This window comes from Bradyrhizobium iriomotense (assembly GCF_018129405.1).
In the GTDB taxonomy this organism is placed as follows: Bacteria; Pseudomonadota; Alphaproteobacteria; order Rhizobiales; family Xanthobacteraceae; genus Bradyrhizobium; species Bradyrhizobium iriomotense_B.
Genome location: NZ_JAFCLP010000008.1, coordinates 169024 through 280759, shown reverse-complemented (window position 1 = coordinate 280759; position 111736 = coordinate 169024). Strand labels below are relative to the sequence as shown.

108 protein-coding genes, 1 tRNA gene and 2 pseudogenes (2 of these 111 running past the window's edge) are annotated in these 111736 nt (G+C 64.6%); 56 read left to right on the top strand and 55 right to left on the bottom strand.

Going from position 1 to position 111736, the window contains the following annotated elements; genetic code table 11:
• A protein-coding gene (locus JQ592_RS19535) for a 1-aminocyclopropane-1-carboxylate deaminase (RefSeq protein ID WP_211404415.1) crosses the window boundary here: on the bottom strand, positions 1–846 show its 5' portion. It extends 168 nt beyond the left edge of the window; the window shows 846 of its 1014 coding nt (coding positions 1–846); it begins with the start codon at positions 844–846; its stop codon lies off the left edge, out of view.
• Between the two features lie 163 nt (positions 847–1009).
• Here JQ592_RS19535 and JQ592_RS19530 point away from each other — a divergent pair, with 163 nt between their 5' ends.
• The 3 genes from JQ592_RS19530 (at position 1010) to JQ592_RS19520 (ending at position 3409) form a co-directional block, all read left to right on the top strand.
• Positions 1010–1474 carry an Lrp/AsnC family transcriptional regulator gene (locus tag JQ592_RS19530; RefSeq protein WP_211404414.1) on the top strand — a complete coding sequence of 155 codons (465 nt, stop codon included), beginning with the start codon at positions 1010–1012 and terminating at the stop codon, positions 1472–1474.
• Between the two features lie 106 nt (positions 1475–1580).
• A complete protein-coding gene (locus tag JQ592_RS19525) occupies positions 1581–2735 on the top strand; it encodes a PLP-dependent cysteine synthase family protein (RefSeq protein ID WP_211404413.1) in 1155 nt (384 codons plus the stop codon).
• 113 nt (positions 2736–2848) lie between these two features.
• Positions 2849–3409, top strand: a complete 561-nt coding sequence (locus JQ592_RS19520; protein ID WP_211404412.1) for a carboxymuconolactone decarboxylase family protein — start codon at positions 2849–2851, stop codon at positions 3407–3409.
• A 16-nt stretch (positions 3410–3425) separates the two neighbouring features.
• Here JQ592_RS19520 and JQ592_RS19515 read toward each other — a convergent pair whose 3' ends face one another.
• Together JQ592_RS19515 and JQ592_RS19510 are read right to left on the bottom strand one after the other, a co-directional pair.
• Positions 3426–5006, bottom strand: coding sequence for a sensor domain-containing diguanylate cyclase (locus tag JQ592_RS19515; RefSeq protein ID WP_211404411.1), 1581 nt, complete (start codon positions 5004–5006; stop codon positions 3426–3428).
• Positions 5007–5192: 186 nt separating this feature from the next.
• The gene (locus JQ592_RS19510) at positions 5193–6065 is read right to left on the bottom strand and encodes a hypothetical protein (RefSeq protein ID WP_211404448.1); all 873 of its coding nucleotides are present in this window, start codon (positions 6063–6065) and stop codon (positions 5193–5195) included.
• A 213-nt stretch (positions 6066–6278) separates the two neighbouring features.
• Here JQ592_RS19510 and JQ592_RS19505 point away from each other — a divergent pair, with 213 nt between their 5' ends.
• Positions 6279–6527, top strand: a complete 249-nt coding sequence (locus JQ592_RS19505) for a hypothetical protein (RefSeq protein WP_211404410.1) — start codon at positions 6279–6281, stop codon at positions 6525–6527.
• Between the two features lie 9 nt (positions 6528–6536).
• Here JQ592_RS19505 and JQ592_RS19500 read toward each other — a convergent pair whose 3' ends face one another.
• Entirely contained in the window at positions 6537–7472 is a 936-nt protein-coding gene (locus tag JQ592_RS19500; protein WP_211404409.1) for an alpha/beta hydrolase, read from the bottom strand.
• Between the two features lie 140 nt (positions 7473–7612).
• Between JQ592_RS19500 and JQ592_RS19495 the strand changes: the two genes are divergently transcribed.
• Positions 7613–8500 (top strand): branched-chain amino acid aminotransferase, encoded by an 888-nt coding sequence (locus JQ592_RS19495; protein ID WP_211404408.1) that lies wholly within the window; start codon positions 7613–7615, stop codon positions 8498–8500.
• 190 nt (positions 8501–8690) lie between these two features.
• Here JQ592_RS19495 and JQ592_RS19490 read toward each other — a convergent pair whose 3' ends face one another.
• Both JQ592_RS19490 and phaR read right to left on the bottom strand, forming a co-directional pair.
• Positions 8691–9311, bottom strand: coding sequence for a class I SAM-dependent methyltransferase (locus JQ592_RS19490; protein WP_211404407.1), 621 nt, complete (start codon positions 9309–9311; stop codon positions 8691–8693).
• Between the two features lie 196 nt (positions 9312–9507).
• Positions 9508–10098 (bottom strand): polyhydroxyalkanoate synthesis repressor PhaR, encoded by a 591-nt coding sequence (gene phaR, locus JQ592_RS19485; RefSeq protein ID WP_211404406.1) that lies wholly within the window; start codon positions 10096–10098, stop codon positions 9508–9510.
• Positions 10099–10407: 309 nt separating this feature from the next.
• On the opposite strand from phaR, the gene JQ592_RS19480 reads away from it, so the two are divergent.
• From JQ592_RS19480 to yddG, 3 genes are all read left to right on the top strand, one after another.
• Positions 10408–11586 (top strand): acetyl-CoA C-acetyltransferase, encoded by a 1179-nt coding sequence (locus tag JQ592_RS19480; RefSeq protein WP_211404405.1) that lies wholly within the window; start codon positions 10408–10410, stop codon positions 11584–11586.
• A gap of 252 nt (positions 11587–11838) precedes the next feature.
• On the top strand, positions 11839–12564 hold the full coding sequence (phbB, locus tag JQ592_RS19475) for an acetoacetyl-CoA reductase (RefSeq protein WP_080140541.1): 726 nt from the start codon (positions 11839–11841) through the stop codon (positions 12562–12564).
• A gap of 123 nt (positions 12565–12687) precedes the next feature.
• On the top strand, positions 12688–13557 hold the full coding sequence (gene yddG, locus JQ592_RS19470; protein ID WP_211404404.1) for an aromatic amino acid exporter YddG: 870 nt from the start codon (positions 12688–12690) through the stop codon (positions 13555–13557).
• Positions 13558–13659: 102 nt separating this feature from the next.
• On the opposite strand, the gene JQ592_RS19465 is transcribed toward yddG, so the two are convergent.
• Positions 13660–14082 carry a cupin domain-containing protein gene (locus JQ592_RS19465; protein ID WP_183249076.1) on the bottom strand — a complete coding sequence of 141 codons (423 nt, stop codon included), beginning with the start codon at positions 14080–14082 and terminating at the stop codon, positions 13660–13662.
• A gap of 37 nt (positions 14083–14119) precedes the next feature.
• A complete protein-coding gene (gloB, locus tag JQ592_RS19460) occupies positions 14120–14887 on the bottom strand; it encodes a hydroxyacylglutathione hydrolase (RefSeq protein WP_211404403.1) in 768 nt (255 codons plus the stop codon).
• A gap of 108 nt (positions 14888–14995) precedes the next feature.
• Here gloB and JQ592_RS19455 point away from each other — a divergent pair, with 108 nt between their 5' ends.
• Positions 14996–15742, top strand: a complete 747-nt coding sequence (locus tag JQ592_RS19455; protein WP_211404402.1) for a methyltransferase domain-containing protein — start codon at positions 14996–14998, stop codon at positions 15740–15742.
• A gap of 64 nt (positions 15743–15806) precedes the next feature.
• Here JQ592_RS19455 and JQ592_RS19450 read toward each other — a convergent pair whose 3' ends face one another.
• The 5 genes from JQ592_RS19450 to JQ592_RS19430 form a co-directional block, all read right to left on the bottom strand.
• Positions 15807–16574, bottom strand: a complete 768-nt coding sequence (locus tag JQ592_RS19450; RefSeq protein ID WP_211404401.1) for a DUF4167 domain-containing protein — start codon at positions 16572–16574, stop codon at positions 15807–15809.
• A 466-nt stretch (positions 16575–17040) separates the two neighbouring features.
• Positions 17041–17931 (bottom strand): peptide chain release factor N(5)-glutamine methyltransferase, encoded by an 891-nt coding sequence (gene prmC, locus JQ592_RS19445; RefSeq protein WP_211404400.1) that lies wholly within the window; start codon positions 17929–17931, stop codon positions 17041–17043.
• Positions 17928–19013, bottom strand: a complete 1086-nt coding sequence (prfA, locus tag JQ592_RS19440) for a peptide chain release factor 1 (RefSeq protein WP_211404399.1) — start codon at positions 19011–19013, stop codon at positions 17928–17930. The genes prmC and prfA overlap by 4 nt, the downstream gene beginning before the upstream one ends.
• Before the next feature lie 59 nt (positions 19014–19072).
• The gene (gene ptsP, locus JQ592_RS19435; protein WP_211404398.1) at positions 19073–21340 is read right to left on the bottom strand and encodes a phosphoenolpyruvate--protein phosphotransferase; all 2268 of its coding nucleotides are present in this window, start codon (positions 21338–21340) and stop codon (positions 19073–19075) included.
• A gap of 350 nt (positions 21341–21690) precedes the next feature.
• Entirely contained in the window at positions 21691–22947 is a 1257-nt protein-coding gene (locus JQ592_RS19430; RefSeq protein WP_211404397.1) for an aspartate kinase, read from the bottom strand.
• Positions 22948–23099: 152 nt separating this feature from the next.
• On the opposite strand from JQ592_RS19430, the gene JQ592_RS19425 reads away from it, so the two are divergent.
• The 3 genes from JQ592_RS19425 (at position 23100) to JQ592_RS19415 (ending at position 25533) form a co-directional block, all read left to right on the top strand.
• Complete coding sequence (locus JQ592_RS19425) at positions 23100–23567, top strand: PH domain-containing protein (protein ID WP_211404396.1); 468 nt, start codon at positions 23100–23102, stop codon at positions 23565–23567.
• 14 nt (positions 23568–23581) lie between these two features.
• Positions 23582–24349, top strand: a complete 768-nt coding sequence (ubiG, locus tag JQ592_RS19420; protein WP_211404395.1) for a bifunctional 2-polyprenyl-6-hydroxyphenol methylase/3-demethylubiquinol 3-O-methyltransferase UbiG — start codon at positions 23582–23584, stop codon at positions 24347–24349.
• Between the two features lie 284 nt (positions 24350–24633).
• Positions 24634–25533, top strand: coding sequence for an EamA family transporter (locus JQ592_RS19415; protein ID WP_211404394.1), 900 nt, complete (start codon positions 24634–24636; stop codon positions 25531–25533).
• 137 nt (positions 25534–25670) lie between these two features.
• On the opposite strand, the gene JQ592_RS19410 is transcribed toward JQ592_RS19415, so the two are convergent.
• Genes JQ592_RS19410 through JQ592_RS19395 form a run of 4 tightly spaced genes read right to left on the bottom strand, consistent with a single transcriptional unit; the run spans position 25671 to position 28145 of the window.
• A complete protein-coding gene (locus JQ592_RS19410; protein ID WP_211404393.1) occupies positions 25671–26153 on the bottom strand; it encodes a DUF1178 family protein in 483 nt (160 codons plus the stop codon).
• Positions 26150–27028 carry a carbon-nitrogen hydrolase family protein gene (locus tag JQ592_RS19405; RefSeq protein WP_211404392.1) on the bottom strand — a complete coding sequence of 293 codons (879 nt, stop codon included), beginning with the start codon at positions 27026–27028 and terminating at the stop codon, positions 26150–26152. The genes JQ592_RS19410 and JQ592_RS19405 overlap by 4 nt, the downstream gene beginning before the upstream one ends.
• Positions 27025–27300 carry a glutaredoxin 3 gene (grxC, locus tag JQ592_RS19400; protein WP_211404447.1) on the bottom strand — a complete coding sequence of 92 codons (276 nt, stop codon included), beginning with the start codon at positions 27298–27300 and terminating at the stop codon, positions 27025–27027. Before grxC ends, JQ592_RS19405 begins: the two co-directional genes overlap by 4 nt.
• A gap of 47 nt (positions 27301–27347) precedes the next feature.
• Positions 27348–28145, bottom strand: a complete 798-nt coding sequence (locus JQ592_RS19395; RefSeq protein ID WP_211404391.1) for a ComF family protein — start codon at positions 28143–28145, stop codon at positions 27348–27350.
• A 151-nt stretch (positions 28146–28296) separates the two neighbouring features.
• Between JQ592_RS19395 and JQ592_RS19390 the strand changes: the two genes are divergently transcribed.
• Positions 28297–29145 (top strand): methyltransferase domain-containing protein, encoded by an 849-nt coding sequence (locus JQ592_RS19390; protein WP_211404446.1) that lies wholly within the window; start codon positions 28297–28299, stop codon positions 29143–29145.
• Between the two features lie 204 nt (positions 29146–29349).
• Here JQ592_RS19390 and JQ592_RS19385 read toward each other — a convergent pair whose 3' ends face one another.
• From JQ592_RS19385 to JQ592_RS19375, 3 genes are all read right to left on the bottom strand, one after another.
• Positions 29350–29760, bottom strand: coding sequence for a (deoxy)nucleoside triphosphate pyrophosphohydrolase (locus JQ592_RS19385; protein WP_061850212.1), 411 nt, complete (start codon positions 29758–29760; stop codon positions 29350–29352).
• A 10-nt stretch (positions 29761–29770) separates the two neighbouring features.
• A complete protein-coding gene (gene argJ, locus JQ592_RS19380) occupies positions 29771–31012 on the bottom strand; it encodes a bifunctional glutamate N-acetyltransferase/amino-acid acetyltransferase ArgJ (protein ID WP_211404390.1) in 1242 nt (413 codons plus the stop codon).
• Between the two features lie 101 nt (positions 31013–31113).
• Positions 31114–32022: a peptidylprolyl isomerase gene (locus tag JQ592_RS19375; protein WP_026312072.1), complete on the bottom strand. Its 909-nt coding sequence runs from the start codon at positions 32020–32022 to the stop codon at positions 31114–31116.
• A gap of 354 nt (positions 32023–32376) precedes the next feature.
• On the opposite strand from JQ592_RS19375, the gene secA reads away from it, so the two are divergent.
• Positions 32377–35217 carry a preprotein translocase subunit SecA gene (gene secA, locus JQ592_RS19370; protein WP_211404389.1) on the top strand — a complete coding sequence of 947 codons (2841 nt, stop codon included), beginning with the start codon at positions 32377–32379 and terminating at the stop codon, positions 35215–35217.
• Positions 35218–35557: 340 nt separating this feature from the next.
• Here secA and JQ592_RS19365 read toward each other — a convergent pair whose 3' ends face one another.
• Positions 35558–36001 carry a MarR family winged helix-turn-helix transcriptional regulator gene (locus JQ592_RS19365; protein WP_025576502.1) on the bottom strand — a complete coding sequence of 148 codons (444 nt, stop codon included), beginning with the start codon at positions 35999–36001 and terminating at the stop codon, positions 35558–35560.
• 179 nt (positions 36002–36180) lie between these two features.
• Between JQ592_RS19365 and JQ592_RS19360 the strand changes: the two genes are divergently transcribed.
• From JQ592_RS19360 to JQ592_RS19330, 7 genes are all read left to right on the top strand, one after another.
• Complete coding sequence (locus tag JQ592_RS19360; protein ID WP_349630478.1) at positions 36181–37365, top strand: substrate-binding domain-containing protein; 1185 nt, start codon at positions 36181–36183, stop codon at positions 37363–37365.
• 162 nt (positions 37366–37527) lie between these two features.
• On the top strand, positions 37528–39042 hold the full coding sequence (locus JQ592_RS19355; RefSeq protein WP_211404387.1) for an amidase: 1515 nt from the start codon (positions 37528–37530) through the stop codon (positions 39040–39042).
• Positions 39043–39078: 36 nt separating this feature from the next.
• The gene (locus JQ592_RS19350; RefSeq protein ID WP_100235671.1) at positions 39079–39936 is read left to right on the top strand and encodes a branched-chain amino acid ABC transporter permease; all 858 of its coding nucleotides are present in this window, start codon (positions 39079–39081) and stop codon (positions 39934–39936) included.
• 4 nt (positions 39937–39940) lie between these two features.
• Positions 39941–41158 carry a substrate-binding protein gene (locus JQ592_RS19345; protein WP_211404386.1) on the top strand — a complete coding sequence of 406 codons (1218 nt, stop codon included), beginning with the start codon at positions 39941–39943 and terminating at the stop codon, positions 41156–41158.
• Between the two features lie 241 nt (positions 41159–41399).
• The gene (locus tag JQ592_RS19340) at positions 41400–42488 is read left to right on the top strand and encodes a branched-chain amino acid ABC transporter permease (protein ID WP_211404385.1); all 1089 of its coding nucleotides are present in this window, start codon (positions 41400–41402) and stop codon (positions 42486–42488) included.
• A complete protein-coding gene (locus JQ592_RS19335) occupies positions 42478–43209 on the top strand; it encodes an ABC transporter ATP-binding protein (RefSeq protein WP_211404384.1) in 732 nt (243 codons plus the stop codon). Before JQ592_RS19340 ends, JQ592_RS19335 begins: the two co-directional genes overlap by 11 nt.
• Complete coding sequence (locus tag JQ592_RS19330) at positions 43202–43897, top strand: branched-chain amino acid ABC transporter ATP-binding protein (RefSeq protein ID WP_211404383.1); 696 nt, start codon at positions 43202–43204, stop codon at positions 43895–43897. Before JQ592_RS19335 ends, JQ592_RS19330 begins: the two co-directional genes overlap by 8 nt.
• Positions 43898–44147: 250 nt before the next feature.
• Here JQ592_RS19330 and JQ592_RS19325 read toward each other — a convergent pair whose 3' ends face one another.
• The 7 genes from JQ592_RS19325 to JQ592_RS19295 form a co-directional block, all read right to left on the bottom strand.
• Positions 44148–44561 (bottom strand): PIN domain-containing protein, encoded by a 414-nt coding sequence (locus JQ592_RS19325; protein ID WP_211404382.1) that lies wholly within the window; start codon positions 44559–44561, stop codon positions 44148–44150.
• Positions 44558–44794: an AbrB/MazE/SpoVT family DNA-binding domain-containing protein gene (locus tag JQ592_RS19320; RefSeq protein ID WP_211404381.1), complete on the bottom strand. Its 237-nt coding sequence runs from the start codon at positions 44792–44794 to the stop codon at positions 44558–44560. The genes JQ592_RS19325 and JQ592_RS19320 overlap by 4 nt, the downstream gene beginning before the upstream one ends.
• A 75-nt stretch (positions 44795–44869) precedes the next feature.
• Positions 44870–45718 (bottom strand): DUF3883 domain-containing protein, encoded by an 849-nt coding sequence (locus tag JQ592_RS19315; protein ID WP_211404380.1) that lies wholly within the window; start codon positions 45716–45718, stop codon positions 44870–44872.
• A 106-nt stretch (positions 45719–45824) separates the two neighbouring features.
• On the bottom strand, positions 45825–47327 hold the full coding sequence (locus JQ592_RS19310; RefSeq protein WP_246820515.1) for a L,D-transpeptidase family protein: 1503 nt from the start codon (positions 47325–47327) through the stop codon (positions 45825–45827).
• Positions 47328–47868: 541 nt separating this feature from the next.
• The gene (locus JQ592_RS19305) at positions 47869–48831 is read right to left on the bottom strand and encodes an acetyl-CoA carboxylase carboxyltransferase subunit alpha (protein ID WP_211404378.1); all 963 of its coding nucleotides are present in this window, start codon (positions 48829–48831) and stop codon (positions 47869–47871) included.
• Between the two features lie 267 nt (positions 48832–49098).
• Complete coding sequence (gene xerD / locus JQ592_RS19300) at positions 49099–50058, bottom strand: site-specific tyrosine recombinase XerD (RefSeq protein ID WP_211404377.1); 960 nt, start codon at positions 50056–50058, stop codon at positions 49099–49101.
• Positions 50059–50075: 17 nt separating this feature from the next.
• The gene (locus JQ592_RS19295; RefSeq protein ID WP_035669499.1) at positions 50076–50222 is read right to left on the bottom strand and encodes a hypothetical protein; all 147 of its coding nucleotides are present in this window, start codon (positions 50220–50222) and stop codon (positions 50076–50078) included.
• Between the two features lie 169 nt (positions 50223–50391).
• On the opposite strand from JQ592_RS19295, the gene JQ592_RS19290 reads away from it, so the two are divergent.
• The 3 genes from JQ592_RS19290 to JQ592_RS19280 all read left to right on the top strand — a co-directional run bounded on the left by JQ592_RS19290 (position 50392) and on the right by JQ592_RS19280 (position 53544).
• Positions 50392–51015, top strand: a complete 624-nt coding sequence (locus JQ592_RS19290; protein ID WP_211404376.1) for a shikimate kinase — start codon at positions 50392–50394, stop codon at positions 51013–51015.
• Positions 51012–52160, top strand: a complete 1149-nt coding sequence (gene aroB / locus JQ592_RS19285; RefSeq protein WP_211404375.1) for a 3-dehydroquinate synthase — start codon at positions 51012–51014, stop codon at positions 52158–52160. The genes JQ592_RS19290 and aroB overlap by 4 nt, the downstream gene beginning before the upstream one ends.
• Positions 52161–52239: 79 nt before the next feature.
• Positions 52240–53544, top strand: coding sequence for an HlyC/CorC family transporter (locus tag JQ592_RS19280; protein WP_211404374.1), 1305 nt, complete (start codon positions 52240–52242; stop codon positions 53542–53544).
• Positions 53545–53634: 90 nt separating this feature from the next.
• Here the strand turns inward: JQ592_RS19280 and JQ592_RS19275 are convergent, their stop codons facing one another.
• Positions 53635–53904, bottom strand: a complete 270-nt coding sequence (locus JQ592_RS19275; protein WP_433996428.1) for a BolA family protein — start codon at positions 53902–53904, stop codon at positions 53635–53637.
• A gap of 156 nt (positions 53905–54060) precedes the next feature.
• Here JQ592_RS19275 and JQ592_RS19270 point away from each other — a divergent pair, with 156 nt between their 5' ends.
• Positions 54061–54693, top strand: coding sequence for a J domain-containing protein (locus JQ592_RS19270; RefSeq protein ID WP_211404372.1), 633 nt, complete (start codon positions 54061–54063; stop codon positions 54691–54693).
• A 245-nt stretch (positions 54694–54938) separates the two neighbouring features.
• Here the strand turns inward: JQ592_RS19270 and JQ592_RS19265 are convergent, their stop codons facing one another.
• Positions 54939–56033, bottom strand: coding sequence for a citrate synthase/methylcitrate synthase (locus JQ592_RS19265; protein ID WP_211404371.1), 1095 nt, complete (start codon positions 56031–56033; stop codon positions 54939–54941).
• Positions 56034–56116: 83 nt separating this feature from the next.
• Here JQ592_RS19265 and JQ592_RS19260 point away from each other — a divergent pair, with 83 nt between their 5' ends.
• On the top strand, positions 56117–57337 hold the full coding sequence (locus tag JQ592_RS19260) for a citrate/2-methylcitrate synthase (protein WP_211404370.1): 1221 nt from the start codon (positions 56117–56119) through the stop codon (positions 57335–57337).
• 156 nt (positions 57338–57493) lie between these two features.
• On the opposite strand, the gene JQ592_RS19255 is transcribed toward JQ592_RS19260, so the two are convergent.
• Positions 57494–58153: a DedA family protein gene (locus tag JQ592_RS19255; protein ID WP_211404369.1), complete on the bottom strand. Its 660-nt coding sequence runs from the start codon at positions 58151–58153 to the stop codon at positions 57494–57496.
• Positions 58154–58447: 294 nt separating this feature from the next.
• On the opposite strand from JQ592_RS19255, the gene cobS reads away from it, so the two are divergent.
• The 5 genes from cobS (at position 58448) to JQ592_RS19230 (ending at position 64782) form a co-directional block, all read left to right on the top strand.
• The gene (gene cobS, locus JQ592_RS19250; RefSeq protein WP_025032652.1) at positions 58448–59446 is read left to right on the top strand and encodes a cobaltochelatase subunit CobS; all 999 of its coding nucleotides are present in this window, start codon (positions 58448–58450) and stop codon (positions 59444–59446) included.
• A gap of 206 nt (positions 59447–59652) precedes the next feature.
• Entirely contained in the window at positions 59653–61554 is a 1902-nt protein-coding gene (cobT, locus tag JQ592_RS19245; RefSeq protein ID WP_211404368.1) for a cobaltochelatase subunit CobT, read from the top strand.
• Positions 61551–62621 (top strand): esterase-like activity of phytase family protein, encoded by a 1071-nt coding sequence (locus tag JQ592_RS19240; protein ID WP_211404367.1) that lies wholly within the window; start codon positions 61551–61553, stop codon positions 62619–62621. Before cobT ends, JQ592_RS19240 begins: the two co-directional genes overlap by 4 nt.
• Before the next feature lie 316 nt (positions 62622–62937).
• Positions 62938–64050: an NADH:flavin oxidoreductase/NADH oxidase gene (locus JQ592_RS19235; RefSeq protein WP_211404366.1), complete on the top strand. Its 1113-nt coding sequence runs from the start codon at positions 62938–62940 to the stop codon at positions 64048–64050.
• A gap of 324 nt (positions 64051–64374) precedes the next feature.
• The gene (locus JQ592_RS19230) at positions 64375–64782 is read left to right on the top strand and encodes a hypothetical protein (protein ID WP_211404365.1); all 408 of its coding nucleotides are present in this window, start codon (positions 64375–64377) and stop codon (positions 64780–64782) included.
• Between the two features lie 217 nt (positions 64783–64999).
• On the opposite strand, the gene JQ592_RS19225 is transcribed toward JQ592_RS19230, so the two are convergent.
• The 3 genes from JQ592_RS19225 to JQ592_RS38590 all read right to left on the bottom strand — a co-directional run bounded on the left by JQ592_RS19225 (position 65000) and on the right by JQ592_RS38590 (position 67365).
• The gene (locus JQ592_RS19225) at positions 65000–65245 is read right to left on the bottom strand and encodes a PilZ domain-containing protein (RefSeq protein ID WP_026312067.1); all 246 of its coding nucleotides are present in this window, start codon (positions 65243–65245) and stop codon (positions 65000–65002) included.
• Positions 65246–65568: 323 nt separating this feature from the next.
• Positions 65569–66903 (bottom strand): DUF2235 domain-containing protein, encoded by a 1335-nt coding sequence (locus tag JQ592_RS19220; protein WP_211404364.1) that lies wholly within the window; start codon positions 66901–66903, stop codon positions 65569–65571.
• A 327-nt stretch (positions 66904–67230) separates the two neighbouring features.
• Positions 67231–67365 carry a hypothetical protein gene (locus JQ592_RS38590; RefSeq protein ID WP_283816137.1) on the bottom strand — a complete coding sequence of 45 codons (135 nt, stop codon included), beginning with the start codon at positions 67363–67365 and terminating at the stop codon, positions 67231–67233.
• Between the two features lie 253 nt (positions 67366–67618).
• Between JQ592_RS38590 and JQ592_RS19215 the strand changes: the two genes are divergently transcribed.
• The 4 genes from JQ592_RS19215 (at position 67619) to JQ592_RS19200 (ending at position 69511) form a co-directional block, all read left to right on the top strand.
• Positions 67619–67885 carry a hypothetical protein gene (locus JQ592_RS19215; protein ID WP_211404363.1) on the top strand — a complete coding sequence of 89 codons (267 nt, stop codon included), beginning with the start codon at positions 67619–67621 and terminating at the stop codon, positions 67883–67885.
• Positions 67878–68174: a hypothetical protein gene (locus tag JQ592_RS19210; protein ID WP_211404362.1), complete on the top strand. Its 297-nt coding sequence runs from the start codon at positions 67878–67880 to the stop codon at positions 68172–68174. Before JQ592_RS19215 ends, JQ592_RS19210 begins: the two co-directional genes overlap by 8 nt.
• Before the next feature lie 253 nt (positions 68175–68427).
• Positions 68428–68706, top strand: coding sequence for a DUF1488 domain-containing protein (locus JQ592_RS19205; protein ID WP_211404361.1), 279 nt, complete (start codon positions 68428–68430; stop codon positions 68704–68706).
• Positions 68707–68830: 124 nt separating this feature from the next.
• On the top strand, positions 68831–69511 hold the full coding sequence (locus JQ592_RS19200) for a hypothetical protein (protein WP_211404360.1): 681 nt from the start codon (positions 68831–68833) through the stop codon (positions 69509–69511).
• A 277-nt stretch (positions 69512–69788) separates the two neighbouring features.
• On the opposite strand, the gene ftsZ is transcribed toward JQ592_RS19200, so the two are convergent.
• The 3 genes and pseudogenes from ftsZ to JQ592_RS19185 form a co-directional block, all read right to left on the bottom strand.
• Positions 69789–71048 carry a cell division protein FtsZ gene (gene ftsZ / locus JQ592_RS19195; protein ID WP_211404359.1) on the bottom strand — a complete coding sequence of 420 codons (1260 nt, stop codon included), beginning with the start codon at positions 71046–71048 and terminating at the stop codon, positions 69789–69791.
• A gap of 25 nt (positions 71049–71073) precedes the next feature.
• The gene (locus tag JQ592_RS19190) at positions 71074–71691 is read right to left on the bottom strand and encodes a hypothetical protein (protein WP_211404358.1); all 618 of its coding nucleotides are present in this window, start codon (positions 71689–71691) and stop codon (positions 71074–71076) included.
• 182 nt (positions 71692–71873) lie between these two features.
• Positions 71874–72029, bottom strand: a pseudogene (locus tag JQ592_RS19185) (phospholipase effector Tle1 domain-containing protein); the annotation flags it as partial.
• Between the two features lie 269 nt (positions 72030–72298).
• Here JQ592_RS19185 and JQ592_RS19180 point away from each other — a divergent pair.
• A complete protein-coding gene (locus JQ592_RS19180; protein WP_211404357.1) occupies positions 72299–73897 on the top strand; it encodes a dsDNA nuclease domain-containing protein in 1599 nt (532 codons plus the stop codon).
• A complete protein-coding gene (locus JQ592_RS19175) occupies positions 73894–76026 on the top strand; it encodes a DEAD/DEAH box helicase (protein ID WP_211404356.1) in 2133 nt (710 codons plus the stop codon). The genes JQ592_RS19180 and JQ592_RS19175 overlap by 4 nt, the downstream gene beginning before the upstream one ends.
• 136 nt (positions 76027–76162) lie before the next feature.
• Here the strand turns inward: JQ592_RS19175 and rpmB are convergent, their stop codons facing one another.
• Positions 76163–76471: a 50S ribosomal protein L28 gene (gene rpmB / locus JQ592_RS19170; RefSeq protein WP_211404355.1), complete on the bottom strand. Its 309-nt coding sequence runs from the start codon at positions 76469–76471 to the stop codon at positions 76163–76165.
• Positions 76472–77034: 563 nt separating this feature from the next.
• Between rpmB and JQ592_RS19165 the strand changes: the two genes are divergently transcribed.
• The 5 genes and pseudogenes from JQ592_RS19165 (at position 77035) to JQ592_RS19145 (ending at position 83942) form a co-directional block, all read left to right on the top strand.
• Positions 77035–77898 (top strand): DUF3108 domain-containing protein, encoded by an 864-nt coding sequence (locus JQ592_RS19165; protein ID WP_349630477.1) that lies wholly within the window; start codon positions 77035–77037, stop codon positions 77896–77898.
• 781 nt (positions 77899–78679) lie between these two features.
• Positions 78680–82057: a helicase-related protein gene (locus JQ592_RS19160; RefSeq protein ID WP_211404354.1), complete on the top strand. Its 3378-nt coding sequence runs from the start codon at positions 78680–78682 to the stop codon at positions 82055–82057.
• Between the two features lie 13 nt (positions 82058–82070).
• Positions 82071–82340 (top strand): annotated as a pseudogene (locus JQ592_RS19155) (RNA-binding S4 domain-containing protein); the annotation flags it as partial.
• 132 nt (positions 82341–82472) lie between these two features.
• Positions 82473–82811, top strand: a complete 339-nt coding sequence (gene fdxA / locus JQ592_RS19150) for a ferredoxin FdxA (RefSeq protein ID WP_018643465.1) — start codon at positions 82473–82475, stop codon at positions 82809–82811.
• 345 nt (positions 82812–83156) lie between these two features.
• The gene (locus JQ592_RS19145; protein ID WP_211404353.1) at positions 83157–83942 is read left to right on the top strand and encodes a CarD family transcriptional regulator; all 786 of its coding nucleotides are present in this window, start codon (positions 83157–83159) and stop codon (positions 83940–83942) included.
• Between the two features lie 255 nt (positions 83943–84197).
• Here the strand turns inward: JQ592_RS19145 and JQ592_RS19140 are convergent, their stop codons facing one another.
• The 7 genes from JQ592_RS19140 to cyoA are packed head-to-tail and all read right to left on the bottom strand — an operon-like array spanning position 84198 to position 91140.
• The gene (locus tag JQ592_RS19140) at positions 84198–84731 is read right to left on the bottom strand and encodes a response regulator transcription factor (RefSeq protein WP_211404352.1); all 534 of its coding nucleotides are present in this window, start codon (positions 84729–84731) and stop codon (positions 84198–84200) included.
• Positions 84721–86118 (bottom strand): ATP-binding protein, encoded by a 1398-nt coding sequence (locus JQ592_RS19135; protein WP_211404351.1) that lies wholly within the window; start codon positions 86116–86118, stop codon positions 84721–84723. Before JQ592_RS19135 ends, JQ592_RS19140 begins: the two co-directional genes overlap by 11 nt.
• A complete protein-coding gene (locus tag JQ592_RS19130; protein WP_211404350.1) occupies positions 86090–86950 on the bottom strand; it encodes an SURF1 family protein in 861 nt (286 codons plus the stop codon). The genes JQ592_RS19135 and JQ592_RS19130 overlap by 29 nt, the downstream gene beginning before the upstream one ends.
• A 13-nt stretch (positions 86951–86963) precedes the next feature.
• The gene (cyoD, locus tag JQ592_RS19125; RefSeq protein WP_211404349.1) at positions 86964–87344 is read right to left on the bottom strand and encodes a cytochrome o ubiquinol oxidase subunit IV; all 381 of its coding nucleotides are present in this window, start codon (positions 87342–87344) and stop codon (positions 86964–86966) included.
• A complete protein-coding gene (cyoC, locus tag JQ592_RS19120) occupies positions 87341–87970 on the bottom strand; it encodes a cytochrome o ubiquinol oxidase subunit III (protein WP_211404348.1) in 630 nt (209 codons plus the stop codon). The genes cyoD and cyoC overlap by 4 nt, the downstream gene beginning before the upstream one ends.
• Positions 87971–89968, bottom strand: a complete 1998-nt coding sequence (gene cyoB / locus JQ592_RS19115) for a cytochrome o ubiquinol oxidase subunit I (RefSeq protein ID WP_211404347.1) — start codon at positions 89966–89968, stop codon at positions 87971–87973.
• Positions 89969–89979: 11 nt separating this feature from the next.
• Positions 89980–91140: a ubiquinol oxidase subunit II gene (cyoA, locus tag JQ592_RS19110; protein ID WP_211404346.1), complete on the bottom strand. Its 1161-nt coding sequence runs from the start codon at positions 91138–91140 to the stop codon at positions 89980–89982.
• A 182-nt stretch (positions 91141–91322) separates the two neighbouring features.
• Here cyoA and JQ592_RS19105 point away from each other — a divergent pair, with 182 nt between their 5' ends.
• Positions 91323–92651, top strand: coding sequence for an MFS transporter (locus JQ592_RS19105; RefSeq protein ID WP_211404345.1), 1329 nt, complete (start codon positions 91323–91325; stop codon positions 92649–92651).
• A 207-nt stretch (positions 92652–92858) separates the two neighbouring features.
• Here the strand turns inward: JQ592_RS19105 and JQ592_RS19100 are convergent, their stop codons facing one another.
• Together JQ592_RS19100 and JQ592_RS19095 are read right to left on the bottom strand one after the other, a co-directional pair.
• Positions 92859–94250 carry a M48 family metalloprotease gene (locus tag JQ592_RS19100; RefSeq protein ID WP_246820530.1) on the bottom strand — a complete coding sequence of 464 codons (1392 nt, stop codon included), beginning with the start codon at positions 94248–94250 and terminating at the stop codon, positions 92859–92861.
• A gap of 131 nt (positions 94251–94381) precedes the next feature.
• Positions 94382–95152 carry a thermonuclease family protein gene (locus JQ592_RS19095; protein WP_349630475.1) on the bottom strand — a complete coding sequence of 257 codons (771 nt, stop codon included), beginning with the start codon at positions 95150–95152 and terminating at the stop codon, positions 94382–94384.
• Between the two features lie 399 nt (positions 95153–95551).
• Here JQ592_RS19095 and JQ592_RS19090 point away from each other — a divergent pair, with 399 nt between their 5' ends.
• The 3 genes from JQ592_RS19090 to JQ592_RS19080 all read left to right on the top strand — a co-directional run bounded on the left by JQ592_RS19090 (position 95552) and on the right by JQ592_RS19080 (position 98431).
• Positions 95552–96757 (top strand): ABC transporter substrate-binding protein, encoded by a 1206-nt coding sequence (locus tag JQ592_RS19090; protein WP_211404344.1) that lies wholly within the window; start codon positions 95552–95554, stop codon positions 96755–96757.
• Positions 96758–96884: 127 nt separating this feature from the next.
• Positions 96885–97676, top strand: a complete 792-nt coding sequence (locus JQ592_RS19085; protein ID WP_349630474.1) for an enoyl-CoA hydratase — start codon at positions 96885–96887, stop codon at positions 97674–97676.
• Between the two features lie 2 nt (positions 97677–97678).
• On the top strand, positions 97679–98431 hold the full coding sequence (locus JQ592_RS19080; RefSeq protein ID WP_211404343.1) for a hypothetical protein: 753 nt from the start codon (positions 97679–97681) through the stop codon (positions 98429–98431).
• Between the two features lie 215 nt (positions 98432–98646).
• On the opposite strand, the gene JQ592_RS19075 is transcribed toward JQ592_RS19080, so the two are convergent.
• From JQ592_RS19075 to JQ592_RS19065, 3 genes are all read right to left on the bottom strand, one after another.
• A complete protein-coding gene (locus JQ592_RS19075) occupies positions 98647–99465 on the bottom strand; it encodes an enoyl-CoA hydratase/isomerase family protein (protein ID WP_211404342.1) in 819 nt (272 codons plus the stop codon).
• 184 nt (positions 99466–99649) lie between these two features.
• Entirely contained in the window at positions 99650–100810 is a 1161-nt protein-coding gene (locus JQ592_RS19070; RefSeq protein ID WP_211404341.1) for an acyl-CoA dehydrogenase family protein, read from the bottom strand.
• Between the two features lie 18 nt (positions 100811–100828).
• Entirely contained in the window at positions 100829–101893 is a 1065-nt protein-coding gene (locus JQ592_RS19065) for an acyl-CoA dehydrogenase family protein (protein ID WP_211404340.1), read from the bottom strand.
• A 246-nt stretch (positions 101894–102139) separates the two neighbouring features.
• Here JQ592_RS19065 and JQ592_RS19060 point away from each other — a divergent pair, with 246 nt between their 5' ends.
• Positions 102140–102925 (top strand): SDR family NAD(P)-dependent oxidoreductase, encoded by a 786-nt coding sequence (locus JQ592_RS19060; RefSeq protein ID WP_211404339.1) that lies wholly within the window; start codon positions 102140–102142, stop codon positions 102923–102925.
• A gap of 188 nt (positions 102926–103113) precedes the next feature.
• On the opposite strand, the gene JQ592_RS19055 is transcribed toward JQ592_RS19060, so the two are convergent.
• Together JQ592_RS19055 and JQ592_RS19050 are read right to left on the bottom strand one after the other, a co-directional pair.
• Positions 103114–103386, bottom strand: coding sequence for a GlsB/YeaQ/YmgE family stress response membrane protein (locus JQ592_RS19055; protein ID WP_027564166.1), 273 nt, complete (start codon positions 103384–103386; stop codon positions 103114–103116).
• Positions 103387–103485: 99 nt separating this feature from the next.
• Positions 103486–104079 carry a YidB family protein gene (locus tag JQ592_RS19050; protein ID WP_211404338.1) on the bottom strand — a complete coding sequence of 198 codons (594 nt, stop codon included), beginning with the start codon at positions 104077–104079 and terminating at the stop codon, positions 103486–103488.
• 163 nt (positions 104080–104242) lie between these two features.
• On the opposite strand from JQ592_RS19050, the gene JQ592_RS19045 reads away from it, so the two are divergent.
• The gene (locus tag JQ592_RS19045) at positions 104243–105250 is read left to right on the top strand and encodes a 2-dehydropantoate 2-reductase (protein WP_211404337.1); all 1008 of its coding nucleotides are present in this window, start codon (positions 104243–104245) and stop codon (positions 105248–105250) included.
• Positions 105251–105267: 17 nt separating this feature from the next.
• Positions 105268–105483, top strand: a complete 216-nt coding sequence (locus tag JQ592_RS19040; RefSeq protein ID WP_211404336.1) for a hypothetical protein — start codon at positions 105268–105270, stop codon at positions 105481–105483.
• 210 nt (positions 105484–105693) lie between these two features.
• On the opposite strand, the gene JQ592_RS19035 is transcribed toward JQ592_RS19040, so the two are convergent.
• Positions 105694–106314: a hypothetical protein gene (locus JQ592_RS19035; protein WP_211404335.1), complete on the bottom strand. Its 621-nt coding sequence runs from the start codon at positions 106312–106314 to the stop codon at positions 105694–105696.
• Positions 106315–106523: 209 nt separating this feature from the next.
• Here JQ592_RS19035 and JQ592_RS19030 point away from each other — a divergent pair, with 209 nt between their 5' ends.
• The 4 genes from JQ592_RS19030 to JQ592_RS19015 all read left to right on the top strand — a co-directional run bounded on the left by JQ592_RS19030 (position 106524) and on the right by JQ592_RS19015 (position 109749).
• Entirely contained in the window at positions 106524–107552 is a 1029-nt protein-coding gene (locus tag JQ592_RS19030; RefSeq protein WP_211404334.1) for an alpha/beta hydrolase, read from the top strand.
• 160 nt (positions 107553–107712) lie between these two features.
• On the top strand, positions 107713–108351 hold the full coding sequence (locus tag JQ592_RS19025) for an RraA family protein (RefSeq protein ID WP_211404333.1): 639 nt from the start codon (positions 107713–107715) through the stop codon (positions 108349–108351).
• A gap of 22 nt (positions 108352–108373) precedes the next feature.
• Positions 108374–108745 (top strand): dimethylsulfonioproprionate lyase family protein, encoded by a 372-nt coding sequence (locus JQ592_RS19020; RefSeq protein WP_063692969.1) that lies wholly within the window; start codon positions 108374–108376, stop codon positions 108743–108745.
• 47 nt (positions 108746–108792) lie between these two features.
• Positions 108793–109749: a tripartite tricarboxylate transporter substrate-binding protein gene (locus tag JQ592_RS19015; RefSeq protein ID WP_211404332.1), complete on the top strand. Its 957-nt coding sequence runs from the start codon at positions 108793–108795 to the stop codon at positions 109747–109749.
• A gap of 69 nt (positions 109750–109818) precedes the next feature.
• Here JQ592_RS19015 and JQ592_RS19010 read toward each other — a convergent pair whose 3' ends face one another.
• Both JQ592_RS19010 and JQ592_RS19005 read right to left on the bottom strand, forming a co-directional pair.
• A complete protein-coding gene (locus tag JQ592_RS19010; RefSeq protein ID WP_018316453.1) occupies positions 109819–110112 on the bottom strand; it encodes a GYD domain-containing protein in 294 nt (97 codons plus the stop codon).
• A 106-nt stretch (positions 110113–110218) separates the two neighbouring features.
• Entirely contained in the window at positions 110219–110572 is a 354-nt protein-coding gene (locus tag JQ592_RS19005) for a VOC family protein (protein WP_211404331.1), read from the bottom strand.
• Between the two features lie 142 nt (positions 110573–110714).
• Between JQ592_RS19005 and JQ592_RS19000 the strand changes: the two genes are divergently transcribed.
• From JQ592_RS19000 to JQ592_RS18990, 3 genes are all read left to right on the top strand, one after another.
• A tRNA-Arg gene (locus JQ592_RS19000) sits at positions 110715–110791 on the top strand.
• A gap of 135 nt (positions 110792–110926) precedes the next feature.
• Positions 110927–111097: a hypothetical protein gene (locus JQ592_RS18995; protein WP_211404330.1), complete on the top strand. Its 171-nt coding sequence runs from the start codon at positions 110927–110929 to the stop codon at positions 111095–111097.
• Positions 111075–111736: the 5' portion of a DUF2252 family protein gene (locus tag JQ592_RS18990; protein WP_211404329.1), read on the top strand. It continues 466 nt past the right edge of the window; 662 of the gene's 1128 nt are visible here — the first part of the coding sequence; it begins with the start codon at positions 111075–111077; the stop codon falls past the right edge of the window. Before JQ592_RS18995 ends, JQ592_RS18990 begins: the two co-directional genes overlap by 23 nt.

The following is a 111736-nucleotide window of genomic DNA, read 5'->3' as shown; positions in this document are numbered from 1 at the left end:
CGCGGTGAGGCGGATCGCCTCCTTGGTTTCCTCCGACGGCACACCATAGGCGGGATAGGCGTAATCCTCGATCAGCACGACGTCATCTGCAACGATGTCCTTGCCGAGCTCGACGAGCTTGGCGGTGTTCTGCGCGATCGAGAGCACCTGGGCCTTGGTCTGCGCCGGCGTAAAGGAAGCGTCGATGCCGATCACCTTGCGGGCGCGGCCGTCAGCGGCGAAGCCGACCAGCATGCCGGCATGGGTGGAGCCGGTGACGGTGCAGACGATGATGTAGTCGAACTTGAATCCGAGCTCCTTCTCCTGCTTGCGCACTTCCTCGGCAAAGCCGACATAGCCGAGCCCGCCATATTTGTGCACGGAAGCGCCGGCGGGAATCGCGTAGGGCTTGCCGCCGGCCGCCTTCACGTCCTCGATCGCCTGCTCCCAGCTCTTGCGGATGCCGATGTCGAAACCGTCGTCGACGAGGCGCACGTCGGCGCCCATGATGCGCGAGAGCATGATGTTGCCGACGCGGTCATAGACGGCGTCCTCGTGCGGCACCCAGGCTTCCTGCACCAGGCGGCACTTCATGCCGATCTTGGCGGCGACGGCGGCGATCATGCGGGTGTGGTTGGACTGCACGCCGCCGATCGACACCAGCGTGTCGGCATTGGAGGCGATCGCATCCGGGATGATGTATTCGAGCTTGCGCAGCTTGTTGCCGCCATAGGCGAGGCCGGAATTGCAGTCCTCGCGCTTGGCATAGATCTCGACATTGCCGCCGAGATGTTTTGACAGTCGCTCCAGCTTCTCGATGGGCGTCGGGCCGAAGGTCAGCGGGTAGCGCGCAAATTTTTCCAGCATGGTCAGGTCATCCCGTTTGGCGTTGGTGGCTGGGATCTGGCTAGCATCGCCATGGGAAAATGTGCTCTCAAATACGGCGCCGATATTGCCTATATTCTTGCATCGATTGTGCATCGGGCTAATATTTCTTCCGTAATGATCCAAATTTATGGAAGCTTCTTCCATGGCCGCCAGGCTCGATCGAACCGATCTTAAGATATTGAGATTGCTGCAAAATAACGGGCGGCTGAGCAATGCCGAGCTGGCCGAAACCGTCGCGATCAGCCCCGCCACGTGCCACCGTCGCACCCAGCGCCTGTTCGAGGACGGGTTCATCGCCACTGTGCGCGCCATGGTCGCCCCGAAGAAGGTGGCGAAAGGCACGCTGGTGATGGTCGGCGTCGTGCTCGACCGCTCGACACCGGAGAGCTTTGCCATCTTCGAGCAGGCGGTTGCCAAGCTGAAATTCGTGCTCGACTGCCACCTCGTCGCCGGCGACTTCGACTACTTCCTCAAGATCCGGGTCGGCGACATGGAGGACTTCAACCGCATCCATGGCGAGCAGCTCATCGCGTTGCCGGGCGTGCGCCAGACCCGCACCTTCTTCGTGATGAAGGAGGTCGTCGACAACGCGCCGCTGGAGTTTTGAAGCGGAGCGTTTTCCAGCGAAGTGGAAACCGGGTCGCGTCAGAAAACGCGTCAAAACAAAATCCAGCGCACTTGATGCGCGATCCGCATCATGAGAGATTCGTGCGATGCAGACATTCCCCTTCCGCCAGCACAATCCGGCCGGGCCGGCCTATCGGCGCGACTGGGTCGACGAGGCCGTCGCCGCGATCGAGGCCGACCAGTGCCGCACCGCCGACACGCATCTGATCCGGCTGATCGTGCCGGCGCTATCAGGCATCGACATCTATCTGAAGGATGAATCCACGCATCCGACCGGCAGCCTGAAGCATCGGCTGGCGCGCTCGCTGTTCCTTTATGCGCTCTGCAACGGTCACATCCGCGAAGGCACGCCCGTGGTCGAGGCATCGTCGGGATCGACGGCGGTGTCGGAGGCCTATTTTGCGCAGATGATCGGCGTGCCCTTCTACGCCGTGATGCCGCGCACGACCTCGGCGGAGAAGATCGCGGCGATCGAGCATTATGGCGGCAATTGCCATCTGATCGACGACGGCCGCGCGCTCTATGCGGAGGCCGCCGCGCTCGCCGCCCGGCTGAACGGCCATTACATGGACCAGTTCACCTTCGCCGAGCGCGCCACCGACTGGCGCGGCAACAACAACATCGCCGAATCGATCTTCACGCAATTGCAGGGCGAGCCGCGCCCGCTGCCGGATTGGATCGTGATGGGCGCGGGCACCGGCGGCACCTCGGCCACGATCGGGCGATACTTGCGCTACCGCCAGTATCCGACGCGGCTGTGCGTTGCCGATGTCGAGCATTCCGCCTTCTTCGACTGCTTCCGCACGCAGGACCGTTCCCATGTTTGCGACCGCCCGTCGCTGATCGAGGGCGTCGGCCGTCCCCGCTGCGAGCCGTCCTTCGTGCCCGGCGTGGTCGACCGCATGATGAAGATCCCGGATGCGGCAACGATCGCGGCGATGAACGTGCTGTCGCGCCGGCTGCGCCGCGTGGTCGGCGGCTCCACCGGCACCAACTTCCTGGCGCTGTGCCGGCTTGCATCGGAGATGCGCAAGGCGAATGTGACGGGATCGCTAGTGACGCTGATCTGCGATTCCGGCGAGCGCTACCGGCAGACCTATTACGAGCCGGAATGGCTGAAAGCGCGCGGCCTCGATCCCGCGCCGTTCGAAGCGGCGCTGTCGTCGTTCCTCGACAGCGGGCAGCCATTGGCGCTCGACGTCGCTGACGTTGTCAATCCGCAGGGAAGCGTCGAGGCCTGATAGCCCACGTCTCCGTGCGATTTGCAAAATGGCACGGCCCGTCACGGCAACTTCACTTGCCTTGCACGCGCACGCGGGCGACCGTTAGCCCTTCTCAACGAGGAGATCCCGCCGTGCGCCTCCCCATTCTCGATCCGAAAGACCTGACCGCCGAACAGAAGCCGCTCTATGACGACATGCAGGCCGGCATCAAGGGCCACTTCAAGGGCTTTGTGAACATGCGCGACGACGGCGCGCTGCTCGGCCCCTGGAATCCCTGGATCCGCGAGCCGCGCTTCGGCAGGCCGGTGTGGGAGCTGGTCAAGGCAATCGCGTCGAACCCGCTGCTGCCCGCCGCCGTGCGCGAGGTCGCGATTCTCGTCACCGGCTCGCATTTCCGCTCCGGCTACGAGCTCTATGCCCATGTGCTGGTGGCCGAGCAGCGCGGCCTCTCCGACGAGAAGCTCGCGACCATCGTCGCCGGCCAGCGGCCGGTCGATCTCACCAAGCAGGAGGCAGTCGCCTACGACATGGCCTCAGCCCTGGTGAGCGGCGGCGTGCTGCCGGAGCTGACTTATCGCGCGGCGGTGAAGGAGTTCGGCGAGCACGGCGCGGCCGAGCTGTCCTATCTCGTCGGCGTCTACTGCATGGTCTCGGTTACGCTCAACACCTTCGACGTGCCGGTGCCGGAGTAGACGCCGCTTCCGTCGATCACTCCGCCGCCTTGCTTGCAGGCGGCGGAGGCGCCCAGGCGATGCAGCGATTGCGGCCTTCGCTCTTGGCCTGGTAGAGTGCATGATCGGCCGCACCCATCAGCGCGTCGATACCGGACATGCTGGCGGTGGCCTCAGCGATGCCGATGCTCACGGTGAGGCCGAACTGGATCTTCTCGGCAAGGACCTGCGTGCTCATCACGCGCTTGCGGATGCGCTCGGCCACCGTCCTCGCCCGGGACAGGCTGGTCTCGGGCAACAGCACGGCGAATTCTTCGCCGCCGAGACGGCCGACGATGTCCGACTTGCGCTTGCCGTCGAGGCATGCGGCCGCGACCGCCTTGATCGCGGCATCGCCCACGGCATGGCCGTAGCGATCGTTGACCGACTTGAAGTGATCGATGTCGAGCATCAGCACCGAGATGGAGCGATAGTAGCGCTGGAAGCGGCTCCATTCCGCATCGAGGTTCTCGAGGAAGTGGCGGCGGTTGTAGAGGCCGGTGAGCGGATCCGTGGTGGCGAGCGTCTCCAGCATCGCAGCTTTTTGCGTCAGATCGGTGATGTCGACATAGGTGAGCATGCGCCCGCCATTCGACATCGTGGTGCAATGGGCCCTGATGCGGCGGCCGTCCGGCGTCTGCAGGTCGCGCACGTGATCGCCGGCCTTGACCTCCTCGACGCGCCGCGCCGGAAATTTCGCGAGCTCGCTGTTCGGAAGATTGGGCGCGGTGGCGCGATGCAGGCGTCGCACCAGCGATGAATAGGCCGGCCGGCTCGTCGCCTCGTCTTCGCTGACCTCCCAGAACCGCCGCATCCGCCTGTTCATGAAGGTGGCGTGCAGGTCGGAGTCGAGCAGCAGGACGCCGTCCTGGACATTCTCCAGCGCATCCCGCAGCAGCTTCAGCTCGTCGGAGGCGCGCACGATGTCGGTGACGGGCGTATAGGTCAGCATGCGGCCTCCGTCGGGCAGTGGCGTGACCTGGACGCGCACGACATCGCCATTGGTCCGGCGCAGATCGATCGGGGTCGGATCACCCGCCTCGATCACGCGGACACGCTCCGCCACGAGGGCATCGAGCTCGGGGTCCGGCACTTCATAGGCGCCGGTGTCGCGACCGTGGTGAAGCAGCGTGAGAATGGATGGATTGCTGTCGGCAACCTCATCGGGCAGGCGCCACATCTGGCGAAACGATCGGTTGATCAGGCGTGCCCTGAGGTGGGAGTCGAGCAGCACGATGCCCGTCGGCACATGATCGAGTGCGGCGCGCAGCGCCAGCATCTGGCCGCGCATCAGCGCCTCGGACGAGCGTTCCCGCTCCTCGCCCGCCGGGCGCTCGTTGCCCGGCTGCTCGAAGGCGACTCCGACCTGGCGGTCCGATCGCCAGATCACGCGGCAGGCCAGAGTCTCGCGCCCCGCGAGCCTGAGCTGGAACCGCTCGGGCACGCCGAGGCCGCTCTCCATTTCGAGCGTCGCAGCCTCCTCGGTCAGCCGGCGTATGATGCAATCGATCGACGACTGGCCGAAATTGAAGAAGATCTTCCCTGCTAGGAACGTCCGTTCCGGAACCAAGCGGGACATTCGCAGTCTCCGAGGCGTAACGACGTGAAAAGTTGGGGTAGTGTCGCGCAAGGTTCCTTGCGCCGGTGTAACGCAGCCGATGTTTTGGGATGAGGATTAACGATCGGTTGACGTGCAATACGGAAAGCCCGTTCCGGCCGGTCGACAGCGGCCGCCACGCCTATCAAAACTCCGCTACGACCCCAGTCAGTTGCGTACCGCGTAAAGCGGTGTGCGCAGCGTCAGCTGGTAGGCCGGTTTCGGCATCCAGGCGATCTGCGCGGTGATGCCGAACAGGCGGTTGTCGTTATCGTCCATGCGGTCGAGGTCGAGCCGCAGGGTCGGCTGGGTGAAGGACGCCGCCAGCGTGCGTCCCGCGAACTGCGCGCCGCCGAACGACTGCAGGCCGAGCCGCCCGGTGAACTTCCAGTTGCTCGGCCATTGGTAGTAGCCGCCGGCATAGAGGATGGTGTTCGGCCGGATACTGGCGAACGGGCTGGCGACGGTGGCGGTGGTATACTGCACGCCGGCCAGCCAGCCTCGCGTCTCGTCCTCGTCGAGCGCGTAGTCGAATTCCAGGATGTTGTTGAAGGAATTCGTCATGCCCTGCTCGTTCGGCACCGACTGCGTCAGCGTCGATTGCAGCGTGATGGTGGGGATCCTGCCGCCATTCTGCTGGTAGAGGTCGGCCTGCACGCCGATGTTCCAGCTGGTGATGTCGAAGGACGACCAGCCGCTGCCGATATCCACGGTCGAGCCCGACACGCCGCCATAGAGCGAGACGCGGTCGCTGACATCGACCGTCAGCGGCAGGTCGACGGCGATGGCTTTTGCCGCCGGCAAGCCGTTCGGCAGTGTCGTGCCGCGTCGGACCGCCAGGGATTGGAATGCGGCCGACAGCGAGGTGGTGCCGAAGCCGAGCCCGAGGGTACCCGCCGGGATCGCCGCATACATGGTGCGCAGGTCGAGATAGATGTTCGGCACCGCCGGCTTTGCGGGCTTGTCCTCCTCATCGTCGGCCGCGAAGGCGGCGCCTGCCGGGATCGCCAGACACAGCAGTCCCGTCGCGGCAGCGCGCAAAACCGGACGGCGGGACTGGCTGCGATGGGGCACGTGACGATCCGACGCGTGGCGATTTGATGGCAAATCCGTTGTTAGATGGAACGTGATCACGCGTGTGGTCAAGCGCTATCCGCAAGAGATGGACGACGCGGACGTGCGCGGCTACCCTGCCGTGATCGCACTGACACACTCGCCCGCCACAGTGCAGGCCGGACATCGGAGAACACAGCCATGAACACGTCACGCCGTATCCTGCTCACTGGTCTGGCGGGGCTCGCTGTTGCTCCGACCGCTGCTGCCGCCGCTGTACCGTCGGCCGAACCCGCCGACGTGACGGTCGCCGAAGAGCGTTTCGCGCGCACGATCGCGGCCGCGCATGCGCCCGATATCACCTGCGCGCGGCAGGCCGAACGCTACGCCGACGCGCACTGGCCGGACTATGTCGTGGCAGCCAGGGCCGTGCTCGGCGCGCGCGTATGATTCGCGCGTTTATTTCTCCACCGCCCGCCGTACCTGCTCGCCGATCTGCGACAGTACGAGCTGCGCCTGGGGCAGGATCGCGCCCATGGCGTGGAAATTGTGGACCATGCCGTCATGGCAGACGTGCTCGACGGCGACGCCGGCGGTGAGCAGCTTGCGCGCATAGGCATTGCCCTCGTCGCGCATCGGGTCGAACTCGGCGGTGTGGATGATTGCCGTCGGCAGGCCTGTAAGCCTGCTCGCGCGCAGCGGCGAGATGCGCGGATCGGTAACATCGAAGCCCTCGGGCAGATAGTCGGCGAGATCGGCTTCGATCGTGATGCGGTCGATCAGATGGCCTTCGGCGAATTCCTCTCGCGAGGGCGAGGTCTCCTCGAAATCCAGCACCGGGCAGATCAGGCATTGCGCCACGATGGAGAGTCCGGCGTTTTGCAAAGCCTCCTGGCACACGATCGCCGCCAATGTGGCGCCGGCGGAATCGCCGCCGACCACCAGCCGCTCGGCATCGATGCCGAGGGAGGGCGCCTCGCGCGCGACCCATTCGGTCGCGGCGATCGCATCGTCCACGGCGGCCGGGAATTTATGTTCTGGCGCGAGCCGGTAGTCTACCGAGACCAGGCGGCATCCGGTTGTGTGCGCAAGCGCCGCGGCGATGCGGTCATGCGTGGCAATGCTACCGGCAACGAGGCCGCCACCATGGAAGAACACGAAGCCCGGCGCGGATTCGCCGGCAGAAGCGGGCGAATAGAGACGATAGGGGAGCTCGCCGCCGGGGCCGGGCAGCATGCCGTCGGACGCGGTCACATCAGGCGCATCAGCGCGTGCGAACTGCATCAGCTTTGCCAGCGATTGCCGCCGCGCTTCGACGCTGGGCCGGCTCCGTGCTTGCGGCCCAGCCGCAGCCATCATGGTCAACAAACGCTTTGCGAGCGGATCGAGCGGCATGCTGCTTCCTTCACCCTTATGGGAAAGGGTAGCCTACCTCATGGGAAAAGGTTGCCTACCTCTTCTGCGCAGGGAATCATTTAGAAGTTCCACCAATAGTGGCGCTATAGTGCAGCGTCTTGCCAAGGGGAGGCCGGGTCATGGCCGAGATCAGAAAGCCGATCGAATATTCACCGAGCTGGACCTTCTTCGAGGGCAAATGGCATGACGGCAATGTGCCGATCATGGGGCCGCGCACGCATGCGGCCTGGCTCGGCTCGATGGTGTTCGACGGCGCCCGTGCGTTCGAGGGCGTCGCGCCCGATCTCGATCGTCACGTTGCCCGCACCAACCAATCCGCGATCAACTTTGGCCTGAAGCCGGTGGTCGATGCCGGCACCTGGCTCGCGCTCGCAAACGAAGGCATCGCGCGTTTCGCGGCAAATGCCGAGCTCTATATCCGCCCGATGTACTGGGCGCAGAGCGGGTTGGGCGGCGGCGTGCTGTTCGATCCTGACTCGACCAACTGGTGTCTGTGCATCTACGAGGCGCCGATACCAAAACCCGTCGGCAACGCGATCACGCTGTCGCCGTTCCGCAGACCGACGACCGAGTGCGCGCCAGTGGAAGCCAAGGCGGCCTGCCTCTATCCGAACAATTCGCGCGCACTCGCCGAGGCCGCCTCGCGCGGCTTCCAGAACGCGCTGATGCTGGACATGCTCGGCAATGTCGCCGAGTTCGGCAATTCCAACGTGTTCATGGCCAAGGACGGCGTGGTCTATACGCCGGTGCCGAACGGCACCTTCCTCAACGGCATTACCCGCCAGCGTGTCATCAGCCTGCTTCGCGGCGATGGCGTCACCGTGGTCGAGAAGACGCTGCGCTATGCCGACTTCCTCGCCGCCGACGAGATTTTTTCATCCGGAAATTTCGCCAAGGTCGCGCCGGTGATCCGCATCGACGACCGCGAGCTGAAGCCGGGCCCGTTCTACACCAAGGCGCGAAAGCTCTATTGGGACTTTGCGCATGCGGTGAAGCTGGCGGCGTAGCCTCCCCTGATGTCGTCCTGGCGAAAGCCAGGACCTCCGCGCGAGCGCTTGCGCTCGTCGCGATTACCCCAGGGAGAAATTTGGCGAAGACTCGTCGTTCGGTACTGCCATCGAATCGCTACGGATAGACCTCGCGGTATGGGTCCTGGCTTTCGCCAGGACGACACTGAGGGCGTGGCACGCCCACACCTTACGGGCCGCGCCTCCGAAACCGGCTGAACTGAAACGCCTGCGTCGATTGCCACGGCGTGTGGTGCATCTCGCGCTGTGTCTCGACCAGCTCGAACGCCGGCCCAAGCTCAGCCGCAAGGCTGGTGCTGTCATGGCGCTGCACCGGCAGGCCGCTGCATTTCTCCGGACCGTCGGGTGCAAACGTCGCGATGATGACTTGTCCGCCGGGGCGAACCGCCGATCGCAGGCGCTCGACGTAAGCCGCCCTGTCATCGGGATCGGTCAGGAAGTGAAACGCCGCGCGATCGTGCCAGACATCGTAGGTCCTGGTCGGCCGCCATGTCGTGGCGTCGGCGACGATCCAGTCGATCGTTGAAGCGGCCTCGCCGATTCGCTGCTTCGCCACGTCAAGCGCGTTGGCGGCGAGGTCCAGCACGGTGAGACGACGATACCCGTCTTGAAGCAGGGCATCGACCAGCCGCGATGCGCCGCCGCCGACATCGATGATGGCAGCGTCATGATCGGAGTTGGCCGCGCGAATCATCGCGAGCGAGATCGCCGGGCTATCCTGATACCAGCTGACCTCGGTCTCGCCCTTGGTGGCGTAGACGTTCTCCCAGTGCGTGGTGCGGTCGGGCATGGCGTGCACCTCCCCAACGTCGTCCTGGCGAAAGCCAGGACCCATTACCACCGGAGAATGTTGTTCGAATGAGGTGTGGCCCCAGCCTCCATCAACAACTGCTGCTGCGGGCTATGGGTCCTGGCTTTCGCCAGGACGACCTCGTGGGGGTAGTTGGAGCAAACCGGTCGGCCGACGCGTCGGCGCGACCAGGCGCCTATTCCTCCTTCTTCGACATCCGCTCGAGGCGCTCCTGCATCTCCTTCATCTGCTGACGCAGATCGTCGATGTTGCTGTCCTTCGGCGCCTCGGCGTTTGCATCGGGCTCCGGCTCGGGGCTCGCCGCCGGGCGGGGCGGGGCGAACGGCTTGAACATCGAGAAGGTCTGCTGGAACAGCTCCATGTTGCGGCGGACCTGTTCCTCCAGCGGCGCGAACGGCGTGCCGGAGAGCGTGTTGGCGATCTGCTTGCGGAACTTCTCCTGCTCCTGGGTCAGCGTCGCGATCGACTGCTCCAGATATTTCGGCACCACCATCTGCATGCTGTCGCCGTAGAAGCGGATCAGCTGGCGCAGGAAGGTGGTCGGCAAGAGATTCTGGCCGGCCTTGTTCTCCTGCTCGAAGATGATCTGGGCCAGCACGGAGCGGGTGATGTCGTCACCGGTCTTGGCGTCGTAGACCAGGAAATCTTCGCCGTCCTTGACCATGGCGGCGAGGTCTTCCAGCGTCACGTAAGTACTCGTTCCGGTGTTATAGAGCCGGCGGTTCGCGTATTTCTTGATGGTGGTGGGTTGGTCTGATTTCGCCATGGGCTCTCACTTGCAAAAAACGCTGAGAACGGGAACCCGGCGGGCCATGCCGCAGGGCGGGAAGAGTACGCAACGCAACAAAATAAGCATTTTCAAAGGGGTCACGCTACCGTTTTGTGCGCCACGGTTAATCGGGCAGCAAAAACCTGCTTGCGAAAGCGCCAAGAACGCTATTTTGAATGCGCTGCGGCATGGATTCGGCCCCCCGCCGATTGACATGCCTCAACGACGTTAACAGGATGGCTGACGAGACTGGCGAGCGTTTTTCCAGCCCCGCCTGCCCCTTCACAAGAACCTCAGGAGATGCCCATGTCAGACGATGTCGTCATCGTCAGCGCCGCCCGCACCCCGGTCGGAAGCTTCAACGGAGCCTTCGCGACCCTTCCTGCCCATGACCTCGGCGCTATCGCCATCAAAGCCGCGCTGGAGCGCGGTGGCATCGAGCCCGGCCGCGTCTCGGAAGTCATCATGGGTCAGATCCTGACCGCGGCCCAGGGCCAGAACCCGGCACGCCAGGCCTCGATCGCCGCCGGCATTCCGGTGGAAAGCCCGGCCTGGGGCGTCAACCAGCTCTGCGGCTCGGGCCTGCGCACGGTCGCGCTTGGCTACCAGGCGCTGCTCAACGGCGATTCGGAGATCGTGGTCGCCGGCGGCCAGGAATCCATGAGCATGGCCCCGCACGCCCAGTATCTGCGCGGCGGCGTCAAGATGGGTCCCGTCGAATTCGTCGATACCATGATCAAGGACGGTCTGTGGGATGCCTTCAACGGCTACCACATGGGCAACACCGCCGAGAACGTCGCGCGGCAGTGGCAGATTACCCGCGCCCAGCAGGACGAGTTCGCGGTCGCCTCGCAGCAGAAGGCCGAGGCCGCGCAGAAGGCCGGCAAGTTCAACGACGAGATCGTTCCCGTCACCATCAAGACCCGCAAGGGCGACGTGGTCGTCAGCGCCGACGAATATCCGCGCCATGGCGCCACGCTCGACGCGATGGCGAAGCTCAAGCCGGCCTTCGAGAAGGACGGCACCGTCACCGCGGGCTCGGCCTCGGGCATCAATGACGGCGCTGCCGCCGTGGTGCTGATGACCGCGAAGCAGGCCGCCAAGGAAGGCAAGAAGCCGATCGCGCGCATCGTGTCCTGGGCGCAGGCCGGCGTCGATCCGAAGATCATGGGCTCGGGCCCGATCCCGGCCTCGCGCGCCGCGCTGAAGAAGGCCGGCTGGAACGTCGGCGATCTCGATCTGATCGAGGCCAACGAAGCCTTTGCGGCGCAGGCCTGCGCCGTCAACAAGGACCTCGGCTGGGACACCTCGAAGGTCAACGTCAATGGCGGCGCGATCGCGATCGGCCATCCGGTCGGTGCCTCCGGCGCGCGCGTGCTTGTGACGCTGCTGCACGAGATGCAGAAGCGCGATTCGAAGAAGGGCCTCGCCACGCTGTGCATCGGCGGCGGCATGGGTATCGCGATGTGTCTGGCGCGCGACTGAAGGTCGCTGACGTCAAGCTGACGCGTGCGCCGCACACCTGATCGAGTGCGTTGCACGCGACTAAAAAGGCAGCGGTTGCAAATCAAATATTCTTCGCAACCGCGCAGGCCTCGACTAAATACAAACGCCCGGCTCAACGCCGGGCGTTTTGTTCTTGATGTCCGTCAAACGTCCCGCATAATCCTCGGCTAAAAACGATCACTCAAAAGCGTCCGAAGAGTCCAAGGAAGAGTCCAAGGGAAGGAATTCGATATGGCACGTGTTGCACTGGTGACGGGTGGTACGCGGGGCATCGGAGCTGCGATCAGCAAGGCGCTGAAGGCGGCCGGCTACAAGGTCGCGGCGAGCTATGCCGGCAACGATGCGGCGGCGGAGAAATTCAAGGCCGAGACCGGCATCGCCGTCTACAAATGGGACGTCAGCAATTTCGACGCCTGCGCCGAAGGCGTGAAGAAGGTCGAGGCCGAGGTCGGCCCGGTCGACGTGCTCGTCAACAATGCCGGCATCACCAAGGACGGCGCCTTCCACAAGATGAGCCTCGAGCAATGGAACGCCGTGATCGGCACCAATCTCGGCTCGCTGTTCAACATGTCGCGCCAGGTGATCGAAGGCATGCGCGGGCGCAAGTTCGGCCGCATCATCAACATCTCCTCGATCAACGGCCAGAAGGGCCAGTTCGGCCAGGTGAACTATTCCGCGGCCAAGGCCGGCGAGATCGGCTTCACCAAGGCCCTGGCGCTGGAGAACGCCAAGGGCGGCGTCACCGTGAATGCCATCTGCCCAGGTTACATCAACACCGAGATGGTGCAGGCGGTGCCGAAGGACGTGCTGGAAAAGGCCATCCTGCCGCTGATCCCGATCGGCCGTCTTGGCGAACCCGAGGAGATCGCGCGTGCGGTCGTGTTCCTCGCCGCGGATGAGGCCGGCGCCATCACCGGCTCGACGCTGTCGGTCAACGGCGGCCAGTACATGGTGTGATGCTTAGGCATCACGTTCGATGATATAGGTGACTTCGTCATGCCCGGGCTTGTCCCGGGCATCTTGCCCTGTCATTCCGGGGCTGGCGCGATGTGCCATCCCGGAACGACGAGGCTTTCTTTAATGACTCCCCGCACCGCGACGCTGATCGGATTGACCGCGATCCTGATGTGGTCGCTGCTCTCTGTGATGACGGTGGCGACCGGAAGGATCCCCGCGTTCCAGCTCGCCGCGATGACGTTTGCGATCGGGGGTCTCGTCGGCCTGCTGACCTGGATCGGCCGCCGCGAGGCAGCGACGAGCCTGCGCCAGCCGCTCCTGGTGTGGGCCGTCGGCGTCGGCGGATTGTTCGGCTATCACGCATTGTATTTCCTCGCGCTGCGCTTCGCGCCGCCGGCGGAAGCCGGCTTGTTGAACTATCTCTGGCCACTCTTGATCGTGCTGTTCTCGTCGTTCCTGCCGGGCGAGCGGCTGGCCGCGCACCACATCATCGGCGCCGTGCTCGGCCTCATTGGCACGGTGCTGCTGTTCGCCGGCAACACCAGCGGCTTTGCGCCGGGGGCGGTGCCGGGACTGATCGCGGCCTTCATCGCCGCCTTCGTCTGGGCCACCTATTCGGTGCTGTCGCGCCGCTTGAAAGCGGTGCCGACCGACGCGGTCGCGGGCTTCTGCCTTGCTACGGCCGTGCTCGCCGCACTGATGCATGGCCTGCTTGAAATCACCGTGTGGCCCGAGACCACGGTGCAGTGGCTTTCGGTGATCGCGCTCGGCATCGGGCCGGTGGGCGCCGCCTTCTACGCCTGGGACATCGGCATGAAGCGCGGCGACATCCGCGTGCTCGGCGCCGCCTCCTACGCGACGCCGCTGCTCTCGACCGGCTTCCTCATCGCCGCCGGCTTTGCAAAAGCCAGCGCCAACATCGCCATCGCCGCAATCCTGATCGCCGGCGGCGGCCTGATCGCGGCGAAGGATATGGTGCTGAGGAAGCGGTGATCGTTCGCCCTAAAGCATGATCCGGAAAAGTGCGAAGCGGTTTTCCGGAAAGATCATGCGCAAAACAACCTAGAGCGCGATACCTCCCAATCTCATCGCGCTTTACGGCTCCCAGCCCTTCGGTGCGAGCTCGAACTTCGCGAACTCGAATGCCGGCGCCACGGTGCAGCCGACCAGTGTCCACTCGCCCGTGGTCTCCGCCATCTGCCAGGCATTGGCCGGCACGATTCCCTGGGGCCGCTCGCCGCCGATGAGATCCGTTCCGAGCCGCACCTCGTGCTGCGAGCAGCCGTCATGGGCGATGCGCAGCATCAAGGGGCTGCCGGCATAGTAGTGCCAGGTCTCGACCGCATCGATGCGGTGCCAGTGCGAGCGCTCGCCGCGCGCGAGCAGGAAGTAAATGAGGGTCGAACGCGAACGCCCGTTGGCGTCCGTGGTCTGGTCGCGAAACGTCTCGCGATAGTGCCCGCCTTCGGGATGCGGGCGGAGTTCGAGGCGTGCAATGATCTCGGCTGCGGTCGGCATCAATCCCCGTCAGGACTTGTTCTTCAGGACTTGTGCTTCAGGATTTATTCTTGCGCTCGCGCAGTTCGCCGAACACCGCGGCGGCATCTGCGCCCTTCATGTGGAGCCTGGCCGCAACGGAGGGCTCATCGGCGCGGAGGAACACGTTCGCCCGCTTCTCGTCACCGAGCAGCGAGGGAATGGTGGGCTTGTTCTCGGCCCGAAGCCTTGTGACCTCCGCCGCGCGCGCCTGCAGCGCCGCATTGTCGGGATCGACGGTGAGGGCGAACTTGACGTTGGACGCGGTGTATTCGTGGCCGCAATAGAGCCTGAAGTCGTCGGGCAGCGCCCGCAGCTTCAACAGCGAATCCCACATCATCGGATAAGTGCCCTCGAACACGCGGCCGCAGCCGATCGAGAACAACGTGTCGGCGGCGAACACCGTCTTCTCGTTGTCGAACACGTAGGAGATGTGGTCGAGCGTGTGGCCGGGCGTCTCCACCACGCGCGCCAGCAAATTGCCGACCTTGACGACGTCGGCATTGGCAACGCGCAGATCGACGTTCGCGATCTTCGTCGTCTTGTCATGCGGCGCGACGACGCGGCAGTTGTATTTCTGCTTGAGTTCGGCGACCCCGCCGACATGATCGCCATGGTGATGGGTGATCAGGATGTCGGTGAGCTGCCAACCCTCGCGGTCCAGCGCCTTCAGGATCGGGCCGGCCTCGGGCGCGTCGATCGACGCCGTCGCCTTGGTTTCCAGATCGTGGATCAGATAACCGAAATTGTCGTTTAAACAGGTGAAAGTACGAATTTCGGCGGCCATGACCTCTCCATCGCGCTCAGCCCCGCCAGACAAATATGGCGTTAAGGTTGCCCAGGCAATGCAATATTCCGCGCGCAGGCGTGCCCTCGCGCATGTTACATTGCCGTCATGACCATCGACGTCGTCGACCTCCGCGAGTTCTATTCCCGTCGCCTCGGGATTGTGGCGCGGCAGATGATCAATCGCGGCATCCGGCAGCGCTGGCCGGGCGCCGAGGGCCAGCGCGTGCTCGGCATCGGCTATCCGACGCCCTATCTGGGGTTGTTCCGGGAAGATGCCGAGCGCTGCCTCGCCTTCATGCCGGCGGCTCAGGGTGTGCTGAAATGGCCGACGGGACGGCCGGCGCTGGCCTCGCTGGTCGATGAATTCTCGCTGCCGCTTCCCGACGCCGCGGTCGACCGCATCCTGCTGGTCCACGCGCTGGAGATGTCGGACGATCCGGCCGCGCTGCTGCGCGAGGTGTGGCGGGTGCTGTCGGGCTCGGGCCGCGTCATCGCGGTGATTCCGAACCGGCGCGGCGTATGGACGCGCACCGACAGCACGCCGTTCGGTCACGGCCGCCCATATTCGCGCTCGCAGATCACCGACCTGTTGCGCCAGACCTGGTTCACGCCGACCGCCTGGGGCGAGGCGCTGTTCATGCCGCCCTATGCCGGCGGCTGGGTGTTGAAATCGGCGCAGATGTGGGAGCGTGCCGGTGCGGCACTGTCGCTGCCATTTGCGGGTGTGCACATCGTCGAGGCCACCAAGCAGGTCTATCGTGCGATTCCCGCCAAGCGCGAGCGGGCGCGGCTGATTCCCTCGCTGGCCAAGCCCGTGCTGGTGCCATCGTCGACGACGGTGACGCGCAGCTGAAACAAATCGTCCCGGCGAGGCCGGGACGATTCAGGTCGGAAAATCAGAGAAAATCGGAAGAGGCTTACTCGCCGGAGGCGACCTCGTCGCTGGGCGCGGCGGGAGCCGCTTCTCGATCGGGACGCGGCCCATGCGGCCGGCGCCGCCGGCGCGGATAGCGCTCGCCGCCGCCACCACCGCCCTCGAAGCCGCCCTCGCCGCCATTCACCTGCGGCTGTGCGCCGGTGATGAAGGAGGGCAGGCGGTCGACGCTGCCGGCATCGGCGATGACGGGCTGCGGCTGGTTCGCAGGCTGCGGTTGCGCCTGATATTGCGGCTGCGGACGATGGTCGCGTTCGCGGTGCTCGCGCGGCTGCTGGTTGTCGCGCTGATAGGGCTGCCGATTGTCGCGCTGCTGGTGATCACGCTGGCCGTCGCGGTCGCGCATGAAGGGCTGCTGCTGCGGCGGCTGCGGAACGAAGCCCGGCTCCTGGCCGAACGCCGAGAAATTCTCGCCGTCGTCCTCGCTGTCGTCGCCGCTGGTGTTGCTGATCGGCTCGTCGCCGCGCGGCTGCTGGCTCTGGCGGAACTGCTCCTGGGCGGCCGCGATCAGGCGGAAATAGTGCTCGGCGTGCTGGTAGTAATTCTCGGCCGCAACGGGGTCGCCGGAGGAGCGCGCATCGCGCGCGAGCTGGAGATACTTTTCAGCGATGTGTGAAGCCGTGCCGCGGATCTTGATGTCGGGTCCGTTGGACTCGTAGACCCGGGTCATCGGGTTCTGGCCGCGCCGGTTGTTGTTGTTGTTATTGTTGTTGCGGTTGCGCATCCGCTGCTTGTTCTGACCGTTTCTCATGTCCTGCCTTTAATTCCAGCCCTAAAGGTTGCACGCATTACTGATTGCTGAGACTGACCTGGTGACAGCCGTTCACAACGCTCGTACGCACCGCGCACGAGAGCGGATCGAGCCCTGCCAATGTTCGTCGACCGTCGCGTTCAACAAAGACGCGTTCCCCACCCGCCAGCATTCATTGCCAGCGAACCCATTCATATCGCCTGCCGAAACAAGCCCAGCTTTCTTGCGTAAGTCTTCAAGCGCAATATCAGGCTTTCGTTCACGTTGCGGTCGGAGAGCAGCGCGGCTCACTGGCCAATCGCGCTCAACAGGACCTGCGGCTTGGAACCTTCAAATCAGTAAAGCTCTCGCCCGAGAGCCCGGCTTTCGCCGTAGGTAGGTCTACGGGGCCGGCACCGATGTGTTGACCGGAACGTAGTCGTTCCCAAAGGATATTCCAAGAGCTTTTTACAGACCAATCCGGCTTTTATGGAGGCATTTTTCGGGCCGAAACGGCCCGTGGGATGCCCGCCAAATCGGCCTTGGGCGGCCTGTCCGCTACCAACGCGGCAGCGGCCATCAAGGTTTCAATATTCCGGGCCTGGCCCTGTCCGGCCTCGACGATCAGCGCGCCGCCGGGGGCAAGGCGCTCGGCCGCCTGCGGTATCAGGGCGCGGTAGGCGTCATATCCGTCATTGCCGCCATCGAGCGCCAGATGCGGGTCGTGCTCGCGCACCTCGATGCTCAATTTCGGAATTTCGGCCGAAGGAATATAGGGCGGGTTCGACACGATGAGATCGAACGGGCCTGAGAGCGCCGCCAGATAGGAGCAGGCGACGAAGGCGGAACGGTTGCCAAGGCCGAGGGCCGTGGCATTGCCCTGTGCGGTGCCGAGCGCGGTGAGGCTGAGATCGGTGCCGACACCGAAGGCATCGGGAATCTCGTGCAGCAGCGCGAGCAGGATCGCGCCCGAGCCGGTGCCGATGTCGGCGATGCGGGGCCCGTGGATATTCTGTTCGCGAAAAAGCTCGAGCGCGCGCTCGACCACCGTCTCGGTGTCGGGACGCGGGACCAGGGTCGCCTCCGAAAGGCGAAACGGCAGGCCCCAGAATTCGCGCGTCCCGAGAATGCGCGCCACCGGTTCGCCCGCGATCCGGCGCTCTGCATATTGCGCGAGCTGCAACGCCTCCGCGTCTGTGAGCGGCCGGGCAGCCTGCGCAATCAGGCCGGTGAGATCGAGGCCGAGCACGGCACCGAGCAGCATGCGGGCGTCGAGCTCGGCTTCGTCGAGCTGTGCTGACCGCAATTGCGCCGCCAGCGCGCGGCGCGTGCTCTCGATCGAGTGTCCGGTGAAGGGATCGGTCACGCGGCGCGTCACGCCGCCGCGCCTTGCGCGGCGAGCTGCGCAGCCTGGTGCTCGGTGGTCAGCGCGTCGATCAATTCACCCAGCGCCTCGCCGGCGATCACCTGCGGCAGCTTGTAGAGCGTCAAATTGATGCGGTGGTCGGTGACGCGCCCTTGCGGGAAATTGTAGGTGCGGATGCGCTCGGAGCGGTCGCCGGAGCCGACCTTCTCCTTGCGCTCGGCCGAGCGCGCGGCGTCGACGCGCTGGCGCTCGGCGTCGTAGATGCGCGAGCGCAGGATGTTCATGGCCGAGGCGCGGTTCTTGTGCTGTGAGCGGCTGTCCTGCATCATCACCACGATGCCGGTCGGGATGTGGGTGATGCGGATCGCCGATTCGGTCTTGTTGACGTGCTGGCCGCCCGCGCCTTGCGCGCGCATGGTCTCGATGCGCAGGTCGTCGTTCTTGATGTCGACGTCGACATCCTCGACCTCCGGCAGTACCGCGACGGTGGCGGCCGAGGTGTGGATGCGCCCTTGTGTCTCGGTGTCGGGCACGCGCTGCACGCGGTGCACGCCGGATTCGAATTTCAGCTTCGAGAACGCGCCGCGGCCCTGTACCTCCGCGATGATTTCCTTGTAGCCGCCGACCGTGCCTTCGCTCACCGAGATCACCTCGACCTTCCAGCCCTGCAAGGCAGCGAAGCGCTCGTACATCCGGAACAGGTCGCCGGCGAACAGCGAGGCCTCGTCGCCGCCGGTGCCGGCGCGGATTTCCAGCATCACGTTGCGGTCGTCCATGGCGTCCTTGGGCAGAAGCGCGACGCGGATCTTCTGGACCAGCTCCTCGATCCTTGGCGTCAGCTCGTCGCGCTCGGCCTCCGCCATGCCGCGCATCTCGGCGTCCGTCGCGGGATCGGCGATCAGCGCCTCGGTATCGGCGAGCTCGTTCACGGCGGAGCGATAATCCTTCACCGCCTCGATCAGCGGGGTGATCTCGGCGAGCTCGCGCGTGATCTGCACGTAGCGCTCGGAGGCGAGCTGTCCGAGCGATTCGGCCTCGAGCGAAGCGTGATGCGCGAGCAGGACGTCCAGTTTGGCTTCGGGGAGTGACGACATCGGTTCAGTCTCAAAGGGCGGAAGGAGGCGAGGGCGGCGGGGAGCGGGCGACAGGCCGGCTACAACGCAAGGCCCTCGGCCTCGGCAAATTCCGTCAGCTTCTGCCGGATCGAGACGCTGCCCGCAGGCGCATCCAGCAGAGGGTTGAGCATCGCTTCGGCCTTCTTGGCGTCGAGATCGAGCACCATCGCCTTGACCGGGCCGAGCGCGGTCGCCGAGAGCGACAGCGAGCGATAGCCCAGCGCGATCAGCGCCAGCGCGCCGATCGGCTTGGAGGCCATCTCGCCGCAGAGCGAGAGCGACTTCTGCGCGCCTTGCGCCTTGCGCGCGATGTCGCGCAGCGCGCGCAGGATCGGCGCCGACATGGTGTCGAAGCGCTCGGAGACTTTTGCGTTGCCGCGGTCGACCGCGAACAGGAACTGGAACAGATCGTTGGAGCCGACCGAAATGAAATCGACCTTCTTCAGGAGCTCGTCGAGCTGGTAGAGCAGCGCGGGCACCTCGACCATGGTGCCGATGTCGATTCTTTCAGGCAGCATGTGGCCGTGCTGGCGTAAGTATGTCAGCTCGCGCTCGACCAGCGCCTTCGCCGAGTCGAACTCGGCGACCTCCGAGATCATCGGGAACATGATGCGCAGCGCGCGGCCGCCGCCGGCGCGCAAGAGCGCGCGGATCTGGCCGCGCAACAGGCCGGGTCGGTCCAGCCCGAGCCGGATCGCGCGCCAGCCGAGCGCGGGGTTTTCCTCGATCACCGCCTCCATGTACGGCAGCGCCTTGTCGCCGCCGATGTCGAGGGTGCGGAAGGTGACGGGCTTGGTGCCCGCGGCATCCAGCACGGTGCGATAGAGCGCGAGCTGGTCGCTGGTGCGCGGCAGGCTCTGGCCGACCATGAACTGCAGCTCGGTGCGGAACAGGCCGATGCCGGCGCTGCCGGTATCCTCGATATGCGGCAGGTCGATCGCAAGACCCGCGTTGATCATCAGCTCGACCTTCTGGCCGTCCTTGGTGACGCAGGGCCGGTCGCGCAGCGCCAGATACTGTGCCTGGCGGCGCGCGCGGAAGCGCACGCGTTCGGCGAAGGCGGCCTCGATCTCCTGCGACGGACGCACATAGATCGAGCCGGACGTGCCGTCGACGATGATGGCATCGCCGGGATCGGCTATGCCGGGCGCGTTCGGCACCTCGCCGACCGCGGGGATTCCGAGCGCGCGCGCCACGATCGAGACGTGGGAGTTGGCGGTGCCTTCCTCCAGCACGATGCCGCGCAGGCGCTTGCGGTCGTAGTCGAGCAGCGCAGCGGGACCCATGGCGCGGGCGATGACGATGGCATTGTCGGGCAATTGTTCGCGCGACGGCGCATGGTCCTGGCCGACCAGCTGCCGCATCAGGCGATAGCCGAGATCCTCGAGATCGTGCAGCCGGTCGCGCAGATAGGGATCGGTCGAGCGCAGCATGCGCGCGCGGGTGTCGGACTGCACACGCTCGACCGCGGCTTCCGCGGTGAGGCCGGTGGCGACCGCCTCGTGCAGCTTGTGCGACCAGCCCTGGTCGTTGGCGAACATGCGGTAGGCTTCCAGCACCTCGCGGTGCTCGCCGCCCTCGGCGACGTCGCCGCGCTCCAGCATGCGGTCGAGATCGGCGCGCAGCTTGGCGAGCGCGGTGTCCAGCCGCTTGATTTCCTTCGGCAGGTCCTCGGCGATGTAATCCTTGATGACGACGCGCGGCTCGTGCAGCACGACATGGCCGAGCGCGATGCCCTCCGACAGGATCGCGCCGACCTTCTGCGCCGAATGGCGCGCGGCCGGCTCCAGCCCCGGCTGGGCCAGCGCCGACAGCTCGCCGGAGGCGATCAGCTCGGCCAGCACCATGGCGGTGGTCTGCAGCGCCTCGAGCTCTTCCTCGACATAGTTGCGCTTGGCGCGGTTCTGCACCACCAGCACGCCGAGCGTATTGCCCGCGCGCAGGATCGGCACGCCGAGGAAGGAGTGGTAGATTTCTTCACCGGTCTCGGGACGGAACGAGAAGGCGGGGTGGCTCTGCGCATCGCTGAGGTTGAGCGGCGTTGCCTCGCTGGCGACGAGGCCGACCAGGCCCTCATGGGCGCTGAGCACGGTATGGTGCACAGCCTCGCGGTTGAGACCTTCGGTGGCGTAGAGCTCAAGCGTGTTGTCGACGCGCAGCACGTAGACCGAGCACACCTCGGCCACCATGTTGGCGGCGATCAGCACCACGATCTTGTCCAGCCGCTCCTGGGCCGAGACCTGCTCCGCCATGGTTTCGCGGAGCCGTCTCAACAAGACGCGGGGACCTCCCGACGCGCTCCGCATGTGTCGTCAATCTCCTCCGTCTGCCGGGGCCGAAAGGGCCCGCGGCGGCTCGCCCGAAATCCAGAAAAACAACAAATTTGCTCGTCCGGCGCCGGCCCCGGCGGTTGCCGGAGCCGAATCAGCACCGCCTGAACTGGGGCACAGTTTCCGGCAGCCCACCCTGTCCGCGTATAGCGAATTGGGGCTTGTTTTGCCAAGCAAAACGCCTGCCAAACGCGAAGGTGTGTACACCTTCGCGTTTGCTGCGACCGCTAAGAGAAAATTAGCCTAGGCATGGTCCGGAAAAGTGCGAAGCGGTTTTCCGGAAAGACCATGCTCAAACGACAATCTGAAGCGCGACGGGTCGCGCTTTAGGCCTGATCGAGGCCGTAGAGCGTATGCAGGGTGCGCACCGCCAGCTCGGTATAGGCGGTGTCGATCAAAACCGAGAATTTGATCTCGGAGGTTGTAATGGCCCGGATGTTGATATTCCGCCCCGCGAGGGCCGAAAACGCCTGGGCGGCGACGCCGGCGTGGCTGCGCATGCCGCTGCCGATCACCGAGATTTTTGCGACGTCGGTAGCGGTATCAAGCCGGGCATAGCCGATCTTGGCCTTGGCGGCGGTAATCGTGTCCTTGGCGCGGGTGTAGTCGGCCGCCGGCACCGTGAACGTGAGGTCGGTGGTCTTGCCGTCCTCGGAGACGTTCTGCACGATCATGTCGACGTTGATGTTGGCGTCCGCCAGCGGGCCGAAGATCGAGGCCGCAACGCCCGGCTTGTCTTCGATCTGGCGCACCGAGATCTGGGCCTCGTCCTTCGAAAAGGCGATACCGGTGACGACGTGGTTTTCCATGATCTCCTCCTCGCCGCAGATCAGCGTGCCGGGCGGCTGGTTGGCATGCGGGTCGATATCCTCGGGCTTGTCGAAGCTCGATCGGACGAAGATCGGCATGTTGTGGACCATGCCGAGTTCCACCGAGCGGACCTGGAGCACTTTTGCGCCCTGCGAAGCCAGTTCCAGCATGTCCTCGAATGCGATCTTATCAAGCCTTTTGGCTTTCGGCACGATTCGCGGGTCGGTGGTGTAGACGCCGTCGACGTCGGTGTAGATGTCGCAGCGGTCCGCCTTGACGGCTGCGGCGACCGCCACGGCCGAGGTGTCGGAGCCGCCGCGGCCGAGCGTGGTGATGCGGCCCGTCTCGGGGTTGAGGCCCTGGAAGCCGGCGATGACGGCGACCTCCTTGCGCTCCTTGAAGCGCTTGATGATCTCGCTGCCGTCGATGTCCTCGATCCGGGCCGAGGCATGGGCGTCGCTGGTCTTGATCGGGATCTGCCAGCCCTGCCAGGAGCGGGCCTGGATGCCCATGCTCTGCAGCACGATGGCAAGCAGGCCTGATGTGACCTGCTCGCCGGAGGCGACGACGGCGTCGTATTCACGCGCGTCGTGCATCGGCGAGGCCTCGGTGCACCAGGCCACCAGCTCGTTGGTCTTGCCCGACATCGCCGAGACGACCACGGCCACTTCATGGCCGGCGTCGACCTCACGCTTCACATGGCGTGCGACGTTGCGGATGCGTTCGATGTTGGCGACGGATGTGCCGCCGAATTTCATCACGAGGCGGCTCATGACGACGCGTGCATTCCCTCATAAGGATCAGTATGGTGACCCGCATTGGACGGGTGCCTGCGGACACCGACCGCGCGTATACAGAGCGGCGGGGCCGGGGGCAAGCGGGTTCCTGCGGGGGCAGGTCCGGGGCTAGTGGGTTAACCGAGATCATGGCGCGTTACATCGACGAGATCCTGCAGCCCGGCGAGCGGGTGCTGTATTCGACCAATGCGCACTGGATCTTCTATTTCCCGGCGATTGTGGCCTGGGTCGTGGCGCTGGTCCTGTTCGTCCTGTCCCGGCAGGCTACCGCCGATGGGCTTGTTTTGCTTTGCCTCGTCGCTGCGGGCCTCGTGGCTCTGGCGGCCTTGTATTGGACCCTTAAGGGCTGGTTCCATCGCTTCACCACCGAGACCGACGTCACCAACTTGCGGGTTGTGCACAAGACCGGGTTCATCAAGCGCCGCACCTTCGAGATGGCGCTGGACAAGGTCGAGAGTGTCGACGTCGATCAGACCATTCTTGGACGTATTCTCAACTACGGCGACGTGACGATTCGCGGCGTCGGCGAGGGGATCGAGACGATCAAGACCATCGACTCGCCGCTCGCCTTCCGTAGTTCGATCACCACGCGGTAGGACCGCGCGTAACCATGAGCATGCAGCAAAATACTTCCCTCTCCGCCCAGCCGGGCTCGACCGTCGACGCAGCCGAGATCGCGAAATTCTCAAAACTCTCGGCGGAGTGGTGGGACCCCAACGGCAAGATGGCGCCGCTGCACCGGATCAACCCGCTGCGGCTCGGCTATATCCGCGACGCCGCCTGCCGCAAGTTCGAGCGCAACGTGCGCAGTCTCAACTGCCTCGGCGGCCTGCGCGTGCTGGACATCGGCTGTGGCGCCGGCTTGCTCTGCGAGCCGCTGTCGCGGCTGGGCGCTCAGGTCATCGGCATCGACCCGTCGCAGAGCAACATCGCCGCCGCGAAGCTCCACGCCGACAAGAGCCATCTCGCGATCGACTACCGCTGCACCACGGTGGAGGAGATCGATCCGCGCGAGCGCTTCGACATCGTGCTGGCGATGGAGGTGGTCGAGCACGTCACCGACGTCGGCATGTTCCTGAAGCGTTGCGCCTCGATGCTGAAGCCGAACGGCCTGATGGTGGTCTCGACGCTGAACCGGAACTGGAAGAGTTTTGCGCTCGCCATCGTCGGCGCCGAATACGTCCTGCGCTGGCTGCCGCGCGGCACGCATGAGTGGAACAAGTTCGTCACCCCCGACGAACTGACCAAGTACCTCCTCGACAACCGCCTCGTCATCACCGAGCAGACCGGCGTCGTCTACTCACCCTTTGCCGACAAATGGAGCCTCTCCTCCGACATGGACGTGAACTACATGGTGGTGGCGGAGGGGATGGTGTGAGGGGGCGGCGCAGCTTGTAGGGCTCCCTGCCTCGCCGCCAAAGGCGTCGTCCTGGCGAAAGCCAGGACCCATTACCCCAGGGAGGAGTTGTGGCGCGAAACTCGTAACCACGAGTCTTCGCCAAACCACGCGCTGGGGTAATGGGTCCTGGATCTGCGCTTCGCTTGTCCAGGACGACGGCGGAGCTTGTGGCGCGAGCATCGCTCCCATGACATCCATGCGGTTGACCGCGCGGGTTGCAGCTTGCACGTTGGTCGCAAATTCTTTCCTGCCCTGAACTCCCCATGCTCACCGTCACCAGCCTCTGGATTCCCTTCACCATCATCGCTGCGCTCGGCCAGGTCGCGCGCAATGCGATGCAGCGATCGCTGACGAAGCCCCTGGGGACCTGGGGTGCGACCAATATCCGCTTCCTGTTCGGTTTCCCGTTCTCGCTGCTGTTCCTCGGCGTGGTGCTGGTCGCGACCGGCGATCATATCGGTATGCCGCCGGCCGTGTTCTGGCCTTGGCTGCTGCTCGGAGCGCTCAGCCAGATCGTCGCGACCGGCCTGATGCTGCTCGCGATGAACGATCGCTCCTTCGTGGTGACGACGGCCTACCTCAAGACCGAGGCGATCCAGACCGCGATCTTCGGCTTCGTCTTCCTCGGCGATCATCTGACCTGGCTGAAGGTGCTGGCGATCGTGATCGCGACGGTCGGTGTCGTCGTCACCGCGCTCCGGCCCGGCGGCGAGAAGGGCTTTGCCGAGCTGAAGCCGACCATCACCGGCCTCGTCGCCGCGGCGGCGTTCGCGCTGTCAGCGGTCGGCTTTCGCGGCGCCATCATCACCGTGCCGAACGTGTCGTTCGTGACGGCCTCGTCGTTCACGCTGGTGCTCGGCCTGTTCGTGCAGACGCTGGTGCTGACGATCTACCTGCTCTGGCGTGCGCCGGACGTGTTGCGGGGCATCCTCGGACTCTGGCGGCCGTCGATGCTCGCGGGCTTCACGGGTGCCTTCGCCTCGCAGTTCTGGTTCCTGGCGTTCGCGCTGACGGCCGCCGCCAATGTCCGCACGCTCGCCTTGATCGAGGTGCTGTTCGCGCAAGGCGTGGCCTACTACTCGTTCAAGCAGCCGATCGCGCCGCGCGAGCTTCTTGGCATCGCGCTGATCGTGATCGGTGTGGCGCTATTGGTGGGGGTGTAGTCGTCATTCCGGGGCGATGCACAGCATCGAACTATGGTGCGCAGTTGCGCACCAGAGAATCTCGAGATCCCCCGATGCGCAATTGCGCATCTGAGGTCTGGTCCTTCGGACCATCCCGGGATGACGCGCTTCGCGCGTCAGTTCCGGTCTTCCGGCAGCGTCGGCAGCGGCGAGACCTCGATGCCTTCGTCGATCAGCGACTTCGCCTCTTCGGGCGAAGCCTCGCCGTAGATCGGGCGGTGCTCCTTGTCGCCGTAATGCATCGCGCGGGCTTCGTTCGGAAAACGGTCGCCGACATTGTCGGCGTTCTTGACGATGTGATCGCGCAGCTCCTTGAGCTTGGCGCGCAGCTCGCGCTCCTGTGCCATCAGCAGCGAGGTTGGTCCTGACGGCGCAGCCTCGGGCGTGGTCGCGGCCACGGGCTCCGGCGGCGGCGTCGCGCGTCCGCGGCCTTTCTTTCCGACGATGCGCGGCGCCATGATCGCCTTGTCGACCTTGGCCGAACCGCAGATCGGGCAGGTCACGAGCTTGCGCTTGACCTGCGAATCATAGGCCGACGAGCTCTGGAACCAACTTTCGAAGGCGTGGTTGCGGTCGCAGTGGAGTGCGTAGCGGATCATGCCGATCCCCGGACGAGGTGCAGATGGTCCGGCCCGGCCTTCGGGTCGGCGACGCCGAAGCGGCGGCCGTGCTGGAGCGACGGGATCGCGCGGCGCGCGGTCTCGACCTTGGCCGGGTCGATCTTGGCCATGATGATGCCGGGCTCGACATCGCCTTCGGCGAGGATCTCGCCCCAGGGGTCGATGATCAGCGAGTGGCCATAGGTCTCGCGCTTGTTCTCATGCAGGCCTGCCTGCGCCGCGGCAAAGATGAAGCAGCCGGTCTCGATCGCGCGTGCGCGCAGCAGCACGTGCCAATGCGCTTCACCGGTCTTGCGGGTGAAGGCTGAGGGCACCGTGATGAAGTAGGCGCCGCTCTCGGCCAGCGCGCGGTACAGCGCGGGGAAGCGCACGTCGTAGCAGATCGTCAGCCCCACCCGGCCCCAGGGCAGGTCGGAGATCACGGCGGTCTCGCCCGGCTGGTAGTTGGCGGATTCGCGATAGCTCTCGCCGTCCGGCAGCTCGATGTCGAACATATGGATCTTGTCGTAGCTCGCGAGCACGTCGCCCTCGGGCCCGATCAGGAAGGAGCGGTTCACCGCTTTCTCTTCGGAGTAGCGCAGTGCCAGCGAGCCGACATGGATGTGAATTTTCAGCTCCGCCGCCAGCGCGCGGTACGCCTTCAGCGAGGCGTCATCCTCTTCGCTCTGCAGATGCTCGAACAGCGCCTTGCGGTTCAGCTGCATCATGTTGCTGACTTCGGGCGTCTGCACGTAATCGGCGCCGCCCGCCGCGGCCTGCCGGATCAGCCTTGTGGCCTGCGCAAGGCTCGGCTCCGGCATCAGGCCGGTGCGCATCTGCACCAACGCGGCGGTGAAGGTCCTGTTGTCGCTCATGACACCGCCTTCACGCTTTCGAGCAGGCCGTCGAGCTTACCCTCGCGGTCGAGCGCGTAGAGGTCGTCGCAGCCGCCGACATGGGCGCCGCCGATCCAGATCTGCGGGAAGGTCGAGCCCTCGCCGACGCGGCCGTACATCTCCTGGCGCCAGGACGGGTTCTTGGCGACGTCGAACTCGGTGAAGGTCGCTTTCTTGCGGCTCAGCAGCGACTTGGCGGCGGAACAATAGCCGCAGCCCGGCCTGGTGTAGATTTCGACAGCAGCAGTCATCTCGTCTGGCGCTTTCATGTCATGAATTCATTGAATTATATGGGACTTCACCTGATCTCCACAACCCGGGCGAACACCAGCACGTCGACCTGGGCTGCCTTGGCGCGGAGCAGGGCGCGCGCGCAGGCATCCAATGTCGCACCAGAGGTCAGGACGTCGTCGATCATGACGACGCGGCGGCCCTGGACCTCGGCCTGACGGTCGGGAGATACCTGGAATGCGCCCTGCACATTGGTGGCGCGCTGAGCCCGCGACAGGCCGATCTGCTGCTCGGTGGCACGGACCCGCCGCAGCACGTCGCCCCGCACCTTGACCCCGCTCTGCCGTTCGATGATGCGCGCCAGCGCTCCGGACTGGTTGTAGCGGCGGCGCCAGGCCCGCCGCCAATGCAGGGGCACCGGCACCAGCATGTCGGCGCCCGTCAGCAGCTCGCCACCCGCGCGCGCCATCCAGCGGCCCATGGCCGGCGCCAGATCGGTGCGGTCCTGATATTTCAACGCATGCACCAGCGTGCGTGCGACATCGTCATAGCGCACCGCCGCGCGGGCGCGCTGGTAGGCCGGCGGGCTCGCGATCGCCTCCATCGACAGCATGTCGGGGCCGGGGTCATAGACGAAGGGAATGCCGAGTCGCGGACAATAGGGCCGTTCGATGAACGACAGCCGTGCCCAGCACGCCGCGCACACGCCTTCGCCATCGACCGGCTCGCGGCAGGACACGCACAACGTCGGCAACGCGATGTCGAGCGCAAGCCGTGCCGCACGCGCCAGCGCATGGCGGCCGGCGATCCATGCGGCTCGCAACGGTGCAGAGATGGAACGGGAAGGGGCAGTGTCGGCTTCCATGAGGAGAGGCTAGCGCTCCGCCCGACTGCGCTCAAGCCACGCTCTCGTGCCCCGGACGCAGCGCAGCGCTCCTTTCAGCGGTGCGCTGCTGCGCGTCCGGGACACGCGAGGGGAGATTGCCAGAACCCTGGAGATCGGCGTAACCAGCGGCATGGCCCAGAACCCGCAATCCCCGCCCGCCCTGTTTGATCGTGCCTTGCTGCATGCGCGGCAGCAGCGCGCGCAGGCCCAAGGTGCCGTGAGCTTTCTGCTCGATCGGGTCGCCGAGGACATGTCAGACCGGTTGGCCGCAGTGATGCGTGAGTTTCACGCGCCGGCTGATCTCTGGACGCCCGGCGAAGGTCTCAAAGTCCTGAGCACGCGGCTTCCCTCCATCGAACGGATCGAGCTCGACGCGGCCGGCGCGGAGAAGCTTCCCTTCGCGCCAGAAAGCCTGGACCTCGTCGTCTCGGCGCTGGCGCTGCAATTCGTCAACGACCTTCCCGGCGTGCTGGCGCAAATCCGTCGATCGCTGAAGCCGGATGGGCTCTTGCTCGCCGCGATGATCGGCGGCGACAGTCTGACCGAGCTGCGGCAGGCCTTTGCCGCGGCGGAGGCCGAATGCGAGGGCGGTGTGTCGCCGCGCGTCGCGCCGTTCGCTGACCTTCGCGACATCGGCGCGCTGCTGCAGCGGGCCGGCTTTGCGCTGCCGGTCACCGATGTCGACCGCGTCGTGGTGCGCTATGGCAATGCGTTTGCACTGATGCAGGATCTCCGCCGCATGGGTGCTGCCAACGTGCTGGTCGAACGGCGCCGCACGCCGAGCCGGCGCGCGACGCTGCTGCGGATGGCCGAAATCTACGCGGAGCGCTTTGCCGATGCCGACGGCCGCATCCGTGCGACGTTCGACATCGTCTGGCTCTCGGGCTGGGCGCCGCATGCGAGCCAGCAGCAGCCGCTCAGGCCGGGGTCTGCGAAAGCGAGCCTGGCGGAGGCGGTGAAGAAGGCGGGGAAGGAGTGAGTCGTTTTCTCGGCTACGGCCGAGATCGTCGTCCAAGAACCTGATGTCGTCCCGGCGAAAGCCGGGACCCATAATCACAGGACGCAGTTGTTGCGAGGACTCGGAGTGACCACTTCCTCTGCAACATGACCCTGTGGTTATGGGTCCCGGATCTACGCGCGCTTTGGGCGCGCTTGTCCGGGACGACGATGGAGCCCGTAGGGCTCACATCAGCAAATCGATCAAATGCGGGATCAGCGGGATGTCCGCGGGCGGCATCGGGTAGTCGCGCAGCTTGTTGGCGCGGACCCAGGCGAGGTTCTGGCCTTCGCGTGCGGTGACCATCCCTTCCCAGCGCCGGCAGATGTAGAGCGGCATCAACAGGTGAAACGTCTCGTAGCCGTAGCTGGCGAAGGTCAGCGGCGCCAGGCACGGCTCCGCGACGGTGATGCCGAGCTCCTCGTGCAGTTCGCGGATCAGGCTCTGCTCCGGCCGCTCGCCCGGCTCGAGCTTGCCGCCGGGAAATTCCCACAGGCCTGCCAGTGCCTTGCCTTCGGGGCGCTGCGCGATCAGGACGCGCTTGTCGGCGTCGACCAGCGCGCAGGCCACCACCAGAGTCAGTTTGAGATCGGCCATCGACGTCCGCCTACGACCTGTAATCCCCGTTGATCGCGACATATTCCTTCGTGAGGTCGCAGGTCATGACGCGGTCGCGGCCCTTGCCGAGGCCGAGCGAAACCTTGATCGCGATCTCCGGCGCCTTCATCGCTTCCGACACCTGCGCCTCGTCATAGTCGGGATCGCGCGCGCCGCTCTTGGCGACGCGGATGCCGTTGAAGGAGATCGAGAGCTTGTCGCGATCGGCGGGCTCGCCGGCCTTGCCGACGGCCATCACGACGCGGCCCCAATTGGCGTCCTCGCCGGCGATCGCGGTCTTGACCAGCGGCGAGTTCGCGATCGACATCGCGATCTTGCGGGCGGAGGCCTTGGTCTTGGCGCCCTCCACGGTGATCTCGACCAGCTTGCGCGCGCCTTCGCCGTCGCGGGCGACCTGTTCGGCGAGATTGGCGAGCACCTGGTTGAACGCCTTGACGAACGCCTTCAGGCGCGGATCGCTGGCCCGGCTGATTTTTGGTGCGCCATGCTCGGCAGCGGCGCCGGTCGCGAACGCCAGGAGCGTGTCCGAGGTCGAGGTGTCACCGTCGATCGTCACCGCATTAAAGGTGTCCTCGACGCCGCTCTTGAGCAGGGCCTGCAGCGCGGCGGGCGCGATCGGCGCGTCGGTGAAGATGAAGGACAGCATCGTCGCCATATCGGGTGCGATCATGCCGGCGCCCTTTGCCATGCCGTTGATGGTGACGTTGGCCTTGCCGAGCTTGACGGTCGCGGTCGCGACCTTCGGGAAGGTGTCGGTGGTCATGATGGCCTTGGCTGCGGCGAGATAGTCGCCGGGTTCGGCGGTCTCGGCGAGGCGGCCCAGCACGCCGTCGAATTTGGTCGCATCCAGCGGCTCGCCGATCACGCCGGTCGAGGCCAGGAAGATCTCGCCCTCGCTGCATCCGACCGCCTTGGCCGCGATCTTCGCGGTCAGCGCGGTGGAGGCGCGGCCGGTCTTGCCGGTGAAGGCGTTGGCATTGCCGGAATTGACCACCAGCGCGCGCGCCTTGCCGCCCTTCAGCTTGGCGCGGCACCATTCGACCGGCGCCGACGGGCATTTCGACCTGGTGAAGACGCCGGCCACCGCGGTGCCCTTGTCCATCACCGCCAGCAGCACGTCGGTGCGGTTCTTGTAACGGATGCCGGCCTCGGCCGTCGCAAGGCGGATGCCCGCGATCACGGGCATGTCGGGAACGTGTTTCGGGGCGAGCGGGGAGACGGCTGAGGACATCGTGGGGCGCCTTGGTGGGTCTGGATATGCAGATGGCCGGGCATTTGCCCGGCCATTGCGACGTTAGATACTATTGGCGTCCGAGAAGTGACAGCGAATTCTTACTTCTTCGCCGGCGGCGCCATCTTGCTGTCGGAGGGCTTGGCCGCATCGGCCGGCTTGGCGTCCGCCGCCGGCTGGTCCAGCCGCTCGACCTTGGCTTCGGCACGCAGCTTGGCGACGTAGTCGGCCTGGGCCTTGCGGGTGACGTAGTTCTCGATCTGGGCCTTGACCTGCTCGAAGTCCGGCGCCTTGCGGGCGCGCTTTTCCTCGACCTTGATGATGTGCCAGCCGAACTGCGACTTGACGGGGTCGGAGATCTTGCCCGGCTCGAGCGCGAAGGCCACGGCCGAGAATTCCGGCACCATCTGCTCCTTGGTGAAGAAGCCGAGGTCGCCGCCGTCGGCGGAGCCCGGATCCTTGGACTTCTTCTTGGCGAGCTCGGCGAAATCGGCGCCCTTGTCGAGCTCGGCCTTCACCGCCTTGGCCTCGTCCTCGGTCTCGACCAGGATGTGGCGGGCGCGCACCTCCTGCTCGCCGGTGATCTGCTTGGAGGCCTCCTCATAGACCTTCTTCATCGCGTCCGGGGTGGTCGCGGCCTTGCCCTCATTGGCGAGCAGGCTGTCCATCAGCAGGCGGTTGCGGGCGAACGCCAGGCGCTTCTTGAACTCCTCGCTGTCGGCGACCTTCTTGTCTTCGGCAGCCTTGCTGACGATCTTCATGTCGATCAGGAACGACAGGACGTTCTCGTCCTTGGTCGCCGGGTCCATCTGGGCGAGGCTCGGCCCGAGTTCCTCCTCGGCCATGGCGACGTCGCTCTTCTTGATTTCAGCCCCATTGACCTTGGCCAGCACCGGATCGTCGGCAGCCCGGCCGGGACCCGCGATCAGCGCCAGCGCAAGGCAGCCCACGAGGGCGGTGGCGAGGCCGAAGCGCAGGCCGGTTTTCGTTACCGGGAACGAGGTGGTCATGGAAAATCCTTTTGTTGAAGCAGGGGGCTGCTCGAGCGGGGCGGACACTCGCCCAATCAGGGGGGCTTGGCAACGCGAAAAGTCTGTCAAAATGATGAATTAGCGGCAAGGCGCCCGCCGTTGACAAGGCCATGACCGGGCCATATCTCTGCCCGGTCGCGTCCATGGCGATGGCGTTTATTTTGCTGCGTTTTTGGCCGTTGAACCCAGACTTGCCCAATTCCCACCCATATGGCGGATGACCCCCCGCAGTCCGGGCTCTGACGCCATCAGGCGTCACGGTGAGTTGATAAGGCAGGCGGGTGACAACTTCTTGGCTGCAACGCGGTTGAATCGCGAACACAGGAACTAGGCATGATCGGCGCGCTCGCCCGCAAGTTTTTCGGCTCCGCCAACGACCGGCGGGTGAAGGGATACCAATCCCGCGTCAACGCGATCAACGCGCTGGAGCCCGAGGTCTCGAAACTCTCCGACGAGGCGCTCAAGGCCCGCACCGCCGAGTTCAGGAAGCAGCTCGCCGAGGGCAAGACCCTGGATGATCTGCTGGTGCCCGCCTTCGCCACGGTGCGCGAGGCCGCCAAGCGCACGCTCGGCCAGCGTCATTTCGACGTCCAGCTGATCGGCGGCATGGTGCTGCACGAGGGTGACATCGCCGAGATGAAGACCGGCGAAGGCAAGACGCTGGTCGCAACGCTTGCGGTCTATCTCAACGCGCTCGCCGGCAAGGGCGTCCACGTCGTCACCGTCAACGACTACCTCGCCCGCCGTGACTCCGGCTGGATGGGCCAGATCTACGGCTTCCTCGGCATGACCACCGGTGTGATTGTGCACGGGCTCGACGATGCCGAGCGCAAGGCGGCCTATGCCTGCGACATCACCTACGGCACCAACAACGAATACGGCTTCGATTATCTGCGCGACAACATGAAGTACCGGCTCGAGGACATGGTCCAGCGGCCGCACTTCTTCGCCATCGTCGACGAGGTCGACTCCATCCTGATCGACGAAGCGCGCACGCCGCTGATCATCTCCGGTCCGCTCGACGACCGCTCGGATTTCTACAACACCATCGACGGCTTCCTGCCCAGGCTCGACAAGACCGATTACGAGGTCGACGAGAAGCAGCGCACGGTGACGCTCACCGAAGCCGGCATGGAGAAGATCGAGACGCTGCTGCGCGATGCCGGTCAGCTCAAGGGCGAGTCGCTCTACGACGTCGAGAACGTCTCCGTCGTGCACCACATCAACCAGGCGCTGCGCGCCCACACGCTGTTCACGCGCGACAAGGACTACATCGTCCGCGACGACGAGGTCGTCATCATCGACGAGTTCACCGGACGCATGATGCCGGGCCGGCGCTATTCGGAGGGCCTGCACCAGGCGCTGGAAGCCAAGGAGCACGTCCAGGTCCAGCCCGAGAACCAGACGCTGGCCTCGATCACCTTCCAGAACTACTTCCGCATGTACGAGAAGCTTGCGGGCATGACCGGTACGGCCGCGACCGAAGCGGACGAACTGTTCGACATCTACAAGCTCGAGGTCGTGGAGATCCCGACCAACCTGTCGATCGCGCGCCTCGACGAGGACGACGAGGTCTACCGCACCCAGAAGGAAAAATACGCCGCGATCCTCGCCGAGATCGAGCGCGCCAATGCGCGGCTGCAGCCGGTGCTGGTCGGCACGGCCTCGATCGAGAAGTCGGAAGTGCTCGCCGAGTTCCTGAAGCAGAACGGCTACAAGCAGATCGATTTCGGCAAGGAGAACGCGCTCGACAAGCTCTATGCCGCCGCCCGCGCCGGCAAGCCGTCGAAGCTGTTCGCGGTGCTGAATGCGCGCTTCCACGAGCAGGAAGCCTATATCGTGGCGGAAGCCGGCGTTCCCGGTGCGATCACGATCGCGACCAACATGGCCGGCCGCGGTACCGACATCAAGCTCGGCGGCTCGCTGGAGATGCGCATCCAGCAGGAGACCTCAGGGATCACCGACGAGGCCGAGAAGGCGAAGAAGATCGAGCAGATCAAGGCCGACATCGCGCACTTCCGCGACATCGTGCTGAAGGCGGAGGAGACCGTCGAGACCGAGCCGGCGAAGGGCAGTAAGCCCGCCAAGACCGTGAAGAAGCCCGGCGGCCTCTACATCATCGGCTCCGAGCGCCACGAATCCCGCCGCATCGACAACCAGCTGCGCGGCCGTTCCGGCCGTCAGGGCGATCCCGGCCGCTCGAAATTCTTCCTGTCGCTGGAAGACGATCTGATGCGCATCTTCGGCTCGGATCGCCTCGACAGCATGCTCCAGCGTCTCGGCCTGCAGGAGGGCGAGGCGATCATCCATCCCTGGATCAACAAGGCGCTCGAAAAGGCGCAGCAGAAGGTCGAGGCCCGCAACTTCGACATCCGCAAGAACCTCCTGAAGTTCGACAACGTCCAGAACGATCAGCGCAAGGTGATCTTCGACCAGCGCGTCGACCTGATGAAGGACGACAGCGTCGCCGAGACCGTCACCGACATGCGCCACGCCTTCATCGACGACCTCGTCGCCAAGCACGTGCCCGAGCATGCCTATGCCGAGCAGTGGGACGTCGCCGGCCTGAAGGAAGAGCTGAAGCGCGTGCTCGATCTCGATCTGCCGGTCGACGACTGGGCCAAGGAAGAGGGCATCGCCGACGAGGAGCTGCTCACGCGCATCGAGACCAAGGCCGACGAGCACATGGCGGCCAAGGTCGCGCAATGGGGTCCCGACGTGATGCGTTACGTCGAGAAGACCATCCTGCTGCAGACGCTCGACCATCTCTGGCGCGAGCACCTGATCATGCTCGACCATCTGCGCCAGGTCATCGGCCTGCGCGGCTACGGCCAGCGCGATCCCTTGCAGGAGTACAAGACCGAGGCCTTCAATCTCTTCCAGGAGATGAGCGCGCACCTGCGCGAGGCTGTCACGGCCCAGCTGATGCGGGTCGAGATCGTCCCGCCGGAACAGGAAGCTCCCATCCTGCCGGCGATGGAAGCGCACAAGCTCGACCCGAACACCGGCGAGGACGAGATGGCGCTCGCCAGCGTCACGCTGGGCGCGCAGGCCACCGCCGCGGCGCTGCGCGATCCCAAGAACCCCGCCAGCTGGGGCAAGGTCGGCCGCAACGAGGATTGCCCGTGCGGCTCAGGCAAGAAGTACAAGCACTGCCACGGGCGGTATGCTTAACCGCTAGGTGATACTGTCATGCCCCGCGTAGGCGGGGCATCCAGTACGCCGCAGCCTCTCGGCTCAATCACAATCGTCTCTGGAATACTGGATCGCCCGCCTTCGCGGGCGATGACAGGTGAGGGTGTCGTGCGCGCCTCGCCCCACATCGTCGTCCTGGCGAAAGCCAGGACAAATTACCCCAAGGCGAAGTTGTCGCGTGAAGCTGGCGATCGCGAGTCTTCGTCAAACCAAATGCGGTGGTAATGGGTCCTGGATCTGCGCTGCGCTCGCGACAACGCTGCGCGTAGTCGCGAGCTTCGCTTGTCCAGGACGACGATGGAATTGATATTCGCGCAACTCAATTCGAGCTGTCGATCAAACTCTCCAGCAGTCGCTTGAGCTCGCTCGTCGACTTGTCGCCGTAGCTCTCCAGGATGTGCTCCTCCTGGTCCACCGCGAGCGAGTTGAGCTTCTTGCACAGCACCTTGCCGCGGTCGGAGATGAACATCAAAACCTTGCGGCGATCGTTGGGGTCCTGCACGCGATAGACCAGCGTGTCGGAGACCATGCGGTCGATCATCTTGGTCAGCGTCGGATGGTTGAGCAGCACCGCGTCCGCAAGCTCGCCCATTGAATGGCCGTTGCCATCGGAGAGAACCTTCAGGATGCGCCATTGCTCGACGGGAACACCTTCCTTGCTCAAGCGCAGTTCCAGCTGCCGGTTGATCTCCCGGTTGGCTTGCGCGAGCAGATAGGCGAGATGTTCGGTGATCGGGGAGTTTTCTTTCGACGGTTTTGCCACGGCTAAGACTTCGTCTTGACCCAAATGAGTGAATGTCTTGCAATCAATGCTGCATCTATATGCACTTCAATTCTTGAATATTCAATATTTTCAAAATAGGATCATTGCCCAACAAAAGGGCGGAAGCCGCGGCCGCCTGCTCAATGTGCTTTCAGGTCTGGAGCCAAACAGGAGTTGGCGTGCGCGCGACGGTAAACTTCCCGGCTCACGGCGGTCCGGCGTTGCCGCCGTCCTTGCTGTTCAGGAATCTGTCGTCCTCGGCGACTGACTTCGACCTGTCTCCGGTCGACGCGCATTTCATGAAGCGCCGCGGCGCGCGCAACAAGCTGCGGATCGGCAATTTCCTCACCTTCACCGGCTCGCCCGGGATCTGGGGCCCGACCTCCACCAACAGCGCGATGCTGGCGGTCGCCGAGATCAACAAGCGCGGCGGCATTCTCGGTCGTGAGCTCGAGCTGTCGATCTACGATTCCGGCGGTCCGATCGACGAGGTGGTGCGCCGTGCCGAGCAGGCGATCGCTTTCGACGAGGTCGACCTCATCATGGGCTCGCATATCAGCGCGGTCCGCGTCGCGCTGCGCAAGGTCACCGGCAACCGCATCCCCTACATCTACACTCCGGTCTATGAGGGCGGCGAGCGCACGCCGGGGGTGATGGCGATCGGCGAGACGCCGCGCTGGCAGAGCCGGCCGGCGATCCACTGGCTGGCGGACGTCAAGAAGGCCGCGCGCTGGTACCTGATCGGCAGCGACTATGTCTGGCCCTGGCAGTCGCATCGATCGGTGAAACGCTACATCAAGGAGGCCGGCGGCCAAGTGGTCGGCGAGGAGTTCGTTCCCGTCGGGGAGGATAATCACGAGCCGCACCTGGCGCGCATCCGCGCAGCCAAGCCGGATGTGGTGCTGATCTCGCTGATTGGCACCGACAGCATCACCTTCAACCGCGCCTTTGCCGAAGCGGGCCTTGCCACTTCCACGCTGCGGCTCGCCGGTGCGATGGACGAGACCGTGCTGCTCGGCATCGGCGCCGACAACACCGAGAATCTGTTCTGCGCCTCCGGCTATTTCAACGGCATGGTCTCGCGCGCCAATGACGAGTTCCTCAGCGCCTATCATTCCATGTTCGGCGCCAACGCGCCGCCGGTCGGCTCCGTTGGTCAGTCGAACTACGAAGGGCTGCGCTTCCTGGAATCCGTCGCCAACCGCGCCGGCTCGCTGGCCTTTCGTCCGCTGCTCAAGGCCGCGCGCAACACAGTGTATACGGCTGGCCGTGGCCCCGTGACGCTGCGCGACGGCCGCGCCGAGATGCCGATGTACCTCGCCGAAGCCGACGGTCTCGACTTCAGGATCATCAGGACGCTCTGAGCGGCCGCTGGCCTTGCGCAGTGGACTTGCGAAATAATACTTGAAAAGGAAAATATTTCCGTCTGTAATATCGCCGCGAAGCCGGTTGGCCCGCGCCGTGCAGGCGCGAGCGAGAGGCTTCCGTCCAATGCCAGGGATCAAGAAGCCTCAGAGGAGAGCGCCGTGACAGTTGTCCTTCCCACGCCCGCCCAACTTCGCAGTGTCGCCGAGCAATGCGGCCTTTCGCTCACCGATGACGACGTCGCCTCGTTCCGCGGCCTGATGCAGGGCTCGATCGAAGCCTACAATCTCGTTGCCGCGATGCCGGACGAGGTGCCCGAGGTGAAATATCCGCGCACGCCGGGCTATCGGCCCTCGGCCGAGGAGAACCCGCGCAATGCCTGGTATCGCAAGTCGACCGTGAAGGGCGCCGCCAGCGGCAAGCTCAAGGGCAAGACCATCGCGCTGAAAGACAACATTATGCTGGCCGGCGTGCCCATGACCAACGGCTCGTCGACGCTGGAAGGCTATGTGCCCGATTTCGACGCCACCATCGTCACGCGCATGCTGGATGCCGGCGCAGAGATCGCCGGTAAAACCCATTGCGAGCACTTCTGCCTGTCCGGCGGCAGCCACACCGGCTCCTACGGGCCGGTGCATAATCCGCACAAGATGGGTTACTCGGCCGGCGGCTCGTCGTCGGGCTCGGGCGTCGTGGTCGCGCTCGGCGAGGTCGACATGGCGATCGGCGGCGACCAGGGCGGCTCGATCCGCATGCCGTCGTCGTTCTGCGGCATCTACGGCATGAAGCCGACATGGGGACTCGTGCCCTACACCGGGATCATGCCGATCGAGATCTATGTCGACCATACCGGCCCGATGACGGCGACGGTTGCCGACAACGCGCTGCTGCTGGAAGTGCTCGCCGGCGATGACGGCTACGATCCGCGCATCAAGGCGCCGAAGGTCGAGGAATACACCAAGGCGCTCGGCCAGGGCGTCAAGGGCATGAAGATCGGCATCCTCAAGGAAGGTTTTGAGCAGCCGGTCGCCGAGGCTGCGGTGAATGAAAGCGTGCGCGAGGCGGCAAAGCGCTTCAAGGATCTGGGCGCGACCGTAGAGACTGTCTCGATCCCGATGCACCTCCTGGGCGGCGCGATCTGGACCCCGATCGGCACCGAAGGCCTGACCCAGACCATGATGTTCGGCGACGGCTACGGCCTCAGCCGCGGCGATCTCTATTCGACCTCGCTGATGGACTTTCATCGCGGCTGGCGCCGGCAGGCCGACTCGCTGTCCGAGACTACGAAGCTGTTCATGATGCTCGGCACCTACATCAACAACAATTTCGGTCCACGCTTCTACGGCAAGGCGCTCAATATCTCCCGCCGCCTCACTGCGGCCTACGACAAGGCGCTTGGGGATTACGATCTGCTTTTGCTGCCGACGACGCCGATGAAGGCGACCAAGCTGCCGGAGCCCAATGCCAGCCGCGAGGAATACGTTGCCCGCGCGCTCGAGATGATCTCGAACACCGCGCCGTTCGACATCACCCATCACCCCGCGATGTCGCTGCCCTGCGGCATGGTCGACGGCCTGCCGGTCGGCCTGATGCTGGTCGGCCGCATGTTCGAGGAATCCACCATCTACCGCGCCGCCCATGCCTTCGAGCAGATCGGCGACTGGAAGAAGATGTGAGCGAGGTGTTCATGCAGGCCGACGGAATTCTACCGCATGGCTAACGCGTTCGTCGCGGCGTTCGAGATCCTGAGCTTCGGCGCGATCATCGTCCTGATCGTGCTGGGGCTCGGGATCATCGCCAGCATGATGGGCATCTTCAACTTCGCGCAAGGAGAGTTCGTCCTGCTCGGGGCCTACATCACCTATCTCGCCTATGCCAAGGGCATGCCGATCTGGGCCGGCATGGTCGCGGCGCCCTTCGTGGTCGGTGCGCTCGGCTTCGTGCTGGAGGCGCTGATCATCCGGCGCTTCTATGCCGCGCCCATCGTCGCCATGCTCGGCACCTATGCGCTCGGCCTGATCATCCGCGAATCCGTCCGCGGCTTGATCGGCGGCTTCTATCTCACCGTGCCCGAGCCGATCGGCGGCTCGATCGATATCGGCGCCATGCACATCTCGGCCTGGCGCTTCACCATCATCGTCATCACGCTGCTGGTGATGGGCGGCTGCTATCTCCTGCTGTCGCGCACGAGCTTCGGCCTCCGCGTCCGCGCCACGCTGGAGAACCCGTCGCTGGCCCGCGCATCGGGCATTTCCACGCCGCTGATCTACGGCGCAACGTTCGCTTTCGGTGCCGCGCTCGCCGGCCTTGCCGGTGCGCTGATCGTGCCGGTGTTCAGCCTGTTTGCCGATCTCGGCCTGCGTTTCCTGATCCAGGGCTTTGTCGCGGTCATGGTCGGCGGCGTCGGCTCCTTCATCGGGCCGGTCGCAGGCGCCGGCGTCATCGGCACGCTCAGTGCCGCGCTGCCATGGGTGATGGCTCCCGTCGTCGCCGACGTCCTCGTCTTCGTGCTCGCCATTGTCTTCATCAAATTCCGCCCGCAGGGCCTCATCGCTGGAAAAGGGGTTTAGTCACATGTTCAATCGCACTCAGCTCTCACGCCGCCGTTTCCTCTCCAATTTCGCCTTTGCCACCGGCGCGGTCGCGACCGGCGTCGGCAGCTGGGTGATCCCGGCCGACTGGGCCAACGCGGCGGAAGGCCCGATCAAGGTCGGCATCGCCACCGACCTCACCGGTCCGATCGCCTATGCCGGCAACGCCGACGCCAATGTCGCCAAGATGGTGATCAAGGAGATCAACAATTCCGGTGGCCTGCTCGGCCGTCCGCTCGAGCTCTATATCGAGGACACCGCCTCCAACGAATCCGTCGCAGTCGGCAACGTGCGAAAACTGATCCAGCGCGACAAGGTCGACATGGTGCTCGGTGGCATCACCTCGTCGATGCGCAATGCGATCAAGGATCCGATCGTGGCGCGCGGCAAGACGCTCTACATCTATCCGCAGCTCTACGAAGGCAAGGAGTGCACGCCCTACCTGTTCTGCACCGGCCCGACGCCGGCGCAGCAATGCGACGAGTTCATTCCCTGGCTGATCAAGAACGGCGGCAAGAAGTTCGCGCTGCCGAGCGCGAACTATGTCTGGCCGCACACGCTCAACGTCTATGCCCGCAAGGTGATCGAAGCGAACGGCGGCGAGGTCGTGTTCGAGGAATACTACCCGCTCGACCAGGTCGATTTCTCCGCGACCGTCAACCGCATCATCTCCAACAAGGTCGACGTCGTCTTCAACACCGTCATTCCGCCCGGTGTCGGTCCGTTCTTCAAGCAGCTTTATGAAGCCGGCTTCCTCAAGAACGGCGGGCGTCTCGCCTGCGTCTACTATGACGAGAACACGCTCAACATCAACCAGGCGAGCGAGATCGAGGGCCTTGCAAGCTGTCTCGACTATTTCAAGGTGCTGACCAAGGAGAACCCGTTCGACGCAAAGATTCAGGCCGCTTACGAGAAGGATTTTCCGGGCAACTTCCTGTTCGCCGCCGGCAGCGCGGCGACCGGCACCTATCGCGGGCTGAAGCTGTGGGAAGCCGCGGTCAAGGAAGCCGGCAAGATCGACCGCGACTCGGTCGCCGCGGCGCTGGACCATGCCAAGATCGCCGAAGGCCCGGGCGGACCTGCCGAGATGGTGCCGGGCAAGCGGCACTGCAAGATGAAGATGTACACCGCAGTCGCCAAGGGTGGGAACTACGAGATCGTCGCGCGCAGCAACGGCCTCGTCGATCCCAAGGAATGCTGAATCTTCACCTCTCCCGTAGGGAGAGGCATAGGCCGCCTTTGGCGGCCGTCCTGAAGGACGCCGAAGCGAAGCTTCGGCTATGTCGCATCGCAAGATGCGATCCGGGTGAGGGGATCTGGTCTCACTGGGTACCGCGGCCCCTCACCCGGATTGCTTTGGACGATGCTTCGCATCGCCAAGTGCAATCCGACCTCTCCCCGTCGGGGAGAGGTGTCGACCACCACCAGGCGCTTGATTCGAAATGCTGAAATCCATGGGTGTAGCTAAGCAGGCGGTCCACGCCGACGTCGGGGATGAGATAGACGTTTCGGTGGCCGTAGGCGTGCCAGCTGAGCGATCGGCGGCGCGAAAAGTTCTGCCGATCGTCGAGGGCGTCGTGCTGGTCGCGGCGCTGCTCGCGCCGCTGGTGCTGCAAGACTATCTCACCGTGTTTACGACGCGCGTGATCATCCTCGCGCTGTTCGCGCTGTCGTTCGATCTGGTCTGGGGCTATGCCGGCATCATGAGCTTTGGCCAGGCCCTGTTCTTCGGCTCGGCCGGCTATGGGGTCGCGCTGCTCGCGCGCGACCTCGACATCACCAACATCTTCCTGGTGCTGCCCGCGGGTACGCTGATCGGCCTCACTTTCGCGCTCCTGCTCGGCGGCTTCCTGCTGCTGGGACGGCATCCCTCCAGCGTGATCTTCGTCTCGCTGGGCACGCTCACGGGCTCCTACGCCGCCGATCGCCTCGCGCGCGGCTGGTACTATCTCGGCGGCCAGAACGGCATCCCCTCGATCGCGCCGATGTCCCTCGGCGGTTACGAGTTCTCGGAAGGGCCGGCCTTCTACTATCTCGTGCTCGGCATCCTCGTCGTCGTCTACCTGCTCTGCCGCTTCCTGGTGCGCTCGCAGTTTGGCCTCGCGCTCGCGGGCCTGCGCGAGAACGAGCAGCGCATCGCCTTCTTCGGCTACAAGGCGCAGCACCTCAAGGCCATCATCTTCGCGATCGGTGGCGCCATCGCAGGTCTCGCCGGCAGCCTCTACGCCTTTCACGAAGGTTTCGTCTGGCCCAACATGGTGGGCGTCGTCGTTTCGACCCAGGTCGTGCTCTACGTGCTGTTCGGCGGCTCCGGCACGCTGATCGGCGCCGTCATCGGCACCGTGATCGTCGAGGGCGTCAGCTTCTGGCTCTCGGACAACTATCGCGACATCTGGCCGATCATTCTGGGCCTGCTGCTGCTGCTCGTGATCCTGTTCCGGCCGCTCGGCCTGATCAGTTTTGTCTTGGGCGAGCGCGAGCGGGTCGGAAGCTTTGGCGCCAAGATCAAGGAGAAGCGCAATGCTCCTTGAGGCCGCCGGCATCAAAAAGGTTTTTGGCAAGCTCACCGCGCTTGACGGCGCAGCCCTCACCGTCGGCGAGAACGAGTTTCACGGCCTGATCGGCCCGAACGGCTCCGGCAAGAGCACGCTGATGAAGTGCATCGCCGGCGCCGAAGTGCCGACGCAAGGCAAGGTGGCCTTCGTCAACACCGACATCACGGCCTTCACGCCGACCGAGCGTGCCCGCGCCGGCATGAGCCTGAAATTCCAGATCACCAGCGTGCTGCCGACGCTGACGCTCTACGACAACATCCTGCTCGCGCTGCAGGCGCAGTCCTCGCTGTTCGACCTCGTGTTCTCGCGCACCCGCGGCGCGCTGCACGATCAGGTCATGACCATGCTGACGCAGTTCCGCCTCGCCGATCGCGCCTTCGATGCGGCGGCGGCGCTGTCGCACGGCCAGCAGCAATGGCTGGAGATTGCCATGGCGCTTGCCGGCAAGCCGAAACTCTTGCTGCTCGACGAACCAACCGGCGGCATGAGCCTGGAGGAGCGCCGCGTCACCGGTGAGCTGCTGCAGCCGATCAAAAAACATTGCTCGCTCGTCATCGTCGAGCACGACCTCGATTTCATCCGCGACATCTGCGATCGCCTCACCGTGCTCGACCAGGGCAAGGTGCTGGCGTCGGGCACGGTGTCCGAGATCCAGGCCAACAAATCCGTCCAGGAGATCTATCTGCGCCGTGCCTGAATTTTTGGACATCAAGCATCTCGACGCCGGCTATGGCCGCAGCCAGGTCCTGTTCGACGTCACGCTCGGAATCCCCTGGCGCGGCGGCGTCGCCGTGCTCGGGCGCAACGGCGCCGGCAAGACCACGCTGATGAAGACCATCGTCGGCGAGCTGCCGGCCTGGAAGGGCGAGGTCGCCTTCGACGGCCGCGACATCAGCCACCGTGCCACCCAGGAGCGCGTTCGCGCCGGCATCGGCTACGTGCCGCAGGAGCATTCGGTATTCGCGCGCCTGTCGGTGCGCGACAATCTCGCGGTCGGCTCGCTCGCGAGCAAGGATGCCTTAGCCGTCGACCGCGTGCTGACCATCTTCCCCAAGCTCGGCCAGCGCCTCGACCAGCCCGCCGGCACCCTCTCCGGCGGCGAGCGCAAGATGCTCGCCATCGGCCGCGCGATGTTGGGCGATCCAAAATTGCTGCTGCTGGACGAGCCGACCGAAGGCGTCTGGATCGGCGTCATCGAGGAGATCACCGAACGCCTGATCGAGCTCGCGAAAGACATCGCCGTCATCATCGTCGAGCAGCACCTCGACTTGGCGCTACGTGTGGCCGACTACGCCTACGTCCTGGACCGCGGCCGCGTCGCGCTGCAGGGCGCGGCGGGTGAGGTGAGGGGCAATCCGGAGCTGATGCGGTATCTGGCGCCGTAGGGTGGCGCTGAAGCCCGGCGCTCTCACCCCATCTCAACTGCCGTAGCCCGCACGAGCGAAGCGACATGCGCGGACCGCTTGGACATTCCCGGATGTCGCTGCGCTCATCCGGGCTACGAGCTGCCAGTTCCGCCATCCTGAGGTGCGAGGCCCGCGATGCGCAAGCATCGCGGGGTGAGCCTCGAAGGATGAACGGCCGAGCAGTCAGCCGGGCCGTCGCCCTTCGAGGGCCGCTGAAGAAGCGGCCACCTCAGGGTGAGGGTGAGACGTTGTCGAGGAATGGATTGACGATGGTGAGCCCGCCGACACTGCGGCCATGTTGCATGTCTTCACTATAGAGGATATTGCAGCCGGCCTCGATCGCGGCGGCAACGATCAGCGCATCATAGAAGGCAAAGCCGTCATTTTGTGCCAGCGCAAGGGCCGCGCGGCTTGTCTTCTCCGTCAGAGGCAGCGCCGGATCGAGCGTATTGTCGATATCATCCAGTACAAGCTCGATGTCACGCCAGCTTCGTCCCTGCTTCTTGCTCAAGACGTTTGCGAGTTCGTTCAGGACTTGCACGCTGATGGTGCCGCCCTCCTCGATCAGGTCTTGCGAGATCTTCGCCTTGGTGCCCGTCTGCTGGGCGTAGACGAGAACGTTCGTATCCAGAAACGCGCTCACCGCTCGTTCGCCTCGTCGCGATCGAACTTGTAATCAGCAGGCAAGGGCGGCCAGTTGCGCGTGCGCATATTCTCTATCGCTCGGCGACGCCGCTCTTCCTTGGTCTCGACCTCTATCGCGCCTTTTCGGGCCGCGACCACCTCGAGTTCGTCGCCTTCTTTGAGGCCCAGCTCCTCCACAAGCGCTTTGGGCAAGCGAACAGCAAGGCTGTTGCCCCATTTGGAAACCTGCATCGCAGCCTCCATGATATCCTAATTGATGATGTATATCCTAGTAAGGATATCTTGAGAGTCAAGCCGGGGACGGGGTTATCTCGGTTCGGCAGAATAGGTGGTCGGCGTCATCAGGAGCGCATGCTCGAGCGGCGGTGCTAACTCGAACATCTGCGGGCGGTTACGGAAGTGGAAGACGCGCCGGATTCGGAATCTATCGCTCTGCTCTGCAGCAACATCGACTTCCCGCCTGGTGAGCCAAAATGCGGTGCGTTCGTGCCCGCACGTCGTTTTAGTTTCCAGAAGCCGCTCTTGGCCATCTGGTTCAAAGGAGCGGACATCGTAGCCGTACCCATCTCCGTCCAAATGGGAAACCCAGCGGACGTCATCTGCGAGATCACTGCGTCCAGCGCGTCGTAAGCGGTCGCGCTCGAACTCCACGACGAATTTCTCGCCGGCTTCCCCCAATTGACGGTTCCTGGCATCACGCTCGGCGGGGTCGAACTTTCCGACCAGTCGGCGAACGGCGGGCGTCAGTGTCTTCTCGAAATCTGCGACGGATGGCGGAGCAATAAAGACGGCGTCGTCGTTGAGCGCCAGCGGTTGGGTGTCTGTGCTTGCGGGATAGAGAAAGTCCGGTGCCTGTCCGACGTTGCGCTCGACGGCAGCGATCAAGGCGTCCTGATAGTGCGCCAACGGCTTGTAGCCGTTAATCCACTGCGCGCCGAGCATATCGAGAACGGCGGAGATATTTTGAAGTTTGCGTTCGATCGAGCCTTCAGACCGACGCACGATCGTCATGAGCTGGCGTCGATTCTGGGCCTTGCTGTAGGCGGCTCCTGCTCTCTCAGAAGCCAGCATCCGAAAATAGCTATCGACCACGGCGGAGATCTCGATCTCCGTCCAAGGTGTTCCAGCGATATCCTCAGTATTCTCCCGGTCCAAGTTTCAGCCTCTTGGACTTGGAGAGTATCAGGGAAGGTGCCGCGTGCAACGGCGGCGCCTAAAATGCAGAAAGAACCGCTTTCGTCATGAGCGATGAGAGCGCCCGCTACTTCATCGCCCCAAAGCGGCTGTCGAACGAGTTCGACTGCACCACCGGCGCGGCGCCGGCCAGCTGGGTGCTGTCGCTCGCGCCATCCGACACCGACGACTTCAGCGCGGGACGCGTCTGGGCGAGGCGCGTGTCGGGCTGCGGCTTTGGCGGCTCTGCCGGCTTGGCGGCGGCGACCGTCGGCTTCGGCGCATCCTTCGCGGCGTCCTTGGACTTGTCGTGCCCCGGCACGAATCTCGTCACCGCCGCCTTCAGCCGCGACGCAGCGGTCGGCGGCGTCGTGGAGGTCGTGGCCGGAGCAACCGACGCGGTGGCCTGCGGCGGCGTGGTGTCGGCGGTACTGAAGCCCATCTTGCGGCCGAGATTGGAGAAGAAGCCGCCGGATTTCTCGGCCGGCGCGGCGGCAGCGACGCGCGTATTGGCGGCGGGCGCGCTGACGGCGACAACCGGCTCTTCCTGCGGCGCAGGCGCGGACGCGGCCGCGTCGAGATTCGGCTTGGGCGGATTGACGTGGCCGGGGATCGTGCCCGGCGCCTTCGCCATCGCCAGCATCTGCAGCGTGTTGCCTTCGGCGCTCTCCGACAGGCCGGTCGAGCCTTCCGGAATCTTGGCGGCGAAGATCTTGTTCATGCCGCCGTCGATGCCGGTGTTCATGCGCGCCACCGGCGTGCCCTTGGCGACCAGCCTGGCGTATTCGGCTTCTTCCTTCGCCTGCTTCTCGCGCACGGCGCTGGCGACGTCCTCGGGGATCACATAGGCAGGGCACTTGGCCGAGGCGTCGAACACCGGATCGCGCTTGGCGTCGGCCGGCTTCGTGGCGTCGAAGACATACTTCTTCTCGCAGAAATCGACCTTCGGCTCCTGCCGCGTCACCTCGAAATGATCATAGCCTTCCTTGATCATCTTCCAGAAGGCCATGTTCGGATTGTTCCGGTGCTTGGCCATGTTCACCGGCGTCATCTTGAACGGATAGGCCTGCAGCTGGAACGCCTTCTGGCCGCCGAAGAACGACTCACGGCCCAGCGAATAGATCTCCGCGATCTGCTCGTCCGTCATCGCGTAGCAGCCGCGCGACGAACAGTCGCCATGCACCATCAGCTGCGAGCCGGTGCGGCCCAGCGCCTTGTCGAACGCGTTCGGATAGCCGGTGTTGAAGGAGAGGTAATAGGCCGACTGCGGATTCATCTGGCCCGGATTGATCGAATAAAATCCTTCCGGCGCCTGGCGGTCGCCTTCGCGCACCTTGGGGCCGAGGTCGCCCGACCAGCGGCAGATCGGATAGGTCTTGAGCAGTGCGAACTGGCCGTTGCGGGTCTGCTTCCAGACCTCGAGCTCGGCCTCCTGCTTGAACAGGCGAACCAGGATCGGCGATTGCAGGTCCATGTCCTTCTCGACCATCGCGGCGAGAAGCTTCGGCGGCACCGGCTGGTTGGCCTTGGCGTTGGTCGCGAGCGAGACCTGATCGGTATCGCAGGCGGCCAGCAGAACACCGGCCGTCATCAGCGCAACCGAAGCCAAGAGCGCGCGAGCAAGCGAACGAGAAATCAAGATGGACCCCACACCGTGCCGGGCAGAGAGCGCGAACCCCAATTCTTTTGGCGCGTGATCCGACCGGAAAACCGACCCGCCGTGGCGGGCTCGTTCAGACCACGCTCCAGCGCTTATGCCCTGAAGCCATTGATTAAAATTCTAACCTCTGGGTCATCTGGTCGCAACCCGAGCGGGGATCACGAGGGCGTTGGCCCAGTGGCATGGTCAACAGAGACTAAATGGACGCGACTTTGGGCCTTACTTGGGCTTTGCGGCCCAGTCCGGACTCAGATCGCCGATTTGGGCAAAAAAAGGGTTAACGCGGGGTTACCGGGGGGTGGTTTGGCCGGGCCTCAAATTCGGTGTCGTCCTGGCGAAAGCCAGGACCCATTACCCCAAGCGCCGGTTGGTTGGCCGAGCCATGAACCAGCAGCCTTCGCAAAACGAGGGGTGGTGGTAATGGGTCCTGGCTTTCGCCAGGACGACGACGGAGGGGGCAAACCCGTCCGAATCAGCCCAGTTTCCGGCCGATATCGAGGAATTTCTGCCGCCGCTGCTTGCGGATCGCATCCGCGTCCAGGCCCCGCAGCTCGTCAAAGGCCTTGGCGATGGCATCGCCGGTGGTGGCGATCATGGCGGCGGGGTCGCGGTGGGCGCCGCCGACCGGCTCCTTCAGGATCTGATCGATCACCCCGAAACGGAGCATGTCCTGGGCGGTGATCTTCATGTTGTTGGCGGCTTCCTGCGCCTTGGTGCCATCGCGCCAGAGGATGGAGGACGCCGCCTCCGGCGAGATCACGCTGTAGATCGCGTGCTCCAGCATCAGCACCTTGTTGGCGGTGGTGATGGCGATGGCGCCGCCCGACATGCCTTCGCCGGTGATGATGGCGACGTTCGGCACGGTCAGCGCCAGGCACGCATCGGTCGAGCGCGCGATCGCTTCCGCCTGGCCGCGCTCCTCGGCGCCGATGCCGGGATAGGCGCCGGCGGAATCGGCGAGCGACAGCACCGGCAGGCCGAACCGCTCGGCCAACTCCATCAGCCGCACGCATTTGCGATAGCCCTCGGGCCGCGCCATGCCGAAATTGTGCCGGATGCGGCTCTCGGTGGAATCGCCCTTCTCCTGGCCCATCACGCAGATCGGCTCGCCGCGGAAGCGGCCGAAGCCGGCGACCAGCGCCTCGTCCTCGCCGAATTTGCGGTCGCCGGCGAGCGGGGTGAATTCGGTGATCAGGCCCTTGATGAAATCGTTGAAATGCGGCCGCTGCGGATGCCGCGCGACCAGCGTCTTCTGCCACGGTGTCAGGTTCGTATAGAGGTCGGCCAGCGCCTGCGCCGCCTTGTCCTCGATCCGTCCGACCTCGTCGCTGATGTCGGTGCCGGTGGCGGCGAGCGCGCGCAATTCGTCGACCTTGGAGTCGAGCTCGGCGACGGGCTTTTCGAAGTCGAGATAGCTGCGCATCTGGTCTTGCATCAACTCAGTATAGGGGGACGGGGCGAGGCGTCGAAGCGGATTTGGAGCCGAGGAAAGAAGTGTAGCTTCTTCAACGAGTTGGCTTGTGTGCTGGTGGCAGGAAGCCAAATCAGTCGAAAGGCCCCGGCTCTTTCTGCGGAGATGTGGCCGAAGTCAAGGCGGTTTCATGAGTTGCCCGTAGCCCGGATGAGCGCAGCGATATCCGGGGCCGGTCGCGCCTCGGGCACCAGTCCCGGATGTCGCTGCGCTCATCCGGGCTACGAACTCTCACTTCTCCGCCAGCGGGTGCAGGTCGCGCACAAGGCTCTTCAGCCGCTCCTCGACCACATGGGTGTAGATCTGGGTCGTGGAGATGTCGGTGTGCCCCAGCAAGGTCTGCACGATGCGCAAGTCCGCGCCGTTGTGCAGCAGATGGCTGGCAAAGGCGTGGCGCAGCACGTGCGGGGAGACCAGCCGGGCCTGCAGGCCGGAGGCAACCGCGAGCTCCTTCAAATCGCGGGCAAAGTGCTGCCGCGTCAGATGCCCGCTCTCGCCGAAGGAGGGGAATAGCCATTTCGAGGCGGCGAGGCTGTCTTTCTTTTTCTCCGTCTTCGCGGCCTCCGTCGCCGCGAGATAATCCGCCATCGCCTGGCGCGAGGCGTCGTTGAGCGGCACCAGCCGTTCCTTGTTGCCCTTGCCACGCACCACGATCATGCGGGCGTCGCGCTTGGCCGCCGAGCGCGGCAGCGCCACCAGCTCGGAGACGCGCAGGCCCGTGGCGTAGAGCACCTCGAGCAGGCAATAGAGCCGCAACGCCCGCAGCCGCTTCGACGGCGATACCTCTTCCGCCTCGCTCAATTCCTTGGCGCGGCGGAGCATGCGGTCGACATCCGCGATCGACAGCACCTTTGGCAGGCCGCGGCCGCGCTTCGGGCCTGATAGTATCGCCGCGGGATCGTCGCCGCGGATGCGCTCGTTCAGCAGGAAGCGGTAGAGATGCCGCATCGCCGATAGCCGCCGCGCGACACTGGTGGATTTGAATCCGCGCGTGTCGAGATCGGCGAGATAGTCGCGCAGGACTTGCGTGTCCGCGCCTGCGAATGTATGGCCGGCGCGGCCGAGAAACTCCGAGAAATCGGTGAGGTCGCGGCGGTAGGCGTCGAGCGTGTTGGGGCCGGCGCCCTGTTCCGCCGCGAGCATGTCGAGGAACAGGCCGGTGAGCTTGCTATCGGAGGGCTTTGCGCGCATGCGCCGGAGCCTAGCTGCTATTTCTTGAGAAACTTATCCGGCGGGATCGTCACTGTCATTTCCCGCGGCTTCGGGTTCACGAAGTTCGCCAGCGCGAAGACCACGCCATAGACGATGCCGGCGATCACGGCGACGACCGTCAGGAAGCGGAACAGGCTGGGCATCGTGCAAAGGTTCCTGAGGTCCGGGCGGGCAAATTAACCAATGAAATCATCCAACATGTTCGCCGTTTCGTGGCAAGAGTCCTCTGGCGAGGGCCCCTGCGGGGTCGTATAGGTGGCCGAGGGATGCCGCCTTTGGCGGCAGTTTGAGCGAGATTTAGAGCTGAGATTTATGTCCGACGCCGCGTTGCCGATTCCCGCTTCGCCTGAGGCCGACATCCTGTCGGCGCTCGGAAAGCGCTCGATCGTGCTCGTCGGCATGATGGGGGTGGGCAAATCCACCATCGGCCGCCGCATGGCTATCAGGCTCAAGCTGCCCTTTGTCGATGCCGACACCGAGATCGAGGCGGCGGCCGGCATGACCATACCGGAGATTTTCGAGCGCCACGGCGAGCAGCATTTCCGCGACGGCGAGGCACGGGTGATCGCGCGCCTGCTCGAGGGCGGGCCGGTGGTGCTGGCGACCGGCGGCGGCGCCTTCATGCGCGAGGAGACGCGGACCCGCATCGCCGCCAAGGCGGTCTCGATCTGGCTCAGGGCGGACCACGACGTCATCATGCGCCGGGTGCGCCGCCGCGCCGACCGTCCGCTGCTCCAGACCGCCGACCCCGAGGGGACGGTGACGCGCCTCCTCACCGAGCGCGAGCCGGTCTACGGCAAGGCCGACCTCACCATCGCCTCGCGCGACGTGCCGCACGACAAGATCGTCGAGGAGTGCATCGAGACGCTGCGCGCCCATCTTTGCGGCGAACAGCCCGCCCCACCACCTGCCGACGTTGCGAGTGCGTTAAGATGACTGCGCCGTTGAAACATTCCGATCCCGTCAATGTCGGCGTCGCGCTCGGCGATCGCGCCTATGAGATCGTCATCGGCCGTGGCATTCTGGCCTCGCTCGGCGAGCGCGTCGCAGCCTTGCGCCCCGGCGTGCGCACGGCGATCGTGACCGACCGCACCGTTGCAAAGCACTGGCTCGAGCCGACTGAGGCCTCTCTCGCAGCGAGCGGCATTCCGACCTCGCGCATCGTGGTCGAGGAAGGCGAGATCTCGAAAACCTATGCGGGCCTCGAGAAGGTCAGCGAAGCCCTGATCGCCGCAAAGATCGAGCGCAACGATCTCGTCATCGCGCTCGGCGGCGGCGTGGTCGGCGATCTCGCCGGCTTTGCAGCCGCGATCCTGCGCCGCGGCGTCGATTTCGTGCAGGTGCCGACCTCGCTGCTGGCGCAGGTCGATTCTTCCGTCGGCGGCAAGACCGGTATCAACTCGCCGCAGGGCAAGAATCTGCTCGGCGCCTTCCACCAGCCGGTGCTTGTCATCGCCGACACCGCCGTGCTGGACACGCTGTCGCCGCGTCAGTTCCGCGCCGGCTATGCCGAGGTCGCCAAATACGGCGTGCTCGGCGACGAGGCCTTCTTCAGCTGGCTGGAAAACAACCATTCCGACATCCTCAAGGGCGGTTCGGCGCGCGAGCATGCGATCGCGACCTCCTGCCGCGCCAAGGCCGGAATCGTCTCGCGCGACGAGCGCGAAACCGGCGAGCGCGCGCTGCTCAATCTCGGCCACACCTTCGGCCACGCGCTGGAAGCGGCGACCGGGTTCTCCGACCGCCTGTTCCATGGCGAGGGCGTGGCCATCGGCATGACGCTGGCAGCGCAGTTCTCGGCGAAGCTCGGCATGATCGGAGAGGCTGATGCTGCGCGGGTCGAGCGCCATCTCATTGAAGCCGGCCTGCCGACGCGCCTGCAGGATATCGCGGGATTTGCCCAGGAAGGCCTTGCGGACGCCGACGCGCTGATGGCGCTGATGGCGCAGGACAAGAAGGTCAAGCGTGGCAAGCTCACCTTCATCCTGCTGGAGGCCGTGGGCCGCGCGGTGATCGCGAAGGACGTCGAGCCGGCGCCGGTGCGCGATTTCCTCAAAGAGAAGCTCGCGCAAAAGGCATGACGCAGCGCTAAAGCGTTTTCGAGCGAAGTGGATACCGCCTCGCGCCAGGAAAACGCGTCGAACGTAACTAGAGTGATGCATGGACTGGCTCGGATTCACCATCGTCGTCCTCTGCCTCCTGGTCTCGGCGTTCTTCGCCGCGAGCGAGACCGCGCTGACCGGCGCCTCGCGCGCCAGCATGCTGCGGCTCTCCAAGCAGGGTAATCGCGACGCCGACGTCGTCTCGCAGCTGCTCGACATGCGCGAGCGCCTGATCGGCGCGCTTTTGCTCGGCAACAACATCGCCAATATCGGGGCGTCCGCGCTCGCCACCGGAATCTTCACGTCGTGGTTCGGCGATGTCGGCGTGCTCTATGCGACCGGCGTGATGACCGCCCTGGTCGTGATCTTCGCGGAGGTGCTGCCCAAAACCATCGCGATCAACGCGCCTGACCGCATGGCGCTCGCGGTCGCGCGTCCGATGCGGCTGACGATGTATGTGCTCGGGCCGCTGCTCAGGATCGTCGAAGTCATCGTGCGCCTGCTGATGCGCCTGTTCGGCCTCGCCGGCGAGCACCAGGCGATCCTGTCGCCGACCGAGCGCCTGCGCGGCGCGGTGGACCTCTTGCACCACGAGGGCAAATTCGAGAAGCAGGACCGCGACATGCTCGGCGGCCTCTTGGATCTGCGCGAGCTCCAGGTCTCCGACGTCATGATCCATCGCACCGAGATGATGATGATCAACGCCGATCTGCCGCCGGAAGAGCTGGTGCGCGAGGTGCTGGCGACCGAATACACCCGCATTCCCTTGTGGCGCGAGAAGCCGGAGAACATCATCGGCGTGCTGCACGCCAAGGATCTGTTGCGGGCGATCCGCGCTTCCGAAGGCGACACCTCGCGCATCGACGTCTCCACCATCGCGCTGCCGCCCTGGTTCGTGCCGGAGATGCGGCCGGTGTCCGAGCAGCTCAAGGCATTCCGTCGCCGCAAGACCCATTTCGCGCTCGTCGTCGACGAGTACGGCGAAGTTGAAGGTCTTGTGACGCTGGAAGATATCCTGGAGGAGATCGTCGGCGACATCTCCGACGAGCACGACGTCGTGGTTGCCGGCGTGCGCGCCCAGCCGGACGGCTCGGTCGTGGTCGACGGCTCGGTGCCGATCCGCGACCTCAACCGCGCCATGGACTGGCACCTGCCCGATGAAGAGGCAACCACGGTCGCCGGCCTCGTCATTCACGAGGCGCGCTCGATCCCCGACCGCGGCCAGAGCTTCACCTTCCACGGCTTCCGCTTCCGCGTCCTCCGCCGCGAACGCAACCGCATCACCGCGCTCCGTATTTCACCGGTGCCGCGCGAGGCCGAGATGGAAGAACCCAGGCCAAGAAGGGCCGGGACGTCGTTTTGAGCCTTCAGTCATTCCGGGGCGATGCGAAGCATCGAACCCGGAATCTCGAGATTCCGGGTTCGGCTCTTCGAGCCGCCCCGGAATGACGAACTAATTTTCCCCCGGCGCCTGCGCGTGGATCGCGAGCGCATGCACGCTGCCGGAAAGTTCCGCGGCCAGCGCCGAATTTATCATGCGATGGCGCTCGACCCGGGTCTTCCCTTTGAAGGCATCAGACACGATATAGACCCGAAAGTGTGTCTCGCCGCTCGGCCGATGGCCGGCGTGACCCTCATGCAAATGTGACTCGTCGACGACTTGCAGGCTTTCCGGGGTGAAAGCTTCCTGCAACTTGTTGCTGATAGTATCTTTCATAACCATGAGTGCCATTAAGGCGCGTCATCGTGCCCCGTCAATGCCATAGGCCGCCTCTGGCGGCCGTCCTAAAGACGCCGAAGTGAAACTTCGGCTACGGGTTTGCAGCTAAATGCAATGTCAAGACTTGAAGGTTTTTGCATTGCGTAGTCAAAGTCAGCCATGCCGATCGATTCATCAAAGTTCTTCGACTCCATCCGCGTGAAGCCGCGAGGCAAGCAGCCGGAAGTGAAGCCGCGCGACACCGTGGTCAACTGCGAGTGGGCGGGCTGCGCGAACAAGGGCGCACACCGCGCGCCGAAGGGGCGCGAGAACCAGCGCGAGTACTGGCACTTCTGCCTCGACCATGTGCGCGAGTACAACCAGAACTACAATTTCTTCTCCGGCATGAATGCCGACGCCGTCGCGCGCTACCAGAAGGATGCGCTGACCGGCCACCGCCCGACCTGGAAGATGGGCGCCAACGGCGGCAAGAAGGGTACGGAAGCCGACATCGATATGGCGTCCGATCCGTTCAGCATGTTCAGCGAGATCAACGGCCGCGCCAACTGGCGGAAGGGCCCGGACGCCCAGCCCAAGGCCGAGACGCGCAAGGTGATGAACGCCGAGCGCAAGGCGCTCCAGGTCATGGGCCTCGGCCCCGACGCCACGCTCGCCGACGTCAAGAGCAAGTACAAGGCGCTGGTCAAGCAGCACCACCCCGACGCCAATGGCGGCGACCGCTCCACCGAAGACCGCCTGATCGAGATCATCAAGGCGTATAATTATCTGAAGACGGTGGTGCGGGAGGCCTGAGGCCTCGCGCTGGCGTGGCCGTCGCCAAACTCTCGGTGTCGTCCCGGCGAAGGCCGGGACCCATAACCTCAGGGAGTAGTTTGGCGAAGACCCGTAGTGAAGTGTCTTCCCGCGGTACCAACGCCTGCGCTCATCGATAGATCACGCGGTATGGGTCCCGGCCCCCCGTGCGCAATTGCGCACTAGGCCGGGACGACAGCGGAGTGATTGGCTCCGCCGTCGCGCTTCTTCTGCAAGCTACTTCCTCACGCCTCCGGCATCGCCCCCACATAGGACGAACTCGGCCGGATCAACCGCCCCGTCCGCTGCTGCTCGCGTGCGTGCGCGGTCCAGCCTGCGCTGCGTGCCACCGCGAAAATCGGCGTGAACGCCTGCCGCGGGATCGCCAGCGCATCGAGCAGGATCGCGGTGAAGAACTCCACGTTCGTCTCCAGCGGCCGGTCCGGGTTTTTCTTGCGCAAGGCCGCGCGGATATAGGCCTCGACCTCGCCGGCGAACGGCAGATCGGTGCCGTTGGAGGCCAGCGCCTCGACCGCGGTCTTCAGCACGTCGGCGCGCGGGTCGCGCACGCGATAGACGCGGTGGCCAAAACCCATCATGCGCTCGCCGCGGGCCAGCGCGGCATCCACCCACGGCTGGATGCGCTCGCGCGATCCGATCGCGTCCAGCATTTCCAGCACCGGCTCCGGCGCGCCGCCATGCAGCGGGCCCGTGAGTGCGCAGTAACCGGCGGTGACGGCGGCGAACAGATCGGCCTGCGTCGAAGCCACCACGCGCGCGGTGAAGGTCGAGGCATTCATGCCGTGGTCGCTGGCGGTGACGAGATAGGCGTCGAGCGCCGTGACCTCACGCGTCGCAGGGCTGCGTCCGTGCAGCATGCGCAGCGTGTCGGCGGCGTGGCTCACGTTCGGATCGGGCGCGACCGGTTCGAGCCCCTTGGCGCGCCGGACCAGCGCGCCCGCGATCACCGGGAATGCGCCGACGATGGTCGCTTCATGTTCGAGCCCGTGCTCGGCGCGAAGCCCCGCGACGGCCGCGCGAAATCCGTCGATGATGCCCATGCCGCGCGTCGCCGGCAGAAGGTCGTCCAGCCGCGCGAAGGCGCGCTCGCGCGCGACGCCCAGGCTCGCCCGCACATTGGCTTCGCTTAAGGTCGTCTTGCCGGCGCCGTTCCAGAGCCGGGCGGTGACGCCCTCGAAACTCGATTTGGCGGCGAGGCGGCCGACATGCTCGCCGGCGATGATCAGTTCGCCGCGCTCGCCGTCGACATGGCTCAGCACGGTTTCGGCCGCGGGAACGCCGTCCAGTCCGATCTGGCTTTTGGTGAGGTGGATGTTCATGGCCCAATCTCCCTTTTGCATTGCACGCAGGGGAAAGGTCGGGCCTCTCGACAGATTGATCAATCTTGATTACATAAATCAATATGAAAAATTCCGAGGGCCTCTACCTCTCCGCCCGGGAAGCCGCCGCCGAGCTCGCGATCTCGCCGGCCACCCTGTACGCCTATGTCAGCCGCGGCCTGATCCGCTCCGAGCCGACGCCGGACTCGCGCAAGAACCGCTACCGCGCCGAGGACGTCCGCGCCCTCAAGGAGCGCCGGGTGCCGTCGCCGGAGCCGCGGGGCTTACGCAGCTTCGACGCCGATCTGCCGGTGATGGACACCGAGATCTCGACCATCACCGAGGACGGTGCGATCTATCGCGGCGTCAATTGCGTCGATCTCGCCGAGAACGACACGCTGGAGCACACCGCGACGCTGCTCTGGGACGTTTCCGGCGTCGATCCTTTCGCGCCCGGCAATCAGCCGGAGATTTCCGCGGAGATGCGCGCCATTGCGGAAGCCGCGCGCCGCGCCGCGCCGATCGACCGCGCCATCGCCGTGCTGGCGCTCGCCACCAGCGCCGATCCCCGCGCCTTCACCCGCGCTCCCGAGGGTCGCGCCATGGTCGGCGCGCGCATCGTCCGCCTGCTGGTCGCGACCATGCTCAATGCCGAGCCGTCCGCCGAGCCGTTGCATCAGCAGGTCGCGCGCGCCTGGGCGCCCGATAACAAGCATGCGCCCGATCTGATCCGCCGCGCCCTCGTTCTGCTCGCGGACCATGAATTGAACGCCTCGACCTTCACCGCGCGCTGCGCGGCCTCGACCGGCCTCAACCTTTATGACTCGGTCATCGCCGGCCTCGCCGCGCTGAAGGGGCCGAAGCATGGCGGCGCCGGCGTGCTCGCCTCGCAGCTCGTCAAGACGCTGATCGATCGCGACGTCGAACCCGTGGTGCGCGAGCGCGTCGCGCTCGGCGAGCGCTTTGCCGGCTTCGGCCACGGTGTCTACAAGCGCGGCGATCCCCGCGCGCAATCGCTGTTGAATGCCTTGTCGCGCGCCGGCGCGCCGCGCAAATTCACCAAGGAAGTGCCGGAGCGGATCGTCGAGGCGACCGGCGAACTCGTCAACATCGACTACGCGCTCGCCGTGCTGGTGCACGCCCTGCGCCTGCCTGCCGGCAGCGAGCTCGCTTTGTTCGCGATGGCCCGCAGCGTCGGCTGGATTGCGCACGCCAGCGAGCAATTGCAGTTCGGCAAGCTGATCCGGCCAAGGGCAAGGTATGTGGGGCCGGCGCCGGGGAGAAGGGTGGGGACGGCTAGTTAGCGCTGCTCTCTCCGCCGTCGTCCTGGCGAAAGCCAGGACCCATACCGCGAGGTCTATCGGTCGCGGACGGTGGGAGTACCGAGTGACGAATCTTCGCCAAACCACTGCTTGGGGTAATGGGTCCTGGCTTTCGCCAGGACGACTCGAGGAGAGGCTCTAGCCCCGCGGCTTTGCCTCGGCGACAGCGCCGCCATTCCGCCGGCGATAGATCCACACCGCTATGCCCATCACGACCGCAACCCCGACCACCGTCAAAATCCAGATATGCTTGCCAACGTGCCCATGGTGGTGCAGCCCGGCATATTCGTGCAGCGCCGTCACCGCCAGCACGCCCGGCAGCACATGGGCGGGGGCCCAGACCAGGATCGCCGGGATGTTCACCGCATAGAATCTTGCGGGGGCCATCCCCAGCGCGCCGGCGGTCACGGGCACGAAGGCGCGGATCGGCGGCACGAAGCGGGCGAAGAACACGGCCCAGGTGCCGAAGCGGTGGAAGAAGCTCTCGCTCTCCTCGACCACGCGAGGATAGTTGGTCAGCGGCCAGGTGCTGAGGATTTCGCGCTGCCGCCTGTGGCCGATCCAGTAGGCCGAGCCGTCACCGAGCACGGCGCCGAGCGCAGCGGCCACCAGCACCCATGGCAATTTCAGCTCGCCGCCTGGAATCAGGGCGCTCAGCGCCAGGATAATGGTCGAGCCGGGGATGACCGATCCCACCACCGGCACGGCTTCCAGCAGGGCTGCCAGGAACAGGGTCAGATAGGCCAGCCACGCATGGGCCGAGACGAAGGCGATGAGGGGATCAAGAAAGGAAGTCACGTCGTCTCTGTGGCGGGCTGGGACTTTTCGGTTCGGACCCTACATAAGTAAGCAGAGGCGGCGAAAGTGCCATTTGCGTGGGCAGCCCCCGTTACCGCCCGAAATTCGAGCGCGATTCGCAAGGCAGCCCTCCAAAAACTGCGTTCCTCACCTATCTAAATGAAAAGACAACGGAACTTTGATTGAGGGGCGGGCTTCTGCCGGCACGTTGTCTCTGATAGGTTCGCAGCCGCACCCAGCCGCAGCCAACGTGCAATAACTGGTCTCGGGATCGCCCGGGGCCTCGGAGGATTGATGACGACCGCCGCCCTGTCCAAAGTTGAGGAAGTTTCCGGTCTGCCCGACATGAAGGTGTCGGTCCGCCAGGTGTTCGGGATCGACAGCGATCTCGAAGTGCCGGCCTATTCCGAAGTCGATCCTCACGTGCCCGAAGTCGATTCCGATTATCGCTTCGACCGCGCCACCACGCTCGCCATTCTCGCCGGCTTTGCCCGCAACCGCCGCGTGATGGTGACCGGCTATCACGGCACCGGTAAATCCACCCATATCGAGCAGGTCGCGGCCCGCCTGAACTGGCCCTGCGTGCGCGTCAACCTCGACAGCCACATCAGCCGTATCGATCTCGTCGGCAAGGACTCCATCGTGGTCCGCGACGGCAAGCAGGTCACCGAATTCCGCGACGGCATTTTGCCCTGGGCGCTGCAGAACAACGTCGCGCTGGTGTTCGACGAATACGACGCCGGCCGCCCGGACGTGATGTTCGTGATCCAGCGCGTGCTGGAAGTCTCCGGACGCCTGACGCTGCTGGACCAGAACAAGGTGATCAAGCCGCACCCGGCGTTCCGCCTGTTTGCGACCGCCAACACCGTCGGCCTTGGCGACACCTCCGGCCTCTATCACGGCACCCAGCAGATCAACCAGGGCCAGATGGACCGCTGGTCGATCGTCACCACGCTGAACTATCTCAGCCATGACGAGGAAGTCGAGATCGTGCTGGCCAAGGCCAAGCACTATCGCACCCAGGAAGGCCGCGACATCGTCAACAAGATGGTCCGCCTTGCCGATCTCACCCGTAACGCCTTCGCCAACGGCGATCTGTCGACGGTGATGAGCCCGCGCACGGTGATCACCTGGGCGGAAAACTCCGACATCTTCGGCGATATCGGCTTCGCCTTCCGCGTCACCTTCCTCAACAAGTGCGACGAACTCGAGCGTCCCCTGGTCGCCGAGTTCTACCAGCGCTGCTTCAACGCGGAGCTGCCGGAATCGGCGGTCAACGTGGCGCTCAGCTGAGGTTCGAATGTCGTCCCGGACAAGCGGACTCCTGACGGTGCGAAGCGCCGTGTGGAGGGAGCGCAGATCCGGGACCCATAACCACAGGACGTGGTTGTTGCGAAGATCGGGGCCGTCGGTGTGCTCAATAACTGCGTATGGTGGTTATGGGTCCTGGCCCCTCGTGCGCAATTGCGCAACTAGGCCAGGACGACGGTGAGATCGAAATGACGACGTCGAACTCCAAATTCCGCAGCAGCAAGGAAGCGCCGACCGAGCCGTTCAAGCGCTCGGTCGCGTCCTGCCTGAAGGCGATCGCCAAGTCGCCCGAGCTCGACGTCTCCTTCGCCGCCGAGCGCCCGGGCCTTGCGCCGGGCAAGGCGCGGCTGCCCGAGCCGGCGCGCAAGATGACCAAGCGCGACGCCGCCATCGTGCGCGGCCACGCCGATTCCATCGCGCTCAAGATCGCCTGTCACGATCCCAAGGTTCACCGCAAGCTGATGCCCGGCAATCCGCAGGCGCGCGGCGTGTTCGAGGCGGTGGAGCAGGCTCGCGTCGAGGCGATCGGCGCGCGCCGCATGGCGGGCGTTGCGAAGAATCTCACCGCGATGCTCGACGACCATTTCCACCGCGGCAAGTTCGACGAGATCACTGACCGAGCCGATGCGCCGCTGGCGGACGCGCTGGCGATGCTGGTGCGCGAGCGCCTGACCGGCATGGCGCCGCCGACGGCGGCAAAGAAGATGGTCGATCTTTGGCGTCCCATTCTCGAAGACAAGATCGGCAGGCGGCTCGACCGGCTCGACGGCGTGGTCGAGGACCAGGCCAGGTTCGGCGACGCCGTGCACGATCTGTTGTCGGCGCTCGAGCTCGGCGACGAGCGCAACGCCGACAGCGAGGACAATGAGGACAACGACGAGAACCAGGACGGCGACAACGACCAGTCCGGCGCCGAAGGCTCGCCCGATTCCGATGCCGCGCAGGAGATGAGCGCCGACCAGGCGCAGGCGACCTCGGAAGAGATGAGCGAGAGCGCGATGGAAAGCGCGCAGGCCTCGACCTCCGACACCTTCGACGACGGCGAGCTCGGCGACGACGAGACGCCGGGCGAGGCGACGCGTCCGAACGCGCACGGCAGGAACGAGCCGCGCGGGCCGGAATATCACGCCTTCGCGCCCAAGTTCGACGAGGTCATCGCCGCCGAGGACCTCTGCGACCATGACGAGCTGGAGCGGCTGCGCGCCTATCTCGACAAGCAGCTCGCGCATCTGCAGGGCATCGTCGCCCGCCTCGCCAACCGGCTGCAGCGCCGTCTGATGGCGCAGCAGAACCGCGCCTGGGAGTTCGACCTCGAAGAGGGCATTTTGGACCCCGCGCGCCTGTCGCGCGTCGTCACCGATCCCTATCATCCGCTGTCCTTCATGCACGAGAAGGAAGCGACGTTCCGCGACACCGTGGTGACGCTGCTGCTCGACAATTCCGGCTCGATGCGCGGACGGCCGATCACGGTCGCCGCCACCTGCGCCGACATCCTCGCCCGCACGCTGGAGCGTTGCGGCGTCAAGGTCGAGATTCTGGGCTTCACCACGCGCGCCTGGAAGGGCGGTCAATCGCGCGAGGCCTGGCTTGCTGCCGGCAAGCCGGCCAATCCCGGCCGTCTCAACGATCTCCGCCACATCATCTACAAGTCCGCCGACGCCCCCTGGCGTCGTGCGCGCAAGAATCTCGGCCTCATGATGCGCGAGGGTCTGCTGAAGGAGAACATCGACGGCGAGGCGCTGGACTGGGCGCACAAGCGCCTGCTCGGCCGGCCCGAGCAGCGCAAGATCCTGATGATGATCTCGGACGGCGCGCCGGTCGACGATTCCACGCTGTCGGTCAATCCCGGCAATTATCTCGAGCGGCACCTGCGCCACATCATCGAGGAGATCGAGACCCGCTCGCCGGTCGAGCTGATCGCGATCGGCATCGGCCATGACGTCACGCGCTATTATCGCCGCGCGGTGACGATCGTCGACGCGGAAGAACTCGGCGGCGCCATCACCGAGAAGCTCGCCGAGCTGTTCAGCGAGACCAACACCGCACCAACCCAGCCGGCCGGTCGCCCGCGACGCAAATTGCATTCGTGAGCACCCAATCATCCCGCCGCCGCTTTCTTGGCCACGCGGCGGCGGGATTCTCCACTTTCGCGCTCTCGCGCCTCGCGCAGGCGCAAGCCACGACCGAGCCGCCACCGCGCCCGCTCCAGGTCGAGCACGCCGTCACTGATCCCGTCAGCCTCGAAGTCAACGCGCGCACTATTCCCAACTTCGAGCCGCGCGACCGCTCGCGCACGCGCTTCGGCTCGCTGGAATATCGCAGCGGCCTGGTGCTGACCTCGCCCTTTCGCGGCTTCGGCGGCCTGTCCGGCATCCGGCTCGACGCCAAGGGCGAACGCTTCCTCGCGATCTCCGACCAGGGCGGCTGGTTCACCGGCCGCATCCGTTATTCCGGCCGCAACATGACCGGGCTCGACGATGTCGAGGCCGCGCCGCTGCTGGGCGCGGAGGGGCGGCCGATCACCGAAAAGCGCATGTGGTGGGATTCGGAATCGCTGACGCGCGACGGCAATGTGGTCTATGTCGGGCTCGAGCGCGTCAATCAGATCCTGCGCTATGATTTCGCCAAAGGCGGCATCCGTGCCCGCGGCGAGCCGATCCCGGTGCCCCCTAGCGTGCGCAAGCTGCCGCACAACAAGGGCCTGGAGGCGCTGGTCCTGGTCCCGAAGGGGCAGCCTCTCGCCGGCAGCCTGATCGCGTTCTCCGAGCACGGGCTGGATGCCGCCGGCAATCTGGTCGCGTTCCTGATCGGCGGTCCGACGCCCGGCCAGTTCAGCGTGCGCCGTACCGAGAAATTCGACATCAGCGATGCGGTGCTGTTGCCGTCCGGCGAGCTCCTGATCCTCGAACGCAAATTCTCCTGGTTCACCGGCGTCGACATCCGCATCCGCTCGATCGCCCTGAAATCCATCGCGCCGGGCGCGGTGGTCGACGGCCCCGCGCTGTTCAAGGCCGATCTCGGCCAGGAGATCGACAACATGGAAGGCATCGACGCCCACGTCACCGCCGAGGGCGAGACCGTGCTGACGCTGGTGTCGGACGACAATTTTTCGATGCTCCAGCGCACCCTGCTGCTGCAGTTCACGCTGGTGGAGTAGGGGCGCGCTATCCCTCCGCCGTCGTCCTGGCCTAGTGCGCAATTGCGCACGGGAGCCAGGACCCATACCGCGTGATCTATCGGGTGCGGCAGGTCGGAGTACCAACGACGAGTCTTCGTCAAACTCCTCCCTGGGGTTATGGGTCCTGGCTTTCGCCAGGACGACGATAGAGGGTGGGACAACCACCCGCGATCATATGACGCGCGCAATGCATGGCGGCGCGAGCCGCTATGCCGCCTGCGCAACTGGCAATTCGCGTTTCCGCCACTAAACTTCATGCAATCGCTTTCATCCCCCATCTTTCGGAACTCCCCGCATGAGCGCCCTGTTTTCTCCGATCAAGCTGCGCGGCCTGACCTTGAAGAACCGCGTCGTGGTGTCGCCGATGTGCCAGTATTCGGCCGACGACGGCGTCGCCACCGACTGGCACTTCACCCACATCAACAATCTCAGCCTGTCGGGCGCGTCGATGTTCTGCATCGAGGCGACCCATGTCGAGGCGATCGGCCGCATCACGCCGGGCTGCCTCGGGCTCTACAGCGATGCCTGCGAGGCCGCGCTGAAGCAGATCCTCACCTCGGTGCGCAAGCATTCCTCCACCGCGATCGGCATGCAGCTCGCCCATGCCGGCCGCAAGGCCTCTAGCGCGCGGCCCTGGGACGGCGGCCAGCTGATCCCTGCGAGCGAGGGCGGCTGGCAGACGGTCGCGCCATCGGCGCTGCCGCACAAGGAGGGCGAGGCCGCCCCGCTCGCGCTGGACGCCAGCGGCTTGAAGCGCATCCGCGACGCCTTCGTCGATGCTGCAAAACGCGCCGACCGTCTCGGCATCGACGCCATCGAGCTGCACGGCGCGCACGGCTATCTCATGCATCAGTTCCTGTCGCCGATCTCGAACCGGCGTACGGACGAATATGGCGGTAGCTTGCAGAACCGCATGCGCTTCCCGCTCGAAATCTACGACGCCGTGCGCGCCGTGTTCCCGCACGACAAGCCCGTGGGCATGCGGGTGTCGTCGACCGATTGGGTCGAGGGCGGCTGGGATCTGGCGCAGACCATCGAATTCGCGAAAGCGTTGAAGGCGCGCGGCGTCGACTGGATCGATGCCTCCTCCGGCGGTGTCTCGCCGCTGCAGAAGATTCCGCTCGGCCCCGGCTATCAGGTGCAGTTCGCAGAGGCGATCCGCCGCGAGACGGGAGTGCCCACCATCGCCGTCGGCCTGATCTCCGAGGCAAAGCACGCCGAGGAGATCGTGGCATCCGGCAAGGCCGACATGGTCGCACTCGCCCGCGGCATGCTCTACGACCCGCGCTGGGCCTGGCACGCCGCCGCCGAGCTCGGCGGCGAAGTCGAGGCCCCGCCGCAGTACTGGCGCTCGCAGCCCTCGACGCAGAAGGCGCTGTTCGGCAAGACCACGTTCGGGGCGCGGTGAGGGGGGCGTGAGTGTGAGGCGCGATAGCGGCGCTACAATCTCCGCCGTCGTCCCGGACAAGCGCAAGCGCAGATCCGGGACCCATACCGCGTGATCTCTCGATGGCGCGCGGTCGTTGTTGTCACCTTCTTAAACTTCGAATCTTCGCCAAACTGCTCCCTGTGGTAATGGGTCCTGGCTTTCGCCAGGACGACGGTTGAGTGTGCTGCGCTCGCTCGCACCCCCGTAAGAGTTACCCCTCACGCATCCGTAACTCCCCCAAGCTTTCACCTCCCCCGAAACTGGCCTAACCTCTCCGCACTCAACGCCTCACGGAGGCCGGCCATGCGGTTTGGTGTTCGCAAGACTGCCCACGTGTTCGAACGCGTGGGCCTCGCGATGGCGGGGGCCGCGTGTGGGCTGTTCGTCGGCGCCTATGTCGGATCGGCGATCGCGCCGCTGACCACGCAGGGGTTCCTGCTGCTGATGATGCTGCTCGGCGCGGTCGGCTTCTATCTCGGCATCGACACGCCGCAGATGCCGTTCGACGACGCGCACAGCGCCATCGACGCCGCCGAATTTCTGAGCTCCGCCGGCACGCTCTGCGCCACGCTCACCGCGCTCGCCTCCGTCGCCGTCATCGTGCTCCGCCTCGATCCGCACATGGCCTGGACCTGGCTCGTCCTGCTCGGCTGGACCGCCGGCGTCGCCATGCAGATCGTCGCGGGGGCGAAAGCAAGGATGCGGAAGTAGGGGGGAAGGTGAGGGGCAGGTAGAGCGCGCCCAGCATTCCGCCGTCGTCCTGGCGAAAGCCAGGACCCATACCGCGTGATCTATCGATTGCGAATGGTGCTAATCCCGAACAACCAACCTTCGCCAAACCCCTCCCTGGGGTAATGGGTCCTGGCTTTCGCCAGGACGACGATCGAGTGTGTGGCGGCGCTTTGGCCGACCACAGGCGACGACGAAATCAAAACACCACGCCCACCCGCGTGCCGCGCTTCCATGCGATGCGGCAGCGCTTCTTGGTGTTGACGTGCAAGAGCTCGAAGCGGTCGGGGATCTGCACCTGGCCGCCGAGATCGACGCAGGCGCCGCCCGGCGAATAGTCGATCAGCGTGCAGGGAATCACAGGCGCGCGCGGGTCGGTGATGATCTTGGCCTGGCGCGACACCAGGCCTGCGGGTTTGACGCGGGCATATTTACGCGGATGCATTGGCACATCTCCTCCAACTCCGCGGCTCACGGCGGACTCTGTGCTGGATGATGCAGAGGAGTTGATGCGATCCGGCTAAGGTCGGCGGGAGAATTTTAATGAAAAGTGGCGGCGACTGCGGAAAGTTGCGGTAACGGGGTGCGCATGCGTTGCTTCAACTTCCGCCGTCGTCCTGGCGAACGCCAGGACCCATTACCCCAGGGAGGAGTTTGGCGAAGATCCGCAGTTCGGTACGCCGATCTACCGCAATCGAGAGATCACGCGGTATGGGTCCTGGCTTTCGCCAGGACGACGGCTGAAAGTGTTGCGCGACTCTGCCCACCTCACCCGGTCACCCCCTCATCCACGCCAACCCCCGCCGCCACATCCACCCCCGGCGGCACCGGCATCGGCACCGTGACGTACTCCTTCGGCATGTTCACCGGCCGGTAGTCCGGCTCCACCGCCATGCGCTTGAACACGCTCTCATGCACATGCGCGCCTTCGGGGATGACGCGCGGCTCGCAATCGGGGATGTAGAAGCCGAAATAGACCTTCCGCTCCGGCCATTCCTTGTACTTCGCGCGCTTCGGCAAATACTCCAGCACGCGCCAGGCCGCATTCATCGAATTGTGCAATTCGCCCGTCTTCCCCGTGTAGGCCGGCTCCACGTATCTGAACGGCGAGTTCTTGCGCTGGACGCCCCAGGCGAGCTGGTTCACGGTGCGCGGGTTGAAGTTCAGCCCGGCCTTCCCGGCCTCCTCGATCATCCAGATCAGCGGATACTTGGATTCCCCGCTCTCGGCCTCCGCATAGCCGCCGCCGACGTCGCAATGCACGCCGGCGAACCACACCTGCAGAATGTCCTGCGGCACCTTCTTCTCGTCCGGCACGTAGCGATTGCTCCAGAAGTCCTGCGGCTCCTTGTATTGCTTGAGGCGGAACATGCAGCGCCGCTCGTCGATCGCGATCGCCTGCCGGAAGATCTTGACGCTCGGATTGCGCAGTGTGAAGGCGAGCTCCTCCAGGCTGAACAGGAAGAAGAAATTGTCGCGCCGCGGCACGATCACGCTCGCCACCGTGTCCCAGACGCCGATGAAGTGGATGGTCGGCCAGCGCGTCGAGGTGATCCGCGCGAACTGGGCGGCAAGGTCGAACACGTCCTTCGGCAGCGGCCCGCTCTCGTCGATCGCGATGTCCTTGAGGTCCTCGACGTCGTTGCCGCGCCCGGTGCCGGAATATTGCTTGTAGGCGACGAGGCCACTTCCTGCGAGGTTCGCCTGCTCCGGCGAGATCAGGCCGATTTTATGAATGAGCCCCGCCAGCACGCGAACCGTGTAAGCACCGCGCGAAAACCCGAACAGATAGATCTTGTCGCCCGGCGCGTAATGCTCGACCAGGAAGCAATAGGCCGACAGCACGTTGTCATCGAGCCCGTAGCCGGTGGCAAGCCCCAGCACCAAATTGATGTTGGCCTTCCAGCGGTGCCACGTCGTCGGCTCCGTCACCGTGCCGACCCCGGGATCGTAGAACACCATCTGCCGCGGCTGCGTCTTGTCGGTCTTGCGCAGGCAGCGATAGAGCTTCAGGACGTTGGAGATGTTCTCCGAAATCTCGTTGCCGGTCCCGTCACAGCAGATGACGAGGTTTTTCGGCTCAATGTTGTGTGCGTGCTCCACAGGTCTGCCCCTCCGGGAAATGCTACCCGGGCGAGTATAGCGGAATTGCGCGACGGAGTGGAGACGGGGTGCGTTTAGCCGGGCCGCAGACTCCGCCGTCGTCCTGGCGAAAGCCAGGACCCATACCGCGTGATTCATCGGTCACGATCGGTGCCAATCCCGAACAACCGGCCTTCGCCAAATTCCTCCCTGGGGTAATGGGTCGTGGCTCCCGTGCGCAATTGCGCACTAGGCCAGGACGACGGGAGAGGAGAGGACCTGTCTCCACCTGCATCAGCCTTCGCTGCAGCTTCGGCGAACGGGAGCGGGGAGAGGCGAAAGAAGCCCCTACTTCTTCTTCGCCGGCCCGAAATCCGGCTGCCAGGCCGCCTCCTTGCGGCTCGGTGCGGCCGCGATCACCTTGGCCTTCTCCTTCTTCGGTTTCTTGGCTTCGCGATTGCTGCGTTGCTGTCCCTTGGCCATGACGTCCGTCTCCTCTCGGGGTTCGAATTCGTCCAGTTGCGCGGCGGGCGCGCAAATGACCTTCAGTCACCGGTCGATGCCGTTGAACGCGCGGTGGTGCGACAGCGTACGCCTGCACCACGCCGATAGCGAGCCATAAAGCCGAAGCGCGCGCGGATGCCGCGGCAGAAAGCGTTGGCTATTGCCGATCAATGAGCGCATGCTTTGCACTACGGCGTCGGTTGGGGCTCCTCTTTTCGAAAGGCAGGCGCGCATGACCATTCGCTCGCGGCGCGAAACCGTCACGTTCCGCCATCCGTTCCGCATCCACGGCATCGATCGGCTGCTGCCCGCGGGCGCCTATTCGGTGATCGCCGACGAGGAGACGATCGAAGCGGAGACCTTCTCGGCCTGGCGCCGGGTCGGCACGTCGATCATCGTACCCGTGGAAGGCGGAGGCGACGCCACGGAGATGCTGTCGATCCGCGCGCTCGATCTCGCCGATGCGCAAGCGATGGACGCGAGCGTCGCCAATGACTGACAAGCCCGTCGAGCTCGACAAGCACCGCGGCATGGCCGCCCAGAAGGCGACCGACCTGCGCCGCGTGCTGGCCGAGGTCGAGAGCAACGTCAGGCAGCTGCGCGAGCGCGAGGCCGATCTCGAAAACCGCCTGATGACGGTGCCCGCCGCCTCCTGGCCCGAAGCCGCGGTGAAGGCGCGCTATCTGCTCAACCTCTATGCCGCCAGCCTCCCCGTCGAGGACACCCGCCACCGCGCGCTGGTGGGCGCGCTGTTCGACGATTTCGCGAGGCTTGGCGGGGAGGGCTGAAAGGCCGGCAGCAAGTCGCCTGTGGCAACGATGGTGCGCGCATGGAAAACAGCCGTCGTCCCGGCGAAGGCCGGGACCCATAGCCACGAATGTGAGTTGTTATGGATGCATGTGCCACAGCGTGCTTCGACAAACGCTGACCGGGGTAATGGGTCCCGGCCTTCGCCGGGACGACGTTGGAGAGTTTGCTGGCCCGAAGCACGTTGCAGTCAACCGGCGTTCGCCAGGACGACGCGCAGCCAAGGAGTCCCCCGTGACCCTCACCAGCGGCCGCTACATCGGCTATGAACAGGACCGCGGCATCGTCCAGTTCCTGATGCAGGACGGCGCGAAGGAGATCCCCTGCGCGATCTCGACCTCGGCGATGGACGACCTCGAACGCGGCCCGAAGGTCGCTCCCCAGCATCGCGAAGCCCAGTTCACCCGCCTGCGCGACCGCATCGAAGCCTGCGCCGCCAGCAAATACCGCGCCTGCGAGTTCGAAGGCACCCCGCCCGGCATCGTGCTGCGGAGCATTGATTTTCGAGGGTAGGGGAGGGCCTTACGAAGCCGCGAACATCTCATCGTCGGCACCCAGCCCCATGGCCGCATCGTCTGTTGGCATTAACCGTCCGTTAACCATGCGGTTGCCTAATGTTGACGATGGGGGGATCACCATGTCGGCCCATGTGACGCGACCGAGGTTGATGCCTGTTTCGGCCGATCCGGCCATCCGGTCGGTGGCGAGGCTGGCAGTTCGCGCCAAGGCCGTCCTACAGGGCAAAGCGCCTGTCCTACGGAGCAAAGCCATGTTCGGAAAGGACGACTTAGTGGACAATCTCAGCCGCGATCTCGATCGCGCGCGCGGAAGACGAGATGCGCTCGCATCCGAAGCCACGACCCTGACGGCCCAGATCGCCGAAATTGAAGCCCGTCTTTCGGAGGAAAAGAAAAGGCGGGAGCGTGAGCGCGTCTTGAGCGAGGTCGAAGCGATCAAGACGCGAATCAAGCAAGCCGCCGGCGCGTTTGCGCCTGTCGTCGATGGTCTCTCGAGAGCGATCGAGCAGGCTGCGGCGGTTGTGCCCGAGGCGCGCGAGCTCAATAGTTTCCTGGTGTCGGTGGCGACCGAGATCGACAGCGTGCTCGATCCCCTGCTCCGCGAACTGGATCAGCGCGCGGATGCGGTGCGAGCCGGACAGGCAGCGCTGGACCTGCCGAGTTCGGCCATTGAAGCGCCGCCCATCGAGCTGCCAAAGGACACCAACGAGCGCCTGCTTCGTTTTCCGGCGTGGCTGTCCCGCGACAGGGAGACGGACAAGAAGGACACCGCCGAGAGCCCGCGTAGCACGGCGGCTTGACCACAATTGTCGTCCCGGCGAAGGCCGGGACCCATAACCACAGGGAGAAGTTGTGGCGCGAGACTCCCACTCCGAGTCTTCGCAAAACTACTCCCTGTGGGTATGGGTCCCGGATCTGCGCGCGCTTGAGGCGCGCTTGTCCGGGACGACGACGGAGTTTAGTCGCCTATAGGTAAGTTGCCGCCTCGACAATCGGCGCACAGCGCACGCCAAGAAGCTCACGCAGCATCGGTCCAATTTCGTATTGGAGACAGGCAGCTCCCCCGCTCGCCACCGCTCAGTTGGCGGCGCGGCGCAGGAAGGCCGGGATATCGAGAGCGGCCTCGTCGGGCAGATTGCGCGCAGGGGCGCGGCCGTAAGGATCGAGCGGCTGAAGCGCCGCCTGCGGCGCATAGTCCAGACCCGGCCTTGCCGGTGGCCCCACGGGGTGGTGCGGCTGCGGGCGGAGCGGCGGGCTTCCCGCTTGCGGAAGGGGGGCACTCCGCTCGATGCGATCGGCGATGCGACGGCCGTCGTTGCGCAGCCTGCCGGCGAGCTGCGTGAGGGCGGTTTCCACCGGTAGCGCCTGCTGCGCCGGATCGAGATTATCGATTCCGGTCGCCACCACCGAGACGCGGACGATGCCTTCGAGGCTTTCGTCAAACGACGCACCGACGATGATGTTGGCGTCCGGGTCGGCCTCGTCGCGAATGCGGGTCGCGGCTTCGTCGACCTCGTACAGCATGAGATCCTTGCCGCCGGTGATGGAGATGATGAGGCCACTGGCACGCTTGATCGAGGGATTCTCGATCAGCGGATTGGAGATCGCGGCCACGGCGGCGGCGAGCACGCGCTTCTCGCCGGAAGCCTCGCCCCGTCCCATCATGGCCTTGCCCTTCTCCTTCATGACGGAGAGGACGTCGGCAAAATCGAGATTGATCAGGCCTTCCTTGACGATGAGGTCGCTGATGCAGGCCACGCCCGAATAAAGCACCTGGTCGGCAAGGGCGAAGGCATCGGCGAACGTGGTCTTCTCGCTGGCCACCCGGAACAGGTTCTGGTTCGGGATGATCAAGAGGGTGTCGACCGTCTTCAGCAGCTCCTCGATGCCGGCTTCGGCAAAGCGCATGCGGCGCTGGCCCTCGAAGTAGAACGGCTTGGTGACCACGCCGATGGTGAGAATGCCGAGCTCGCGCGCGGTTCTGGCGACGATGGGTGCAGCCCCGGTGCCGGTGCCGCCGCCCATGCCGGCCGTCACGAACACCATGTGCGCGCCGGTCAGGTGATCGCGGATCGTATCGATGGCCTCTTCGGCTGCGGCGCGTCCCAATTCGGGCTGCGAGCCGGCGCCGAGGCCTGCGGTGACCGTTGTGCCGAGCTGGATGAGGCGCGTCGCCTTCGACATCGCCAGCGCCTGCGCGTCGGTGTTGGCGACCACGAATTCGACCCCCTGCAGCCCGGCCGTGATCATGTTGTTGACGGCATTGCCGCCGGCGCCGCCGACGCCAAAGACGACGATGCGGGCCTTCATTTCATGGATATCGGTATTGCCAGTCATTCTTCCCTCGCGATTGCTCATGGTCTCATCGCGCTCTAGCCGCGCGGTCTGCTTGCACGATGGAAGCGGCCAGATGTCCCAATCGACGCGCGGCGTATCCCGCGATCGTCCCGCCATCGCGGCGATCGTTCCGCAGCGCCGTCACTTCGTCTTCCAGTCGCGCCGCCCACGCATTGGCGGCCGTCGTCTCGGCGGCCGCCTGCGTCAGCTCGACGGCGAGGCGATCGGCACGCTCGCGCTCGCGCTCGAACACGGCCCTGTAGGCGGTTGCGACGTCTTCGAGCCGCGCGATCTCCGCCTTGAAGGCCGCGATCTCCAGAGCGTTTTCGAGCGAAGTGGATGCCGGTTCGCGTGAAGAAAACGCGTCAGAATAAGAATCTGGAGCCCCGTTCCGACTCCGTCGGAACGGAAATGGCTCCAACGCCTCGATCTTTGCCATGGAGGCATCGATGGGGTCTGCCCGGCGGCCCTTTCGTGGGCGGGGCGTGTACCGGAGCGCGGAGAGATCGACGCTCACCAGGGCTTTGCCGTCCTCCGAGCGCGAGCGCGGCAGGCGGCGACGTCTCGCCAGCGACCGCGCGGCCTCGCGCGAGATATCGAGGCGGGCACTCAGATCGGCATACGTCAACAACTCAACGCACATCGGCGCTTCTCCTGGAGCGAACCGGGAAGGCATTTCGAGCTAATGATGGCTGGACGATTACCGCAGGCTAGGGTGCGTTGGTTAATGGTTGGTTAACGCGCGCGCGGTGCTGTTTACGGGTGGCGTCGCCGTGCCGGCCTTGGGATCGGAGTGCCGACCCCGGGATCGCAGGGCACCATCTATCGCGGCTGCGTCTTGTCGGTCTTGCGCAGGCAGCGACGGAGCTTCATGACGTTGGAGATGTTCTCCGAGATCTCGTTGCCGTTCCCGTCACAGCAGATGACGAGGCTTTTTCGGTGAGGGGTTGCAGTCGGTGTCGCGCGCGTGCTCCACGGGATGTGCCTCAGGGTGATGCTACCGGGGCGAGTATAGCGGAAAGAGACGACATTACGCATAGCGCCGGTATGTTCTCGTCGATCCAGGAAATGCTCAGTGTGCGGCGCCGTGACGCCGTAAAACTACGGAATCCCCGTAAGTCCTAAGTCTGAGTTTTTGCGTGTATTTTTCTCGACTACACCAGTAAGTTCTTGCGTAGAATCGCTTTCAACGATTGATTGCAAATAATTCTGTCTCGTCAATCCTTCTGACTGCGTACTGGATATATTCCGTGGACGACATTTCGGACGCCGGTGGCGTCGCTGCCCGGATCGGATTTAAGTATCAAGACCACGTAGCGGCTTCGTTCGTGCTCGATATGATCGGCGATCGAAGGGTCGTTCAGGTCGAGTGCGAGACGAGCGACGATATTACGAGGGTACTCCATCAAAACGACCTTGAGGTTATCGAGTACATCCAAGTCAAGGCTACGGATCGGGATACGAAGTGGAACTCCACTGAGCTAACAGCGCGAGCAACAAAGGATAGCCCGACCTCGCTTGTCGAGAAGTCGCTCTTGGCTGATAGGCATCAACCTGACGCTCGTTTCAGGATCGTTACGAGACGATCTGTGAATGCCTCGTTGGTCGCGCTGCTGGATCCTATTGAGCGACGAGAGGCCGCGGGTCAGATTTCCGTGTTGGCTGCGAAGCTAAAGAAAAAGTATCCAAAAACGCTTTCATATAATGGGCACGATCTGGCCTATTGGGCCCACAACGCGCTTTGGGATGTTCGGTCCGGACTAGAGCATATTGAATCGCAAAACCTGCAACTCTTGAATAGGATCGCGGAAGAATTTGGAGCGAACCCCACCTACTCGCAAGCGAAGAGGATCTACTCCGACCTGCTTCTGTTGGTGGAAGCTGCTGCTGCGGCGAGCCGGCGGAATAAGGTTCAAAAGGTAATTACCCGCACCACGATCTTAGACTGGTGGAGTGCTCGTTTGGCGGAAGTCCGAGCGACAGCTACAGCGACCGCGAAGCCTTATAGGATACGTGGCGCTAGCTTCTTCATAGAAATTCACAATGTTCCATACCCACTCGAGAAGCGCCAAGCTCTTGGCTATGACGCCCAGTATGAACGCAAAGTGTGGCGTTCGCTGCAGCTGTCGCAATATTTAGTCAGTTGGCTCGCCGAGCTATCATTGAAGGCGAGCGAGCTTGCGGAGATCGACCAATTAAATCTTAAGCAGAAGCTTGATACTGGACTCGCTACTATCCGGGCGCAGCGGACGCTGAATTCTCGGGAATTACTGGGAGAGGCGTTGCTCCATGCCATCCTACGCCACTATTTCAGCAGCGAGCCTGTCGCCTGTAAGCTGTTTCACCGCTCTCGTTTGGGAGATCGAATAACAAGAAACGCACACATTGTGTCGCGCCAACAAGGCGATCAACTTTGGTTGGGGCGCACTTACCTTCTAGAGGGTGGAGGCGAGCATGAACTCTTGGCTCGGATCTCGGATGATCTGTGCGAGACTCTCGCAACCGAAGTCCTTCAGGAGGAACGGCAGGTAATAATTCAGTTGCGAGAGCCTCAGCACCTGACCTCACGGTCCCTATGGGATGCCTTTGGACCGGGAGCGCCGATCGATCGAATACTTGAGATGCTATGTATCCCTGTATTGATTGCATACGACAGCGCGGTACTCGGAGTTGGGCATTCAGACGATTATCAGCAGAAGTTGAAGTCAGAGATCGCCAAGTTTGGAGACAGATTCGTTTCGAGTCTTCCAGCGCAAGCGGCGGAAGTTCAGGTGCATATCATCTTCGTGCCGGTCGAGGATCTCTCTGTACTAGTGGATCAATTTGAGAAGGAAATAGGCTTGGCATGAACTACAGGCAACTAAGAGACCAGCTTGGCCAAGAAGACCTTCAATCCTCAAAGATGTTCGAAGTCTTGGGACAAATTGCAGGCCATGTAAACAACAAAGAGACGCATAACCAAGGGCGTGATCTCGTAATCCGTGCGCTCGCTCGACGAGATCTATGTGGCGAATTTGAAACTCGCGTTTTGGCGTCTCTTGTTCGTAACGTTGGGCTCTATCCTTACTTGTCACCGATGCTCGAAGCCGTTGGGGATGATGATTTCCTAGCTTACGAGTTGCACCGGCCAGATGGACTAGATGCGGTATTCCATAGCTTGCAGGCTCGCATCTACTATCAGCTGCGATCGGGCTCGAACGTTGTCTTGAGCGCGTCGACCAGCGTTGGCAAGAGCTTGTTGATTGATGCCATGGTGGCTCTTGGCAAGTTCAAGAAGGTCGTCGTGGTTTTACCCACGCTCGCCCTGATCGACGAAACTCGAAAGAGGCTGGCTTCAAAGTTTCGCGAGCGGTGTCACCTAATTACGCATCCGACTCAGGTTGCTCGCTCAGACAAGATTAATGTGTATGTGCTGACTCAAGAGCGGGTTCGGCATCGAATTGACTTGTCGAACGTAGATTTCTTCGTGGTGGACGAGTTCTATAAGCTTGATTTCAGGCGAGACGACGATAAGCAAAGAGCGATTGAACTCAATCTCGCGTTTCATCAATTGGCATCTACGGGGGCGCAGTTTTATCTTCTCGGCCCAAATGTCCAATCGATCAAGGGATTGGACAAGTACGAATTTCATTTCATTCCGTCGGATTATTCGACTGTAGCAGTCGATGTTGTGCAGTTCGATCTGCCGAGTCGTGGTGATGATCGTCCAAACAAACTGGCAGAGCTAGCGCAGGTGATCGAGGGGTCTACCCTAATTTACTGTCAGGGCCCCGGTAGTGCGGCCAAAGTTGCCCGGCGATTAATGCGCAGCGTTGAACCAAGTAGCCCAGAATCTTGCGCAGCTACCGCGCATTGGATGGCTGAGAACTATCATTCAGAGTGGGCGGCGGTTGCAGCAGTAAAACATGGAATAGGCCTTCACCACGGAAGCATTCCGCGCGCTCTTCAGCAGCATATGGTGCGCATGTTCAATGATGGTTCACTTAAGTTTCTGGTCTGCACTTCGACCCTCATCGAGGGGGTGAATACGGCGGCGAAGAACGTGATTGTGTACGATCGCCGGCGGAATAGGAACGTGCTGGATTTTTTCACTTACAAGAACATTCAAGGTCGGGCCGGGCGAATGGGTACGTACTTCGTCGGCAAGGTGTACATGTTGGAAAAGCCGCCGGTCGACGATGATGTTGTTGTTGAGTACCCGATCGGAGAGCAGTCCGAGGAAACGCCGTTAACTCTTCTGCTTCAGTTGGATGATGCTGAACTCTCGGATCTGTCGAGATCGAGGGTTGAAGATGCAATAAAGAACAGCTTCTTGTCGGCTGATACGCTTCGTCAGAACGGCTCGGTGCCGCCAGAGACCCAAAATCGAATCGCGGGCATTGTTGAGCAGAAGTTCAAAGCCGGGGACATTGCTCTAGTCTGGCGCGGATTTCCCGAGCACTTTCAACTAATCGCCGTCTGTGAAATCATAGTCAACGAACTGTCTGGCCCGCGCTTAAATGATCTTGGTATCGGCTCGGGTAAGCAACTCGCTTGGCATCTAAGTACGCTAAGTCAGGCGAAGGGGATTCCTGGCTATCTTGCCGAGATCGCGCGTGGGACGTTACCTCATCAAGTTGTATCCGACAGGATCGATGAGGCTTTAAAGATCGTCCGCAATGTCATTACATTTCAATTTCCGCGTGACCTGATGGTGCTGGACAGAATCATTTCAGAGGTCGCTGATCGTCTAGAAATGGTTGGGCCGAACTACAGCGTTTATGCCGAGGCCACCGAGAATTTATTTCTTCCGCCTGCGATTGCAGCATTAGAGGAATATGGAATTCCGGTGCAGATCGCGAAGAAGTTGTCTGCTTACCTACACGAATACGATCTCGATAGAGCCTTGGACGATCTGAGGGCGCTTGATCTCGGGAATGTCGAGAACCTATCGGCTTTCGAGCGCACACTTGTTGGATCGGTTCAGAGCGCGGTTTGAGCGGAAGATTTTATGGGAGGTGGTGCGCCCAAAACAAAAACGGCCGGATCTTTCGATCCGGCCGTCACGCAAAACTCTACTGGCTAAGCTTACGCCACGCGACGCTACTTAGCCCCCGCCCTAACGGTAAATCTTCTTAGCTGGCCTTCTTGGCCGGCGCGGTGGTGCCGACCTTCTTCTGGATGGCGCGCTTGAGCTCGAGGGCGCGCGGCGACAGGGCGTCGGCGTTGGCCTTGAGCAGGAAGGCATCGAGGCCGCCATTGTGGTCGACGCTCTTCACCGCGTTGGTGGAGACGCGCAGGCGCACGTTGCGCTCCAGGGCTTCCGAGATGAACGTCACGTTGACGAGGTTCGGCAGGAAGCGGCGCTTGGTCTTGATGTTGGAGTGGCTGACCTTGTGGCCGACGAGGGGGCCCTTGGCCGTCAGTTCGCAGCGGCGAGACATGTCACAAATCCTTGTTCGAGCCCCAAATGAGTTGCGGCCGCCATTCGGGGCGCCACAGGGGCAAATTCTCTGTCCTTGCAGGGAGCGGGCGGACGTATAGGGGGGAAGGGGCGGGTAGTCAAGGCGACGGCCCGTTTTCGGGCCGTCGTCCCGGGGCGGGCGCGAGCCCGAACCCGGGATCTCGCGCGGCAGGGGAGGTCTACTCCCTCGCCCAGCTTGCGGGGCCGCGACGAGCTTCGCTCGCGCTGGGAGGGGTGGGGTGAGGGGGCTCTCCGCGGGGGTGGTGAGAGTTGGTGGGCACCCCTTTGGCAGCACCCCCGCGGAGACTCCCCCTCACCCGGAATCCGCGCTTGCAGCGCGGATTCCGGCCTCTCCCCGCAGGCGGGGAGAGGCGAAGGCCCGATCACCAAAACGGCAATGATTGAAACGCCTTACCATCACATAAAGGGCGTATTCGCACCCGAAGAGTCCGGTGGAGTTCCCGGTGTTTTGCGCCCGGACGGATTGCTTGCCGCGATTTTTGGCTTAACTAACATGGCCTGACGGCCCCATTGGATGGCTTCGTGGATACCCTGACCCCTTACCTGCCCCGGCTGCGTGCGGCCGGCCGGCTGGCCTTCGCGGCCCTTTGCGGGCTCGTCCTGGCGTGGGGGGCGGAGCCCGTGGCCGCGCAGGGCAAGCTCGAGGCGCAGTATGAGGCGACGCTGGCGGGCATTCCCGTCGGCAAGGGCGCCTGGAACATCGACATCCAGGACGACGTGTTCGCGGCCGCGGCCTCCGGCGGCACCACAGGGCTGTTGAAGTCGTTCACGGGCGGGTCCGGCACCGGCGCCTCGCAGGGCCGCGTCGTCAACGGCGCGCTGGTTGCGACCGGCTACCAGGCCTCCACCACCACCCAGAAGAAGACCGAAGAGATCCACATCACCCTCGACAAGGGCAATGTGAAGGAGTTCGGCATCGTGCCGGAGCCGCCGGTCGATCCTGATCGCATCGTCGTCACCGATGCGCATCGCCGCGGTGTCTGGGATCCGATGACGGCCTCGCTCTTGCGCGTGCCCGGCACCGGCGATCCCGTGACGCCGGAGGCCTGCCACAACGCAGCTCCCGTGTTCGACGGCCGCATGCGCTACGACCTAAAACTCGATTTCAAGCGCATGGAGACGGTGAAGGCGGAGAAGGGGTATCGTGGCCCGGTCGTGGTCTGCGCGCTCTATTTCGTCCCCGTCGCCGGCTACATCCCCGACCGCCCCGTGATCAAATACCTCGCCGCCCAGCGCAACATCGAGATCGCGTTCGCCCCGGTCGCGGGCACGCGCATCCTGGTTCCGTTCTGGCTGAAAGTGCCGACGCCGCTGGGACCTGCGATGCTGGAAGCGACCAGCTTCATCACCTCCCCCCAGCCGCCAAGGGTGGCGAAGACGCAGTAAGCCGCGCTGCCCTTCTTCCCTTCTCCCCTTGCGGGAGAAGGTGGCGCGAAGCGCCGGATGAGGGGTATCTCTCCGCGAGTTCGCTCCAGAGATTTGCGCGTGGAGAGAGACCCCTCGCCCGTCTCGCCGCTGTCGCGGCGATCCACCCTCCCCCACAAGGGGGGAGGGTAAGAAAGCACGCCACTTCAACGCCTTACCTGCCGCCACCCCACCAATCGCCCCATCCCCGTTTCTACTGTGCATGGGGTTGTTTTCGCAGTTTTTATTCTGACGCCCCCGGTCCCGGGAATCCATTTGACTCCTCCCCGATTCTGATTCGACTCCGCGCCGTCCCCAATTTTAAGGAACCAGCCCCCGAAACGCCGCTTGTGCGGCAGGGCAAAACTCCATCTAGTGCGCACTTAAGACGAGTCCCGCGACATGTTGCGTGAACGGAACAGGACTCAACGGGGAGTCAGCGATTCGGCCGCGATTCGTTCTAGAGTCGTTCCGATGCTTAAAAACAACGGAAAAAGCGTCGCAAAGTGAGACAGTTGCGCGAGGTTCTTCTCCCTCGCCCCGCTTGCGGGGAGAGGGTCGGGGTGAGGGGGAGTCTCCACGAGGATGGTGACAGACGGGTTCGCGGAGAGTCCCCCTCACCCGGCGCTTCGCGCCGACCTCTCCCCGCAGGCGGGGCGAGGTGACTTCCAAGCGCTTCGCGCCTCAGCTCACACCCCAGTCGCCTCACCGCCCCAAACAGCACTGACATTCGCCCAAATCGGCACTACCTAATCTCCCAGACATGGCCTTCTCTCCCTCCCCCTTCGCTTCCGAGCGCGCACCCGGCGCGGGCGTCACTGCGGTGCTCGGGCCGACCAACACGGGCAAGACCCATCTCGCCATCGAGCGGATGCTGGCGCATCCCTCGGGCATGATCGGGCTGCCGCTGCGCCTGCTCGCGCGCGAGGTCTACAACAAGATCGCCGATCGCGCCGGTGTGGAGAGCGTCGCGCTGGTGACGGGCGAAGAGAAGATCAAGCCGAAGAACCCGCGCTACTGGGTCTCCACCGTCGAGGCGATGCCGCGCGACCTCGATCTCTCCTTCCTCGCCGTCGACGAGGTGCAGATCGCCTCCGACCTCGAACGCGGCCACGTCTTCACCGACCGCATCCTCAACCGCCGCGGCCGCGACGAGACGCTGCTGCTGGGCGCTGCGACCATGCGCCCGATCATCGAGCGCCTGTTGCCGGGCGTGTCCATGATCACGCGCCCGCGGCTGTCCAGCCTCGAATTCGCCGGCGACCGCAAGATCACGCGCCAGCCGCGCCGCACCGCCATCGTCGCGTTCTCCGCCGACGAGGTCTACGCCATCGCCGAGCTGATCCGCCGCCAGCACGGCGGCGCTGCCGTCGTGCTGGGCTCGCTGTCGCCGCGCACGCGCAATGCGCAAGTGGCGATGTTCCAGAACGGCGACGTCGACTACCTCGTCGCCACCGACGCCGTCGGCATGGGCCTCAATCTCGACGTCGACCACGTTGCGTTTGCCTCCGACCGCAAGTTCGACGGCTACCAGTTCCGCCGCCTGACGCCGTCCGAATTCGCGCAGATCGCAGGGCGCGCCGGCCGGGCCACGCGCAACGGCACCTTCGGCACCACGGGCCGCTGCGCACCGTTCGAGCCCGAGCTCGTCAATGCGCTGCAGAACCACACCTTCGACGCCGTGAAGATGCTGCAATGGCGCAACTCGAAGCTGGATTTCTCCTCGCTCGGCGCGCTCCAGGTGTCGCTGAACCAGTCGCCCGGGCATGAGGCGCTGGCGCGCGCGCCGATCGCCGAGGACATGCGCGTGCTGGATCATGCCGCCCGCGACGTCGAGGTGCGCGATATCGCGCATGGCAAGGCCGCGGTGGAACGGCTCTGGGAGGCCTGCCAGGTCCCCGATTACCGGAAACTGTCGCCGGCCGCCCATGCCGAGCTGGTGACCACGCTGTACGGCTTCCTGATGCGGAAGGGATGCATTCCCGATTCCTGGTTCGCGGCCCAGGTCGAGCAGGCCGACCGCATCGACGGCGACATCGACACGCTGTCGGCCCGGATCGCGCAGATCCGCACCTGGACCTTCGTCGCCAACCGCCCGGACTGGCTGAAAGACCCCGAACGCTGGCAGGGGATCACGCGGGAGGTCGAAAATAAATTATCGGATGCGCTCCATGAACGCTTGACTGAGCGTTTCGTTGATCGTCGGACCAGTGTATTGATGCGCCGCCTGCGGGAGAACACGAGCTTGAATACTGAAATCGGCAAGACCGGCGAAGTCATCGTCGAAGGCCATGTCATCGGCCGCCTCGACGGCTTCACCTTTGCACCGGATGCGGCGGAGGCCGGCTCCGATGCGAAAGCCTTGCAGGCTGCAGCGCAAGCGGTGCTCGCCGGCGAGATCAACACGCGCGCCGAAAAACTGGGCAACGCGCCGGACGAGCAGTTCGTGCTGACCTCGGAAGGCACCATCCGCTGGACCGGCGATGCCGTGGCGCGGCTGTCTGCCGCAGAGGACGCGCTGCATCCGCGCATCCGCATCATCTCCGACGAGCGCCTCACCGGCGGCCCTCGCGAGAAGGTGCAGGCGCGGCTCGACCTCTGGCTCAAGACCCATATCGAAAAGCTGCTCGGGCCGATGTTCGAGCTCTCAAAGGCCGAGGACGTCACCGGCATTGCCCGCGGCATCGCCTATCAGCTGGTCGAGGCGCTCGGCGTGCTCGAGCGTCCGAAGATCGCGAACGAGCTGAAGGATCTCGACCAGCCCTCGCGCGCGACGCTGCGCAAATATGGCGTCCGCTTCGGTGCCTACCACATCTATTTCCCCGGCCTGCTCAAGCCCGCCGCGCGCGCGCTCGCAGCGCTCCTGTGGGCGCTGAAGCAGGACAATGTCGATCTGTCCGCGCTCTCGGGCGCGCAGCATCTGGCCTCGTCGGGCCGCACCTCGTTCCCGGTCGACAAGCAGCTGCCGCGCGATGCCTATCGCGTGCTCGGCTACAAGCAGGCCGGCGAGCGCGCCGTGCGCGTCGACATCCTGGAGCGTCTTGCCGACCTGATCCGCCCGGCGCTGGCCTGGCGCGAGAACTCGCCCGGCGAAAAGCCCGCCGGTGCGTTCGACGGCCGCAGTTTTGTGGTGACCCAGGCGATGACCTCGCTCACGGGTTCGGCGGGTGAGGACTTTGCCTCGGTGCTGCGCGCGCTCGGCTATCGCATGGAGAAGCGTCCGCCGCCGCCGGTGAAGCCGGTGGCGCCCGCTGCCGAGACGGTCGCTGCCGAGACGCCGCCCGCTGAAGGCAGCGCGGAGACGTCAACCGAGACCGCCGCGGAGGCCGCTGCAGGCTTGCCGGAAGAGGCGGCTGTGTCCGTCGAAGCCGTCACCGTCGAAGACGCGCCCGGCATGGAGCAGCACGACGAGCCCGCCCATGAGGAGCCGGCGCTCGAAGCTTCTCCTGAAGCGCCCGTCACGCCCGAAGATGCCCCCGGCATCGCGCCGCCGGCCGAAGAGGCGGCTGCACCCATTGAGGCTGCCGGCCTGGAAGCCGCGCCTGCAGAGACCGCCGCGACGGAAGCTGTCGCATCGCCCGATGCTGCCGCGCCTGTCGAAGCCGCTGCCACGCCCGCCGAGCCCGAGCTGGTCGAGGTCTGGCGTCCCGGTGGCCGTCACGAGGATCGCAAGCCGCGCCACGAGCGCCATCGTCACCAGCGGCACCATCATCAGTCGCGCCCGCAGGCCGGTGCTGAAGCCGGCAGCGCGCCCGCGGAGGCTGCGTCCGGCGAAGCTGCCGAAGGCGGCAAGCCCGGTGAGCGCCATCGTCATGGCGGGCATCGCAAGGATTTCCGCAAGGGCCGCGAAGAGGGTGGCGGCGATCGCCGCGAGCAGCGCAGCGACAACAACCGCCGCTTCGAGGGCAAGGATCGTGATCGGGGCAAGGGCAAGCCCGGCGATCGTGACGGCGGCCGCGAACACCGTGGTGGCCGCGACCGCGACAAGGGCCGCGATCGTCGCGATCGCGAGTCAGGTCCGTCGCTGCGGCCCTACGCCTCCAGCGCGAACCCGCGCGAGCGCGATCGTCCGATCGATCCCAACTCGCCCTTCGCAAAACTCGCCGCGCTGAAGGAGCAGCTCTCGGGGCGCAAGGAGTAGTCCCACGACGACCGAGCGGCAACGTCTCGACAAATGGCTGTGGCACGCGCGGGTGGTGAAGGCGCGCACCTCCGCGGCCGAGCTGGTCGCATCGGGCCACGTCCGCATCAACGGCGCGCGTGAGACCTCGCCCGGCCATGCGGTCAAGCTCGGCGACGTCCTCACTATCGCGCTCGACCGCACCGTGCGCGTGTTGAAGGTCACAGGCTTCAACGAGCGCCGCGGCGATGCCGCCTCGGCGCGCGTGCTCTATGAGGAGCTGAGTGAAGCGAAACGCAATTAATTGCGCTTCGAATTCATTTCTTGGTCGATCAAACACATAAAGCCGTCATGATCGGGCCTTGCCGACCTTGCGGCGCCGGGCCATCCGCGCTACGCAAGCCGCGACTTTTAAAAGAGCTTTTCGGAGCGTTGGATGACTTACGTCGTCACTGAAAACTGCATCAAGTGCAAGTACACCGACTGCGTCGAGGTCTGCCCGGTCGACTGCTTCTACGAGGGTGACAACATGCTCGTCATCCACCCCGATGAGTGCATCGATTGCGGCGTGTGCGAGCCGGAATGCCCCGCCGACGCCATCAAGCCGGACACGGAACCGGGCCTCGAAAAGTGGCTCCAGGTCAACGCCGACTACGCCAAGAGCTGGCCGAACATCACCCAGAAGAAAGAATCACCCGCCGACGCGAAGGAATTCGACGGCATGGAAGGCAAGTTCGAGAAATATTTTTCTCCGAACCCCGGCTCCGGCGACTAATCCGCGCCCAAACTTAACCCTAATACCTTCGTTGCGGCCGAAAACCAGCCCTCAAGACCCCTAAATCATTGATTTTTGCGGGAAATGTGCTATATTGGGCACATTAAGCCGAACCCTCGTCAGCCCAGTTGGCCCCGCCGGGTTCCCGTGAAACCAAATGTCGAACAGGGGCGTGGCAGTTTCCGCGCGCAGGCTGTGTCACAGAAAACGCGTAAAAAGAGTACTTCAGCGAGGGCTTCCCATAAGGAGGCCAAAAAAGTCGCCGCGGCCAGCCGTAGCGCATCCAAGGGTCGGACCGCGACGAAGGCGCCGGCTGCAAAGTCCTCGAAGAACAAAAGAAGCGCAATGCCTAACAAGACTGCCAAGCCGGCCGCGAAAGCGACCGTTTCCAAGCCTGCTGCTGCCAAGGCTCCCGCTGCCAAGCCCGCGCCGAAGGCCCCTGTTGCTGCTGCTCCTGCCAAGGCTCCCGTTGCTGCCAAGCCGGCCGCCAAGCCCGCTGCTGCGCCGAAGGTCGAGGAAAAGAAGGTCGTGACCCAGCGCCAGGGCTTCAAGGCCAACGAATTCGTCGTCTATCCCGCTCACGGCGTCGGCCAGATCCTGGCCATCGAGGAGCAGGAGATCGCCGGTGCGAAGCTCGAGCTGTTCGTCATCAACTTCATCAAGGACAAGATGACGCTGCGCGTTCCGACCGCCAAGGTCGCCAACGTCGGCATGCGCAAGCTGTCCGAGCCCGCGCTCGTCAAGAAGGCGCTCGAGACGCTGAAGGGCCGCGCCCGCGTCAAGCGTACCATGTGGTCGCGCCGCGCCCAGGAATACGAAGCGAAGATCAATTCGGGCGACATCGTCGCGATCGCGGAAGTCGTACGCGACCTCTACCGCTCGGAGTCGCAGCCGGAACAGTCCTACTCTGAACGTCAGCTCTATGAAGCGGCGCTCGATCGTCTCTCCCGCGAGATCGCGGTGGTGCAGCACTCGACCGAGACCGAAGCGGTCAAGGAGATCGAGGCCCAGCTCGCCAAGAGCCCGCGCCGCAACGCCAAGGCGGAAGCCGCCGAGGGCGAGGCGGATGCCGAGGGCGATGCCGACGATACCGATGGCGACGACACCACCGTCGCCGACGAGGCGGCGTAAGCCCACGTCGATTGCAAGAGATCAAAAGCCCGGCCGCTCGGCCGGGCTTTTTGTTTGGGGTTTGTGGGCGGGATGACGCGTCATCCGCGATGACGGCTCAGCAAACTCAGTGTCGTCCCGGCGAAGGCCGGGACCCTTACTCCCAAGCAGTGGTTTGGCGAAGACACGTCGTTCGGTACTTCTATCGATCGCAACGATAGATTCCGCGGTATGGGTCCCGGCCTTCGCCGGGACGACGAGAGGAGACAGCGTCTCTCACTTCACCGGCCGCTTCTCGAGCTTCCGCGCCAACGTGCGCCGGTGCATCCCGAGCCTTCGCGCCGCCTCCGAAATATTGAAATCCGTCTCGATCAGCGTCTGGTGGATGCGTTCCCATTCCAGCGTCTTGATCGAGGTCGGCCGCGTATCGAGCGCAACGTCGGCGTTGCCTTCGGCCTTGTGGAAGGCGGCTTCGATGTCGTCGGTGTTGGAGGGCTTTGCCAGGTAGTGGCAGGCCCCTAGCTTGATCGCCTCGACGGCGGTCGAGATGCTGGCAAAGCCGGTCAGCACCACGATCAGCATGTCCTCGTCGTGCGTGTGCAGCAGCTCGACGCAGGCGAGCCCCGAGGCGCCGCCGAGCTTGAGATCCACCACGGCATGGCCGAAGGTACGCTCCTCCAGCACCTTGCGCACCTCTTCGATCGAGGCGGCCAGCACGACCTCGTAGCCGCGGCGCTCGAACGAGCGCTTCAGCGTGCGCGCGAAGCCAGCATCGTCCTCGACGACGATGAGCGAACGGTCAGGCGTCAAAGCTGCCTCCGATCGCGAGCGTTGCGAGCGGCAGGGTGAGACGCACCGTGGCGCCGCGCTTCCTGTGGTTCTCCGCGGTCACGGTGCCCCCGAGCTTCCGCACCACGTTCACCACCAGGAACAGGCCGAGCCCTCCGCCGGCGCGGCCCTTGCTGGAGTGATAGGGTTTTCCGAGCTGCGCCAGCATCTCCGGCGCAAAGCCCGGGCCGCGATCGCTGATCGACAGCACGAGATTGTCGCCCTCGCGTTCGGCCAGCAGCTCGACCCATTCGCGCGAGACTTCATAGGCGTTGTCGAGCACGTTGAAGATCACCTGCTTCAGTGCGATGTCGGAGACGATCGCGACGTCCTCGCCGAAGGTGTTGACGAAATAGAGCGTGCGGGCCGAACGCGCGTCGCGCCATTCCTCGACCAGGGCAGTGACGAAAGCCGTCACCGTGGTCGGCGAGGAGCCTTCGCCGCGGGCTTCGCCGGCCGACACCAGGATGCCTGTGACGATCGACTTGCAGCGCTGCAGCGAGGTCTCCATCTCCGCGAGGTCCTCGGCGAGCTCCTGCTTGGCGACAAGGTCCGGCATGCGGCGCCAGTCGCTGAGGATGACCGAGAGCGAGGCCAGCGGTGTGCCGAGCTCGTGGGCGGCGCCGGAGGCCAGGAGGCCCATGCGGACGATGTGATCCTGCTCGGCCGCATGCTGGCGCAGCGCCGCCAGATGCGCGTCGCGCTCGCGCAAGTTCCTGTTGATGCGGGTCACGAACACGACGAGCAGCACGGCGTTGAGCATGAAGCCGAGCAGCATGCCTGTCACGGTGAGGCTGTAGGTCTCGCTGATCGGGTTCGGCGGCAGCTCGAGCGGCCGGTAGGCCAGCGTCAGCCAGACGAAGCATGCGCAGGTCAGCGCCACCAGCGACCAGGTCGAGCGGGCATCGAGCAGCACGGCAGCCAGCGTCACCTGGAGCAGGAACAGCGAGGTGAAGGGATTGGTCGCGCCGCCGCTGAGGTAAAGCTGCGCGGTCAGCGCGGCGACGTCGAGCATCAAGGCGACCAGCAGCTCGTTGCTGGAGATCGCGGCGCGATGGCGGACCCAGATCAGGCTCGAGACGTTGAGCAGCACCAGTGCGCCGATCACCGCGCCCATCCGCTCCAGCGGCAAGGGAATGCCGAGCCAGAAATGCACGCCGCCGATGGTCACGATCTGGCCGACCACGGCGGTCCAGCGCAGCTGGATCAGCAGCGCCATGTTCTTGCGGTTGGTCTCGTCGTCGGTGGGCGCAGCGCCGATTAGCTCGCTGCGCGCGTCCGCCTGCGATTGCAGCGTGACGGCCAGCTCGCCAAGCGGTTGGGAAGACGTTCTTCCGTCGTCAGGCCTGTTCGACGATCGTTCCAGCATCTGATCCCGTCCTGCGGGCGGAGGCATCAGGGCCGCCGGCCGGTTCGTGGACGAAGCCCTTCCGGGCTTTCTTGCGGCGGAACAGCCCGCCGCCGAATGTGACGAAAAGTTTACCGGCCAGCATGAAAGCCAGGGCAAACCACGTCAGCGCATAGATCAGGTGGTTATTGGGAAAGCGGATCACGGTCAATCCGCCGATGGGCGCGCCGGCGCTTTGTGATCCGGCGTCGGCATCGACGAAAAAGGGTGCGACATCGTGGAGGCCGCGTGCCGCCGCGATCGCAGCGACATCGCGCGAGTACCAGCGGTTGTGCTGGGGCACGTTGTTGCGGAGGAAGCCGCCTTTCGGCTCGGTGATGCGCAACAGGCCGGTGATCTCGACCTGGTCCTCGGGATTGCCGGCCTGGCGCGTCGACGCGTCGCGCCGTTCGGTCGGCACGAAACCGCGGTTGATAAGGACCTGCGTGCCGTCACCGCGCTGAAGCGGCGTCAGCACCCAATAGCCGGGCCCTTCCTCGGTCACGGCCTGAACCAGCGTCTCGCGGTCATGCAGGAAGCGGCCGGTGACGCTGACATGCCTGTATTCGTCGCTTGCCGCGTTCACTGCGGGCCACGCCGCGGGCGCGGGGATCGGCTGGGCCGGGGCATGGACGCGCTGCTCGACGCGGTCGATCAGCGCCAGCTTCCAGGTGCGGCGCTCGATTTGCCAGACGCCGAGGGCGATCAGAATTGCAAAGGCCGCGAGCGAGAGGACCGTGAGCCACAAGGACGGGCGCGCAGTCTTGCGGGGCGCGTCCGTTGCCTTGCTCGTCACAGTCCGAGTCTTGCTCACGTCAGAGCCCTGCTCACTTCATTCCGCTCATCTGGTGGATGGGCATCATGTTGCTGTTGAGGTGGCTCATCACCCACAGCGAACCTGACAGCGCGATCACCACCATGACGATGGTGAAGATCAGCGCCATCATGGTCCAGCCATTCTCGGACTTGGCGTTCATGTGCAGGAAGTAGACCATGTGCACCACGATCTGCACGACCGCGAAGGCCATGATGACCAGCGCGGTGATCTGCTTGCTCGGCAGCGCGCCGCTCATGACCAGCCAGAACGGGATCGCGGTGAGCACCACCGAGAGCACGAAGCCGAGCATGTAGCCCGAGAACGTGCTGTGGGCGTGGCCGTCGTCGTGGTGATGGTCGCCCGCGTGGGCTGCGTGAGTATCGGTGTTCATCGCAGAACTCCCAGGAGATAGACGAAGGTGAAGACGCCGATCCAGACCACGTCGAGGAAGTGCCAGAACATCGACAGGCACATCAGGCGGCGGCGGTTGGCCTCGATCAGGCCGAACTTTCCGACCTGCACCATCAGGGTCACCAGCCAGATCAGGCCGCAGCTGACGTGCAGGCCGTGAGTGCCGACCAGAGTGAAGAACGCGGACAGGAAGGCGCTGCGCTGGGGCGTGGCGCCTTCGTGGATCATGTGGGCGAACTCAGTGAGCTCGATGCCGATGAAGGCAGCGCCGAACAGACCGGTGATCGCCAGCCAGATCTGCGTCTGGCCGATCTTGTTCTGCTGCATCGCCAGCATCGCAAAACCGTACGTGATCGACGACAGCAGCAGCATCGAGGTGTTCACCGCGACCAGGTCGAGGTCGAACAGGTCCTTCGGTGCGGGCCCGGCGGCGTAGTTGGCGCCGAGCACGCCGAAGGCGGCGAACAGCATCGCGAAGATGAGACAATCGCTCATCAGATAGATCCAGAAGCCGAGCGAGGTGCTGTAGCCTTCCGGATGCGGGTGTTCGTCGGCGAGATAGAACAGCGGCTCGCCGGTTTGCGTGGGATTGACAGCAACAGTCATTTACTTGGCTCCGGCGAGCAGTTTGGTGCGCGCGTCCTCGGTCCGGATGACGTCTTCAGCCGGAATGTCGAAGTCGCGGTGATAGTTGAAGGTGTGTCCGATACCGACGACGAGCATCGCGAGGAAGCTCGCAGCCGCCAGCCACCAGATGTACCAGATCAGGCCGAATCCCATCGCGGTGGCGAGACCGGCGAGGATGACGCCGGTGCCGGTGCTGCTGGGCATGTGGATCGGCTTGAACCCGGTGAGCGGACGCTGGTAGCCGCGCTTCTTCATGTCCCACCACGCGTCGTTGTCGTGAACGACGGGGGTGAAGGCGAAGTTGTAGTCCGGCGGCGGCGAGGAGGTCGCCCATTCCAGCGTGCGCGCGTCCCAGGGATCGCCGGTGACGTCCTTGAGCTGCTCGCGCTTGAGGAGGCTCACTGCGAATTGCATCAGCATCGAGAGGATGCCGAGGAAGACGAGGAAGGCACCGATCGCGGCGATGACGAACCAGATCTGCAGGGACGGATCGTCGAACACGCGCAGGCGGCGGGTCACGCCCATCAGGCCGAGCACATAGAGCGGCATGAAGGCGAGGTAGAAGCCGACGACCCAGAACCAGAACGACAGCTTGCCCCAGAACACATCGAGCTTGAAGCCGAACGCCTTCGGGAACCAGTAATTGATACCGGCGAAGGCGCCGAATACCACGCCGCCGATGATCACGTTGTGGAAATGCGCGATCAGGAACAGGCTGTTGTGCAGCACGAAGTCGGCCGGCGGCACCGCGAGCAGCACGCCGGTCATGCCGCCGACCACGAAGGTCAACATGAAGGCGATCGTCCACATCATCGGCAGCTCGTAGCGGATGCGGCCGCGATACATCGTGAACAGCCAGTTGAACATCTTCGCGCCCGTCGGGATCGAGATGATCATCGTAGTGATGCCGAAGAACGAGTTGACGCTGGCGCCCGAACCCATCGTGAAGAAGTGGTGCAGCCACACCAGGTACGACAGGATGGTGATGACCACCGTGGCGTAGACCATCGAGGTGTAGCCGAACAGCCGCTTGCCGGAGAAGGTCGAGGTGACTTCCGAGAAGATGCCGAAGGCCGGGAGAACCAGGATGTAGACCTCGGGGTGGCCCCAGATCCAGATCAGGTTCACGTACATCATCGGGCTGCCGCCGAAATCGTTCGTGAAGAAGTTGGTGCCGACGTAGCGGTCGAGCGAGAGCAGCGCGAGCACGACGGTCAGAACGGGGAACGAGGCAACGATCAGGATGTTGGTGCAGAGCGAGGTCCAGGTGAACACCGGCATCTTCATCATGGTCATGCCGGGGCAGCGCAACTTGACGATGGTGCAGATCAGGTTGATGCCGGACAAGGTCGTCCCGACGCCGGCGACCTGCAGCGCCCAGATGTAATAGTCGACGCCGACGTCAGGACTGTAGCCGATGTTCGACAGCGGCGGATAAGCCAGCCAGCCGGTGCGGGCGAATTCGCCGATGAACAGCGAGGCCATCACCAGCACCGCGCCGCCGACCGTCATCCAGAAGCTGAAATTGTTCAGGAACGGGAACGACACGTCGCGCGCGCCGATCTGCAGCGGCACGACGTAGTTCATCAAGCCGGTGACCAGCGGCATCGCCACGAAGAAGATCATGATCACGCCGTGGGCGGTGAAGACCTGGTCGTAGTGATGGGCGTTGAGATAGCCTTCGGAGCCGCCAAAGGCGAGCATCTGCTGGCCGCGCATCATCAGCGCGTCGGCAAAGCCGCGCAGCAGCATCACGATGCCGAGGATCATGTACATGATGCCGATGCGCTTGTGGTCCACGGTGGTGAACCATTCGCGCCACAGGTAGCCCCAGAGGCGGAAGTAGGTGAGGCCGCCGAGCAGCGCGGCGCCGCCGAGCGCGACCACCACGAAGGTGCCGACGACGATCGGCTCGTGCAGCGGCAACGATTCGAGGCCGAGCCGGCCGAAGATGAGCTTGAGAAGATCAGGAGACATGCGAGCTCTCTTTAGGAGTCTGACTTCGGACGCTGTCCGAGGAAGAAGGACGAGGACTTCAGCGGCGCGAAGGTCGGCCGCTTCAGGCCGGCACCTAGGAGCGGCGCGATGTCGGTCGGGGCCTTGATCGACGCGGTGGTCTGACCCTGCGGCGCTTCCGGCGTGCAGGTGCCGGCGACGAAGGTCGGCTCGGGCCCGAGCGGGGTGCCGCGGCGGGCGTGCTTGTCGTAGGTGAGCGGCAGGGTGTTGTTCAGGCCCTCATGGCCGCGACCGCCCTTGGCGTCGATCGCCATCATCTCGCTCTGGCACATCTTGCCGGTCTCGACGCACATGTTGAGGATCAGGCGGTAGAGATCGGAATCGACCGTGCCGTAGCGGCGCACCGGCTCGTTCTCGCTGGGCTTCTCGAGCTGGAGATATTCGGCGCGGCCGAGCGAGCCACCGGCGGATTTGGCCTGCGCGACCCAGGCGTCAAAGCCCTTGTCGTCGAGGCCCTGGAAGTTGAAGCGCATGCCGGAGAATCCGGCGCCGCTGTAGTTGGCCGAGAAGCCCTTGTAGGTGCCGGCGTGGTTCACGACGGCATGGAGCTTGGTCTCCATGCCCGGCATCGCATAGATCTGGCCGGCAAGCGCGGGGATGTAGAACGAGTTCATCACCGAGGAGGCAGTGATGCGGAAATTGATCGGACGATCGACCGGAGCGGCCAGATCGTTGACGGTGGCGATGCCGTAGTCCGGATAGATGAAGAGCCACTTCCAGTCGAGCGCGACGACGTCGACCTCGAGCGGGGCCTTGGACTGGTCCACGGCCTGCTCCGCCTTGATGCGGCCGAGGGTGCGATAGGGGTCGAGCAGATGCGTGCCCATCCAGGTCAGCGCGCCTAGGCAAACGATGATCAGCAGCGGGGCCGACCAGATCACCAGCTCGAGCTTGGTCGAGTGATCCCATTCCGGCTCGTAGCGGGCCGAGGTGTTGGACTGGCGGTAGCGCCAGGCGAACAGCACCGTCAGCGCCATCACGGGGATGACGATCAGGAGCATCAGGACGGTGGAGATGATGACGAGGTCGCGCTGCTGGGCAGCGATGTCGCCGGCTGGCGCCAGCACGACGTAGTTGCAGCCGCTGAGCGCAACTGCCAGGGGTAGTAGCGCCAGGATCTTGAGACGAGACACGGGCCGAGCCTTTGAGAATGAGTTTCCTTTGCGGGGCCAACGGGTAGCTGCGACGCAGCAATCCGGACATTGGACAATTTGTCCAATGTTGCAGTGCGGAATGTTGGGCCAGACAGGGCCCGATTGCCTGGCTTCTCGCCGGGGCGGTCGGCTTTGGTTTTCAGGACGTTAAGGGCGCACGAATGGCGACGGCACAGACCCCCGCAATGGCAGACCTCCACTCGGGCGAGCACGGCCACGACCAGGCCAGTCCCGGCGAGATCGCCATCGGCGTCATCATCGGGCGCACCTCGGAATTCTTCGACTTCTTCGTCTTCGCGATCGCCTCGGTGATCGTGTTCCCGCGCCTGGTGTTCCCGTTCACGAGCGAACTGACCGGCACCCTCTATTCCTTCATGATCTTCGCGCTGGCGTTTTTGGCCCGTCCGATCGGCACCGTCATTTTCATGACGGTCGACCGGGAGTACGGCAAGACGGCCAAGCTGGTCTCGGCGCTGTTCCTGCTCGGCACCGCCACCGTCGCGCTCGCCTTCCTGCCCGGCTATCACGAGATCGGCGTTGCCGCGATCTGGCTGCTGGCGCTGGCGCGCATCGCGCAGGGTCTGGCCTGGGGCGGTGCCTGGGATGGTATGGCTTCGCTGCTGGCGCTGAATGCGCCGGCCTCGCAGCGCGGCTGGTACGCGATGGTGCCGCAGTTAGGTGCTCCGCTCGGGCTGATCGTGGCGAGCGCGCTGTTCGCCTATTTCGCCGGCAACCTCTCGGCCGACGACTTCTTCGACTGGGGCTGGCGCTATCCGTTCTTCGTTGCGTTTGCCATCAACGTCGTGGCGCTGTTCGCGCGCCTGCGCATGGTGACGACCGAGGAATATGCTTCGCTGTTCGAGACCCGCGAATTGCAGCCCTCGCGCATCTCCGACACCGTCGCGCGCGAAGGTCACAACATCATGCTCGGCGCGTTCGCGCCGCTGGCGAGCTTCGCGCTGTTCCACATGGTCACGGTGTTCCCGCTGTCCTGGGTGTTCCTGTTCACCCGCGAGAGCCCGGTGCGATTCCTGATCATCGAGATCGTCGCCGCCGTGTTCGGCGTCGCCGCGATCGTTGCCTCCGGCGTCATCGCCGACCGCGTCGGCCGCAAGTCGCTCTTGATGGGATCGGCGATCGCGATCGCGATCTACAGCGGTTTCGCGCCGCAGCTGCTCGACGCCGGCGCGTTCGGCGAGACCATCTACATGGTGATCGGCTTCATCCTGCTCGGCCTCTCCTTCGGCCAGTCCTCGGGTGCGATCGCCTCGAACTTCAAGCAGATGTACCGCTACACGGCCTCGGCGCTGACCTCCGACATGGCCTGGCTGTTCGGTGCCGGCTTCGCCCCGCTGGTTGCGCTGCTGCTCGCCACCAATCTCGGCGTCATCGCCTCGGGTGCGTATCTGCTGTCCGGCGCGTTCTGGACCCTGCTCGCGCTCTGGCTCAGCGGCCAGCGCGAGGCGGGCGACATGGACGCGGGCGGCTAGTTAGGATCGAGCCGGCGCGGCATAAACAGATGTCGTCCCGGCCTAGTGCGCAATTGCGCACGGGGGCCGGGACCCATAACCCCAGGGCGGGGTTATGAGGCGGGCTGACAACTCCGAGTCTTCGCCAAATCTTACCCTGTGGCTGGGTCCCGGCCTTCGCCTGGCCTTCGCCGGGACGACGGCGGAATTCGCGGAGCGAGCGCAGCCTCAATCCGCCACGATCTTCACGCGATCCCGCACCTTCACCTGCGCGGTGCGGTCGAGGCCGTTGAGCACGCGGAAGCGTTCGGCGGGGTGATCGACGCCGGACATGCGGTGGGAGAGCGATTCCACGGTGTCGCCGGGCTGCACGGTGATGACCTTGATGCGCAGCGGGCGCGCGGCCTGGATCTCGTCGAGCGTCAGGCGGCGGAATGAGTTGACGGTCTCCCGTGCGTTGCGCTCGCTCTCGGTCGACTTCTGCCGTGTCGCGAAGATGAAGCGGTAGACGTCGCTGCCGAAGCGCAGCGCATAGACCTTGAACTGCCACTGGTCGCCCTTGGCGGTGGCGGACGCGGCCGGGAAGCCGTTGATGGTGAGATCCTCGGTCGAGGCCTTCTCGACGCCTTCCATCCAGCCCGAATTCAGGTAGTCGCCGAGCGACTGCTCGGCCGGCACGCGCACGACGTCGAAGCGCATCGCCTGCGAACCGCCGTCGCGCACGCCGATCACGGCCTGCGCGGTGTTGTCGAGCGTGAAATTATCAGGCGCCTGGAAGGTGAAGCCGAGCTTCGGATGCAGGAAGCGGCGGCCGCGGACGAAGCCTTCGCTGGGGTCTTCGCCGTAGACGAGATTGTCGATCGCGGCGAGATAGCTCTCGCGGTCGCGCTCGGCGCCCTCGGGCGCGGCGTATTGCCGTGCGATGTTCTGCGCATTCTGCACGCGCTCCGGCGTTGCCGGATGCGACGAGGTGAAATCCTGCGCGCGCGGATCGAGCGAGCTCTTGCCGGCCTTCAGCTCGGCATTGCGCTCCATCGCCGACAGGAAGCGCGCGGCTCCATAAGGGTCGAAATGTGCTTTCGCAGAGATGCCGACGCCGATGCCGTCGGCCTCGAACTCCTGGTTGCGCGAGAAGCTCGCCATGGTGAGCTTGGTCTTGGCGAGCGCGAGCGCGGTAAGATCAGGGTCGTTGCTCATGTCGGTGACGACACGGGTGACGATGGCGGCCTGGCGCGCCTGGTCCTCGCGCATCGCGGCGTGCTTGGAGAGCACATGTGCCATCTCGTGGCTGAGCACGGAGGACAATTCCGAGGTGTCGCTGGCGAGTGCAAGCAGGCCGCGTGTGACATAGAGCTGGCCGTTCGGCAGCGCGAAGGCGTTCACCGCGCCGGAATTGAGAATGGTGACCTTGTAGCCCTGGTCGGGACGGTCGGACGCGGCGACCAGCCGGTCGACGGTCTTGCTGACAAGGGATTCGAGCCGGGGGTCGTCATAGGCGCCGCCATAGCTCGCCAGGATGCGCTCGTGCTCCTTCTCGGTGGCGGGTGTCTGCGCGACGGCCGGCTTCGGCTTGGGCATCGCGACCGTCGGCGGGGCGGCGGCGGTCTGGAACCGGTTCATGTCGCCGCAGCCGGCGAGAAACCCGCCGAGCGCAAGGCAAAGCGCAGCCGGCGCAGCCCGCAGGCGGCGGCAATCACCCAGTCCGTGCCGTTCTAGCACCCCATTCACGTCGCTTAACCCGTGCCCGGCCGTTAAGGCCTTACCCCAGTAGGCTCATTTGCACCCAGCAATTCAACCTGTCCCAAGAGACGCACATCGATACGCGGCCCCGTACTCCCCTCAACCCAGCCTCGGACCCGAATACGCCGATTCTCCAAGGACTTAAGGGCGATGCCGGCGCTTTCGAATGCCGGTAGCGTGCGCTTTGAAATAATCACGGCAAAGCCGCGTGTCCAGTTCCGTCCGAAGTTGAGGTAGGTCATTGCCCCAGCTTGCCGGACCGACAGGACTTTGCCCTCGACCACCATAAAGCGCCCGATCCCCGCCAAAATATCGTCCGGACTTTCCGCGTTTTTTATGGCCGATGGGTCAGCCCAGTTGCCCATTTTTTGGCGCCTAGCCTGGGCCTCCGACGCCAGCAGGGCGGCCGCGCAGTCCCTGTCGGCGATTTCGGCTGAGGCGATGGCCTCGCCCTGGGCCAGCAGTGCGGCCTGCACCGAGGTGTCGCTTTCACCGATGAAGACCAGCGCACCCTGGCGGCCGTAGCGGTCGGGCGTGTCGTCGGCGCTTCGCAGCGTGACGTCGCGGCCGGCGAGCAGCGACGTCAGCGCGTGCTTCGTTGTCGCCGTCGGCTCGATGCCGGCGAGGCGGACTTCGCGACCGTCGTCGAGGCGCACACTGCGCGCATCGACGATCGCGGCGACGCGGCCTTCGCCTTGTGACTCGACCTGGCACGGTGCCGCGAACGCGGTGTGACTTGCGGTGAGGAGTAATGCGGCGATGAGGTGAAACAGTCGTGTCACGTTGCCCGGAGAGGTTGCGTTGCGCCGCGACCTTAACCCAAACGGTGCCAGCGACGAAGGGGCACTCGTAGCGTGGGCAAAGCGAAGCGTGCCCACGTCTCCGGTTCGTCGCTCCGGCTGGTGGGCACGGCGCGAAGAGCGCGCCTTTGCCCACCCTACGGCAGTTCGCGTGACGCTTCGTCATTGCCTCACGCATCGTCATTGCTTCGCTGCGCTCGCAATGACGGCACGGAAACATCTTGCCGCACGCCACCATTCCGCTTTGCGGAAAACACGCGCGGCAATCGTGCACTTGCAGCACCCCGTGCTTGCTGCGCTCTCGCGCATGCGGCATGATTGCGGCAACAGCAATAACCAAGCCGCCATCAGAGCACGGCGCGATAAGGGAGGTCTTTTTCGATGAAGAATATTTTGTCCGGCATTTTTGCCGCTGCGTTTGCCCTGAGTGCGAGCGCCGCGCAGGCCCAGGACAAGCCGCCACTCAAGATCGGCGGCATCCTCGACATGTCGAGCCTGTATGCTGACATCACCGGTCCCGGCAGCGAGACTGCGGCCAAGATGGCCGTTGAGGATTTCGGCGGCGAGGTGCTCGGCCGCAAGATCCAGGTGCTGGCGGCCGACCATCTCAACAAGGCGGATCTCTCCGGCAACATCGCCCGCGACATGCTCGACAATCAGGGCGTCGAGATGATCTACGACGTCGCCGCCTCCGCCACCGCGCTCGCCGCCGGTGAGATCGCGAAAGCGCGCAACAAGATCATCATGTTCAACGGACCGGGCTCGATCCGTCTCTCCAACGAGGCCTGCGGTCCCTACACCATCCACTACGTGTTCGATACGTTCGGACAGGCCAACGTCACCGGCCTTGCGGCCGTGAAGTCGGGCCTCGACACCTGGTTCTTCCTCACCGCGGACTACGCCTTCGGCCAGGATCTGGAGAAGGACACCGGCAACGTCGTGACCAAGACCGGCGGCAAGGTGGTCGGCAGCGTGCGTCATCCGCTCAACACCTCGGATTTTTCGTCGTTCCTGCTCCAGGCCCAGGCCTCGAAGGCCAAGGTGATCGGCCTCGCCAACGCCGGTGGCGACACCGTCAACGCCATCAAGCAGGCGGCCGAGTTCGGCATCACCAAGGGCGGCCAGAAGGTCTCGCCGCTGCTCGCCTTCGTCACCGACATCGACTCGATCGGGCTGGAGACCGCGCAAGGCCTGCTGCTGGCGGAAGCGTTCTACTGGGACATGAACGACGAGACGCGCGCATTCTCGAAGCGCTTCATGGAGCGGGTCAAGCGGCCGCCGACCTCGGCGCAGGCCGGTGTCTATTCGTCCGTGACGCATTACCTCAAGGCCGTAAAGGCGGCCGGCACGACCGATGCCGCCGCGGTGATGAAGGTGATGAAGGAAACGCCGATCAACGACTTCTTCGCCAAGGGCGGCAAGATCCGCGAGGACGGCCGCATGATCCACGACATGTACCTGTTCGAGGTGAAGAAGCCGTCGGAGTCCAAGGGCCGCTGGGACGACTACAAGCTGCTCGCCACCGTGCCCGGCAGCGAGGCGTTCCAGTCGCTGGAGCAGTCGCGCTGTCCGCTGGTGAAGAAGTGACGGCGTGACGTAAGTCACGACGTCATCCCGGGGCTCGCGAAGCGAGAACCCGGGATCTCGAGGTTCCGGGTTCGCGCGTTGCGCGCCCCGGAACGACGGAGATACACAACAACAAGGGAGACGTCCTGTGAGCAACGACATGGTCCTGCAAAAGCTCGAAGGCGGGCTGCTCACCATCACCATGAACCGTCCGGAGCGGAAGAACGCGCTCAACCCCGACATGGTGCGCGGGCTGGTCGAGGCGGCGCGGCGCGCGGCTGACGATCCTGACGTGCGCGCGGTGCTGTTCAAGGGCGCCGGCGGCTCGTTCTGCGTCGGCGGCGACGTCAAGTCGATGGCGGAGGGCCGCGCGCCGCTGCCGTTCGAGCAGAAGCTCGCGAATTTGCGCCGCGGCATGGAGGTCTCGCGCATCCTGCACCAGATGCCGAAACCGGTGGTGGCGCAGCTCGACGGTGCGGCGGCCGGCGCCGGGCTGTCGATGGCGCTGTCCTGCGATCTGCGCATCGCCAGCGAATCCTGCAAGATCACCACCGCTTTCGCCAAAGTCGGCTTCTCCGGCGATTATGGCGGCACCTATTTCCTCACCCAGCTGCTCGGCAGCGCACGGGCGCGCGAGCTGTATTTGATGTCGCCGGTGCTCACTGCGAAGGAAGCGCACGCCATCGGCATGGTGACGAAGGTCGTGCCCGATGCCGAGATCGACGCCGCCGCGCACGAGCTGGCGCTGTCGCTGGCGCAGGGGCCCTCGATCGCGCTCGGCTACATCAAGCGCAACATCAACAATGCCGAGCATCTGGCGCTGGAGGACTGCTTCGACGGCGAAGCGATCCATCACACCCGCTGCGGCGACACCGCCGATCACAAGGAGGCTGCAAAAGCCTTCGTCGAGAAGCGCAAGCCCGCCTTCAGGGGCGAGTGACGATGGCGTCCTACATGCGCTTGCGCCAGATCTGCCTGGTCGCGCCGCAGCTCGAGCCCGTGATCTCCGACATCGCCAGGATCATGGGTCTCGCCGTCTGCTACCGCGACGGTAATGTCGCGAAGTACGGCCTGGAGAACGCGCTGCTCCCGGTCGACACGATCCTGCTGGAGGTGGTGGCGCCGTTCAAGGAGGGCACCACGGCCGGCCGCTTCATCGAGAAGACCGGCGGCCGCGGCGGCTACATGGCGATCTTCTGCTGCGATGATCCCGACGAGCGCGGCCGCAATGCAAATGCGCTCGGCGTGCGCACCGCCAACGTGATCGACCACGCGCCCTATCACGGCGTGCAGCTTCACCCGCGCGACTGCCGCGCCGCCTTCATCGAGTTCAACCACACCGAAGGCAGCGATGACATTCTGGGAGCGTATCCGCCGGCGGGACCGGACTGGCAAAAATTCATCCGCACGGATGTGACGCAGGCGCTGACGGGTGTGGAGATGCAGAGCCCGGAACCGCGAGGGCTTGCGGAGCATTGGGGCAAGATCATCGGGATTGCGCCGAATGACGAGGCCGAACTGAAGTTGCCCAATGCCACCTTCCGCTTCGTCAAGGGCGCCAGCGAGATCATGAGCGCGCTGGAGTTTCGGGTGGCTGACGTGGCCCAGGTGCTCCATACCGCCAAGGCAAAGGGGCTCGCGGTCGCCGGCAATGAGTTCTTGCTGGGCGGGGTGACATTCAGGCTTGGCGCCTGAGTTCGCGCCTTCGTAGCCAGTCTCCTCACGTCGTCCTGGACAAGCGAGCGGAGCGAGCGCTGATCCAGGACCCATTACCCCAGGGAGGAGTTCGACGAGGACTCGTGGTTGAGAGTTTCGCGCTACAACCTCTCCCTGGGGTAATGGGTCCTGGCTTTCGCCAGGACGACGATTGAGAATGTTGCGATGCCTGAGTGATCCGGCGAAGCGCGCGATTACCTTCCCTTAAAATTCGCCGCGCGCCGCTCCTCGGTGGCCTTCACGCCTTCCTTGAAGTCCTCCGTCGCGCGCAATCGCGTCTGCTCGGCGAGCTCGTGATTGGTCGCGGCCATGACACGGTCGGCTAGGCCATTGCGCAACGTGGCGCGGGTCGAGAGCAGGCCGAGCGGGGAGCATTCGGCGATCTCGCCGGCGAGCTTCATCGCGGCGGCCTTCACCTGGTCCTGCGGCACAAGCTCGTTGGCGAGGCCCCATTTATAGGCCTCGTCGCCGGTGACGCGGCGGCTGGTGTAGAACATCAGCTCGGCGTTGTTCTTGCCGATCAGCTCGGGCAGCGTCACGGTCAGGCCGAAGCCGGGATGGAAGCCAAGCTTGGTGAAGTTGGCGGAGAAGCGCGCTTCGGGGCAGGTGACGCGGAAGTCGGCCGACACTGCGAGGCCCAACCCGCCGCCGATGGCCGCGCCCTGCACGGCGGCGACGATCGGCTTCTTGGCACGGAAGATGCGCACGGCCTGGATGTAGAGATGGCTGATCGGCCCGAGATTGTCGGCCGGATCGCCTTTCTTGGCCTGCTCGGCCTCGCGCGCTTCCTGCGCCTGCCGCGCCGGGTCGCCGAAATTGGCGCCGGCGCAGAACGCCTTGCCCTGCGCCGACAGAACCGAGGCGCGGATCTCGATGTCGCGGTCGAACTCGTCGAGCGCATCGGCGATCTGGTTGATCAGCGAGATGTCGAAGAAGTTGAGCGGCGGGCGGCGGATCTCGATGGTGCCGACGTGTCCAACTTTTTCGACGCTGACGTCTTTATACGTGCTCATTCTTGCCTCCAGTATCTCAGTAGCGAAGAACCACCTCTCCCGGAGGGAGAGGTCGATTTGCGCCAGAAAATCGGGTGAGGGGTTGTGCTCTATCGAGGGACCGTCGCCCCTCACCCGGCGCTATGCGCCGACCTCTCCCGATGGGAGAGGTGGACAGAGCGCGCGGCCGGCATCTCGGTCTCATCTAGCGCAAGCCAAGCCCGCGGGCGATGATGCCGCGCAGCACCTCGGTGGTGCCGCCCTGGATGGTGAGCTTCGGCGCGGTCTTGATGGCGAAGTCGAGCTGCCGCTCCAAGGTCTCGCGATTGGTCGCGGTCTCCTCGACGAAGGCGGCGAGGTCGCGCACGCGGTGCGGAAGCTGCTGCTCCCAGACCGTGCCGATGTCCTTGACGATGGACGCCTCGACCACCGGCTCTTTGCCGGCCTGCAGCATGCCGGCCACCGAGACCGACATGCGCCGCATGGTGTGAAGCTGCGCGACCAGCCGGCCGATGCCCTCGGCGCTGCGCGTGTCCGGGTTGGGGCCGACCGCGCGCACCAGCTCGGTCAGCACGTAGTATGTCTCCAGGAAGCGCTCGGGGCCCGAGCGCTCATAGGCGAGCTCGCTCGTCGCCTGCTTCCAGGCGCCGTCGACCTCGCCGAGCACGTGATCATCAGGGATGAAGTGATCGGTGAAGACGACTTCGTTGAACTCGTACTGGCCGGTGATCTGGCCGATCGGGTTCACCTTGATGCCGGGCTGCTTCATCTTGACCAGGAACTGGGTCAGGCCGTGGCGGCGGTTCTCCTTGGTCGGCGGCGAGGTCCGGAAGATCGCGATCATGTAGTCGGCGATGTGCGCCGACGAGGTCCAGATCTTGGTGCCGTTGATGAGATAGCCGCCGTCGGTCCTGGTCGCGCGCGTCTTCGCCGCGAACAGGTCGGAGCCGGAATTCGGCTCGCTCATGCCGATGGCGAAGCAGATCTCGCCGCGGCAGATCCGCGGCAGGATCTCCATCTTGATGTGCTCGGGCGCATATTTCAGCAGCACCGGCCCGCTCTGGCGGTCGGCGACGAAAAAGCGCCGCGTCGGCGCATTGGCGACGCGCATCTCCTCGGTGACGACGTAGCGCTCGAGGAAGGAGCGCTCCTGGCCGCCATACTTCTTCGGCCAGGTCATCCCCAGCCAGCCCTTGGCACCGACCCGGCGGGAAAATTCCGGCGCGTCGGTGTCTTCGCGGTTGGGCTTGTTCGGATCGAAGGTGCCTGCGGCGATTTCCTCGGCGAGGAAGGCGCGCACTTCCTTGCGCAGCTGTTCGCACTTTTCCGGCAGGCGGATCGGATCGAAACGGAGGGCGGCGGTCATTGTTGTCTCGTCTCCTGATCAGCGCGACGCCACGAGCGGCCACAATTCATCGGCGCCTCTGGTGGCGACCAGCTTGCCGAGCTCGACGGCCCAATGGCTCTCCGAACCGAAATCGTCGCGCCAGGCCAGCGCCCGCAGCGAGTAGCGGTGCAGGATGTGCTCCATGGTGAAGCCGATCGCGCCGTGAACCTGATGCGCGATGCTGCCGCCTTTTTCGGCTGCTTCCGCGCAGCGGATCTTTGCCGAGGCGGCTTCGAGATAGACCGCGTCGTCGAACGATTTTGCGTTGGCGATGGCGTCGGCGGCTGACGTCGCGGCCGCAAGCGCCGCGGCGGATTCACCGGCGAGGCGCGCGAGATTGTGCTGCACCGCCTGGAATTTCGAGATCTTCTTCTCGAAGGCGACGCGCTCGTTGGAGTAGCGCACGGAAATGTCGAGCATCGATTCCAGCGCGCCGGCGATCTGAAGGCTGCGCGCAACGCCGCCCATCAGCATCAGATTGGTCTGCTCAAAGCCCTTCGGTGAGGACTTGATGGTGATCGGCTGCACCTTGTCGAGCGTCACGGTGTCGCTGTGGTCGTAGCCGACATTGAGCCCGGATTCGATCCGGCCCTTGCTCGCATCGACCAGCGCAATGACGGCGCCGTCCTTGCCCTGCGCCAGCACCGCAAAATGTTTCGCCGCCTTGGCAAAGGGCACGCCGCGGGTGCGGCCGGAGAGCGCGCCGTCGGCATCGAGGGTGATGCGATCCTTCGGGCTCGCCGGCAGGACCGTCATCTCGCCCTCGGGCGAAGCGATCTTCGCCTGTGCGAGCAGCCAGCCCGCGAGCATGGTCTCGGCCAGGGGAACCGCGACCGCGAAGCGGCCGGCGGCGTTCAGCAGCGCAAAGCCGTCGGCAAGGCTCGCGCCGGAGCCGCCGAGGTCGTCAGGCACCCAGGACAGCGGCAGGCCGGCTTCGCTCAGTGCCTGCCACAGCGGCGCCTGCCACGAATTATTCTTGTCGTTGTTGATGGTTTGCGGATCGGCAAGATCGGCGAAGATTTTCTCCGCGGTCTCGACGACGATATTGTCACTCTCCGCCACAGCGTTCCCCGTGTTTTGCCATTGGCGCATCCGGTCTGATCGGCCGGCGCGCAGTCTCTTCTTGCGCCCGATGATCGGAAAAAGCCATGGCCCTGACAAGCGTTGATCGCAGGTCCATCTGCGGCGCCGGCATGGGGACAGGCTTCAAGAAATGCTAATTCCGCTTAGCGGAGTTTGCTCGATTTGCAGGGCGCGGCAAACTCGCTAAACAGGACACCGCATCAGATACAGGGGAAGGAAATCCGGATGGCAAAAGACGGTTTGTGCGCAATCGTGACGGGGTCCGCATCCGGCCTCGGAGCGGCAACCGCGGAAATTCTCGCGCGGAGCGGGGCGCGGCTCGTCATCAACTATTCGTCGAGCCAGAAGGAAGCCGAGGCGACGGCCGAGGTGTGCCGCAAGGCGGGCGCGGCGGAGGCGCTGGTCGCGCAGGGCGACGTCTCCAAGGATGAGGATTGCCGCAAGATCGTCGCTGCCGCCAGCGGCTGGGGCCGGCTCGACATCCTCGTCAACAATGCCGGCACCACCAAGCATGTCGCCCATGCCGATCTCGACGGCTTGTCGGCTGAAGACTTTCAGCGGCTCTATGGTGTCAACACCATCGGCCCGTTCCAGATGGTGCGCGCCGCGCGCAGCCTGCTCGAGGCCGGTGCGAAGGCTTCGGGGCGGCCGTCGGCGGTCGTCAACGTGTCGTCGGTCGCCGGCATCAGTGGCGTCGGTTCGTCGATCGCCTATGCCGCGAGCAAGGGCGCGCTCAACACCATGACGCTGTCGCTGTCCCGCGCGCTGGCGCCGCTGATCCGCGTCAACACGGTGTGCCCCGGCTATATCGACACGCCCTGGTTCACCAAGGGCCGCGGCGAGGCCGGCGCCAAGCAGGTGCGCGACAGCGTGGTGGCGAAGGTGCCGCTGAAGGTCGCATCAACCGCCGACGACATCGCGCAGCTCGTCTGCTTCCTCGCGATGCCGGCCTCCTGCAACATGACCGGCGAGGTCGTGCGCATGGACGCGGGGATGCATTTGATTACGTGAGACACTCCGCTGGCGCGTCAAATTCACATGTCGTCCCGGCCTAGTGCGCAATTGCGCACGGGGGGCCGGGACCCATAACCACAGGGAGTAGTTTGGCGAAGACTCGGAGTTATCAATCTTCGCCAAACCAATCCCTGTGGTCCCGGATCTGCGCGCGCTTAGGGCGCGCTTGTCCGGGACGACGAAACTCACCCCTTTATCACGCCGCTGGCCACCAGGCGGTGCCAGATGAACAGCACCACCACTGCGCCGATTGTGGCCATGATGAAGCCGGCGCCCTGGTCGGGGCTGTAATGGCCGATGGCCTGGCCGATGAAGGTCGCGAGAAATGCGCCGGCAATGCCGAGGATGGTGGTGAGGATGAAGCCGCTCGGGTTGTTCGGCCCCGGTGCCAGCCAGCGCGCGATGAGGCCGGCGACGAAGCCGACGATGATGATCCACAACAGGCCGCCGAAACTCATGACAGTGCTCCCCTTGCCTGGAATTCGCAGAGCGTGATCCGGAAAAGTCTGCAGCGGTTTTCCGAGCGGATCACGCTCAAACTGAACTGAAGACTTCTCCTAAATCCTGCCCGAGAGTTCATTCTCGGTCGGCACCCGTCCATCGGGCGTCAGGTGGTCGATCACCTGCGGCAGATACTGGCTGAGACCGGAGAGCAGCTCTTCGCGCGACAGGCCGCTCTGGGCGGACAGGCTCTCGATCTGGTCGGCGCCGAGGGCGCTCGCGAGATCGCCGGGTGCGATCGGCTTGTTCTCGCCCTTGCCGACCCAGGAATTCGCGGTCTCGCCATGGCCGCTCTGCTGAAGCTGGTTGAGGAGATCGCCGAGCCCGCCGCTCAGCACGGTGCCGGCCGCGCCACCGGCGATCAGCCCGCCGAGGCCGCCCTTGAGCAGGTCGCTGAGGCCGCCGCTGCCGCCGGGAAGCGTGGCGTTGCCGGTATTGACCGGTGTCGGAGGTGGCAGCGGTGAGCGCTGCTCCGGGGCAGGCGCCGCACCGGGCTGGCCAGCCGTCAGATGCTTGAACGCCTTCCAGGCGAGCAGGCCGAGCAGCGCCATGGTCATCGGTGACATGCCGCCGGAGGATTGCTCGGAGCTTGGTGTGCTCGGGCCGCGGGGGCCGTTCTGCATGCCGTTGAGGACATCGAGTAGACCCATGGTGCTCTCCTTTGGCGTCTCGTTCGGCGAGTGCTCGCCGCTGACTGCCCCCGGGGCGAAAACATATGGGGCTCTCATGACGGTTACAAGGCGGATGCCTCGCAACCAATGGGCAGGCGGCGTTGCCTCTGCTATCGAAGGCGGGACGTTTAAGGAGAACGAGGTGGTTACGGATCGACCGATCGTGGTGGCCGGTGCGGGCGCCATCGGCTGTTTCGTCGGCGGCATGCTGGCATCAGCCGGCCGTCGCGTCGCGCTCCTGGTGCGGCCGCGGGTGAAGACCGAGATCGAGCGGTTCGGCCTGCTTCTGACCGATTTCGACGGCTCCGAGAAGAAGCTCGGTGCCGGCCAGCTCGCGCTCTCGGAAGATCCATCGATCTTCCACAGCGCGGGCATCGTGCTGGTGACGGTGAAGAGCGCCGACACCGCCGATGTCGCGGACCAGATCGCGCAGCATGCGCCGCAGGATGCCGTCATCGTCTCGCTTCAGAACGGGATAGGCAATGTCGCGGTGCTGCGCGAACGCCTCGGCGACCGGCGCGTGCTGGCCGGCATGGTGCCGTTCAACGTGGTCGCGAAGGGCGAGGGTCGTTTCCACCGCTCGAGCTCCGGCGACATCCATGTCGGAGCAGACGCGGCAAACACCGCCGGAGCGCTTTCGGTGCCCGGCCTTAACGTGCGCGCGAGCGGTGACATCACCGGCGTGCAATGGGGCAAGCTGATCATCAATCTGAACAACGCGCTCAGCGCGCTGTCCGACATGCCGCTCGCGGCGCAACTGGCAAATCGCGACTGGCGAAGATTGTTCGCCGACCAGATGGCGGAGGGGCTGGCTGCGCTGCATGCCGCCGGTATCGCGCCGGTCTCGTCAACGCCGATCCCGATGAACTGGTCTCCGACATTGCTGCGGCTGCCCGACATGATCTTCAACGCGATCCTCGGGCGGACCATGAAGATCGATCCCGAGGCGCGCTCCTCGATGTGGCAGGATCTGAAACAGGGCCGCAAGACCGAGATCGACTATCTCCAGGGCGCGGTCATCGCGCTTGCCGAGCAGAACAATGTCGCCGTGCCGCTGATGCGCCGCATTGTTGCGCTGATCAGGGAGGCAGAACTCGCCGGCAAGGGCCCGCCCGGGCTGACACCGCGGCAGATTCGCGGGACGGCCTGAATGCAAGGAGAAACGCGATGAGGCGTTGGTCGATGATCGGGCTCGCGCTGACCGTGCTCTGCGGCGCATCGCCGCTCGCCTACGCCAGGCCGCCGACGGTCATGAACTCGCCCGGCTATGACAGGCGATTGCAGGAGAGCAGGTCGCAGTTGGGTGGTTCGCCCGTGGTGACAGCGCCGGCAAATGCGCCGGTGGCTAAACCGAAGCGGGTCAAGAAGAAGCGCGCTGACTAAGCCACACGCTCCGCTGTCGTCCCGGACAAGCGCGCCCAAAGCGCGCGTAGATCCGGGACCCATAACCACAGGGCGGAGTTGTGGCGCGAGGCTGGTCACTCCGAGTCTTCGCCAAATTCAATTCGGTGGCTATGGGTCCCGGATCTGCGCTGGCGCTTGTCCGGGACGACAGCGGAGTTTGGGGTAGCAGCGGAACGAAAGCCGAGAAACTCAGCCCTTCTTCGCCGGCTTGCTCGGCGTCGGACTGAACAGCTTCTTCAGATCGTTCAAGCTTTCCGACAGCCGCGGCCACTCGCAGGAGAACGAGCCCTTGGTGCAGGGCGCGCTCTTCGGTCGCGGGCCTGCGGCCTGCAAAACCTTCGGCCGCTCGACCGGCACCGGCACGCGCTCGGCCTCGGTTCGCAGGGCGATCTGCTGAAGCTGCTGGACCTGTTGCTCCTGCTGCTCGCGCTGCTGGCGGGCCGTGGCCTGGGCGGCTTCATTGCTGCGGCGCTGACTCGCGAGGTAGACGGTATAGGCTTGGTCGATCTTCCTCTGCTCCTCCGGCGTCGGGTTGGGTCCGGCGATGTCGAAGGTGCGGTCCTGGAGGAAGTCGTAATAGGTGTAACCGCCACCCGGCTTGCGGCGGCCGGCGAATTTGGCGTTGCAGTCGGCCAGCGCCGCTGTCTTCTCGGCCTTGGTCGCGGCCTTCTCGGCGCTATCGGCGCATTCCTCGAAGTCGACGGGCGCGCGCTTCCACCATTGCGCCTGGGCATGCGACTGCGTCAGCAGAAAAAATCCTGCTGCGGCAACGACAAGCGCCGCACGACGCGATGCAACGACAACCGACATTCTACGAGAGCATTCCTTGCAAGACTCAACCCGAACCGAGTCGAGCCGGATTTTTGCCTCTTTATCGCCGGCTTGTCACCCGTGGAACCCGGGAATTTCATGGCTGTGATGCTGACATTTTTTGCTTGACGTGGCGCGGGAGTCACAGCCGCGCGGCACATGTTGCGCTTAGACTTTTATCGATTTGAATTCGAGGGGGAATCTCCGTCATGAGAGCGCTGGCCCGACTTGCCGCACTCGCCCTGCTGCTGACTTGCGGCCACGCCTTCGCAGCGGAGGAGGATGCACCCAACCGCAAGCCGGTGAAGGCCATCGGCGATGCCAGGCTCTCGGTCGGCGGGCGGGGAATGCTGCCGCTCTACCTCTCCCGCGACTGGTCGATGCCGCTGCCGGCAATTTCGCGAGCGGTCATCGTGCTGCATGGGCGCCTGCGCAATGCCGACGAATACTATATATCGGCCAACAACGCGCAGGCCGCAGCGGGCGACGACGGCAAGAGCGCGCTGATGATCGTCCCGCAGTTCCTGGCGGAGATCGATATCGAGGCGCACAGGCTTCCCTCGGACATGCTGCGCTGGTCGCTGGAGGGATGGGAGGGCGGCGATGCCGCGCTCGCGCCGAATCCGGTGTCGTCCTTCGAGGCGCTCGATGCGATCCTGGCAAAACTCTCGGACCGGCGCGTCTTTCCGAATCTGAAGCAGGTCGTGGTCGCCGGGCATTCCGGCGGCGGCCAGGTCGTGCAGCGCTATGCGATCGCGGGCAAGGGCGAGGCGCCGCTGCTGCGCCAGCATATCGACATCCGCTACGTCGTCGCCAATCCCTCGTCTTATGCCTATTTCAGCACCGAGCGGCCCTTTCAGGCGATTGCCGCGTCCTGCCCCGGCTACAACAATTGGAAATACGGCATGGGCGACCGTCCGCCCTATCTCGCGGACGCGACACCTGCGGCACTCGAACAGCGCTATGTCGAGCGCGAGGTGATCTACCTGCTCGGCACGCTCGACACCAATCCAAAACATTCCGCGCTGGACAAGAGCTGCATGGCCGAAGCACAGGGCCCCACGCGCTATGCCCGTGGCCACGCCTATGCCGATGCGATGGCCAAGCGCGGCCACGGTACGCCCAATCACCGGGTCTGGGATGTCGCCGGCGTCGGCCATGACGGCGACAGGATGCTGACCTCGAAATGCGGCCTCGCGGCGCTGTTCGACAGTCCGGGCTGCGGCGCCGAGCGCTGATGTCTTGAAGGCCCAGTTCCGGCTGTTACACTTCGCGCCGCGAGCGCCTCGCCCCGAGGCGCGCTGCCAAGATGAAGGAAGGGCGCGCCTTCCGGATCTTGCCGGCGAAGGCGCCGGCGCGCACGCCGAATAAGAAAATTCACGAAAGGACTCTTTAGACATGACGATCACGATCGCAGCGAACAGCGTGCCCAAACCGCCCGCCGAGATCATCGAGGGCTTTCGCGGTGCGCCGACCTCGGTCATCTCGGACAATCTCGCCCGGCTGCCCGGCGCGGTGGGGCTCAAGCCCTATCATCGCGGCGGCAAGCTGGTGGGGACGGCGTTCACCGTGCGTACCCGGCCCGGCGACAATCTCGCCATCCATCGCGCGCTCGATCTCGTCGGGCCCGGCGACGTCATCGTGGTCGATGGCGGCGGCGATGAGACGCGGGCGCTGGTCGGCGAGATCATGAAGAACATCGCGCAGTGGCGCAAAGCCGAAGGCTACGTCATCGACGGCGCGATCCGCGATGTTGCGGCGTTCGCGGCGGACGACTTCCCCTGCTACGCGCGCGCGGTGATCCATCGCGGTCCCTACAAGAACGGTCCCGGCGAGATCAACGTGCCTGTTACCGTCGGCGGCAGCGTGATCTCGCCCGGCGACATCGTCGTCGGCGACGAGGACGGCGTGGTGTCGTTTCCCGCTGCTGGCGCCGCCGCGCTGCTGGAAGCGGTGCGTTCCCAGGTGGCGCGCGAGGAGGAGACCATGAAGGCGATCCGCGAAGGCCGCTACCAGGGCTCTTACGGCAAAGCCTGAGAAGAACGAAGGGGAAAACGACGTGAGCCAGAAGGACGAATTCCACAACATCGACAATCCCGACGACGGGCTGTTCCGCGAGCTCGCGGCGGGGGTGACCACGCGCATCTTCTCCGGCGAGCAGGCGATGCTGTCGGTGGTGACGCTGGCGCCGCATGCGCAGGGCACGTTGCACCATCATCCCGAGGAGCAATGGGGCGTGCTGCTCGATGGCTCGGCGATCCGCGTCCAGGGCGATGAGGAAATCCCGGTGAAGAAGGGTGATTTCTGGCGCACGCCCGGCAACGTGCCGCACACCATGCGCGCCGGCCCCGACGGCGCCCGCGTGCTGGACATTTTCAGTCCGCCTCGGCCAGAATACAAGAAAGCGGGGTCAGGCTTCGGGACGACCTAAGCGCCACAGAGCAAAAAGCCAGGCGCAAGATAAATCGGGAGGGGACCATGACGATCACACGACGCACGCTCTTGGCCGCGCCAGCTGTTCTCGCAATGGCGCCGGCGGTAGCGCAGGCCGGCAAGATCACGCTGGTCGTGCCGTTTCCGCCGGGCGGATCGACCGACGCGATGGCGCGGCTGCTCCAGAGCAATTTGCAGACAAAACTCAACCGCATCGTCGTGGTCGAGAACAAGTCGGGCGCGGCCGGCGCGCTTGGCGCGGCGCAGGTCGCCAAGAGCCCGGCCGACGGGTCGACGTTCCTGGTCACCTTCGATTCCCACGCGGTGATTCCGTCGATCCTCGACAAGCCGCCGGTCGATGTCGAGCGCGAGCTGATGCCGGTGTTGCTGATCGGCACCGCGCCTTACGTGATCGCGGCCGGCGCCGACCGTCCCTACAAGAGTTTTGCCGACGTGGTCGCCGCCTGCAAGGCGACGCCCGGTGCGGTGAAATACGCCTCCGTCGGCATCGGCACGCTCGGCCATCTCGCCATGACCGTGCTCGGCAGCAAGGCCGGCGTCGAGATCATGCACGTGCCCTATCGCGGCGGCGGCCCGGCCATGAACGACGTGCTCGGCGGCCATGTCGATCTGATCGCGGGATCGGCGGCGCTGGTCGCCGCCCAGCTCGGCACCAACATGCTGCGCCCGATCCTGCAGCTCGGCCGCGAGCGGCTGCAGGCCTTGCCGGATACGCCGACGGCGATCGAGGCCGGTTTTCCCGATTTCGAGACACTGGCCTGGTGGGGCATCTTCGCGCCGGCGGGCACACCGCCCGACATCGTCTCGGCCATGGCGACCGCGTCGAAGGAGATCCTGAGCGAGCCCGCGACCGCCACCCAGCTCAAGGAGACCCAGCACATGACGCTGCTGCTCCAGGACGGCGCCGCCTTCAAGACCTTCTTCGACAAGCAGGTCGCCTATTGGGGCAAGGTGGTGAAGGACAACAATATCAGGGCATGAGACGCCTATTCCCGGGATTGCCGTCCCAGGTTCGCTGCCGGGTCCAGTGCGCTCGCGCGGACTTGCGCGTCAGAGCATCTTGCCGACGATCTTCGTCATATCTGCCGCCGAAAACGCGCGCAGCGTTTCGGTGCGGACATTGCCGAGTGCGCTGAGACTAAGGCTGAGCGACATCGCGGCAGCCTCATCTGGAGCCTCGAGAACGGTCACAACGTCATATCGTCCCTGCGTCCAGACGATCTCTTTCACGGTCACGCCGAACGTTTTGGCCATCTCCTTGAAGGCGTCGGCCCGCTTCGGCGAGTCCTTGACGTTGCGGACTCCCTGATCCGTGAAGTTCGACAGCACAACATAGGTTACCATGGTCGTCCTCCCTGGTTAGAACTTGAGGAAGCCGTGCCGAGCTTGCCACGGCGGCTGAGACAGCGCTACTTGCACGTTGGAACGTCAGCAGATGCGACTTATTCGGTCAGGACAACGGCCGTGCGAAACTGAGCTCATGGCCGTCGGGGTCGGTGAGATGGAAGTAGCGCTCACCCCATTCCGCGTCGCGCGGCGTGGTCGACGGCTGCCACCCGGCAGCGCGCGCCTGCGCGTAGGTCTCGTCGACATCGGCCACGTAGAAGATGACGCGGCCCCACCAGGACCAGCGCTTGTCGTCCGGCTGCGCCGTCAGGTTGAGATAGCCGGTGCCGGCGCGAAAGCTCGTGAACGCAGCGGCTTCGCCGCCATACAGGAGCTCGAACCCCAGCGACCGGTAGAAGTGCACGGCGCGCCCCATGTCATGCGTGCCGAGCGTGATGGCGCTGATGCTTTCGATCATGTGAGCTGCTCCGCCGAGAGGGGCCTGGAAGCGATTGTATAGCCGCCCCGTTCAGGTTGACGATGGTCTGGCCCGCCTGACGGCTGGCGAACCGCATTTTGCTCTGCTATGAGGGGGCCGAACCCGCAACTCTGGGTTCCGCGGTCCCGTAGCTCAGCCGGATAGAGCGGCGGTTTCCTAAACCGTAGGTCGGAAGTTCGAGTCTTCCCGGGATCGCCATTATCTCAGATACGTGATTGCATCTCAGATACGTGATTGCCGGCCCACCCGGGCGGGCTTGCGTCCATCTTCCCAATCCTCCGGCCTCGTCCTCGCGTTCGCCTGTGGTCCCGCGGCCGATGATGGCGAGGGCGCATGATCCGGCTGGCGGAAAAGCAGCGCGAGGGTTATCGTGCTCGCTTTGTAGTTGAATATCTGGACGCCCTGTTCGCCGCGCGGCAGCTCGCCGCAACCATTTCCGCAGGCCCCCGCTCATCGTCTCTCGCTTCAGGAAGCTCTGGCCGTGATCAAGCAAACGTCAATTAAAAGCGGCGGGATCGAGCCGCGTTCATTTCTGGACGACAACGAAGAGTTCGAGCGCTGGCTGCGCGCCCAATGCAAGGTCGTCGAGCGCGACCTCGACGAGAAGCACGAGAAGATGAAGGACGACCCGTTCGTCTTCCTTCGTGCAACCTTCTTCCGGTGGGCCAGGTGTATCGAAGCACTCTGCCCGGAGTTGAAGGACGCGCCGCGCGTACCGTCCGTGGGCGACACCCATATCGAAAATTTCGGGACCTGGCGCGATGCGGAAGGACGTCTCGTCTGGGGTGTCAACGATTTCGACGAGGCCGCGAGCATTGCCTATCCCTTCGATCTCGTGCGCCTTGCGACAAGCGCGCGGCTTGCGCCAAAGGCCAAGAAAAAGAAGGCGAGGGCCATGATCCACGTCAGCAATGGCGCCGCCGCAAGGGCGATTCTCGATGGCTACAAGAAGGGTCTCAAGCAGCCGCGGCCCGCGCTGCTGGATGAGCAGGCCAGCTGGATGCGCGCTTACGTGGCATGCACCGACGACGAACGCCATGAGTTCTGGGAGGACGTGAAGACATATCCGCGGGCGAAGCCTCCATCGCCTGTTGCCGCAGCGCTCCGCAAGAAACTGACGCCCGGTGCCTCATCCGGTCGCTT

Bases quoted from the DNA above. Each gene is read 5' to 3' on its own strand.
- JQ592_RS19530 (WP_211404414.1), top strand. From the start codon at position 1,010: ATGGCCGCCAGGCTCGATCGAACCGATCTTAAGATATTGAGATTGCTG.
- JQ592_RS19525 (WP_211404413.1), top strand. From the start codon at position 1,581: ATGCAGACATTCCCCTTCCGCCAGCACAATCCGGCCGGGCCGGCCTAT.
- JQ592_RS19515 (WP_211404411.1), bottom strand. From the start codon at position 5,006: ATGTCCCGCTTGGTTCCGGAACGGACGTTCCTAGCAGGGAAGATCTTC.
- JQ592_RS19505 (WP_211404410.1), top strand. From the start codon at position 6,279: ATGAACACGTCACGCCGTATCCTGCTCACTGGTCTGGCGGGGCTCGCT.
- JQ592_RS19500 (WP_211404409.1), bottom strand. From the start codon at position 7,472: ATGCCGCTCGATCCGCTCGCAAAGCGTTTGTTGACCATGATGGCTGCG.
- JQ592_RS19495 (WP_211404408.1), top strand. From the start codon at position 7,613: ATGGCCGAGATCAGAAAGCCGATCGAATATTCACCGAGCTGGACCTTC.
- JQ592_RS19490 (WP_211404407.1), bottom strand. From the start codon at position 9,311: ATGCCCGACCGCACCACGCACTGGGAGAACGTCTACGCCACCAAGGGC.
- phaR (WP_211404406.1), bottom strand. From the start codon at position 10,098: ATGGCGAAATCAGACCAACCCACCACCATCAAGAAATACGCGAACCGC.
- JQ592_RS19480 (WP_211404405.1), top strand. From the start codon at position 10,408: ATGTCAGACGATGTCGTCATCGTCAGCGCCGCCCGCACCCCGGTCGGA.
- phbB (WP_080140541.1), top strand. From the start codon at position 11,839: ATGGCACGTGTTGCACTGGTGACGGGTGGTACGCGGGGCATCGGAGCT.
- yddG (WP_211404404.1), top strand. From the start codon at position 12,688: ATGACTCCCCGCACCGCGACGCTGATCGGATTGACCGCGATCCTGATG.
- JQ592_RS19465 (WP_183249076.1), bottom strand. From the start codon at position 14,082: ATGCCGACCGCAGCCGAGATCATTGCACGCCTCGAACTCCGCCCGCAT.
- gloB (WP_211404403.1), bottom strand. From the start codon at position 14,887: ATGGCCGCCGAAATTCGTACTTTCACCTGTTTAAACGACAATTTCGGT.
- JQ592_RS19455 (WP_211404402.1), top strand. From the start codon at position 14,996: ATGACCATCGACGTCGTCGACCTCCGCGAGTTCTATTCCCGTCGCCTC.
- JQ592_RS19450 (WP_211404401.1), bottom strand. From the start codon at position 16,574: ATGAGAAACGGTCAGAACAAGCAGCGGATGCGCAACCGCAACAACAAT.
- prfA (WP_211404399.1), bottom strand. From the start codon at position 19,013: ATGTCGTCACTCCCCGAAGCCAAACTGGACGTCCTGCTCGCGCATCAC.
- ptsP (WP_211404398.1), bottom strand. From the start codon at position 21,340: ATGCGGAGCGCGTCGGGAGGTCCCCGCGTCTTGTTGAGACGGCTCCGC.
- JQ592_RS19430 (WP_211404397.1), bottom strand. From the start codon at position 22,947: ATGAGCCGCCTCGTGATGAAATTCGGCGGCACATCCGTCGCCAACATC.
- JQ592_RS19425 (WP_211404396.1), top strand. From the start codon at position 23,100: ATGGCGCGTTACATCGACGAGATCCTGCAGCCCGGCGAGCGGGTGCTG.
- ubiG (WP_211404395.1), top strand. From the start codon at position 23,582: ATGAGCATGCAGCAAAATACTTCCCTCTCCGCCCAGCCGGGCTCGACC.
- JQ592_RS19415 (WP_211404394.1), top strand. From the start codon at position 24,634: ATGCTCACCGTCACCAGCCTCTGGATTCCCTTCACCATCATCGCTGCG.
- JQ592_RS19410 (WP_211404393.1), bottom strand. From the start codon at position 26,153: ATGATCCGCTACGCACTCCACTGCGACCGCAACCACGCCTTCGAAAGT.
- JQ592_RS19405 (WP_211404392.1), bottom strand. From the start codon at position 27,028: ATGAGCGACAACAGGACCTTCACCGCCGCGTTGGTGCAGATGCGCACC.
- grxC (WP_211404447.1), bottom strand. From the start codon at position 27,300: ATGACTGCTGCTGTCGAAATCTACACCAGGCCGGGCTGCGGCTATTGT.
- JQ592_RS19395 (WP_211404391.1), bottom strand. From the start codon at position 28,145: ATGGAAGCCGACACTGCCCCTTCCCGTTCCATCTCTGCACCGTTGCGA.
- JQ592_RS19390 (WP_211404446.1), top strand. From the start codon at position 28,297: ATGGCCCAGAACCCGCAATCCCCGCCCGCCCTGTTTGATCGTGCCTTG.
- JQ592_RS19385 (WP_061850212.1), bottom strand. From the start codon at position 29,760: ATGGCCGATCTCAAACTGACTCTGGTGGTGGCCTGCGCGCTGGTCGAC.
- argJ (WP_211404390.1), bottom strand. From the start codon at position 31,012: ATGTCCTCAGCCGTCTCCCCGCTCGCCCCGAAACACGTTCCCGACATG.
- JQ592_RS19375 (WP_026312072.1), bottom strand. From the start codon at position 32,022: ATGACCACCTCGTTCCCGGTAACGAAAACCGGCCTGCGCTTCGGCCTC.
- secA (WP_211404389.1), top strand. From the start codon at position 32,377: ATGATCGGCGCGCTCGCCCGCAAGTTTTTCGGCTCCGCCAACGACCGG.
- JQ592_RS19350 (WP_100235671.1), top strand. From the start codon at position 39,079: ATGGCTAACGCGTTCGTCGCGGCGTTCGAGATCCTGAGCTTCGGCGCG.
- JQ592_RS19345 (WP_211404386.1), top strand. From the start codon at position 39,941: ATGTTCAATCGCACTCAGCTCTCACGCCGCCGTTTCCTCTCCAATTTC.
- JQ592_RS19340 (WP_211404385.1), top strand. From the start codon at position 41,400: ATGCTGAAATCCATGGGTGTAGCTAAGCAGGCGGTCCACGCCGACGTC.
- JQ592_RS19335 (WP_211404384.1), top strand. From the start codon at position 42,478: ATGCTCCTTGAGGCCGCCGGCATCAAAAAGGTTTTTGGCAAGCTCACC.
- JQ592_RS19320 (WP_211404381.1), bottom strand. From the start codon at position 44,794: ATGCAGGTTTCCAAATGGGGCAACAGCCTTGCTGTTCGCTTGCCCAAA.
- JQ592_RS19310 (WP_246820515.1), bottom strand. From the start codon at position 47,327: ATGACGGCCGGTGTTCTGCTGGCCGCCTGCGATACCGATCAGGTCTCG.
- JQ592_RS19305 (WP_211404378.1), bottom strand. From the start codon at position 48,831: ATGCAAGACCAGATGCGCAGCTATCTCGACTTCGAAAAGCCCGTCGCC.
- xerD (WP_211404377.1), bottom strand. From the start codon at position 50,058: ATGCGCGCAAAGCCCTCCGATAGCAAGCTCACCGGCCTGTTCCTCGAC.
- JQ592_RS19295 (WP_035669499.1), bottom strand. From the start codon at position 50,222: ATGCCCAGCCTGTTCCGCTTCCTGACGGTCGTCGCCGTGATCGCCGGC.
- JQ592_RS19290 (WP_211404376.1), top strand. From the start codon at position 50,392: ATGTCCGACGCCGCGTTGCCGATTCCCGCTTCGCCTGAGGCCGACATC.
- aroB (WP_211404375.1), top strand. From the start codon at position 51,012: ATGACTGCGCCGTTGAAACATTCCGATCCCGTCAATGTCGGCGTCGCG.
- JQ592_RS19280 (WP_211404374.1), top strand. From the start codon at position 52,240: ATGGACTGGCTCGGATTCACCATCGTCGTCCTCTGCCTCCTGGTCTCG.
- JQ592_RS19275 (WP_433996428.1), bottom strand. From the start codon at position 53,904: ATGGTTATGAAAGATACTATCAGCAACAAGTTGCAGGAAGCTTTCACC.
- JQ592_RS19270 (WP_211404372.1), top strand. From the start codon at position 54,061: ATGCCGATCGATTCATCAAAGTTCTTCGACTCCATCCGCGTGAAGCCG.
- JQ592_RS19265 (WP_211404371.1), bottom strand. From the start codon at position 56,033: ATGAACATCCACCTCACCAAAAGCCAGATCGGACTGGACGGCGTTCCC.
- JQ592_RS19260 (WP_211404370.1), top strand. From the start codon at position 56,117: ATGAAAAATTCCGAGGGCCTCTACCTCTCCGCCCGGGAAGCCGCCGCC.
- cobS (WP_025032652.1), top strand. From the start codon at position 58,448: ATGACGACCGCCGCCCTGTCCAAAGTTGAGGAAGTTTCCGGTCTGCCC.
- cobT (WP_211404368.1), top strand. From the start codon at position 59,653: ATGACGACGTCGAACTCCAAATTCCGCAGCAGCAAGGAAGCGCCGACC.
- JQ592_RS19235 (WP_211404366.1), top strand. From the start codon at position 62,938: ATGAGCGCCCTGTTTTCTCCGATCAAGCTGCGCGGCCTGACCTTGAAG.
- JQ592_RS19230 (WP_211404365.1), top strand. From the start codon at position 64,375: ATGCGGTTTGGTGTTCGCAAGACTGCCCACGTGTTCGAACGCGTGGGC.
- JQ592_RS19225 (WP_026312067.1), bottom strand. From the start codon at position 65,245: ATGCATCCGCGTAAATATGCCCGCGTCAAACCCGCAGGCCTGGTGTCG.
- JQ592_RS38590 (WP_283816137.1), bottom strand. From the start codon at position 67,365: ATGGCCAAGGGACAGCAACGCAGCAATCGCGAAGCCAAGAAACCGAAG.
- JQ592_RS19215 (WP_211404363.1), top strand. From the start codon at position 67,619: ATGACCATTCGCTCGCGGCGCGAAACCGTCACGTTCCGCCATCCGTTC.
- JQ592_RS19210 (WP_211404362.1), top strand. From the start codon at position 67,878: ATGACTGACAAGCCCGTCGAGCTCGACAAGCACCGCGGCATGGCCGCC.
- JQ592_RS19200 (WP_211404360.1), top strand. From the start codon at position 68,831: ATGTCGGCCCATGTGACGCGACCGAGGTTGATGCCTGTTTCGGCCGAT.
- ftsZ (WP_211404359.1), bottom strand. From the start codon at position 71,048: ATGACTGGCAATACCGATATCCATGAAATGAAGGCCCGCATCGTCGTC.
- JQ592_RS19190 (WP_211404358.1), bottom strand. From the start codon at position 71,691: ATGTGCGTTGAGTTGTTGACGTATGCCGATCTGAGTGCCCGCCTCGAT.
- JQ592_RS19175 (WP_211404356.1), top strand. From the start codon at position 73,894: ATGAACTACAGGCAACTAAGAGACCAGCTTGGCCAAGAAGACCTTCAA.
- rpmB (WP_211404355.1), bottom strand. From the start codon at position 76,471: ATGTCTCGCCGCTGCGAACTGACGGCCAAGGGCCCCCTCGTCGGCCAC.
- JQ592_RS19160 (WP_211404354.1), top strand. From the start codon at position 78,680: ATGGCCTTCTCTCCCTCCCCCTTCGCTTCCGAGCGCGCACCCGGCGCG.
- fdxA (WP_018643465.1), top strand. From the start codon at position 82,473: ATGACTTACGTCGTCACTGAAAACTGCATCAAGTGCAAGTACACCGAC.
- JQ592_RS19145 (WP_211404353.1), top strand. From the start codon at position 83,157: ATGCCTAACAAGACTGCCAAGCCGGCCGCGAAAGCGACCGTTTCCAAG.
- JQ592_RS19135 (WP_211404351.1), bottom strand. From the start codon at position 86,118: ATGCTGGAACGATCGTCGAACAGGCCTGACGACGGAAGAACGTCTTCC.
- cyoD (WP_211404349.1), bottom strand. From the start codon at position 87,344: ATGAACACCGATACTCACGCAGCCCACGCGGGCGACCATCACCACGAC.
- cyoC (WP_211404348.1), bottom strand. From the start codon at position 87,970: ATGACTGTTGCTGTCAATCCCACGCAAACCGGCGAGCCGCTGTTCTAT.
- cyoB (WP_211404347.1), bottom strand. From the start codon at position 89,968: ATGTCTCCTGATCTTCTCAAGCTCATCTTCGGCCGGCTCGGCCTCGAA.
- JQ592_RS19105 (WP_211404345.1), top strand. From the start codon at position 91,323: ATGGCGACGGCACAGACCCCCGCAATGGCAGACCTCCACTCGGGCGAG.
- JQ592_RS19100 (WP_246820530.1), bottom strand. From the start codon at position 94,250: ATGAACCGGTTCCAGACCGCCGCCGCCCCGCCGACGGTCGCGATGCCC.
- JQ592_RS19090 (WP_211404344.1), top strand. From the start codon at position 95,552: ATGAAGAATATTTTGTCCGGCATTTTTGCCGCTGCGTTTGCCCTGAGT.
- JQ592_RS19080 (WP_211404343.1), top strand. From the start codon at position 97,679: ATGGCGTCCTACATGCGCTTGCGCCAGATCTGCCTGGTCGCGCCGCAG.
- JQ592_RS19075 (WP_211404342.1), bottom strand. From the start codon at position 99,465: ATGAGCACGTATAAAGACGTCAGCGTCGAAAAAGTTGGACACGTCGGC.
- JQ592_RS19070 (WP_211404341.1), bottom strand. From the start codon at position 100,810: ATGACCGCCGCCCTCCGTTTCGATCCGATCCGCCTGCCGGAAAAGTGC.
- JQ592_RS19060 (WP_211404339.1), top strand. From the start codon at position 102,140: ATGGCAAAAGACGGTTTGTGCGCAATCGTGACGGGGTCCGCATCCGGC.
- JQ592_RS19055 (WP_027564166.1), bottom strand. From the start codon at position 103,386: ATGAGTTTCGGCGGCCTGTTGTGGATCATCATCGTCGGCTTCGTCGCC.
- JQ592_RS19050 (WP_211404338.1), bottom strand. From the start codon at position 104,079: ATGGGTCTACTCGATGTCCTCAACGGCATGCAGAACGGCCCCCGCGGC.
- JQ592_RS19040 (WP_211404336.1), top strand. From the start codon at position 105,268: ATGAGGCGTTGGTCGATGATCGGGCTCGCGCTGACCGTGCTCTGCGGC.
- JQ592_RS19035 (WP_211404335.1), bottom strand. From the start codon at position 106,314: ATGTCGGTTGTCGTTGCATCGCGTCGTGCGGCGCTTGTCGTTGCCGCA.
- JQ592_RS19030 (WP_211404334.1), top strand. From the start codon at position 106,524: ATGAGAGCGCTGGCCCGACTTGCCGCACTCGCCCTGCTGCTGACTTGC.
- JQ592_RS19025 (WP_211404333.1), top strand. From the start codon at position 107,713: ATGACGATCACGATCGCAGCGAACAGCGTGCCCAAACCGCCCGCCGAG.
- JQ592_RS19015 (WP_211404332.1), top strand. From the start codon at position 108,793: ATGACGATCACACGACGCACGCTCTTGGCCGCGCCAGCTGTTCTCGCA.
- JQ592_RS19010 (WP_018316453.1), bottom strand. From the start codon at position 110,112: ATGGTAACCTATGTTGTGCTGTCGAACTTCACGGATCAGGGAGTCCGC.
- JQ592_RS19005 (WP_211404331.1), bottom strand. From the start codon at position 110,572: ATGATCGAAAGCATCAGCGCCATCACGCTCGGCACGCATGACATGGGG.
- JQ592_RS18995 (WP_211404330.1), top strand. From the start codon at position 110,927: ATGATCCGGCTGGCGGAAAAGCAGCGCGAGGGTTATCGTGCTCGCTTT.